Genomic DNA, 115,343 nt, shown 5'->3' with positions numbered 1-115,343 from the left:
GCAGCAATGGAAATTACCAGAGTAGGAAAGAAAGTGCTTCTACTAGATCAGGAAACAGAAAAAAATATTGGGGGACAGGCATTTTGGTCTTTTGGCGGGCTATTTCTTATCAATTCACCACAACAGCGGCGCATGGGAATAAAAGATTCCCTAGAGCTCGCACGGCAAGACTGGCTGGGTACAGCGGGATTTGACCGGACTGAAGACTACTGGCCTCGTCAATGGGCAGAAGCCTACCTAAAATTTGCTGCTGGGCCGAAATATAAGTATATAACTCAGCTAGGTATTAAATTCATGTTTATGGTTGGTTGGGCCGAGCGTGGAGATGGCAGTGCTTCGGGCCACGGAAATTCAGTTCCTAGATTTCACGTAAGTTGGGGAACAGGAACAGGAGTCGTCAAGCCATTTATCGAAAAAGCTTATACTGCCCAAAAAAACGGATTATTGCAATTTAAATTTAGGCATCGGGTTACGAAGCTGATTACTGAAAGCGGTGCTGTGAAAGGGGTATTCGGTGAAATTTTAGAGGATGATAATAAAGAAAGAGGTGCCGCTACGAATAGAAACGTAATCGATATGTTTGAATACCATGCTCCTCATGTTATCATTGCGTCGGGAGGAATTGGCGCTAATCACGAATTGGTACGAAAAAATTGGCCAGAACGATTGGGTAAAGCACCATCTACTATGATCTCAGGAGTTCCGGCATATGTCGATGGAAAAATGATCGGTATAGCCGAAGAAGTGGGAGCGCATATGATCAATAAGGATCGAATGTGGCATTATACAGAAGGTATCCATAATTGGAATCCAATTTGGCCCAATCACGGTATACGAATTCTGGCGGGGCCGTCTTCACTTTGGTTTGATGCAAGAGGTAACAGGCTTCCTGCCCCATTCTTACCTGGATTTGATACCTTAGGGACGCTAAAGCATATACAAGACAGCGGATATTCTTATTCCTGGCTAATTTTGACGCAGAAAATCATCAAAAAAGAATTTGCTCTTTCCGGCTCTGAACAAAATCCAGATATCACCAATAAGGATTATAAGCTGTTTGTCAAACGAATTTTAGGTAAAAAAGCCCCCGGACCAGTTGAAGCATTTAAAGAGAAAGGAATAGATCTTATCGTTTCGGATACATTATCAGACTTAGTGCACCAAATGAACCTGTTGTCTGGAGAGCCTCTGCTAACGTATGAATTTATTGAATCACAGATTGTAGCAAGAGATCGCGAGCTGGATAATGAATTTTCAAAGGATACGCAGATCAATTATATCCGTAGTACACGGAAATATATTGGAGATAGGCTTGGGCGGGTTTCATCTCCACATAAAATTTTGGATTCAAAGAATGGACCACTGATTGCTGTACGTTTACATGTACTAACACGTAAGACATTGGGAGGTCTTAAGACGAATCTTGACGCACAAGTCCTGACAATAAACGGTGATCCTATCGAAGGACTGTATGCTGTTGGGGAGGTGGCAGGTTTTGGTGGTGGTGGCATGCATGGATATCGAGCATTGGAAGGGACATTTTTGGGCGGTTGCATTTTTTCGGGTATGAAAGCAGGAGTGCACATTGCTGGAAAACCTACGTCTACTTGATAATAAATTGCAAATCATTCCGGTGGAAGGAGTGATTCCTCTATTTTTTTCCTGATACTCAAGATAAAATGTTATATTAGTTATTTTTAGAGAAGCTGTGAATTAATCGGCTTACTAAAAATATTTTAGAAATAATCAAAATAAACCAAACTAAGCAATGAAAAGAAAAGATTTTATCCGTAATACGGGAATACTGACGGCCGCAACGCTATTTGCCAATTCAAACGCTTTCGGTTTTCAAACACAAACTGTACGTGTTGGATTGATCGGAGTAAATGGAATGGGGTGGTCCAACCTAAATGCAATATTGAAGGTGCCTGGTGTCCAATGCACAGCACTTTGTGATGTAGATGAAAACGTACTTAACAAGCGGGCTGAGGAACTAAAAAAACGAAATATTACGGTCAAAACTTACATAGAATATAGAGAACTGCTCAAAGCAAATGACGTAGATGTTGTGATTGTGGCCACACCCGACCATTGGCATTGTTTACATATGGTAGACGCTGTTGCAGCAGGGAAGGATGTATATGTTGAAAAGCCTATTGGAAATTCCATTCGGGAATGCGAACTGATGGTTGCAGCAGCAAAAAAATATAAGCGTGTTGTCCAGGTCGGACAATGGCAGCGCAGCCAACAGCATTTTAGAGATGCAATGGCGTTCGTTCATGGTGGAAAACTAGGCAAAATCCGTTTGGTTAAAGCTTGGGCTTATCAAGGCTGGATGAAAAGTATTCCTGTGCTGGCCGATGCTCCGGTGCCGGCAGGTGTACACTATGATAAGTGGCTGGGGCCTGCTCCAAAGCGAGCTTTCAACGCTAATCGTTTTCATTTCAATTTTAGGTGGTACTGGGATTACGCTGGTGGCTTAATGACAGATTGGGGAGTACATATGCTGGATTACGCTTTGATCGGAATGAAGGTTGCAGACCCGGTATCAATTATGGCCGCCGGAGGAAAGTTTGCTTATCCGGATGATGCAGCTGAAACACCGGATAGCTTAACGACAGTGTACGAGTTTGATGGATTCAATGTTCAATGGGAGCAAGCAACGGGAATAGATCTTGGCCCCTATCAAAAAACGCATGGTGTCGCTTTTATTGGTAATAACGGGACGCTGGTCGTCAATCGTGAAGGCTGGGAGGTTATTCCTGAAAAGGGCCGTATGGAAGCTGTTGCTTTTCAACCTTCAAAAGATAATGGGCTAGATAAACATATGGTCAACTTTATAGAAGCTGTTCGGAATAAATCCAGTGAAGTACTTCATGCACCAATAGAAGCAGGAGCACATATTGCCATTTTCGCTCAGATGGGAAATATAGCTTATCGAAGCAAGAAGAAATTATTTTGGGATAAAAATAAACGCACTTTTAATGATAAAGATGCAGACCGTTATTTGGCTAAAAGTTATCAGAATGGATATAGTATGCCTATGATATAATGGCGTATTTCGATAGACCAAAAGTTTCTATCGATGAGCATTATAACGATTGTATTAGGTTTAGCAATCGATACGCTAGCACGCACCATACCTTTGCGCAGAGAATGGAAAAGTTGTGGGATGGTGCCGCTGGCAAAAACTGTGTTTCGCGAAATAAAGGGCAATTATTCGTGAAGGAAAATATGTGCCATTTTATTCAAAAGGTATTATTCTCAGTTGGCAAATAAATGGAAGTATATGCTTCGCAACTATCGCCATGGGAGCATGTCTTATCTTGGAGAGATGCAACAATAAAAAAAGATGGTATCCACTGTAAGTGCTAGAAATACGATGATCCGATCAGGAGCAAGACTGCAAGAAAATCATCATCGTTTCGGAAAGAGTCAATTAGATAGAAATGACCGGATAGGTGTCGAAATGCTAATGTATATAACAATTCTTGCAACATATTTGCTTAGTAATCTTTTGGTTTTATTATTTTAATAATTACTTTGGTGTAACCCAATCACTTTTTTATCATAATATAAGAAAGGTTGTTATTTTGTTCTGTTTAATTCTGAGGTAGATCTTTACAGCGTTTTTCTGTCATCAAATTTGCTCGTAAATAGGTGTATTAGTGTCGATTGATAAGAAAATTTCCTGCCGCAGGTTTGTCTTATTGCATGATCAGATTAATCTTCTCAATAGCATCTTCGTTTTCAAGGAAATCAATATAGGGGATCAAGGGTTCGATATCTTGCTTATCCATTGTTTCTAAATCGTCAAATAATGCCTCTACGAAATCATTACAGAAAGCTTTACCAAAGCTGTAGGTTCTGATCCGTGTTAAATCATCATAATTTATCTCTGTTGCATTTAGGTTAAGTACCTCTTCTGGTATCTCATAGTCGCCGTCGGCCGGATAACCAATGAATCTGAACATTCTTTCTTTCCATACCTGAAAAAGAATCTGATGAGAAACATGGTTGCCAAAATATTTAAAAATCTGAGAAAGAAGTTCAGATGCGGTTTCTTTTTCGAAAATACCTGAAATGCTTTTGTCAATTAATTCAGCATACGCCAAGAAAATAGCACTATTGAAACGGGCGTCAAAATGGGAAGTCAACATGGCGAGCGCGTTGTCTTTACCTTGAGTTCGTAGTAATTGTCTTGCTGCTAAGGAGGTGAGATTGTGCTTCTGCTCATGGCCGTGGTTATCGGGGATAAGTACGATATGATCCTTTTCAAAGAGAGCGATAACGAATTTCCAGTCTTCTGGCCTTTTGAGGATTTTACAATTGTGGGCTAAGAAACCATTCCGCTTGGGATCGGGTTTCTTGTCTCCGACTATTACCTCAGCAGGCTGGATAATATGCTCTGGAGGAATTTTAAACCTGCGTATGTGCACAAAAAGTTCTTCTCCGGAAGGTAACGCAAGGGTACCAAATCCTTTGTTATTGTCGAACCATTTGACAGCGCCGATAAACATGGCTGGTGTTGAGTTTTGTTTCAATGCCATAAAGGTAATGAATTAAAATATTTATTATGCATTGAAAATTAAATATTTGCGATTGATCTTTGAATAAAGTGTTTTTTTGAATGATTTTAAGATGCAAACTGAATATTTGGGTGCTGAGAGTAAACTTTTCACTTCGGCTTTGAACAGCCAGTCAAATGCTGTAAGTAATGAATTTCTAAGTTGTAGCTACTATGTATTTTAGCTCTCATTCTTTTTTTTGTGTGTTTTATTGTAATTATTTGGTAATTAATAATTTGTGTTTGCAAAAGTCATTTAATTTATTTTTTTAACTTTGTACCGTCAAAAGACAGAATGACGTGAGTTTATTCCGCTATGATTGGACGCCTTTTTGAGCGCAGTCTATGTTGTTCGTTGTACTTGTTGAAGTATATTTTGGAGTTGTGTATGACATAACTCATCTTTAAAAGATTTTTTCTTTTTCATCGTTGCTCTTATCGAACCGAGAGTAAAGCGTGTTAGTTAATAAGTAGATTGAATTGGACAAAACCAGCCTCGGCCAAATAGCTCGCTGGCCGTAATTGTATTCTTATGTGATTCATTTTACCCGCAGCATGCAAGGGATTTGTGTCTGTAATAACAAAACAGTATTTTTATGGTTTGGAGGATGAGCGATAATAGGACAGATACATTATGATGAATATTGAGGAGCAAAAAATTATTCTCGTTGAAGATGAGCAGGATGTTGCAGATTTAATCATACAAGGATTAGGTGAGGAAGGTTATAGGGTCATTCATCTGAGCCGTTCAGAAGGACTTGAGCAATTACTGGCCAAACAGGATGTTTCTCTCGTGCTTTTGGATATACTTTTGCCTGGTACCAATGGACTAGATATCTGCAAACAGATTCGTCAATGGGGCTATACCGATCTGCCGGTTATGATGCTAACGGCGCTCGGAACACCTGAAAACGTTGTTCTTGGGCTCGATAATGGTGCTGATGACTATCTTTCTAAACCATTTAAATTAATCGAACTCAAAGCGAGAATTCGTTCGTTGATTCGTAGACAGCAATCTATTCTTCAAGCGACACAACGCGAAGCACAAGCTCCAAAAGATACATTCAATTATGGGTTTCTAACGATTGATGATTACAAAAAAGTTGCCTATTGTGACGGTCAGGAACTTAGCCTGACGAGTACGGAGTATCGCTTACTTTTACTATTTATACAGAGTCCCAAGAAAGTCTTCGAGCGCAGCGAGCTGTTGGATAAAATATGGGGAATTAATTTTGATATAGGATCCAATGTCGTTGACGTATATGTTAATTACCTGCGAAAGAAGATTGAGCGGGTAACAAGCAAAAAAGCTATCCATACTGTTATTGGAATGGGCTATGTGTTAAAAATTGAAGACTAAGTAGGAAAACTGAATAGGTTAAAATGAATAATTATAATAGGAAACTCATTTATCTAATAGCGATATTAGTCATATATGTTAGCTGTTTCGTAGGCTTTATTTTTTATTCCATTACTAATTTTGCTTTTACAGATTTCTATAAACGCCTAGATCTGCGGAGAAATATTGCGGCAGAAAAATTCCTCAATGGTAAATCTGTATCACAAACGGATCAGTGGAGTTTGGATTTTATAGAAAATCTCAATAATCAACATGAATTTTTTGTTGAATTCGATAAGAATGGGAAGATTTTGAGAAGTCAGGGCTTTCATTCGGAGTTGTGGGAGAAAATTAATAAGGCCGGAACATCAAATTTCAAAGCCGGACATCAATTCTATTCGACAAAGTACTTTTCAAAAAACAATAAAAATTATATTATCGGTGCATCGGCTGAAAATTACTTTTATACACATCACTTGGCCTACCTGCGTAATTTGCTCATTATTAGTTTGATTTTGGGTATCCTCTTTATCTCGCTGGTTTCAGTGTTCATGAAACGTTCATTTTTGAAGCCTATCCTTACAATGATGAAAGAAGTCCAGCAGATTGGCTCTGAGAATCTCGATAAACGGCTTGATGAAGAGAAATATAAGGGTGAGCTTCATGATCTTGCATTTACATTCAACAACATGTTGACGCGTTTGGAAACTTCATTTGAAACCCAGAAAAACTTTATCAGTAATGCTTCACACGAGTTAAATACGCCGCTGACCTCAATTATCGGACAAGCTGATTTGGCGCTCTCAAAAGAAAGAACCATTGAGGAATATCAACGTACGTTATGTAAAATTATTGAATCAGCTGAACATTTAGAAAAAAAGACCAAAGCACTTTTGTTGTTAGCCCGTACAGGTTTTGTAAGTAACTCAACAACGTTCAATCCTGTTCGTATAGACCAGATTGTTATGGATGCCGAGTTGACGGTTAAAGCCATCAACGACAAATTTAAAATTACGACCGATTTTAGTCTGTTACCTGATGATAGTATGCGGCTTAAAGTCAATGGAAATGCGGTTTTGCTCCAACTGGCATTATCCAACATCATTAGCAATGCCTGTAAGTATTCTTCTAATAGAACAGCTTATATTGCTTTGGGGGCGTTGGATAATAAGGTGTTTATTCTGATAAAAGATAAGGGAATCGGGATTCCTTCAAAAGAATTAGAATATATTTATGATCCCTATTTTAGGGCTTCCAATACGAGTGGAATCGATGGATATGGTATCGGTCTTCCATTGGCAAGAAATATAATCAAGCTACACGGTGGAACATTAAAGGTCAATTCTGTGGTTGGAGAAGGTACAACCGTAGAGATTGAATTGCCAACATACATTCGGTTTTAATCTCATTTTAATTTGTGCTGTATTTTTAATCTCATTTTAATAAGTCTGTTAAAATTCTAATGAAAAGCTAATTCTAGCTTCATGCCATTGCCATGCACGCCAATTAACTTTGTTAAAAAAATAATTGGGTATGGCAAAAACAACGCGTGTATTGATTCCAAGTGATTTTACAATTGATTCACTTTTTTTTGTAATCCATAGCATCGAGCAGTCTCAGGCCGAACAGCTGGATATTATTTTGGTTTACGGAAATAAGAGCAGCACTTCAATAAGTGAGTTATTAGGAATCACACTAGAGGATCGGCTCAATGATCTTCAATCTGAAGACTTTTTAAAGGCCTGTCAGATGATTTGCCATCGATATGAAAACCGCAAACTGAATATCTACGCAGATATTATCGGCACAGACAATCCCAATTATTTACATCATTATCTGACTGGAGCGCGAATTGACGAGGTCAAGATTCCTACAGATTATCAATTTGAAAAAAGAACAAGACATTTCTTTGATGTTGGACAGGCATTGCTGAATTTGAACAAGACTAAGCATAAGCATGTGAACATTGTCGAAAAACCGGCAACGAACAAAACGGGAAGAAGTGTCTTGGCGGATTTATTTTTTAATAAAAAATGGGATGTTAATTACTAAAAGGAAAATACTGGCAAGATTCAACTTTGTCTTTTTGGCATTGCTGCTTTTCGGGGCGTCGTCAATGGTTATGCTTTATGAAAATCCCGAGAGGCTTTTGGAAGGAGAGTGGGAAGAGCAGGGTTGGTACTTTGAAAAGGTAGAAAAATCTCCAACATTCAAAAAACAAGCGATTATCCATGAAGAGATTAAAGATGCTGCCATCGCACATCTGCCACCACTACAGGACGGCTTATGGCATTTTGAAAGGATGGGTGAGAAGAATTTTGTTGCCCATCACAAGGATAAACAATATAACTGGTTTCTAAAAGGAAGGGGACATATCCTTGAGCTGCGTAAAAATAATGAGCTTGTGGAAAGCTTTATTATTCAGAAACTGAATAAAAACCAGCTCGTCTTACATCTCAACCTGGATATGCAAACCAAAGGAATAGCACGTATCGTGCTGAAAAAAGGAGGAAAGGAAAAATATGCTAAGGAAATATAGCAATCACCGGACAATTCAAGACAATATTAAGCTGGGTGGACTAACGGCATTTTCGGCTGGGATGGTCAACGTCGCCTCTGTTATTGTATTTTTTTCCTTTACATCCAATGTGACGGGATATTATGCCGTTTTTGCACAGGAAATAGCGAAAGGAAACTGGTATCAAGGTGCTGTCGTGTTGTTTTGGATATTATTATTTTTAATTGGAAGCATGCTTTCCAATTTGATTATCATCCATGGTAAAGGTAAATTCAGCGCTTACCTGACGCATTCGATACCGTTGGTACTCGAGATATTAAGTATATTGTTCGTAGGAATATATCTTGAAATCTTCTATGAAGACTCTTTAAAGGAAACCGAGATATTAGTAGGTGCCTTACTATTTGCAATGGGTTTGCAAAATGGGCTAACGGCGAGCATATCGAATTCCGTCGTGAAAACAACCCATTTAACCGGACTGACGACTGATTTGGCGATATTAATATCCATGTTCACAAAAGAATCGAATAGAAGCAACAAAGATTTGGTGAATAAATTTCACTTGTTACTGACCATTGTTTCAGCCTATGTAGTGGGAGGCCTGCTCAGTGGAATTTCTTTTAATTACTTGTCCTATAAAACATTTTATGTCGTTTGTTTCGTTTTGTTGATCATAGGTTTGTATGATCATTATAAACTATATCTGCTCAAAAAGCAATTTGTAAAACGTCATCAGGAGGTATTAGTCTCTTAATTTTTTGATACTAAAAAATGTTAATAAAGCTAGTCATGCAATAGGTATGACTGGCTTTATTTATATGATTTTATCAAGGTGATAGGGGAAGTCTTCATTCATCGACTGTCTATAGGCAAGACAAAATTGCTGAAATTTAATATGCGCTTCATGCTTTTGGTTTAAAGCATACATTGCTTTTATTTCAGAAAACAATGCCTGTTCGTTTAGGGGATCCAATAAGAAAATTGTATGAGCTAGCGCAATGCTTTTTTTATGCTGGTACCCCAGGTCCGCCTGCTGAAGCTCTGCTAGTAAAATGGGTAGTAAATTTTGTTCAACTCCCGCTTTTAATGTGTCAAATACGGGCTGATCCAATCCATGTAAAAATTTTCCTCTTTGAATAATCTGGATTAATCTACCTTCGTAAATATTGGGGAATTTTGCCATTAATCGAATATATTCGACATAATCGCAATAAAACTCGTCTGTTTGTTCGATAATGAAGCGGCCATGTTTATATACAAGTTCTATTCCGGTAAATTCATTCAGAACTTTTCTTAAATGGTTAATCGTAACGCCCCTTGAGTTTTTTACCTTATCTTCTGATTTGTCAGGCCACATAATTTGACTGAAATATTGTGAACTAATACCAGCGCTATGAGATAAGATGATACAAAATGCCTGTTTTAACTTTGTACTGAATAAATAGGATATATCTCGTTTATTGCGGTCAAATGCACGGAACTCGCCAAATAAAAAAATTGCGTTTGGTCTGGGAGTCTCATCTTTTTGTATCGGTTGAAAGGCTACTGCTGCTGATACTGGAGTACTTGTAACGGCTATTTCTTTAGTCAAACTTAAATTTGTTATTTTTCCTCTCCTTTGGCTTTGTCTCCAAATAAAATAAGTGCCAACGCCACATGTACCAAATAATAAGAACAACAAAAATATTTTGCGGCTTGAGCCAGATGATGGAAAGCTATTTAATTCTGTAAAGGTTATTGGTGTCATATTTAAAGAATATACCTTCAATGTAGATTGTATATCATCTTTTGATTCTTGAACCAACGTTAAGAGTCTACCTAATTGCTGATCATAGTAAAGCTGGGCATGCGTACTTATTTTGTCTGAATAGATTGGAACAGAGTCTCCCAAAACTTCAAAATTTCCATTTTGGACAGAAAAACGGTACAATTGAATATTCGATTTAGTTAGATATTCTGGATAACATAGGGCATAAAAATGGTTACTGTCAGGAAAGACCACACCGCGGGCTGGTACAATATGCTTGTCTTTCCAAACTAAGTCCCATTTTTTTGTGATTTTTTTGCTGTCCAAATCTACCTGATAGAAATCGTAAAGATATTTTCTTCCAACAATGTGTTCCCCTGATTCGTTTCCCATACCTCCGAATATATAAGCAGCCCGATTATTAGCTGCTTGTCCAGCCGAAAGGAAATAACGTGGAAAAATTTTGTCACCAGTCCATCCATCAACGGTTTGCCATTTACTGGAATCTAAATCATATCTGTTAAATTGACCATTATAGGCCATGTTTCCATATCCTCCAAAAATATAAAACTGCCGTTGTCGTTCATCGTAGAAAGATCCATGATGGTTTAGTTCCTTTTTCATCAGATCATAACTCTCAACCTTCCATTCAAAATTTTCTAGATTGAGGCTAGCTACCGTAGGGCCCTGGTAAGGCCTGGTATAGAAAAGCTCATAGACATACAATGTATTTGTCGTAGTATCAATGAAATTGTTTCCTAAAACCAGTTTGACAGGGCAGGGCTTCCGAAAAGCCAGTTTCTTTGTCTGATTGTTTTTTAAATTGTATATGGCTATAGAATCCTGATTAAAATAATAAATCTCTTTGGTTCGTTGATTGTAACCAGAACCAGCCTGTGATGGCGAACTGCTTGCAAAAATATTTTTCCATCTGTAAGAATCCACAATCAACCATGTTGGGTTGGTCACACGTCCATAAGCGTTTCCGTCTTCATCGTGGACAATATGACCTGTATTCTCTTTTAGTGGAAAGAAATATTTATTGGTTGTATTTCCAATATGTACATTTTTGATGGACATCATTGGCACATCGATCAGATAGTCACTTTTTCCAAAAATAACCTGGGGGCTATATCGCCTTGGCAGTTTCACCTTTGGAGACTCAAAAGCCTGATCCTGTATTTTGAGCTTAAATAGTTGTTCTTCAAGATCAAAGGTCAATTGGATATTGATCCATTCCTCTTTAAACAGTCGCTGTTGGCTTATTTTCGCTATGATCAGACTACTTTTCCCTTCTTCGTTCAGACGGAAGATGCAACTGCCTGCCTCTTCGTCGTAGAACAGGTTGTAAATTGTGTTATTATCTTTATTCTTGACACGGAAAATATTACCCAATGAGTTTGACGAATAAATAGATAGTTGGAATGCTAGTGTAAACTGTTTTTCAAAAGAAAGATCCTTTTTGTCAAATAGTTCATAGGAAGTTCGTTTATCGATAGGTTCATGTCCGGCTCTAAACTTGAGCCCCTGAGATCGGGAAAGTAGCGGAATTAAAAGTAAAAAAACAATATATAATATACAGCGTCGCATAGCGCAATCAAAAAACTTAAACCAATAGTCGTCGACAATGAGCTGTTCAAATATTTCATTTTGTCCTCAGTCGACGCGTTATGACATAGTAAGGGTTAGGATACCCCTTATCAATATCTAACAGGATTAAAAGTATGCAAAAAAATGCGCTCAATAAAATAAAAGCTATGTTACAATCACTATAAGCATTCGGATCCCAATATTGTTATAAAAAGAAATAGCTGCTAGGGTTATCGTTTTATTTTTAGGTTTTAACCCAATTTTAACCCAAAAATTAATCATCGGACTTTACCTTGCGTTAGAATTCCTACAGATATTTCCAGTAGGAACTCGAACTAATTATAAATCGAAATCTTACTTATGAAAGTCTTTAAAAAGCTGCAATTTATTTTTGTTGCTTCCGTATCAATGGTGATGGTCACGCACGTTCATGCTGAACACTCAGTTTCTTTTTCTATGCATACGAAAGGCCGTCAGGCGCTTCAAGAGCAAAACTTAACACGTGCGATAGAACTTGTTGATCGCTCAATGGAAGTTTATTTCTCCACAGATAGGCAAGCCATGCACCGATTCTATAATCCAGATACAAAGGTGCGCCCAGAAGAAAAAGCAAGTATATGGATGTATTCAGCTTCAATAGAAGCAGTCAACGCGATCTTAAGTGGCCTCAGATTGCAGAAAGAAAAGGGGAATCACAGCCTATTTGAAAAAAATTATAAGCGTTATGTTGATCTATTGGCTCAGCTCCATGACAATGCAGCTTATTATTTAGGATCCTTTAACCTTATTTCCTTTACACAGACGCAGGACTGGACCGTGTACGCAGTGGATCGTGCCCGGGAAAAAGGCGCAGCCAACGCGACAGGGGTGTTAAATGTTTATGACGATCAAATGTGGATGATACGCGAGCTGATAGAAGCCTACCATCTGACTGGAAAGGAAACGTATTTGAAGGAAGCAGAATATCTAACTGCTTACGTTCTGGATGGGTGGGACTGCACGTTCAATGATCAAGGGAATGAAAATGGTGGAATTCCCTGGGGGCCAGGTTATGTGACCAAACACGCTTGTAGTAATGCGCCAATGGTTAGTCCTTTGGTTTGGCTACATGAAATCTATAAGAAAAAGAAAGATCAGATAATATACAAGTATATAGATGCAAAAGACAAACAATCACGTCGTTCAAAAAGCTTGCTGAAAAGTGACTTTTATTTGGATTTTGCTAAAAGGATTTATGCTTGGCAAAAGGGGCATTTATTAAATAATAAAGGTGTCTATGATGATATGATGGGCGACTGTTATCCAGCTTGTAGCATTGCCTATGAAATCGTTGATGGTGTAAAATACCGCAAAAATACCCAATTAAGGAAAGCTGTTGGAACCTCGTTTTCCTATAACAGTGGTACAATGATTTCTGGAGCTGCCGATCTGTACCGGGCGACCAGAGCTAAGATCTATTTGGAAGATGGAGAAAAATTAACCAATGCCAGTTTTCAGTACTTTGCCAAGCTAGGATCGCAGGTTCCAGCGCATTACACCTATGCTTCGGACGGTTTTAACAACTGGTTTAACGGCGTATTACTTCGGGGATTCCTTCAAATTTCTCCGGTTTTTGAAAAAGCAGGGATTTACATGGACTCCTTTCAGCAGAATTTGGACTATGGGTATGCCCATTTTTTGCGCTCCGGTCTATTACCACCGGATCTTCTTGGAGGATGGCATGCGGACAAAGATAAAAATAACCTGGAAGGGATGTTCATGTTTGCTTATGCGGCACAATATGCGATGCTGTCTCAATATGAGGCCGGCAAATAGTGAAATATACAAAAAGATCAGCATAACAATTATGATTGTAAAAATGAATACCAATAAAACCGGGCTCGCGAGCTCATGAAATAGATCAGATAGCATAATCAATATTTAAAACCAATTTATTAAGATGAAAAAGGATATAGGGAAATCAAAGCGGCGACTCAGCACACTGCTCGTACTGCTGGCGCTGGGTATTCCGTCTATTGGATGGGCGCAACAGAAAAATGTCACAGGGAAAGTTCTTGATCGTGACAATAAACCCATTGCAGGGGTAACGATCTCGGTTCAGAATGCCGGTACGCGCATCGAAACAACGACTAATGCTGACGGTAGTTATACAATCGTTGTTCCGGAAGGGAAGAAGCTTTTATTTAAATCGCTTGGCTTTACTGCGAAGGAGGAACTCACAGACGGAAAATCCACGATTAATGTTGTATTGGAAAATGATGATACACAGTTGGAAACGGTTGTTGTTGTCGGTTATGGTACACAGCGGAAGCAATCGCTTACTGGCGCTATCGCGTCGGTAAAGGGGACGGAAATGAGGCAGACCAAAAATGAAAATCCGCAGAATATGCTGACTGGTCGTGTGGCCGGTGTACGTGTGTGGCAGAGAAGTGCAGAGCCGGGTGCCTACAGTGCCAATTTCGATATTCGTGGGCTTGGTGCTCCACTGGTCGTCATCGATGGGGTTCCTCGTACGAGCGAAGACTTTCAACGCCTGAATCCAAGTGATATTGAAGATGTTTCGGTATTAAAGGATGCATCGGCAGCAATTTATGGTGTGCGTTCGGCAAATGGTGTCGTATTGGTTACAACCAAAAAAGGGAAGGAAGGGAAGACCACAGTGAATTATAATGGATCTTATACCTTCCAAAGACCTTCGGGTCTGCCTGTATTGGCCGATGCGATCAGCGCGATGACGATCTATAATGAGAAATCCATGAACAACATCAATGGAGGTAGTCCTATTTATACCGAAAAAGATTTCGAAGATTTTAGAAATGGGACACGACGTTCATCAGACTGGACCTCGTTGATTTTCTCTAAATATGCACCGCAGACGCAGCACGATATTAATTTTTCAGGGGGAAGCAATAAAATTCAATACTATATTGGTGGCGGCTATTCCTATCAGCAAGGTTTCTTTAAATCAGGTGATCTCAATTATAATAAATACAATTTACGTTCGAATATTTCGGCAGAATTGGCAAAGGGTTTGAAGTTGGATTTGAATATCAGCGGAATGGCCGATCAGCAAAATAATCCCTATACAAGTTCCGTCGATATTATCCGTAATTATTGGAAACAAGGAATGTTATTTGCCGCGTATGCTGATCCCGAAAACACTTTGTTAAATTATGAGGGGCTGGATTTAGAGCAAAATACAGTAGCAATGATGGACGCGGATATTTCCGGGTATCGTAAATTTAAAAAGAAGACCTTTCAATCCTCGGCCGCACTGAATTACGATCTGAGTAATTTATCACCTCTACTGCAAGGGTTTTCCGCAAAAGCATTGATTAGTTATGATTACCGCACGGATAACAATTCCCTATTCAGAAAGGAATATTATCAATATGCATTGAATAAAACAACGGGTAAATATGATCAGAAACTTTATAATCTGAGCAGTCCGAATCAAATGAAACGGGAGTTTTTCGATAAACAACAGCTATTGGGGCAATTTATCTTGAATTATGATCGAACGTTTGGAGAGCAACATAAGCTATCCGGACTTGTGGGATGGGAATCACAAAAAAATGATGGCGATAACTTTTATGGACTGAAAAATCTTGCTTTTGGTTCTGATCAATTGCTCGCTGGCGTAGAAGATGGCCAGATGACTTCAATGTATGGCGGGATCAGTGATTACTACAACGAAGCGAAATCGGCTTTATTTGGACGGGTGAACTACGACTTTGCAGGCCGATATATTGCTGAATTCCAGTTTCGGTATGATGGATCGTCGCGTTTTGCAAAAGGACATCAATGGGGATTTTTCCCATCAGCTTCAGTAGGCTGGCGTATCTCTGAAGAACCGTTTTTCAAGTCTAATAATGCACTTTCTTTTGTCAATCAGTTGAAATTGAGAGCAAGTTATGGCGCATTGGGGGATGATCAGTTCAAAGACTGGGATTTTGGTTGGCTTCCGGGTTATATCTATCCCGCAACCAGTGGTAATGCCGAAAATGGCTATAACAATCAGTATGCACCAGGTTATATTTTTGGTGGGAAATACGTTACTGGAGTTACTCGTAAACCTATTGCAAACGAGCTGATAACATGGTATACCGCAAAGACATTTAATGCCGGTATAGACTTTGAAGGCTGGAATGGTTTGTTTGGTTTTACTTTAGATTATTTCGAACGGACACGGACGGGGATATTTAAGCGTCCTGAAAGCGAATTTCCTACAGTAATCGGCGCTGTTCCGCCTTTGCAAAATGCAGATAGTGACCGTCATATGGGATTGGAACTGGAGTTGAAACACCGCAATAAAATCAATGATTTCTCCTATAACGTTCGAGCGATCGCCACAGTGACAAGGAATAAGTACCTGACTTCTGTTGAAAATGGACCTTATAGCAATTCCTATGATCGCTGGCGCAATGATAACTTGAACAATCGTTATCAGGGGCTTCAGTTTGGATATGAATCGGCCGGTAGATACGAAAATTGGGCAGATATCTGGAGCTATCCGATTTATAAGGAACGCGATTTATTGCCCGGAGATTATAAATACCTGGATTGGAATGGTGATGGTGAAATTAATGGTCAAGATGAGCATCCCTTTGCCTTCGATCAGACACCTTGGCTTAACTATAGTATGAACCTTGAGACTTCCTACAAAAATTTTGATATGAACTTATTACTGCAAGGGTCTGCGCTCGGTTCCATGCAGTATAAAGAACCTCTCTATGCAATCTGGGGATCAAATGGTGGTGGAACGCTGGAACAATATCTTGATCGCTGGCATCCCGTGGATCCTTCCGCTGATCCCTACGATCCAGCAACAGCATGGGTGAAAGGATATTATGCCTTTACGGGAAGATATCCAAAGGAAAACTCTGAATTCAATCGCGTCAGTACAGCTTACTTGAGATTGAAGAGTGTGGAACTAGGATATACTTTCTCAAATCTAAAGCCTTCGTCGACGATGCGTTTACGCGTGTACGCGAATGCCTATAATTTATTTACAATAACAGGCGTACGATTTGTGGATCCAGAACATCCGGATGATGACTTAGGTCGGATGTATCCATTGAATAAGACCTACTCATTAGGCTTATCGCTTACTTTTTAGCACGCAAAAAAATATTCCAATGAAACCATCATGATTTATTCAATCATATTGGAGAATGAATAAATCTGATAGCTTCATCACAATTGAAAAGCAAATTTATACAGATGAAAAAACTACTCATTATATTATCATTAGCTGGCTCAATCGGATTTACAGGTTGTGCCGATCTCGATATTACGCCCAAAAATGTGGTTACAGATCAAGATCTGTTGAACAGTCCCGCTGGCATGGATATTTACATGGCAAGAATGTACAGCCTAATGCCTTTTGAAGATTTCAAATATATGGCACAATGGGGAATAGAATTCAATGGCTGGCTGGCTGCCATCGGCATTGAAGGAACTGGGGAAGCTGTGACCAGGGATGGCATTAGTACTTCCTTTACCGGTGAAAGGACAGCCTATTGGGAAAGAGCATTCGAATTACTTCGGGATGCAAACCATTTGATCGAGAATTTACCCAATTACAAGGACAAGTTTTCTGAAGATCTTTACAACCATTATTTAGGTGAAGGATATTATGTTCGGGCAACGGTATTTTACGCGATGGCCCGACGGTTTGGAGGGATTCCTTTAGTGACGAAGGTTTTGCAGTATCCGAACACTTCGGAAAACTTAGAAGTCCCCCGTGCATCGGAAGAAGATACCTGGAACCAGATCCTGAAGGATTATGATGAAGCAATCAAATTAATGCTTCCAAAAGGCCCTAAAACTGGTTATTCCAATAAATTTGTCGCCCTTTCTTTTAAATCCGAAGCCATGCTCTATGCGGGAAGTGTGGCCAAATACAATGAAACTGTTTCCGGCCGCTTGACAGGCCTCGGAAGGAAAACTGGTGTGCGGGTTATCGGTTTTGATCCCACTACAGCAAAAACCGCTTCACAAAAGTATTTTGCAGAAGCCTATGCTGCTGCTCGACAAGTAATAACGGCAGGAGGCTATTCTCTGTATAAAAAGAAATGGGCAGCGAACGATAAAGATGCGCAATATCAAAATATGGTGGATATGTTCAGTGACCTCAGTAGCCCGGAAAATATCTACGTCAAAGAATATGTTTATCCGACGTTGACACATAGTTTTGATGCATTTAGTTCGCCTTTCACTTTTCGGTCACCACTTTCTGCAGGAACCTGTCCTACGGTGGATTTTATGGAATTGTTTGATGGATTTGACAAGTATCCTGACGGAACAGTCAAGGTGACTACCGGACAAAGTAACCAGGAGGGCGAGTATAAGCTGTACGACAAACCGATGGACTTCTTTAAAAATGCGGAACCTCGCCTGCGCGCGTATGTTATTTTTCCTGATGATATCTTCAAGGAAAGAAAAATGGATATACGGGCAGGAGTTTATACCGGTCAAACTCCTATAAAACCTTTGTTTACAGATTATTCCTACGCTACAGCGGATACCCGTTATCAACAGCTGGGGGCATATACAGGTTCACCAAAGACCTTGTATCTGAGTCCGAGAGATGGTAATGGACAGCAAACAGTGGATTATAACGGGCAAAAAATGAATGCTGCAGGAAATGAAGGGCCATTCTTTGATAATGGAGAAGCTACACTAACTGGGTTCTACGTGCGTAAATGGCTCAATACAAATCCAGCAAAAGAAGTTGGAGAAGGAAAATCTGATCAGCCCTTTATTTTGATGCGTTATGCTGAAGTTTTGTTAAATGCCGCTGAAGCAGCTGTTGAATTAAAAATACTGGGTGCAAATTCTGCTGATGGAAGCGACCTGTTACAGACAGCTACTAGCGCTGTCAATGAGATTCGCTCGCGAGCGGGAGCAGATCTATTGACAGGTACGATCACCGGTGATAATACAGGAAGGGACATTGTTCGAAGAGAACGTCGTAAAGAACTTGCATTTGAACATAAGGCGAAATGGGACTTACGTCGCTGGCGGGTACTCCATTTTGAAGGTCGGGATGGTTTCTGGGGAACACAAAAGGATAAAAATCTATACAGCAATAACGAGAATTTTAGGTTCAGAGGATTGTATCCATTTTTTTCCACCGCAACAGGTAAATACTTCTTTGATGCACGATTCCAATGGGTAAGTACCAAAACGTTTCGGTACACACCCGTAGACTATTATTTTGAAATTCCCGGTGGAGAAGTGGCGAAAAGTCCAGTGATCGACCAGCAACCCAACCGATAGATAAGTGTACTGTGCTGCGAACGTAATTGAGCTGGGCAGTTTTAATTGGAGGAGTGAATTTCTACTATTAAAGTATAATGAATTACTGGTGGAATGGAGGACCCGAGCATAGCGAAGGGAATAATTCCAAACCATCACTAAACGTATAACAGATGAAAAATAGCATTTTTGGCGCGATAGGTATATTATGTATGCTGAGTTCGTGTAGCCTCTTTGAGGCAGATAATTATGAAGCCCCTTCTGTGGCATTAAAAGGAGTTGTCGTTGATACACAGACAGGTGAGCCGGTATTGACCGATCAGGGGAGTGAAGGTATCCGTGTCCGATTGACAGAGCTTAGTTGGGGAGATAATGTGGAGCACAACCCTGACTTTTATTGCATGCCAGATGGAACTTTTCAGAATACCAAATTATTCAAAGGTAATTATCATATTACGGTAGACGGGCCTTTTATCCCATTGGTGCGTACAGATGTCGATGGTAAAGTATTGTCAGACGATAGTAAAACGATGGAGTTGAATGGTTCGCATGAAATAAAAATGGAGGTGCACCCTTTTCTTAAAGTGGAATGGGTTGGCGACCCCATTGTCGAAAACGGCAAGATAAAAGCTAAGGTAAAGGTCACCCGTGCGGTAAGCGAACAGTTTTTTCGCGAAAAAATAGAACCGATGGGAAATTATAACGGAGACTTTTTGAATGTTACCGATATACAGTTTTTTGTTAGCTATTCCTCTACCGTAGGATATAGGGCACGGGATGAACGTTGGTCCAGCAAAATCGAGTACGGTGGTGACAGCTTTAACACAAAATTGGGACAGGTTATTGAGCTTGAATCTATCGGTGAAATCCCAAAAGGCCGTACGGTCTTCGTACGTGCAGCATCGCGAATTAATTACGATACCCCCCGCGGAACGGGTACTCGTAGGTGGAATTACAATGAAGCCAAAAGAATAGATATCCCATAAGGGAATCCGCCACCGGCTGAAACTAGTCTTTTTAAAATATCAATGTTGTAGTTGGATTTTGAATAAGACTGGTTTCAGCTGGTTGACCAAATAAACTGGTTAATCATGTTGGATAGTATGAAAAATGTAGGAGTAAACCAGGAGTAATAGCAACGGAAATAGACAACAGATTATGATAAAAACGAATATACTCGCTTTATTGATGCTGACGACGCTTACTGCGGTCGCTCAAAAAAAAGATCCCGTAAAGACGACATTTCAGAGTTCCAGAGAATGGCGCCCAACAATAGACAACCGAGCGGATGCGGTGATGATCTATGGAACAGGAGGCAATCCATCCGACAAGTCTCGAAAGATTCCATTTGAAGAGCGCGTGAAATCCTGGCGTGATAAGGGATATATTACCCATTTTATGACCGGTATTGCCTGGGGCGAGTACCAGGATTACTTTACAGGGAAATGGGATGGAAAGATGCATTTGGATGAAGGTCAGGTTGACGTAAAAGGCGATACCATCTGGCATGGTCATATGGTTCCCTATATTGTTCCTACTGAAAATTATTTAAAATACATCAAAGAGATGCATGTCAAGCGAGTTATTGATGCCGGGATTGACGCCATATTTATGGAGGAACCCGAATTCTGGGCGCGTGCGGGTTATAGTGAATCATTTAAGAAAGAATGGAAAAAGTACTATGGTTTTGATTGGCGACCACAGCATGAATCGCCCGAGAACACCTACTTATCCAATAAATTAAAGTACGCCCTTTACCTCAATGCGCTGAATGAAGTCTTTACGTACGCGAAGTCTTATGGAAAAAGCAAAGGGATGGACGTAAAATGCTATGTGCCCACGCATTCCTTGATCAACTATTCACAATGGATGATCGTGAGTCCTGAAGCGAGTTTGGCTTCGCTTCCCTGTGTGGATGGTTATATCGCGCAGGTATGGACAGGAACTTCGCGTGAACCTAATTATTTTAATGGTGTAGCGAAAGAACGTGTTTTCGAAACTGCGTTCTTGGAGTATGGTGCAATGGAATCTATGACAGCTCCCACTGGACGAAAGATGTTTTTTCTGACGGATCCGATCGAAGATTGGCCCCGGGACTGGGCGGACTATAAGAAAAATTATCAGGCCACTTTCACCGCACAACTTTTGTATCCCAATATTGCTGACTATGAGGTGATGCCCTGGCCTGAACGTATTTATGAGGGACTGTATAAGACAAGCCCCAATAGTGATCAAAAGGAAAAAATACCACGGCATTATTCAACGCAGATGCAGGTGATGATCAATAGCCTGAATAGTATGCCAAAAACGGCCAGTAAAGTTTCTGGATCGACAGGAATCAGTGTCCTACTGGCAAATTCGTTGATGTTTCAACGTTTTCCGACGCATGCCGGATATGACGATCCACAACTGGCGAACTTTTACGGTCTCGCTCTTCCTTTCCTAAAACGTGGGGTTCCTGTTAAAACAGTTCATTTGGAGAATCTAGCGGTTAAGAATGCCCTAGCGGAGACAAAAATACTCCTAATGTCTTATTCCAATATGAAGCCCCTGTCAGCTGAGGGACATCAGTACCTTGCAGATTGGGTAAAGGATGGCGGCATCCTAATTTATTGTGGTACAGATCTCGATCCCTTTCAATCGGTACAGGAATGGTGGAACACGAACGGTAAAAATTACCAACGGCCATCGGATCATCTATTTGAGAAAATGGGGCTGAAGGACGGTATGATAAAGGAGGGGAAATATACGTATGGTAGAGGTACTTTTTATGTATTAAGATCGGATCCCAAAGAATTTGTGGTCAAACCGGATAACAGTCAGAAACTGCTGGACGTGACGAAAAATCTTTATGAAAACAACGGCAAATCTGAAAAGCTACAATTTAAAAACTATTTTACGTTGACGCGCGGTAATTACGATCTGATCGCCGTATTGGATGAGAGTGTGAGTAATCAGCCATATCATGTTAAAGGAAATCTAATTGATCTTTATGATCCGGCCTTGCCCATTGTTACTTCCAAAAACATCCAACCAAATGAGCAATGTTTGTTTGTGAATTTAGATCATATAAAAAACAAACAACAACCGCAAGTGTTAGCTTCCGCAAGCCGTATCTACAACGAAACATCGGCTAATCATCACTATTCATTTACGGCAAAAAGCCCGATTAATACAACAAATATTTCGCGGATATTATTGCCTAATAAACCAAAGAGCGTGCTGGTGGATAAAAAAGAGGCCTTTTCGGAGGGAAATTGGGATACCAGAACAAAAACCTATTTGTTGGGATTTGAAAATAGTCCCGATGGTGTGAACGTAGATGTTAAATGGTAGTAGGGTAGAACACTTGATCTTCAAATGAAGGATCGGATAGCAATCCTGTTTTTGTAAACTTGATCGGAATATGTGCCAGTTGCCATATCCGAATCATAAAAAGAACTAAATTCTTAGTGAATTTAGTTCTTTTTATTGATAATCGAATTAGATAAATAACCAATCTAATTCGGACCAAATTTTTTGATTTTACCTAATAAGACGTTGACAATGATTTACTTTAAATTTTCGAGGCCAAACTTAATCTATCTCAAATGGAGCTCGCTGCTAGAACAACGTCTTATTCGATTGTGAGTCCTGGAATTCCGTAGGGCTGAGTCCAAATTGTTTTTGAAAATTTCTGGAAAAATGTGTTGCTGAACTGTAGCCTAATAAATTTGAAATTTCATAGACCTTGTACTGTCGTAAACTAAGCAATTCAGCTGCTTTTCGAAGTCGGGTCAGGTTGATGAGCTCATTCGGTGAGAGGCTTGACACCAGATTTATTTTTCGATACAGTGTGGGCCTACTCATACAGAGTATGTCTGCCATCCGGTCCACATTAAATTGAGGGTCATCCAAATGTTCCATAATGATTTCTTCAATTTTGAGCAGAAAATCCTGATCGCTTTGATTCTGACCGATTTGCTGTATTTGGGACATCGGATTTTTGATAAAAAATTCCTTGACTTTAGTCCTGTTTTTTAACAGACTAACAATTTGGGCTTTTAAAAATGCGGGCGAAAAAGGTTTTTCAATATACGCATCAGCACCATATTCCAAACCTTGAATCTTCGACTCTATGCTATTTTTTGCAGTCAATAAGATGACGGGAATATGTGCATAAGCGATATCTTCTTTAATTTTTTGACAAAGTTCATAGCCATCCATTTCGGGCATCATCACGTCGCTGATGATGAGGTCAAAATACTCCGATGCGAGTAAATTCAGAGCCTCATTTCCATTGGTGCTGGTGGTGATATGGTAATCTTCATTAAGGTCATCCGCAATAAATTCAAGTAATTCAGCATGATCATCTACTACTAATAAATTGGCTTTTGCATTCATAATCATTGGTTTGAACTGTTGTTTAGTGGTAAAGTCAGACGGAATATATTCCACCGTAAATTTTCAATATCATATACTAGGCTGCCCTGATGTTTTAGTGCCAAGGATCTAGTCAATGCTAAACCTAAACCACTTCCAGGAACGTTCTTATTTTGTTTTAATCGATTGAATGGTTCAAAAATTCTTTCCCTTTCTTCTGAAGGAATTAAAGCACCGTCGTTTTTCACGGTCAATATAGCAATATTTTTCTGTTTATCCTCCGCTAAATTCACCTCAATATCCTGTGATGAGTATTTTAAGGCATTATTGAACAAGTTATAACAGATTTTATCAAAAGCATCTATATCGATGTACCCCATGATATCAGGAGCGATGGTCACTGTCATGTTCCTCCTCATCGCTTGAACGGTGACACTGAAATCATTGCTTATTTTTTGTGCCGCCTGACTAATGTTTTCCATCTCAAAGTGTAATTTAAAACCTTCCGTTTCGACCTGTCGAAAATCCAGCAACTGATTACTGAGTGCAATCAATTTTTCGGTATTGTTCTGCATGGTCGTCAATAGTTTATCCGTTATTGGATTATGTTCGACTTTGTCCATGAGCTTTTCCAGCGGCGCTTTAATTAATGTCAATGGTGTGCGTATTTCATGGACTACATCTGTGTAAAAATTGATTTTTGAGCGGTAGAGCTCTTGTTCACGAAGATTTTGCACGGTCAGTAAATGTTGGCGATTACGTTGTTTTATCTTTTCATTAAAGTGATAAATAATAAATGTAATGAGTGCAATAAGAATTATTGCATAAACGATATAAGCAGGTATGCTTGCCCAAATAGGAGGAAGAATAACAATTTTAAGACTTGCGGCGGTAGGGATGGTATTTCCATTGGGGTCTTCAGCTTTCACTGTAAAAACATAAGTTCCCGGTGCAAGCTTCGTAAAATAAGCCCGTTGATTACTGGTAATATCTATCCAATTATTATCAAGACCTTCCATTTTGTAACTGTAATGGATAGAATGGGGGGCTTGATAATGAAGTGCAGCAAAATCAAGGCTAAATGATGATTCATCGTGTTTCAATTGAATCTTATCCGTAAAGAGGATGGATCTGGAAAGTATACTGCTGTCTGTGTACTGATTAATCGCTTTGTTATTGATATAGAGGTTTGTGATATAGATCGGAATTCGCGTATTATAATTGACCTGATTGAGTCTTTTTGGATCAAAACGGATTAAACCATTGATCGTGCCAAAGTAAAAATTCCCCTGACCATCTTCAAATGAGGAATTGTAGTTGAACTGAACGGAAGGTAGTCCAGATTCTAGGTTAAAAACCCGTTTTTTCCCATTCAATAGATGATAACGCACCAATCCTTTAGATGTACTCACCCAAAGATTATTTTGCTCATCCTCAAGAAAGGCCAGGATCACATTGCTGGGCATACCTTCATGTATGCCAATTTTTTCAAAACCATTACCTGTAGCCTGTTTTTTTGCCATACCGCCTTCCGTTGCAACCCAAATCTGTTTCTGCGAATCTTCAAATAAACTATTAATTCGATTGTTTGGTAGCGAAGTTGGATCATCCTTTTTATGCGTATAATGTTTAAAGGCTCTAGTGGTAGGATTATAGCAAAATAAGCCGTCTCTCCAGGTGCCTAACCAGATATTCCCCTGTTTGTCTTCAAGCACAGTCGTATAAAACATATATTCAGGAACGTTTCGAACTATGTGAAAAGATTTATTGGCGAAATCAAAGCGATATAAACCACGAGTGGACGCGGCTAAAATGTCCCCTTTCTTCGTTTTATAGAGATAAAAGAGGAAGTTACTTTGTAGATCGGAGTTGGAATAACTATCTCGGTCGATATGGTAAATAACCTTTTCCTGTTTAGGGTCAAAGATATCCAGCCCGTTAACAAAAGTGCCAACCAATAATTTATTGTCAAAGGGAAGAATTCCATGAATATTGTTGTTTGCCAGATTTCCCTGTTTTTCAGAGAAATTTTTGATTTTTCCGGAAGTGGGATTTAGCTTGGACAAACCACCATTTTCGGTTCCAATCCAGATATTGCCCGTCTCATCCTTGGTAATGATACGTACGGCTGATCCTTTTAAGTTACCGGGTTTATCTTGTGGTAAAAATTTTTCGATAATGCTGTTGTTCTTATGATAGTAGTTGACGCCACCAAAATAAGTACCTATCCAAATTCCCTGATCCTTGTCTTGTAGAATGTTATAAGCGGCATTGTCAGAAATACCCCATGGATTTTCCTGTTCTTTTTGAATATTGATAAAGCTTTGATCGGCAATTTGATAAATAAAGAGCCCTGATTCGGTCGCAAACCAATATTCGGTATCATTTGGTTGCAGGATATCCCGGACATAGAGAAATTGCTTTAACCGATCTGGGCCTAACATGGATTTTAAAGTCGCTGCCTGTAAATCGTAAACATACACACCAGATTTGGAGGTGCCAATCAATAATTCCCCTTTGCGGTTCTCCGTTATTTTTTCGATACTGAACCAATCTTTCGCACCATATTTTAGTTGAAAGTCCAGTAAGAGGACAGGTTTGTCGGCATTATTAAGTTGGAAAATTTTTCCTTCTGGGGTACCAAAAAAAATAGTTCCATTTTTTGTACAGCTCACTGCCGTGATATAAAGATCTGGTCTGGTGATTTGCTTGATTTCGTTGTTGACCAGATGATAGTAATAGAGCAGGCCATTTGATATAAACCAGATTCTTTTTTTCTGATCTGTAATGATAACAGGTACATCCGAATTTTCGAACTGTTTACTTAATAATCTAAACTGTTCATCGATGGGGTTGTAACAGTAAATTCCTTGATCAGTGCCAATCCAGATTCTTTTTTTGTAATCTTCTTTCAGGGAGATAATATTATTGCCTCCCAAGCTATTTTTCTCGGAAGCTGAGGCGTCAAAATGTTTGAAACTATTTCCGTCGAATCGGTTGAGACCATCTTTAGTGCCGAACCAGAGAAATCCGTAGCTATCCTGCATACTACAGATTACCGCATTGTTTGAAAGCCCCTCATTTATTTGATAATGGTTAAAATAATAAGGTTGTGCATGGATAAGCAAAGGAGACAGTAGCAAGAAAAATAAAAAATGTAGCGGCTTCAGGTTGATCATGATCATTTGGTTATTGATACAAAATAGCTTAAAATTGAAACAATTTAACCCCAAAAAAATAAAAAAAAATAGGATTTTAGTATTTGTATTGTAACCGATAAAATTATAAAAAATATAGCTAACAAAGTAAGTTATCATCCAATAAAGATTATAAACCATTTAAATCATAACAAATGAAAGGAAAATTGATGTTGCTGAGTATTTCTGGAATATTTACCTATTGTTGTCTGTCCTGTCAGCAAACAAATCATTCAAAAAATACTCAGAACGACACGGTCGCAGCCTTAATGGACACTTCATCATTTAGTACTACAATTGATGCTAAAAAAATCTATTTATATAAATTGACGAATAAAAATGGTGTACAGGCCTATTTTACCAATTTTGGAGCACGTCTTGTTGGTTTATGGGTGCCGGATAATTCTGGTAAATTACGTGATGTCGTATTGGGATTTTCGAAGGCTAGTGATTATAATAACCCCAAAGAACCTTTTTTTGGAACGATCGTGGGACCTTTCGGCAATCGTATTGCAAAAGGGAAATTCAAACTGGATGACAAGAACTATATACTGGCGGTCAATAATGGACCTAATACATTGCATGGTGGATTTAAAGGCGTACATTTTGCACATTGGACGCTAAAGGAGTCTGACCCGTCATCGGTTACTTTTGCATACATATTGCCTGATGGACAGGAAGGATTTCCGGGCAACATTCAGATGGAAGTTACTTATACGCTCAATGACAATAATGAATTGATGATCGCTTACCGTGCTGAAACCGATAAGAAAACAGTGATCAATCTAACAAACCATGCTTATTTTAATTTGAACGGCGAAGGGAGTGGTACAATTCTAGACCACAGACTTCAATTGTTTGCCAATCAATATACGCCTGTAGACAGTACCTTGATACCTACAGGACAATTGGCTGAAGTAAAAGGAACACCATTCGATTTTACCTCAGCCAAGACTATTGGAAAAGATATCAATATCAGTGACAGTCAGCTCACTTACGGAAAAGGATATGACCATAATTTTGTGTTGACCAAGGAAAAAGAAGGAGAATGGTATAAAGCGGCGAGTGTTGTGGGGGATAAATCAGGTATTGTAATGGATATTTTGACCACCGAGCCGGGGATTCAATTCTATAGCGGCAACTTTATGAATGAGCAAGTGCAGTTAAAGAACGGCAAAAAAGATTCGTTCCGAACAGCTTTCTGCCTGGAGCCACAACATTTTCCCGACGCGCCGAATCAACCTAGCTTCCCAACGACAGTTGTAAATCCTGGGGAGATTTATCAAACGAAATCCCTGTATCGTTTTTCGGTAAAATAATACATATTAATAATGATTGGTTTTGGAAGTGCATCTTTTTGAAGGTGTGCTTCCTTTTTTTGATACAAATAGGCAGTGTTTTGAGAAAAATCAATCGTCTAACTTATTGATTAAATTTTAATTTTGGATAATCAGTTATACAACTAATCAAGCCAATAATGATAAAAAAGATAGGTCTATTGCCTTATTTCATTGGAATTTGTTTTCTGTGTTCAGCGCAAAGCAATGCCGTAACTACTGTTGATCGACTGCCGATTGAAGGTAAAAATCTAAACTATATTAACAATCGTTTGCCATTAAAACAGAATGTCTTGCTGAAATTGCCTGTAGGTAGTATTGTCCCGCAAGGTTGGTTGGGGAAATATTTAGATTTACAGAAAAATGGTCTTACGGGGCATCTGGGCGAAATTAGTGCATGGTTATCAAAGAAAAATAATGCATGGTTGAGCGCCAATGGGAAAGGTGATTACGGTTGGGAGGAAGTCCCTTATTGGCTGAAAGGTTATGCAAATCTGGGGTATATTCTGAAAGACCCTAAAATAATAGCCGAATCAAAAATATGGTTGGAAGCGGCAATTAAGAGTCAACGGCCTGATGGCTACTTTGGTCCCCTGATCTTGCGCAACAATAAACCTGACCTATGGGGTAATATGATTATGTTATGGTGCTTACAATCCTATTATGAATTTAGCGCTGATCAACGTGTTTTAGCCCTTATGACCAGCTACTTTAAATGGCAGTCAAATTTGCCAGATAGCTTTTTTCTAAAAGACTATTGGGAGAATAGCCGCGGTGGGGACAATTTACTATCTGTCTATTGGCTCTATAATAGAACCGAAGGTAATGAATGGTTGATGGATCTGGCAGATAAAATTCATCGAAATACCGCCAATTGGCGTCAGAAAGGTGATTTGCCGAATTGGCACAATGTCAATGTTGCACAGTGTTTTAGGGAGCCGGCAACCTATTATCTCAAGAGTCAGTCGACTGAAGATCTGAAGGCAACCTATGACAATTTTAATTTCGTCAGACAGGTATTTGGTCAGGTTCCGGGCGGAATGTTTGGCGCCGACGAAAATGCCCGTCCAGGATATACTGACCCTAGACAAGGTGTCGAAACTTGTGGCATGGTCGAACAGATGGCCTCAAATGAAATCCTTCTTGGAATCACAGGGGATCCGTTTTGGGCAGATCACGCTGAAGAGGTTGCTTTTAATACCTATCCCGCAGCAGTAACAGCTGATTTCAAGGCACTCCGTTATATCACTAGTCCAAATATGAGCATTAGCGATAGTCATAATCATGCTCCAGGTATTGATAATAACGGTCCGTTTTTGATGATGAATCCCTTTAGTTCACGTTGTTGTCAACACAACCATAGCCAAGGATGGCCGTATTATGCAGAGCATCTGTATATGGCGACAAATGACAATGGTGTTGCAGCAGTATTGTATGCCGCGTCCAATGCGGATATCAAGGTTGGCGACAATCAAAATATTCAGATTAAACAAGCCTCTAATTATCCATTCGAAGAATCTATTCGCTTTACAATAGGAACGAATGGAAAGGTAGCTGATTTCCCGTTCTATTTGCGGGTTCCTGCCTGGGCAAAACAGGCACAGGTGAAAATTAATGGAAAGATACAAAATGTTAAATCGGGGGCGAAATATATCCGGATCGAAAGAAAATGGAACGATGGAGATCGGGTCGAACTTCTGCTGCCAATGTCTATCGAATTGAATACATGGACGGCAAATAAAAATGCGGTTAGCATTCAACGGGGGCCATTGACTTATGCCTTGAAGATTAAAGAGAATTATGTGAAAAAGGATAGTAAAGCCTCGGCTATTGGTGATTCAAAATGGCAAGAAACCGCTGACCCAACCAAATGGCCTTCGTATGAGATCCTTCCGGCGAGTGATTGGAATTATGGCCTGGTCCAAAATGAATTGCATGCTCCAGATCAATTGAAAGTTGTCAAACGGGCGTGGCCCAAAGATGCCTTTCCATTTGAAGCGGATGCGGTACCTATTTCTATTTTGGTAAAAGCGAAACGAATTGATGGCTGGAAAATAGATGAAAATGGATTGACCGGTGTATTGCCATTGAGCCCAGTGGAAAGTCAGGCAGCAGTCCAAGAAGTCGAATTGATTCCAATGGGGGCCGCCCGTTTGCGTATTGCAGCATTTCCGACAGTAAAGTAATTAAAGATATAAATGATATAACGATTTTTTTATGATGAAGAAAACCTTATTTTTTGCCAGTCTGATGATGGCTGCACAACTGAATTTTGCGCAGGAATGGAAGCCCGCAGGTGATCACATATTAACCTCGTGGGGTGAAAAAGTGACTGCACAGAAACCACATCCAGAATATCCAAGACCACAACTGGTGCGGAAAAATAACTGGCAAAATTTAAACGGCTTATGGAAATATGCCATTACTCCAGTAAACGCAAATGAAATCCCCCAACAGTGGAGCGGAAATATCCTGGTGCCTTTTGCGGTAGAATCTGCACTTTCAGGGGTCGGTAAGGAAGTTGGTAAAGATAAAGCACTGTGGTATAGCAACACGATTACCTTGGATAAGTCGGTCAACAAAAATAATGTATTGCTCCATTTTGGTGCTGTAGACTGGCAATGTGATGTATACGTAAATAATCAGTTGGTGGGTAGGCATGAAGGTGGTTTTGATCCTTTTTCGATGGATGTGACCCGTTTTCTCAAAAAGGGAGCCAAACAGGAAATCGCCATACGTGTATGGGATCCTACGGACGATGGTCCACAGCCTAGGGGTAAACAGGTCAATCGTCCGAATGGTATTTGGTATACACCGGTTACCGGTATATGGCAAACAGTATGGCTGGAAAGTGTACCACAATCCTATATCGTGACAACAAAGCAGACGCCGCGGTTGGATGAAGGAGTACTAGCCTTCCAAGCGACAGTAGCAGGTAGCCAGGCCGGTGATGAAATTAAAGTGCGGGCACTAAACGGAACTCAGGTTATTAAAGAACAGGTAGGGCAACCTAATACTGCTTTCGAGCTTGCTGTGCCGAATTTGGAAGCCTGGTCACCCAATAATCCGAAGCTTTATGATTTAGAAATTCAGTTGGTCCGCAAAGGGAAGGTCATTGACCAAGCAAGAAGCTATTTCGCGATGCGTAAAATTTCAATGGGAAAAGACGAAAATGGAATACAGCGGCTCCTATTGAACAACAAGTTTACCTTTCAATACGGACCACTTGATCAAGGTTGGTGGCCTGATGGTTTGCATACAGCGCCTACAGATGAAGCCTTAAAGTTTGATGTGATTAAGACAAAAGAAATGGGGTTTAATATGATCCGTAAGCACATTAAAGTTGAGCCAGCACGTTGGTATCGTTACTGTGACAGTATCGGTATGCTTGTCTGGCAAGATATGCCAAGCGGTGATCTGGGCGGAAATCATTGGGATATGCAACCCGGAAAAATATCCGGTGGAAATCGGGATAAAGTACGTTCACAGGAGTCTGAGGGCTACTATAGAAAAGAGTGGAAGGCCATCATGGAAGTTTTGCATAATTATCCGAGCATTGTGATTTGGGTACCTTTTAATGAAGCTTGGGGGCAATTTAAAACGAAAGAAATTACAGAATGGACGATGGCCAATGACCCATCCCGTTTGGTAAATAGTGCCAGTGGTGGTAATTTTATGGAGACCGGCCATATATTGGATATACATAATTATCCTGATGCGGCAATGCCCGATCCAAAATTATTTGGTGCAAAACAGGTATTGGCATTGGGTGAATTTGGTGGCTTAGGACTTCCAATAGATGGTCATTCTTGGCAACAAAAGGACAACTGGGGGTACCAAAGCTTTAAAAATAAAGCAGAACTTCTTGAACGCTACAAACAATTGATCCGTGATTTGACAAGACTAATTCCTATGGGATTGTCGGCAGGGGTTTATACGCAGACCACCGACGTGGAGGTGGAAACAAATGGTTTGATGACGTATGATCGTAAAGTCGTTAAAATGCCTGAAGCAGAATTAAACGCTGCCCATCAGGCGTTGTATCATGCGCCAACTAAATAATTTTATCTTAAATCGGCAAACATGCTGCAATCAATGTTGTTGAGGTATTTCACAGTAGTAGTTTTGATACTGAACCTGTTGAACTCGTGTGGGAGTTCAACAGGCTCAGTTCAACAAGCTGCCCGGATTGGTCAGTCATCGGTACAAAACAAGACCTATATAAATCCTGTCTTTGAACCGATACTTGCGGATCCTACCGTGGTCCGGAATCCCCAGAATAAATTATTTTATGCGTATGGAACAGCTGACAACTGGGGGGATGGTAAGGGGCAGCGTTTAGTTTCCATTTTGCAGTCAAAAGACCTGGTGCATTGGACCTGGATCGGGACGGCATTTTCCACCAAACCGGACTGGAAGCCGCAAGGTGGGATCTGGGCACCGGATGTGGTTTTATTGAATGGAAGATACCTGATGTACTATGCTTATTCAACTTGGGGCGACCCCAATCCTGGTATTGGGGTGGCGATCGCGGACAAGCCGGAAGGTCCATTTGTGGATAGGGGCAAGCTGTTCGATAGCAAGGCGATCAATGTGCCTAACTCGATAGATCCCTATTTTTTTAGGGAGAAGGAGCATAATTACCTCTTTTGGGGAAGTTTTAGTGATGCCGTTACGCAAGGTACCTATGGAGTACCTTTGAATGCCGATGGAACCCAAATACCAGATTTGGATAAAAAATTTAAAGTTGCCGCAGGTGACTTTGAAGCTGTTGTGATTCATAAAAGGAAAGACTACTATTATTTTATTGGCTCAAAGGGCTCCTGTTGTGAAGGTGAAAAAAGTAGCTACCACGTACTCGTTGGCCGATCAAAAAATTTGAAGGGTCCTTATTTGGATCAGGAAGGACGCGATTTAACCCAAAGAGGAAGCGGAACTTTATTGCTGAGAGGAAACGAGAGATTTGTTGGGACAGGACATACCTCCCGGGTTATAAGCGATGAACAGGGCAATGACTGGTTGCTTTATCATGCTATGGACCCCAAACAACCGCGCGTTTCTACTGGCGGTAATCGCCGCATGCTGTTATTGGATAGAGTAATCTGGAAGGAGGATTGGCCTACGATTGAAGGAGCAACGAGTAGTGCTACTGAAAAAGTGGCTCCAATATTTAAGTAATAGCTGAATAGCTGCCAATTATAATCTGTCCTGTGCTATGTAGGCAGTTATACAGATGGGATTGTTGGCGATTAACTTAAATGCTGATCAAGCCACAGATCGATAAATTGGAAGGCATCTTCCCTGCAATCTTCATGAATTATTTCGTGACGCATTCCTGCGTAGACTTTTACGGTGATATCTGTCTTTCCCTGCAGGCGTAATTGCGTAACTGTCTGCTTCAGTCCGTTCCCGAAATCCCCAATAGGATCATCCTGTCCGCTAATAAATAATAAGGGTAAGTTATTCGGGATGCATTTGTTGCGCTCATTATCTGTCGCCCGTAGCGATAAACTCAATACCGTATAAAAGCCATTGTTTGTAAATAAACCACCACATAATGGATCTTCGATAAAAGCAATACGATTCGCTTTGTTGACACTTAGCCAATTGCTGTTATTCTGGTTGAGTTCATCCTTAAACCATACATTATTGCGTTTATTGAACAGTCTATTGATCAATCGGCTACGTTTTTTTGGTGCAAAAGAATTGAGCACCGTCAATAGCATACGAAAAGCTGTGGATCCCTTTTGTCGCGCGCCAGTTCCCATGATTATGGCTCCTTTAAAGCGATCGCCAGCTTGTTGTAAGACACAACGGGTGACAAAAGATCCCATGGAATGCCCCAATATAAAATGGGGGTAATCTGGATAGGACTGTAGTATCATTTCACTCATCCTTATTGCGTCCGAGACGAGCTGCTCCGCCGGATCAGATTGTTGAAAATAACCTAATCCATCAGTATTTGCTGCCGTTTTTCCATGGCCCAATTGATCATAGGTAAGTACAGCGAAACCTCTGTCGGACAAATGTTCTGCAAGTAGCTGATACCGACCGCTGTGTTCCTGCATACCATGGACAATCAATATTGTCGCTATTACCGGTTTGTCTACTGGTTTATATATGCTGTAGAAGAGATTGTGGGTTTCTTTACCCGCAAAAGAATTTATCGAAAAACGACTGGATGATACCGTATTCATTGCTTTGTTCTTTTGTTGTCAAAGTAAACTAGGATTATTTTGTTGGATTTGCAAGTTGATCTTGCTCAGCCTGAAAAAAACTTTAGTGGATCATATTGGATAAATTTAGCCCGTATTAATTTTTTAGTATCGGAATATTTTTTAGATTTGCAGTAATTTAGAATTAATTTAAATAAGCAATTAATTCTTTTGTTTAAATACATTTTATTCAACGGAAGGTAGCAGGAGTTAAGGCGATATTCATACATCGTGATAGGAATAGCGATTGCTCAAGATAGCTTCATTACCAATAAAAATACGTTCTAATGAAAAAGACACTTTTAGCAGCTTTACTTTTTGCGGCATCTTATGCCCAGGCACAGACAAATTCATTAATGAATGGGGAGTTTTGGAAAAGTAAACCTACTCTGGCTACGGTTAAGGGAGAAATTACAAAAGGGAATAGTCCTTCACAACCTAATGCGGCATCTTTTGATCCCGTAACGATGGCTATCCTCAATGGAGCACCGACGGATGTTGTCAAGTTCATGATCGAACAGGAAGGAAACAGTGTCTCAAAGAAAACACATCATAGTCGGAGTTATTTGCATTGGGCTGCTTCAAGTGGCAATGCCGAATTGGTGGATTATTTAATTGAAAAAGGTTCCGATGTCAACTATCAGGATAGTCATGGCTATCCGATTATAGCGTATGCTGCGTCGACGGGAAATACCAATACCGCTGTTTACGATGCTTTATTTAAAGCAGGAATAAACCCAAAAGAGAAGTACGAGTGTGGCGCCACGTTAATGATGCTTGCAGCTTCCGCTGACAGAGATCTTACGCTGACCGATTATTTTATCAAGAAGGGGCTTTCCATCCAAGATAAAGATGAATATGGACGTACTGTAACTGATTACGCGGCTAAGTTGGGCAATATGGAATTAGTGGATAAGTTGATTGCCCGTGGTATAAAACCAACAAACAATGCCTTGTTTTTTGCTACACAAGGATCCAGGCAGGTATCGAATGGATTGGAGACGTATACCTATTTGGTTGAAAAGTTGAAGTTGGATCCCAAAGCCGTAAATAAAGATGGTGCGACCTTGTTACATGCACTGGTACGCCGCCCGGATATGGCAGTGATCAATTACGTTCTGGATAAGGGAGTTGATGTCGCGAAGGCGGATAACGAAGGTAATACCGCCCTTATGATTGCCGCCAATGGCAAAGATGCGAAATTAGTAATGCTACTGCTTTCAAAAGCAAAGAATGTGAACGCCGTGAATGAGAAGGGGGAATCTGCATTGACTAAAGCTATCGGTAGTGGCTCTGCTGAGATTGCAACGCTCTTGATAAAAAACGGTGCCGATGCCAAATTATTGGACAAAGATGGTAACAACTTGGCTGTTTACTGGTTCAATTCTTTTAAAGAAGCACAGCAGGGAGGTCGCCCGCCGCAAAGCGCTCAGTCCAATAACTCACGGATAGATGATTTTAAAGAAAAATTAGCTGTACTTAAAGCTGGAGGGCTGGATGTTGTCGCACCACAGAAAAACGGTAGCACACTCTATCATCTTGCTGTCGCTAAAGAAAGCACAAACCTCATTCAGAAAGCAAGTGAATTGGGGGTAGATATCAATGCACAGGATAAAGAGGGCACCACTGCGTTGCATAAAGCCGCTTTGATCGCCAAAGACGATTCTTTATTGAAAACACTGGTTGCTCTGGGAGCAAAAAAAGAATTGAAAACTGAATTTGATGAGACAGCATATGATTTGGCAAAAGAAAATGACTTTTTATCAAAAGGAAATGTGCAGTTGGACTTTTTAAAATAATAATAAGATGAATACTATAGTTAAAATCGCGCTAATCACACTTTTGTTTTCAGTACTTTCTGTAAGTACATTTGCCCAGACGGGTAAGTATAAATGTATGATCCAAATGAACGCTTACACGGGAGAGGGGGCTTATGTTGTTATTTCTCTGATGAATCCGAAAGGAGCATACGAAAAAACACTTGCCGTACTTGGACCGGACAAGCAATGGTATAACACCCTAAAAGAATGGTATAAATTTCAGACCAAAACCAAAGAAAAACTCAGTGCTGTAACTGGGGCTTCTGTTAGTGGCGGCGACCGCGCCATGCGTACACTGGAAATTGATGAGTCCAAATTCAATAAAGGGTATAAACTTCGCTTTGAATCTGCGGTAGAAGAACAGAAATATCATACTGCAGATGTGGAAATTCCATTGACAAAAGAGGCTATTACTGAAAAAGTGAGTGGCAAAGGATACATTAAGTTGGTCAAATTAAACAAAGTACAATAAGAAAAATGCTGGTATCTGTCTGGAGGTATGCACATTTAGCCTTAGCGCTTGTTTCTTCTGTCTTTTTACTTTTATTATCGGTCACTGGGGTAATTTTGGCAATTGATGCTGTCAGTGAAAAAATACCTTCTTATCGCATAGAAAATATAGATTCTTTAGACCTTTCGCAGACCATAGCTGGTCTGCGAAAGGTTTATCCGGAGATTATTGAAATTTCGGTCGATCACAATCAATTTGTGAGCATTGACGCTATAGATGCTGATGGAAATACCGTAAAGGGGTATATTGATCCTCAAACTGGTAAATATCTCGGGGCACAAAAGAACAAAACGCAGTTTGTTCAATGGATTACCGTCCTACATCGTTCCTTATTCTTAAAGGTGACGGGACGTATTATTATCGGCGTAGCTTCTTTCCTGTTATTTTTGATCACAATTTCAGGATTGGTATTGATTATCAAACGCCAACAGGGTGTTCGACATTTCTTCGCCAAGATCAACCGCGACTTTTTTGCACAATATTTCCATGTGGTGTCGGGAAGGTTATTTCTGATACCTATTTTAATTTTGGCTTTGACCGGAACCTATTTATTTATGGTTCGTATCGAACTGTTAAAGAAGACGAATCAGACGGTTGAATACCCGGTCAAGGAAAATGACATAACTGAACTCGCGATAGCTGATTTTCAGATCTTCAAAACAACGAAGCTCAACGATGTTTTGAAGTTGGAATTTCCTTTTATGGAAGGTGATCCTGATGAATATTATGTTCTCAAGCTGAAAGATCGGGAGTTGACAGTAAATCAGCTGAACGGTGCTGTACATAAAGAAGTTAAGTATCCTTTTACTGCACTGACCGAACAACTTTCTCTTGATCTCCACACGGGTAAAACCAACATGATATGGGCCATCATTTTAGGTCTTGCGTCCTTAAATATTGTCTTTTTCATTTATACAGGTTTTGTTATAACGTTCAAACGTACACGGACAAAGATTAAGAATAAGTATAAGGCTGACAATGCCGAAATTATTATTCTTGTTGGTACAGAAAATGGTAGTACCTTGTTTTTTGCCAATCAGATTCACAAACAGCTATTGGCGGACGGTAAAAAATCAATTTTACTCGGGTTGAATCAATATCAGCGCTTTCCAAATGCAAAACATCTTTTGCTGTTTACTTCTACCTATGGATTGGGAACAGCACCTTCCAATGCGGCCCAGTTTGAAAAAAAATTATTGGCCCATCCGCAGCAGCAGTCGATTAATTTCTCTGTTCTTGGTTTTGGATCAAAAGCATACCCTGATTTTTGTGCTTATGCATATACAATAGACAAACTACTTAGTCAGCAAACATGGGCCTCCCGACTGATAGACTTACATACAGTCAATGACAAAAATGTTGATGAACTGATTTCATGGGTACATCATTGGAGTGGACAAACCAATATCGCCTTAGCTTCTGCCCCGGCAATATATAGTTCAAAAGCGGTTGGATTAAAGAAATTTAAAGTGATTGCCCGATCGATTGTTTCGGAGCGCAACAGCACCTTCACGCTTGTATTAAAACCTCTTGGAAAAATGAAAGTGCAGTCCGGTGATTTGTTGGCCATCTATCCGGCACAGGATCAACGGGAACGCTTCTATTCCATCGGATGTAAGGACGGAATGATTCAATTGGTCGTCAAGCTATTTCCTGAAGGCTTTGGTTCGGGTTTTCTATATCAGCTAAAACCTGATCAGGTTCTGGAAGCACGTGTCATGGCCAATCCAAGTTTTCATTTTCCGAAGGTGGCACCTGCTGTGGCCTTGATTGCAAACGGAACCGGTATTGCACCGTTTTTGGGTATGATTGCAGAAAATCAGCATAAAATACCTGTCAAACTCTATGCAGGATTCCGCACAAACAATGAGATGACAGCGCAATATCTTCGATTTACCGACGAACAAAAAAAGCAGGGACATCTGAACGATGTACAGCTGGCTTTTTCGCGGGAACAGCACGGACAGTACGTGATGGATCTGATCCGTCAGGATGGTGCCTACTTTGTGGAATTGCTCGAACAGAAGGGCTGTATCCTATTGTGCGGTTCACTCCGCATGCAACAGGATGTCGAAGCAACATTAAATGAGATGCTGCTGGCAAGTACAGGCAAACCGATCAGCAGCTATAAAGAAAATAGTCAGATTCTGACAGATTGTTATTAAACATTACAATCTTATGCTATCATTTATTTTGACAAAGTGTGATGAATTATTATAAGCAATATCTACTGATTTCGGTATTTTGGTTGATAGCCGTCGTTAACGGTTTTTCACAGGTATTGCTCAAAAAACAGGTGACCCTTATGGGGTCTGTTTTTGAGATCACATTAGTTGATCAGGATAGCTCAGCTGCCCAACAGCATATTATCGAAGTCATTGCAGAGATTGAACGTATAGAAAATCTGATTTCGGAGTGGCGTCCCTATACGCAAATTTCCGAGGTAAACCGTAATGCCGGGATCAAAGCTGTCAAAGTTGACCGGGAAGTATTTGATCTGACCAAAAGAGCAATTCAATATGCCCGGAATTCACAGGGAGCCTTTGATATTAGCATTGTCGCTTTAGACAAAATATGGAAGTTTGATGGTAGTATGGATACAATGCCTTCCGAGGATGTGATCAAAAACTCGGTTGCTAAAGTTGGCTATAAACACATTGTTTTGGATAGTACTGCCTCAACCATTTTCTTGGAACTTCCGGGTATGAAGATTGGCTTTGGCTCGATCGGGAAGGGCTATGCCGCCGATCGGGGAAGGGAGATCATGAAAAACCGCGGTATACAGGCGGGAATTGTCAATGCTTCCGGTGACCTATCAACCTGGGGTAGCCAACCAAATGGTGAGCCCTGGAAAATAGGGGTGAACAACCCCTTCAGGGCACATGAAATGATAGAGGTCCTTCGTTTGAATGAAATGGCTGTCGCTACCTCGGGGAGCTATGAAAAATATGTCGAAATCGAAGGGAAACGTTATTCCCATATTATTAATCCTATCACCGGATACCCAGCTACGGGACTGACTTCGGTAACAATCTATGGCCCGTCTGCAGAAATAGCCAATGCACTGAGTACGTCCATCATGGTACTCGGTGAAAAAGAGGGGAAGAAATTAATCCATAATTTTCCAAATTATCGTTTTATATTTATTACAGACAAAGGGAAGGTCGTTCGGGATAAGCGCAAGCAATTCCCTTAAACAACAAATAGTATGTCAACGAAAATAATTTAGAGTAAAAGCGTTCTTGGTTCGTCTATGTAGCTATGGACATTGCATACCAAAATCATATGGCAGAAAAAAACTCCAGATCATTTACAGACATTGTTAAGACTTATGGGAGTCAGTTGCTACGTTTTGTAAAAGGAAAGGTAAAAAAAACGGAAGATGCCGAAGATATCTTGCAGGAGGTCTGGTATCAATTCAGCCGTTTGACCAATATGGACGAACTGGAAAATGCTGGGGCATGGTTGTATGCTGTCACCCGAAACAAGATTACCGATAGCTACCGAAAAAAGAAAGATGAGTCGCTGGACGATTTAATGGCGGATGGAGAGGACGTGGACACCGCTTTCCCGATACGTCAGTTTTTGCTGGCTGATGATTCGAACAACCCGGAGCTCAAATTATTCAAGGATATTTTTTGGGATGAATTGATGAAAGCGCTGGATGAATTGCCTGAAAAACAACGTCGGGTTTTTATGCTCAATGAAATTGAAGATAAAACGTTGCAGGAGATCGCTGATATGGAAAATGAAAATCTAAAAACGATCATAAGCAGAAAGGGGTATGCGGTGAAACATCTGCGTTTACGTTTGCGGAACTTATATGAAGAATTAAAATTTTAAAAATATAGCTATGAATAGAAGAATGAGAAGACAGGGAAAAGGCAAATTTGCTTTTGTGTTTGTTGCCATTATCATTGGAGTTTTCTTGCTGGTAGCCTTATTACAATATTTGTGGAATACATTGATGTGTGATATTTTCAATTTGAAGGCTATTACCTATTGGCAGGCGTTTGGACTTTTTGTACTATCACGGATTCTATTTGGGCGTGGATTTGGTAAACCGGGGCGAGGCGGATTCCGTAAAAATCTCCCCCCTGATATGGGCCGTCATGAAGATCTTTCAGAAGAGGAAAGGGAGCGTCTAAAAGAGGAATGGAAGCGTCGTTTCAGAGGACGATGTGGATTCTGAAAAAAAATAAAATTTTTTAAAGTAAAAACCTAGTACAGGCGTCTTCTTCTATAAAGGCGCCTTTTTTTATGCCAAAAGCTGAAGAAACACTTTCAGGGTAATGACAGCACTTGATGATCTGTTACTTGGGATATAAGACAATTATACTGGGTTGAAAAATTGACGACAGGAGAAGTATAAAGGATAACGAATAGAATTACCAAGAAGTGGGTCGACGGATTTTGGGTTTAATGAACAAATAAATTAAAGAAAAAATGAAAAATAAAGTTCGATTTATATTGCCCCGTTTAATCGCATTGACGGTAGTAGCGGGTTTAGCAACCTTAATAATAGGAGCGATCTTTAAGTTGCTGTTGGTTGCATGCATCTTATTTGGAATAGGAAGCTTGGCAATGGCCAAAATACGCCGGAGAGAAATGCGTTCACTTAAAATGGACAAAGCACCGATCTACCCCGGCATGTCCAGTGCGTCGAAAAAGGATGGTGCAATTGTTCCTTTGCACAAACAACAACGAGGCAAGAATGCGACAATTGTCCCGGTGTATTAATATCAGAAAACCAAACAACATAAATAGAGGCGGTAGTGAAGTCCTTTGGGCTGCTCATTACTCCCTACACAATATTCATTACTAAAAAAATAAAGACATGTTTAAAAGAGATTATTATTCCAGCGGATATTCAAATCAAAATAAATTTTGTGGTCAGCATTTCAAAGACCGTTTTGAAAAATTTCAGCAACATTTTTTTGAGGGCGAAGCAGGACCACGCGGAGAGGGACAGCAAGTTGTTCCTGTAAATATTTCTGAAAATTCTGAGTTCTACGAAGTGCAGGTGTTTGCTGCCGGACGAAAGAAAGAGCAGTTTCAGGTCAGTATAAACGAAGGAATTTTAACGATTTCCTGTACAGAAAATACCAACGATACGGCAGCTTATATCTATAAGGAGCATTTGGGCACAGCCTTTGAGCGCGAATTCCAATTAAGTGAACAAGTGCTTACAGATAATGTACATGCCAGTTTTGAAGATGGCGTGCTAACGGTCATTCTTCCCAAGGATCTTGACAAGGTGAAAAGACCGCAAGAAGTCATTATTGACTAAATAATCGGCAAGTAATACCTAACAGCAATTCCGAAAGAGGTCGATGCAGGCGCATTGACCTCTTTCACGTTTTTTTGAGTTTTTTTTGCAGTTGTTTTTTTCCAAATTTTCCGAAGAAATAAAATAATGCTAGTACGACCAAAACAGCCATAAACGGAACGAATATGGCTAGAATAGTCAAAATGGTTGAACCAATGGTTTCCATGGTCGAAATAATGAAATTTCCAAGACCTGCCGTACCGATTGAGGAAGCTGCTCTCGTACCCGCTAGGACCGTACTTATCGTTGCAGCAGTCCCCCCACCGGCGATAATAGCTGCAGACCAGCGGAAAAACGGAGAAATATCTGTAAACTGTATTGCAAAAAGTAAAGTCCCCGCGACAGCGGCCAAAGGAACGGAAATTGTATCCAAAATATTGTCAATAACAGGTATGTAGTAAGCAGCGATTTCAATAATCATTGCCATGCTTGTCGTTATAAGCACCAAATTAGACCCTGCCCAAGCCCATTCGTTACCTACTTGGAACAGTTCCAGGCGACAGCCCAAGCTCAACAAAAATAGCGGCATAAAAATCCGGAAGCCAGTTGCAGCAGCCAAACTAATACCGATAAATGCGCTGACCAGGTATGTGGATAATTCTCCCATGACAAATGGATGTTTAGTTCTATCTATTAGTAGAATAAAAGAAGGGCGTTTTTTGTTTTAAAATTGTCGTGGACTTAAAAAAAGAATTTAAATGCTGTATATGTAATATATTATAGTGCTGGTATTTCATTATAGATTATGACTATATCGTATCGAATCATTCAATGAGCAGGGGCGTCTGTATTTGTTTATTTTTATGAAAGTAAAAGTCAAACAATTTTAACATTTAAAATATTATATAAAATAAACTTTCTTTTTATATGGACAACAACGAAAAAGACATTAGCAAATGCCCATTTCACAATGGAACTATGCGTAACTCCGTTGCGGGGGGAGGAACACAAAATCAAGATTGGTGGCCGGATAGGCTTCGTGTGGATCTTTTGAGGCAGCATGCGGCAAAATCGAATCCTATGGATGAAGGTTTTGACTATGCTGAAGCTTTCAAACAATTGGATCTGCAAGCTGTTAAAAAGGATTTACATGTTTTGATGACCGATTCACAGGATTGGTGGCCAGCAGATTTTGGACATTATGGTCCTTTGTTTATCCGGATGGCTTGGCATAGTGCCGGTACCTATCGCGTGAGTGACGGTCGTGGTGGTGCAGGCTCGGGGCAGCAGCGTTTTGCTCCATTAAATAGTTGGCCGGACAATGTTAGCTTGGATAAAGCCCGTCGACTGTTGTGGCCGATCAAACAAAAATACGGCAAGAATATTTCATGGGCCGATTTATTGATCCTGACGGGTAATGTGGCCTTGGAATCTATGGGGTTTAAAACTTTTGGCTTTTCGGGGGGACGTGTGGATGCTTTTGAACCGGAACTGGATGTATATTGGGGATCGGAAAAAACTTGGTTAGGTGGTGATGTACGTTATACGCATGGTTCTGAAGGCGTGGTTGAATCTCATGGTGTCCTATCTGCGGATGATGATGCCGACGGTAAGCAACATTCGCGTGACCTTGAAAAACCTCTGGCAGCTGTGCAGATGGGCTTAATCTATGTGAATCCGGAAGGACCAGATGGAAATCCAGATCCTATTGCAGCAGCAAAGGATATCAGGGATACTTTTGGGCGCATGGCGATGGATGATGAGGAAACTGTTGCGCTAATTGCTGGAGGGCACACTTTTGGAAAGACACACGGTGCCGGGCCAGCAGATAACGTCGGTAAGGAACCCGAAGCTGCTGGAATTGAGCAACAAGGACTTGGATGGAAAAGTAGTTATGGTACCGGAGTAGGTACAGATGCGATTACCAGCGGTCTCGAAGTTATATGGACGCAGAAACCGACAGAATGGACCAATCTCTTTTTTAAAAATCTTTTTGAAAATGAATGGGAACTTACGAAAAGTCCTGCAGGTGCCCATCAATGGGTAGCAAAAGGAGTGGAAGCAACTGTTCCCGATCCCTTTGATCCGAATAAAAAGCGTAGACCAACTATGTTGACAACGGATCTGTCTTTGCGTTTTGATCCTGTTTACGAAAAGATTTCCCGTAAATTCTACGAAGACCAGGATGCGTTCGCCGATGCTTTTTCGCGTGCATGGTTTAAACTAACACACCGCGATCTAGGGCCACGTGAACGTTATCTTGGAGCTGAAGTACCTAGCGAAGAATTGCTATGGCAAGACCCTATTCCAGCCGTAGATCATGTATTGGTCGACGAACATGATATTGAAGGCTTAAAATCTACTATTTTGGCTTCAGGTCTTAGTATCGCGGAATTGGTGACTACGGCATGGGCTTCGGCCTCCACATTCCGCGGGTCGGATATGCGTGGTGGAGCAAATGGAGCCCGTCTTCGCTTGGCGCCACAACGATATTGGCAGGTTAATAACCCAACGCAATTGCAAAAAGTGCTAACTGTGCTGGAGCAGATCCAACAGGATTTTAATGGCAAACAACAAGGCGGTAAAAAGGTGTCGTTGGCCGATTTAATTGTCCTTGGCGGTGCAGCAGCGATCGAACAAGGAGCAAGAGCAGGTGGACATGCGCTAAAGGTTCCGTTTAATCCGGGACGGATGGATGCTTCTCAAGAACAGACTGATGTAGATTCAATGGGGTACCTTGAACCTATTGCAGATGGATTTAGAAATTATCGAAAAGGGTCTTACACCGTCTCGACTGAATCATTATTGATTGATAAGGCGCAACTTTTGACTTTATCTGTTCCGGAATTGACTGTTTTAATTGGTGGTATGCGTGTATTACAAGCTAATTTTGATGGTTCTCAGACAGGTGTTATGACGGAACGACCGGGACAATTGACTAATGACTTTTTTGTGAACCTATTGGATATGCGGACCGCATGGACTGCGATCTCTCCGGACCGTGAACTTTTTGAAGGAACAGACCGTAAATCGGGCGCAAAGAAATGGGTTGCGGGACGTGCGGATCTGGTTTTTGGTTCAAACGCTGAATTAAGAGCAGTTGCAGAAATCTATGGTAGTGCTGATGCACAAGAGAAATTTGTGAAGGATTTTATTAGAGCTTGGAACAAAGTGATGGAATTAGATCGTTTTGATTTACATCGATAATTTACTTGAACTGCAAATCATTCAACTATCGCCCGACACATACAACTGTCTTAAAATTGACGTGTATGTTTCTTAGAGGCTAGGGCGTAGCAGGGTAAAATTCCGCCAGAAAGCTGAAAAATCTTTTTGGCGGAATTTTACCCTTTGTTTTTGTTGATTTGAATAAATATTTTTTCGAAAGTTGTCTAATGGTTCTACGGGCTGATTTTGGAACACCTTATTTGTTCTCCTAAATTTAAAGGAAAAACAAATTTTCTTGAGAAGTTTTTGCGATTGCTTAAGGAAACGGGATACCCCCATGAGGGGGAAACAAATCCCCTTGAGGAGATTTTGCGATCCCCTAAAGAAACGTCTGTCCTCTAAGGGGATCGCAAATGGAAAAAATGGCTATTATGTTCAATGTTTAATCAAAATGTCGGACGTATCACTTTGGCTCCCCAGGCCAAGACAGGTACTCCGGGTGAATAATGTATACAGTCAATATTTTCGCTATGCAGATGAATATCACCTGTTTTATAGTTCATTTGGCATTCTTGTAGCTGCACAGAAAATAAGGGCCATTCAGGATGGTGAATTTCAAACCGGTATAGCCCATTTGATTTGTCCAGGTAAAGGCAATAGCGTTCAGTAAGCCAGTTATCGAGGCTGGATTTTACCTGAACTTCCTCGGTAACTTTAAACACTGTTTTCAAGCTAAAGTTCTTTTTGTCATTCAGGTTTCGATATCCCGCCATATCACGCAAAATACTTGATTTTTCGTAAGGCAGACCAGACAGTTTTTTTGCGACCAATGCCGATAAACCTTTACTTGCTTCGATATTGATAAAATAAACCCCTTTTTTTCCTTCCTGATCGACATAGGTACGAACATTGATTTCATGAAATTCCGATATAGGCGGAAAGGGGGGCAACATTCTGGGGCGGATATTTTTCATTTTGAAAGCGACCAAAGAAACATAACATTTATCCTCATGCCGATCGATATTCAACTGAGCGGGAACTAATGGTTTGAGTACTTCGTAGTCGACTTGAAAATGTAAAAAGAAGACATCTAGCCATTCCTGATAATACTGCCAGGGGCCTACTGGAAGAGGCCATGGGCGATGATTATAATTTTGTAAAATGGTTTTAATGCTTTGTGCCAAAATCGTCAATTTATACCTCTAAGGTTATTTTAATCTCGCTTTAACCAAATTTTAATTTAATATATGAAGAATTATGGAATTTTCTTTGGGATTTTCCGATTTTGTGTAATAAAATTCAAGATTTGTGCTACTTTTTGTTATTTGATCGATAGTAACTTTGTATTGTTTTCAAAAAGAAACTTGTTACTTTGTTAGTTTGCAGCTATGTGGAAGCATTTAATTTTTCTAATTACAGTTCTGTTTGTTTCATTTAAAAATTTAAATGCAAACAGTATTGTACTGAAAAGTGATAGTTTTCAATCCGCGTGCTTTTCCTCAAAAACTGATCCGAATATTGCAAACATTCTACCTTCAACCCTCCATCAGATAAACAATTCAGATTTAGATCCTTTATATCCAGTTCTGCAATCTATTGCAGAACTGGATGTGGAGAACAATCAGGATTGGTTAACGGATCGTTGGGTAATTATGGTTAATTTGCTTTGGCATGAACTACAGCCATCTGCATTGCAGAATGACTATTGTTATCAACACATTTTGGATATAGAACCAATTCCCATCGCGAGGTTCTTGCTTTTCGAGCAAATAAAAATTCCATTTTAGAGACTTTTGAGCTTGCTATTCGGATAGAGGAGCCCAAAAAACGTAATTTCTTTTCCAAATTTATTTTATTGATTTCTTAAAATATACCCATGCACGAGCTAAGTATAGTAAAGGATATCTTCGATACCCTGACCTCGCATTATGAGACTAGAGTGGATGATATCCAGAAAATCCAGGTGACAGCAGGACTATTGTCCAATGTGCAGCCTGTATTGATCCAAAATGCCTTTGACGCATTTATCACAGAAAACACCCATTATCGGGATATGGAAATGGAGGTTGTGGTCAATGATATCATCGCCTATTGTGAACACTGTCAGCAAAATTTTTCAGTTCATTTTCACCGCTTTGTCTGCGACTGTGGACAGCCTTCTAGTACAATTGTGCAAGGAAATGAACTCTATATATCAAAAGTAATTTTTAAACAAGATTAAAAATCATTTATCATGTCAGACAATACTCAAAATCCTAAAAGTTTAGGTAACCGTGTCGGTTCAGTACAATGTGAAAATACAACTCTACATTTATTAAAGGCAAATGATTACGTCGCAAAGAGCATCCGTGACAGACTGAAAGATGTCTGCGTGATTAATGTATGTTCTTCTCCGGGTTCAGGTAAGACAACCTTGATGCAGGAGACTGGAAAGCGCCTTTCTGAGGATCTAAACATCGCAGTTTTAGTAGGAGACCCTGAAACGGAGCGTGATGCTATACGTATGCGTGAGGTTGGGATCAACGCTTTGCAAATTGTTACCGGTGGTATGTGCCATATTGAAGCTCAAATGATTTTACAGGCTTTGGATCATATTGATATTGAAGGTATTGATTTGTTGTTTATCGAAAATGTCGGAAACTTATTGTGTCCTTCTGCTTTTGATTTAGGTGAAGACTATCGGGTCACTTTATTGGCGACAACTGAAGGTGATGATAAACCAAAAAAATACCCACGCATGTTTTTGACAAGCGAATTGATGCTCGTGTCGAAAGCTGACTTATTACCTTATGTACCTTTCTCCGTAGATGCCGTAACAAAAGATGCACGTGAAGTCAATCCAAACCTGGAAGTGATCACGATCAGTACCTTGAATGGGGACGGCCTAGATAGCTGGTGTGACTGGTTAAAAGAGAAAGTCCAGCTGAAAAAGGAGCAACAGAAAGTAGTGGAAGCGAAATAAGAAATGCATAATATGAGGTCAACGATCGGGTTATACGGCTGTTGACCTCATCGCGGAAGCATAAACGAAATATCTAATATAAAAATGAATAGATTGCCTGTAACGATAGATACAATTGTGTCCCATCCCGAAACTCTACCTCACGCTGATCAGGTAGATCGGGTATACATCGAATGGTTTGAAATTAATAAACGACGTTTGACCAGAAATACCTTGGCTGGTAATACCATCCTGATGGAACTGGAGCAGGGGCAGGAGTGGCATCATGGAGACGAGCTGTATCACAATGACGAACTGCAGGCAATCGTCACCGTTAAGCCGACTTTGGCGATCAGGTTTAACCCTTCGGATTTGGTTCAACTGGCGGATTTCGGTTATTTCGTCGGTAACCGGCATCTACCGATATTCCAGGTGGATCAGCTCCAGTCTCTCCATTTGCCCTACGATGGTCGACTCTATGAGCAAATTGCGGCGAAATATGGCGCGTCTGTCCAATTGGAGGAAGCGGTATTGCTGTCTGAAAATCGGATTCGCCAGCAGCTAAAGAATAGCAGAAAGCATGAAAATTAAAATATATATAGTGCTGTTGTCCCTAGTCTTGCTTGTATGCTTACAAGCTTGCCAAAACCAACAGTCCAATGCAAGTAAAAATGGGGTGAAGGCCATAGATAGCCGCGGCAAGGATATCACATTGGAGCGACCAGCCCAACGTGTTGTTGTCCTGTATCCCTCTCTGGTGGATGAGGTTTATATGCTACAGGCCAGTGATCGATTGGTTGGAATTCCTGAGCAAGTCTATCAAATGGAAGATACCTATACTTTTCTATCGAAACTAGACCCACGCATCGTTCGAAAAAGTATCGCTACACCAACTTTTGGTGGCCAGGCCAACAATGTAGAAAGCATCGTAAGCCTCAACCCGGATCTTGTCCTGACATTTAATACTGATCAGGATAATATCACACAGCTGGAAAACTTGGGTATTCCCGTCTTCACTTGTTCATCGAAAGATGAAATCAGTATTTTTAACGAATTGATCGGAATGGGAACGCTTTTAGATAAGAAAGCACGGGCTGAGGAAATTGTAAAATTTGTCGGCGATGAGGTCAAAAAGATGTCAGCTCCTGTAGGTCAACTGCAAAAGAAGGTCTATTATGCCTGGTCAAAAGGGCGTGTACTTTCGACCTCGGGAAGAGGTAGCCTCATCGATATGGCCATCCGCCTATCGGGGGCGACAAATGCCTGTCCCTTGGAAATGGAGGCGCCAAATGTAGGGGCTGAGACGATCTATAAGTGGAATCCCGATCTCATGATTCTATGGAATTCCAAAAGTTCTGATGTTTATAATCTGAAAGAACTGGCCGCACTGCCTGCTGTAAAAAATAAACAGGTATTTGTGATGTCACCTTCCTTTCCTTTTGATCCACATACTGTGAAATTTATGCTCTTCGCCAAACAGGTACGGCATTGGTGTTTCCCGAGTTATACCAAGGAGCAACTCGATCAGGATATGACAGTGGCTTTTGAAAAATTATACGGTAAAGCGGGGCTTCTGCAATGATACTTCAATTGAAAAAACTGTTACTGCTAGTGATATTGCCATTATTGCTACTCCTGCTTTCATTATTGATCGGTTCAAGTCAGCATATTGGTCTTATTGAACTCTGTCAACGTATCGGATTGGAACTAGGGCTTTATAAAGGAAATGATGCGACGGTATTGATGGGTAGTATGGATACCATTTTATGGCAAGTACGTTTACCACGGATTTTATTGACTTTTATGGTCGGTGCTGCTCTTGCCTCATCTGGAGGAACCTTACAAGCTATTTTTCGGAATCCTATTGTAGATCCATTTACGTTGGGAATATCTTCAGGTGCTGCTTTCGGTGCCGCCTTAGCCATGCTGTTTCCACTCTTGTCCGTCAATGTCTCGGCATTCCTTTTTGGTGTCTGTGCTGTGGCCTTGACGTACTTTGTATCCAATGCCGGTTTAAAAACTTCCATCATTGGGATGGTTCTGGCAGGAATGGTTATTTCAGGGGTATTTACGGCAATGCTTACCCTTTTACAATATATCAGTGATCCTTATAAATTGCAGGCTATTGTGCAGTGGACAATGGGAAATCTCCATACCGCCTCCTGGTCAAAAGTGCAGAACGCTTTTTTACCGATAGTGATCGGATTGATCATACTGATCTTATTACGTTGGAAATTGAATTTGTTGGCATTGGGAGATCAGGAAGCAATTGCGGTGGGAGTGAATCCAAAACTCCTGAAATTGGTGATGATCGGGGTTGCGACCATGATCACCGCATCAGCTGTTGCTGCGGTAGGCGTGATCAGCTTATTTGGACTCATTGTCCCGCATATCAGCCGCATGATTTTTGGCCCCAACAATAATATTGTCGTATGGGCGAATATCAGTATCGGTGGGACATTCCTGTTATTGATCGACGATTTTTCCCGTGCAGTCATGCCTTTCGAAATTCCGATAGGGGTATTTACTATGATTATTGGCGCTCCACTCTTTATCTACCTGATGCGCCGGAACGAAATTAACTGGAACTCATGAGCAAATCCATCCATATCAAAAACCTATCTTTTGCCTATGGTAAGGATACTATTTTGCGGGACGTCAATGTGTGCTTTCCGGAAGGAAAGCTTTCGGTTATTCTGGGCCGGAACGGTAGCGGTAAGTCGACCTTGTTCAATGTTATTGCCGGATTGGAGAAACACTATCAGGGATCGGTATTGATCGGTGAAACGGAACGTAGAAACTGGAAGGTTGGTAAATCAAATGCGCTTAAACTGGGTTTCTTAAACCAGTTTCATCAGACGACTTTCCCTTTTCAGGTGGCGGATGTTATTTTAACAGGACGTGCATCATTCTCCCGCTTTTCCCCGCGCCCTGAAGATTTTGAGGCTGTGGATGCAATTCTGGAGAAATTTAATCTCACACATTTAAAGCATAAGTCTTATACTTCCTTATCAGGTGGAGAGCGGCAGCTGGTCTTGCTTTGTCGGGTATTGGTGCAACAGCCTGATCTGTTGCTTTTGGATGAACCGACAAACCATCTTGACCTGAACTATCAGATTGCAGTTTTGCAGGCCGCTAAAGAACTGGTCAGGGAGGGAGCAACGGTGCTCTGTGTGATGCACGACCCCAATATGGCCTATCTTTTTGGCGATCACTTTTATTTGATGCAAGACAATACACTGGTGAATCTACAAGGAATGGACAGCGAGCAGGTTCGGAAAGTATTGGAACAGACCTATGAGTTGCCATTGATCAGTTTGGAAAACCAAGGGAAATGGATGTTTGCACCCATGCTTCATACGCATGACCGGGCATCGCTAAAATCTCTTGAATTGGATGGAATACATAATAAGCGCTAAGTTGTTGTAAGCAATCGGCCAAGAAGGTTACAGATCCATTTGACGGTATAGACGCTAAAAAACGAAAATAGTATGAATAAAACAGGCATGCAAAGAACTGATCTAATCAGCAATATCGTGATAAGTACAGTCACTGTCCAAGATCTGGAAACGGTGTTACCCTACGTTATTGAATTTCGGAAACAGCTGTTTCCCATGCTTGACCCGCAAAAGATTCCCCGCGATCTGCGGAGCTTTAAACAGCTGTATCTGGATGAACAAGCAGGAACATTTCTTCAGGCAAGGGACAGTAATGGAAAACTGGTCGGTGTGATCGGTATGCTCGCTTATGACTATCGTTTCCTGCATCTGGATTTAGACGCGCGGAAGACTGTCGAGGTCGCGCGTCTTTTTGTGGACTCCGATTATCGTCGTTCGGGACTTGGAACAGCACTTTTTCGCCAGTTGACAACGGTGGCCAAGGAGAAAGCGGTCGAAAGACTTTACTTACACACCCATCCTTTTCTGGAGGGAGCCCATGAATTCTGGTTAAAACAAGGATTCCTCTGCAAAGACTTTTGTGATGAAAGCGGTTTTCCAACTCTTCACATGGAACTTTTAATAGGAAAAACCTACAACCCAGAATATGCATTGGAAATGGAAATATCAAAATAGTTTAGCAGATGGGCTAGCTGTTTAAATTTAACACCATTGATTTATCGACTTTATGCTGCGCAATAACAGGACCTAAGGTTGGTTGGCTGCCTTTAAAAATGGCAATGAAATAAATCATAAAGTCAGCATGAGCTAGTGAATGCGATGGCTACATGTGAGTTTTAAATAGGACAAGCTCGAGCTGATCGATTAAAAATTTTATAGATGAAAAACACAATGAAAGCACTCGCTTTCGCATTATTGGCAAGTGCTGTCACACCAGTGGCTGTTTACGCCCAACAGAGCTTTATGATTTTTGGGAAGATCCAGGATGAAAACGGAAATCCAATTCCAGGAGTGACTTTGACACTTGAAAACCAGGGACAAAAGATCAGTACTGCCACGAATGGCGAATTTGCTTTTACGACAGCGACAACCTTTCCGGTACAATTGCGTGCCGAAGCGATCGGCTATAAATCACAGCTTATCCGTATTGATGAGAAGACCTGGAATCCGAAAAAAGGAATCCGGTTCATAATGGAAGAGGGTAAGAGGACCCTGGATGAAGTATTGGTAACCGGCCGTCGTAATAATTCCTATTTGACAAATAATATGGAATTGGGGGGCAAGTTCGCTGGCAAACTGAAAGACTTACCTCAATCCATTGCCGTATTGAGCAAGGAATTTATTGAAGATAAGCAAGCCTTTACAACGGGAGCACTGGTGCAGGACCTGGCAGGTGTGACCGAGGCGTCATCTTATGATGATGTGGTGATCCGTGGTTTTAAAAGCGGTTATGAAACTGGAGTCCGTTTGGTGAATGGTCTACGTTCGGGCTATGGTTACGGCAATAGTTATTATAATTCCCCGCTAACCATCAATCTTGAAAATCTTGAGGTGCTGAAAGGCCCCGGAGCTTCCCTATTTGGCGACATTGTACCCGGTGGTACCATCAATATGACGACGAAAAAGCCTTTGGAAGATTTTAAAGGTTATGTCAGTTTTGCTGCCGGAAGCTTTGAAACGATGCGCACCACAATAGATCTGGGCGGTCCGTTGGATCGTGCAAAACGAATTCTATATCGTTTTAATGCAGGTTATGAGGATACCAAAACCTTTCGTGATGTGAACCGTCAAAAACGGATGATGCTGGCACCTTCATTTACATTTAAGCCCGCTGCAGGGACAACCGTAGACATCGATGTGGTATACAATCAATTCAACGGTTATCTGGATCGGGGAATGGGAATAAAGGAAAATAACTTTTATGCCCTGCCACGTTCGTTTACTTTAAGTCAGCCTTCTGATTTCTATAACTCCAAGACTTTTTCATTGAGTGGACGATTGACGCAAAGACTGGCGGAAAATGTGAGCCTGAACCTGAGCTATATGAAATCCATCTATCAGGAAGATGTCAACGAGCATCGTACGCTAAATACTTTTGCGGATGCCCCACATAACACCATCATGAATATGCGTTTCTTTGACCGTCATGGTCGCGATTATACCGATAATGTCGTCGGATATATCAAATGGGATCTGCTAGGGGATAAAATTGACCAGCATATTGTTGCTGGGGTCGACTTCGCACAGTATCGTGGTGATAAAGAAAATCAGTTACGGGAAGCTAGACAGCAAACTGTGGATGGCAAAGTGGTGCCATTGACTTTTGACCTGAACAACCCGACCTATTCCACACATGATCTGACCAACTACGTCTGGCGTACACAGGTCGCTTATCCTTTTTTGAGTCCCTATAAAACGACCGGTAAATACATACAGGATCAGATTAGCATCGCGGATCGTCTGAAATTAATTGTGGGGTTGAGGCATGAACATTATTCTTCGGAAACTATTGATGGACAGAATCGCTTCCATGCTACACAAAATGCCTTGTTGCCCCGTTTCGGTCTGACTTATGGAATCAACAAGCAGATTAATTACTTCGCAAGCTACTCGCAGGGCTTTGTACCGGTAGGCGCTAATTTTATCCAGAACTATAAAGACTATGGTGCGGACAAAGCTTTTGAAGCGGAACGCAGTTTTCAAATTGAAACAGGGCTAAAAACGGGCTTTTTTAAGGATCAGCTGCAAATGGATCTTTCCTTGTTTCAGATCGAGCGTAGAAATATGCTGATTGCGACAGGGACAATCAATGATTCGGGATTGCCGGAGTATCGACAATCTGGAAAAGCGTTGTCGCGGGGAGTTGAGTTGGATGTCCGCGGGCAGCTGACCAAAGAATTCCAGGTGATGGCAAATTATACGTTTAACCATACCGAAGTGAAGGCCTCTTCTGTTGCTTCTGAAGTCGGGCAGGCGCTACCGGGAGCACCTAAAAATATGGCCAGCGCCTGGTTAAAATATGTATTCTCCAATACTTCCTTAAAAGGACTTGGCTTTGGTGCCGGTGTTTATTATGTTGATAGCAAACGCATGGACAATAGTATTGGGAAGGATAGCGAAGGAAATGCCCTTTGGGGACAATGGCCTTCTTATACGACAGTTAATGCGGCGGCTTATTATCATATCGGTGCCATGAAAATGGCGCTTAACCTAAACAATGTATTTAATAAGTATTATTTTTTAGGGGGATTTGACTATACACGTGCCTTTGTAGGCGCGCCAAGAAATATTATGGTTTCAATTGGATATTCCTTTTAACTAAAAAAAGCAATCAAAGCAGGCTTTTCGACAAATTTAGACTATTTAATTCAAGATTTGTACTAGTGATTGGCCTGCTTTGGTTGTAAATTTGAACAACAAATAATAGGATTGTGAATACAATGATTAGGCATAGTTTAGTTTTTTTAGTTTTTCTTTTGAGCGTCCTGCTCCTGAAAGGAATGCCTATTTCTGAACAGCTTAAAATTCATAATTCCTCGGGTACCTATCTCGGTTTGTCCAGCACCCATAAACAAATTGACAAAAGTGCCGATCAACCCGAACGGGAAAATGTAGTTGCCGCTGTACACGATCATGACCTTTATGATATCAGTGAACAGGTCGACTTAAAAGATGAATGGAGTAAGCTCCTCGGTTTGACCGTATTGTATATTTGTCTTTTTATATTTTGCTATCCTGTATGTCTCAACATGCGGAATAACAGAACACCTTACATGGATCGATTGGTCCTACCACCAAAATACATTCTTTTCCAAAGTTTAAAGATCCCATTTCAGGGATAATCCTTTCCTTTTCTTACAACGCTGAGAACTGAAACGCTATGCCGTAAGCTTTTGCTATGGGCTTCGTTTATCAGGTTTTTTGAACGATTTTTTAAAGTCGTCGGGGCTTGTACTGACTTGTTTTCGACTGAAATAACAACAATTTAAATAATATTTTATATGCATTTATTACCTAGAGAGACAGAGAAGCTATTGCTTCATCTTGCCGGTGAACTAGCGAAAAAACGTAGAGCTAGAGGACTTAAACTTAATTATCCGGAGTCTATTGCATTGATCAGCAGTGAGCTTCTGGAAGCTGCACGTGATGGCCGTACGGTGGCTGATTTAATGCAGTATGGTGCGACATTATTGACACGTGAAGATGTCATGGAAGGTGTGCCTGAAATGATTCACGATGTGCAGATTGAGGCGACTTTTCCGGATGGTACCAAATTGGTGACTGTTCATAATCCGATTCGATAATTGTTAAAAACAGAATTTTTATGATTCCAGGAGAATTTTTTATAGCGGATGGCCATGTCATCTGTAATGAAGGTAGAGAGGTTACGACGATTACCGTAACAAACACAGGAGACAGACCAATTCAGGTAGGTTCACATTTTCACTTCTTTGAAGTGAACAAGATGATGGAATTTGACCGTGCAAAAGCTTTTGGCAAGCGATTGAATATTATCGCAAGTACAGCGGTGCGTTTTGAACCGGGAGAATCCAAAGATGTAGAATTGGTTCCTTATGCAGGTGCCAGAAGAATCTACGGGCACAACGACTTGGTAAACGGTGATACCGAAACCGAAGTCGCGAAAGAAAATGCAATGAAAAAAGTGAAAGAACAAGGCTTTAAAAACAAAGTATCATGAGTTTAAAAGTTAGCAAAGTAAATTATAGTGCCATCTTTGGTCCGACAAGTGGCGATAAAATCCGTTTAGGCGATACCGATATCATTATCGAAGTTGAAAAGGACTACGCTTATTATGGCGACGAAGCAAAATTTGGTGGTGGTAAGACCGTACGTGACGGTATGTGTCAATCTTCGGTTCACACGCGTGATGAAGGTACCTTGGATATGGTGATCACAGATGCTATTGTGATTGACCACTGGGGAATTGTGAAAGGTGATATCGGTATCAAGGATGGTAAGATTGTGGGTGTCGGCCGTGCTGGAAATCCGGACACCATGGATAATATTACGCCAAATATGATTATTGGTGCTTCTACTGAAGTGCATGGTGGATCTGGCTATATCCTAACACCGGGGGGTATTGATACTCATATTCACTATATCAGCCCTACACAGGTCGAAACAGCCTTATATAGTGGTATTACCACCATGATCGGGGGTGGTACCGGTCCAGCGGACGGAACAAACGCAACCACCGTAACACCAGGAAAATGGAATATCCGTCGTATGATGCAAGCGGTGGAAGATCTACCGATGAACTTTGGCTTCTTTGGAAAAGGAAATGTGGGAACTGAACAACCTATTGTTGAGCAGATTGAAGCCGGAGCCTTGGGGGTTAAAATTCACGAAGACTGGGGAGCAACACCCGCAACAATTGATAGAGCATTAACGGTAGCTGATAAATACGATGTACAGGTTGCCATTCACACCGATACATTAAATGAAGCGGGTTTCTTAGAAGATACGATTCAGGCAATCAACGGTCGTGTAATCCATACCTTCCATACAGAAGGTGCCGGTGGTGGTCACGCTCCGGATATTATCAAGTCGGCAATGTATCCAAATGTATTGCCAGCTTCCACAAATCCGACACGTCCATTTACAAAAAATACGATTGATGAGCACTTGGATATGTTGATGGTTTGTCACCACTTGAGTAAGGAAATTCCTGAAGATGTAGCTTTTGCCGATTCACGTATCCGTCCAGAGACAATCGCTGCTGAAGATGTATTGCAAGATCGTGGTGTATTCAGCATCATGAGTTCTGATTCACAGGCAATGGGTCGTGTAGGCGAGGTTATCACACGTACCTGGCAGACAGCAGACAAAATGAGAAAACAAGTCGGTCCGCTACCTGAAGACGAGGGAAAAAACAACGATAACTTCCGTGCACGTCGTTATGTCGCAAAATATACAATCAACCCGGCGATTGCACATGGTATCTCAAAATACGTAGGTTCTATTGAACCGGGTAAAATCGCCGATATGGTCATCTGGCGACCAGCCTTGTTTGGTGCTAAACCGGAAATGATTATCAAAGGTGGTATGATCATCGCGTCCAAAATGGGAGATGCCAACGCATCCATTCCTACACCACAACCGATTATCTTACGTACAATGTTCGGCGGATTGGGAAAAGCTGTGCATCATACCTGTTTCAACTTTGTTTCCAAGATTTCATTCGAAAACGGCATTAAAGAGGAATATGGCTTAGCAAAAGGCTTGCTTCCTGTAGAAAACTGTCGAAATATCTCCAAAAAAGATATGATCCACAACGATGCTACGCCCGAAATTATCGTTAATCCGGAGAACTATGAAGTAAGTCTGGATGGAGAAATTTTGCGCTCACAGCCGATTGATACCGTTTCGTTAGGACAGTTGTATTTCTTGTTTTAATCTGAATGGTGACTACCATGGCTTGATCTTGCATTAGGTCATAACACATGAAAAACACATGAATAAAACGGTCATGGGCATAAAGTATGCTAGTGATAACTGGACGAAATAAGGCTCATGATCGTTTTATTGCCCTTAAAAACAACGATATAGCAATGAAAAATTTAAAAACATTTTTGGGATGTTGTCTGGCAATAGTATGCTTTTCGATACAATCGGCTTCTGCTCAAAAAGGCGGAATCATGCTGTATGGTTCGCTTAATTACCATGAAACGACCGCTGGACACCAATTTAGTGCAGCACCAGTGGGCGTAGGCTATTTTTTTAATGACAACATGAATGTGGGGATAAATTATGGGTTCAACAATGCCTATACGAAGGCGCTTGACTTTACAGATCACGCCCATGAAGTTGGTCCATTCTACAGCAACACCTGGCCGTTAGGAGAACATTTTATGTTGATCGGTCAAGTAGACGCTCATTACATCTGGGGCGACCAGCATGTTGTTAATGCATCCGGAGGAATGGTGGATGGAAGCTACAACGGTTTCCTGTTCAGAGTGTATCCGTTGGTGGGTATTGACCTTGGAAAAGGTTGGGCTTTGAAAGCAAAAGTTGCGGAGCTCTCTTACAAGAAGAAACATGGCAAGGATGCTGTTATTCCAAATGATCACGAAGTGATTACAGGAATCAATGGCTCAACGGTGGGATTGGGATTGTCAAAAAATCTATTTTTTTAAAGCGCGAAAATGATTATCACAGAAATCACAAGGAATATCAATCGCGAGCAGACCAATAAGCGTCATGATCTGCTTTCGATTGAATGGTATGAATCCACCAAACGTATTCAACGTCTTCGTACAGCGGAGGGAATGGATATCGCTGTAAAATTATTGGGCAATACTTCCTGCTTGCAGGACGGCGATATCCTGTATGAAGATGAAGAAAAAGTAGTTGTGGTTACCATCAGACCTTGTGAAGTTATCAAAGTGATGGCAATTGATTTTCTTCAAATTGCTTTTGTCAGCAGTGAAATCGGAAACAAACATTTGCCTCTATTCGTAGAGGCAAATGAATTGCTGATGCCCTACGAACGCTCCATGTACGAGTGGTTGGCAAAAAATGGATTTGACCCTGTGTGCTGTATGGACCAGCTGCTGAACCCACTCCACGCAAACGTAGACCCGAAGCATCATCAAAAGTTGAAATTTTCGACAAAAAATATTCCGCTGTTCATTCAGGAGCAAGAGGATACTGGTATTGCGTCGACGGTCACATCAATAAATAATGAATAAATAATTTATGTCAATGAAAAATACTTTTCTGGGCAAGTTGCTCCATCTCGCAGATCCGACGCTACCGATCGGTGGATTTACCCATTCAAATGGGCTGGAAACCTATGTGCAGCAAGGCTTGGTCTGTGATAAAGCAACTACTGACAACTATGTCCGCCATAATTTATGGTATAATCTAAAGTATAACGATGCTGCCTTGATGAAATTGGCTTACGAGGCCACCACCTCCGAGGATTTAAATGCATTGATCGCTTTGGATCAGGAGTGTACAGCATTGAAGAGTCCAAAAGAGATCCGGGAAGCCAGTAAAAAACTGGGCGTACGCATTTACAAAATATTTAGCCGTTATCAACAACAGGATTTTGTTGTTGCCTGGGGCAAATTGATTCAGAAAAAGGAAGTAGATAGCCACTATTGTTTGATGTATGGTATGCTGGCTTCGCTATTGGAAATTCCTTTGGAAGAAGCATTACATGGCTTTTATTACAATGCCGCCATCACCATGGTAACGAATGCCGTGAAACTCGTGCCACTCGGACAGCTCGATGGTCAGGATGTCCTTTTTGGCCTACATGATGATATAATCGAGCTCTGTCACGAGACTTTAGCCGTTGAACGAAATTTAGTGGGGCTGTGCAATATCGGATTTGATATCCGCTGCATGCAACACGAACGATTATATTCTCGAGTTTATATCTCTTAAAATCAAATATAATGGAAAATAGAAAATATGTTAAGATCGGTGTCGGCGGTCCTGTGGGCTCCGGCAAAACAGCGTTATTGGAAAGATTGAGCAGACGTCTGATGAATGAATTGGATCTGGCGGTTATTACAAATGATATCTACACCAAAGAAGATGCGGAATATATGGCAAAAAATAGCTTACTACCTCGCGAACGTATTATCGGTGTTGAAACAGGAGGTTGTCCACATACCGCCATACGTGAAGACGCGAGTATGAATCTGGAAGCTGTAGACGAACTGGCTAGCCGTTTTCCCGATCTGGAACTTATTTTGATCGAAAGCGGGGGCGATAACCTGACTTCGACCTATAGCCCGGATCTGGCAGATATCACCATTTTCGTCATTGATGTCGCTGAAGGTGAAAAAATGCCACGTAAAGGTGGTCCTGCGATTACACGTTCGGATCTGTTATTGATCAACAAGAAAGATTTGGCGCCTTATGTGGGGGCGAGCTTGGAGGTCATGGAACATGATGCCCGTATGATGCGCAAAGGTGCGCCATTTTTGTTCTCCAATTTGAAAACTGGCGACGGTCTGGAAGAGATTGTGGGCTGGATCAAGAAATATGCATTGCTTCAAGATATTGAAGAACCTAATTTACTTCGTTAATTATGATTTGTTCTTTAGCCGTCAAAATAGCACATCGTGAAGGGAAATCCTTTATGAAGGATGCTTATGTCACTCAGCCTTTTCGCATTGTCCCTGTCGGTCAATATCAAAAAGATAACGCGGCTTATTTGATGATCATGAGTTCCTCACCGGGATTATTGGATGGTGATGATCATCAGATCAAAATTGATATTGCGCCGGGAGCAAAATTGCAGTTGCAGACGCAGGCTTATCAGCGTCTGTTTCATATGAAGGGGCATTCTTCGCAGACAATGCAGGTGACTCTGGGCGAAGATTCCGTGTTTTCCTATGTCCCGCATCCAGTGGTGCCACAGCATTCCTCTCATTTTTTGAGTCACAACATTATCCACCTTGCTTCCAATTGTCATCTACTACTGAGTGAAATCGTGACCTGTGGGAGGAAAATGTCGGGGGAGGAATTTCAGTACAATCATTTTCAGAACCTGACCGAATGTTATGTAAATGGTCGACTGGTAGTAAAAGATAATGTGCTGTTACAACCGGACCGTATGCCCATTCAGGGACTGGGTATTCTGGAAGGATATACCCATCAAGGGACGCTGATCTATCTGAATAGTGCCGGGTTAAGTCCAGATGAATGGATCGAAGCATTTTATGAGAAATATGGGGAAACCAAGGATGTTGCCTTTGGTATCAGTGCTTTGCAACATGATGGTTTTATCGTGCGTGTGCTGGGTTATGGTGCTGAGCAACTTTACCTTCTTTTTAAAGAGATGCAAAGTGCTTTGTGGGAAAAATTATTCCTGAATTAAATAACGGGGACTGAATACGATTTTTAAATAACAAATTATTCTATGAAAAATAACATCCTGGCTTTTATTAAAGCTGTTTTTAAGGGATTTGGACAGATTATGTTACAGGGTAACGTCTGGACTGGTATCCTGTTTATTGGGGCTATTATTTATGATTCCGCACTCATGGGATTTGCTGGGATCCTGGCTAATCTTGTCGGGGTAATCACAGCGAAATTGATGAAGTTTGACGAGGACCATATCAATGATGGGCTCTTTGGATTTAATGCCACATTATATGGGATTGCACTGGTCTTTTATTTTCAGGCTAATATCTGGGTATGGACCTCCTTGATTGTCGGTTCTGCATTGACCACGATTTTAATGGGCTTTGCACTGAAGAAAAATATTCCTGTATTTACCTTTCCTTTTATCATGATCACCTGGATTGCGCTATATGTATTGAGTATTCCAGAATTGGCTTTACGGACAGTTCCAGAGCACTTTGTGGATATTGAGGAAATGGACGATTTCCTTATCGAGGGGCATGCCTTCGGTCAGGTTATTTTTCAGGGTAGCTTAATTGCGGGATTGATCTTTTTCATAGGCGTTTTTATCAGTAAGCCAATCGCGGCGTTATATGCCTCTGCCGCTGTAATTATTAGCGTTTATATCTCGCATCATGGGCATGAATCAACCGATATGACCAACAACGGGATCTTTAGTTTCAATGCAGTTTTATGTGGGATTGCTTTGAGCGGGCAACGCGTTAGAGATGGCATTTATGTACTCATTGCGGTTATTATAGCAACCTATTTTGACCATTGCATGATCCACAATGGTTGGACGACCCTAACGTTTCCTTTTGTGGTCGCGATGTGGGCAATGGAGCCTGTCAAACGACTGGACAATTGGTTGGTGGCTAAATTTTCTGCGACAGCGGAGACTTCCTAGTCTTTTTTTTACTAAAATTTTATCTGATGTTGAAATTTCGTTTCATAAATCTATTCCCAATAATACTCTTATTGGGAATTCATATAAACACCGTATATGGGCAGGTAAGTCCGCCAGGGCTCGGTAAAGCCAAAACGGCCTCCTGGTCGGTGTTGGGCCTGCGACGCAAGTTGGACAGTGCCGGAACAAAGGAAGCACTGACCTATATCGGACTAGGAACCAAAAGTACACCCGACGACTCCAATCCTTTTCATAAGCAGGCCATCTGGGTGTTGAATCATGAGGTCTATCACAAATTTGCGCCGAATCAGCAATATAGCTATGCGCTGAGCTACAGACGTCAAAATGTGTCTGATGAAAAAGCACCCTACCACAATGTGGGAGTTGAACAGGAATTCCGATTGTATGGACGTTATGCATATACCTTTAAGCTCGCTGAGCGCTGGAAATGGAAAAATACACTACGACAGGAGTTCCGGAAATTTTTTACGGCAGACTTTCACAAAGCGGAAGAGAATTTTCAGTTTAGGACCCGGCTGAAATCGCAGGTGAATTTTAAAATATCCGATAAAAATAAGCAGGAACTGGCACTGAGTGCTGAAGGTCTTTTTGCGATCAGTAAACTGAATGAACCGGATGCCTTGTCGAGCTTTGGTTACAAGGAAACACGTTTGGGTTTTTACTATATGACAGATATTCCAAAGACAGCATTACGATTAGATGTTGGCTATATGAATGATCTGATCAAGGGCTACGATCAGGTGGATTTTGGGGTACATTATCTGGCGGTTGACCTTATTTGGAACCTGCCTTACCATAAACATTAGTCTGCCATAAACTTATGTTTGCGATAATCACTGGGTGAATACCCGGTGATTTTTTTAAATAGCCTGGTGAAATAGGAGGGCGATTGGAATTTCAATTCAAAAGCAATCCCCGCAATATCTCTCGTGGCGTCCTGCAGGAGGATCTGGCTATGTAGAATACTGATTTCTGTAATCCATTGCTTGGGGGGCTTATTGGTTGCCTCCTTCACACATTTGTTCAGGTAGTTTTCGGAGATATGCAATAGATTGGCGTAAAACAAGACATTTTTATGGTCAATATGGAACTTTTGGACATATTCCCGAAAGCGAAATGCAATATCCAGTTGCCTGCTCATCGGTGCCTTGGTTTCAATATCCGATTTGATGACCTTCAATAAGATGCACTGCATCATCGAAATACATACCTCCATCACGCGACCTTCGGTAAAAAGCTCTTCCTCCAAAAGAATCAGCATTTGCTGAATCCAATGGGCAACATGTGGTTTTAACGTAGTGAAGGGATGGGAATTGAAAAATTTGATGTCATTGATCCCAAGTTCGATATCAGTGACAATTTCGTTTTCATAAACCACAAAAAAACCTTCAACATCATCTGATATCGCCAATGTTGCGGTGATATTACCCTGCTTGATATTGATGACTTGGTGTTCAGTCAGTGTATAAGAGGCAGATTCCAGGTGTTGAGTCAGGGAACCTTTCGTTACGAAAATTAGAAAATTAAAGGTAGTACGATAGGGAATGACCGGCATTAAAATGCTCCGCAGATAATTTTCAATTCGATAAACCTGGATTTTACTTTCGTTAAATAGGTTATGCTCAGAAACATCAGGTAAGAATAACTTTTTATACTCGTAATTATTGATGATCTTAATCGAATTTTTCATCGGTATAAATTTTGTTTATTCATTAATCAATTTTCTCTTTAAGGCATTCATGCCGCCTTCGGCGGTTTCAATTGTGATGAAGCTATCAGATTTATTCATCGAGTGTATGTTTAAATGGTATTCATGAGCTCGTTTTGCTCGGTTATTCAACCCCCAGTGTGATTAAATAAATCATGATGGTTTCATCTGTAAAATTATTATTTATCCCTATTTATGCTCAAGTGGATCAATGAGCTTCCGACACATGAATTTATTTAATCGTCCTAAACAAGCTAATTTCCAGAACATCGGATCGTTTCGGAACTAGCGCTGGTAGATCGTACAAATATAATCAAATGTTTGCTAAAGAAAGTCTAAAACAGTACCATCCATGTAACGTTTTAAACAGATTTATAGTCTGTCATCGCGATTGAAAAAGAGCAGAAAGAAATGCCGCCCAATTGTTTGTTGGGCAGCGGAAACTGATAGCTATATATTATCCATTTTTGCTTTGGCCAAATTTTTCTTGGTTAAAATCTGCAGATTTTCCTTTTGGAATGGATAGTGAAGTCCATTGCTCATCCTGGCACATTTTTCCGATGTAAACGATCTGCCCTACGTGATAAGGGTAGTGGGCAAGTTGGCGGTGGATGGCTGCCAATACGGTATGTCCTTCTCCGCGGATAAAAACTGTTTTCGTCAGGTCTTGCTCATTTAAAGATTCAAGTGCTTGAAATAAACAATCCCAACCTTCGTTCCATAGTGTAATCATTTGTGCTCTGCTCATCTCGGTAGGCTCGAATTCCATATCCCGGTTTCTTCCCTCTTTTTCTCCGTCCGAATGTAGAAAGTCCGTCCAACGCGAAAGCATATTCCCATGGAGGTGTTTCACAATGAGGGCAATACTGTTGCTGGAAGGGTTGAATTGCCAGAACAATTGCTCATCACGCAATTGAGCGAAAGTCTTGTCTCCCAAAGATTTGAATTCATGAAATTGCTTGAGGCTACTTGCTAAAAAATTATCCATTGGATTGTGTGTTATTTGTGCTTGTGTTTCTTAGCACAAGATACGAAAATATCAAATGATATCCGGTGAATTGGCTCCTGTTAACAGGCTGTTTGGGAATAAACTAATCCAGTTTCTGATCGATGAGGATAGGGCGGACAAGCAAAAAAAGGTGGCACTGGGGAGGGCGCCACCTTTAGCTAACTAAACATTAAACATAAATAAACAGTCTTTTTTAAAGACCTAAACTAAAATTAGATAACAATTCGGCCACTTGTCGATTTGTCAACCTGGACATTTCGTGGCTTATTTTTTAAGGAGATCTTTGCCGAAGTAGAGACTTTACCGCGCAGATTATCCTTAACACTTAGGGTTACACCTGAGGATGTGCTGGCATTGACCTCTGCATTGCTTGTTGTAAAAGAAGCCATGTCCACCGATGTAGAGGAGTTGGCACTTAAACTCAGATTCGTCGCGCTTCCTGCAATCTCCTGTTTGGACGAACTTGTTGAATTCACCGTTAGATTCTTTGCACTTACGTCGGCCGTTAATTTGCTTGAGGAACTTGTGGACAGCGTGATATCATCGGCAATTAATTTTTTAAGCGAAATGCGGGCGGACGAAGAAACACTTACAGCTATTTTGCTGGCTTTTATCGTTTCGTTGCTGTAGATTGATCCGCTCGAAGAAGCAGAAAAACTTGTCGGAATCTTACTTGAATATACCGTGACACGGTTGTTCCTTGCATTTCTGATCTGTGAATTTCGTTTATATTGCACATGTAATATACCATTTTTGACATTTGTCTCTATTAATGACAGATGTTCTGCATTGTCAGCTTCAAGAACAACTTCATTACGGTTGGAGTGAATGTAGTCAACACGTAGCGATGTAGCTGCCGAAATGCCATCCGGAGCAGAAATCTTACGGGTCTCACGTTCTTGTGCCTGAGCCACATATAAAAATGAAATAAAGGCGATGGTTAAAATTCTTTTCATGGTTTTGTCTATTAGTAATTTTTAATTTTATGCGATTATAATTTTTATTTTGATGTCGAAAAGCAGCCTCATTTCCTTCCTTACGTATTATAATAGTGGTGCCAAACTTTAAAAACCATGTAAATCGCTGATAAATAGCTTGTTTTACTTTTAGACGTTTTTTCCTATTGCCCATTTATGAACAATTAGTGTTCGCTATCGAACAATTTAACTGTTGTTTTTGTGGCTACCACATTCTCTTTTCGTAAGCTGCTTGCCAGAAATGATATTCCAATCGGGAAGCTGTTACAAATACTTGTCGCATTTTCTCCCGATTTGTTGCAGTAGTTTCTTCAGAAATTTGATCGACGTAGTTTTTGGCTTTGTTCACGCCTTCGGCGAAGTCCTCACCACTATAGGTATCGATCCATTTGGAATAGGGGTTTTGGTTGCCACTGGCGATCGAAACGATGTGGTCGCCAACTTCTTTATAAATCCAAAAGCAGGGTAAAGTCGCGGCCATAGCGACTTCAATAGGTTCAAATGCGGCTACACTTTTTAAAAAGTGCACGTAATGGTGGCAAACGGGTTCTATCTTGTTGTCGTCTTCCGGATCCAGACCAAATTCTTTAAAATAGTTTTCATGGAGGGCTTTTTCGACGATAAGTGCATTGCGTCCGAATTCAAAATAATCCAGGGCTTGTTGATTATCTGCACTCTTTGCACCAATAAAAGCTAAGACTCGTCCAAATTCCTCTAGATAGAAAGCATCCTGACGCATATAGAATTGAAATTTATCCAGGGGTAAGCTACCATCGCTCAGTTCTGAAATAAAAGGCATCGTTATGATATCTGCGTAAATAGGTTTGATCGTATCCCATGTTTTATCGCTCCATTTCATGAAAAATAAGTTTAGAAGGGTTGTGAAAATGATTAAGTGGCCCATTTCCTTTGCCAATAACGAGATCTTTACTTCCTTTGATTGCCTCGTGGACATAATCTAGTGCGATCGCAACAGCCTGATCAAGTGGTTTTTTTTGCGCCAACTGACTGGCTATTGCCGAAGAAAGTGAGCAACCCGATCCATGTGTATTTTTGCTGTCAATTTTTTGTGATTTAAATTCCAATGGTGATGCGTTTTGCTGAAAGAGGAGGGAAGTGAGTTCGCTACTTTGAAGGTGCCCGCCTTTAAGAAGAACTGACTGACACCCTTTTTCAAGAAGTTCAAGGCCCGCTTTTTCCATTTCTTCGACCTTAGTTATGGTTCTTCCGACAAGTACACTGACCTCATCCAGATTGGGGGTGATCACTGTTGTTTGTGGGAAAAGTCGGTCTACGCAAGCCTGTATCGTATCGTCATGAATTAATTTATGGCCACTTGTAGCTACCATTACAGGGTCAAATACAATTGTTCCACGGTAGTCTTTCAGGTAGTTGCTGATGAGTTCGACGAGTTCAATGTTGTGAACCATCCCGATTTTGATCGCATCCGGATAAATATCGTCGAAGATTGCATCCAGCTGCTCTCGGACTGCTTGAGTAGGGATTTCGTAAATATTGCGTACTCCCTGTGTATTTTGTACTGGTAAAGCTGTCAAGACGTTCATTGCATAGCATCCTAGGGCCGATATGGTTTTCGTATCCGCCTGGATGCCAGCTCCGCCGCTACCATCAAATCCCGCTATGCTCAGGACAGTGGGTACAGTGTATTTTTTTGTTATGTTCATGTTAATAATTCCTTTAATTGGGCACTACGTTCCCTTGGATCGTTACTTTTGCAAATCGCTGATACGACAGCAATTGAATTTGCTCCTGCTTGCCATGTACTTTCGATCGTATCCAGGTCCATGCGTCCAATGGCGATCAGGGGTTTTTCGGTTAAATTCCGTACCTGGCACAATCCGCTGATTCCCCATTCTGTAATGGTATCCGTTTTTGTTTTTGTTGCAAAAATGGGGCTCACACCAAGCTGATCTACCGCTCGCATCTGTTCGCTGTCCAGTTGTGCAAGATTCTCAAGTGACCAGCCAATTTGAATCTGCTGTCCATATTTCTCCCGTATTTCCAAAGGTTGACAATCATTCTGTCCAACATGTACACCCCAAGCTTCAATTTCGAGCGCTATACCAACGGCATCATTGATGATCAATGGGATCCCATAGCGGTCGGTGATCCGCTTCAGCTTTTTCGCTTTTTCTAGAAATCGCGCCGGAGTTTCGTTTTTTTCACGCAACTGAACAATATCCACACCGCCGTGGATGGCTTCCTCAGCAACATGAAGCCAGGATTGTGGGTAGCAATCCTGTTCAGAAATAACTAGATACAGTGGATAAGGAAACAAGGGATTAATTGCCATATTGTTTAATGTTGAGATCAGCTTTGATGCGATCAGCATTCAGCTGATAGAGCTCATCATAGATGTTCACCTGTAGGGAACCAGGCCCCGGGGACTTGGCCGCCGCCAGTTGACCCGCGAGACTCAAAAGGGCGACTCCGGCTGTTGCTGCTTCAAATGGTTGGTCTGCAATACCTAAAAATGCGCCGATCAGTGCAGTTGAACTACAGCCCAGTCCTGTCACCTGCGTCATCATCGGATGCCCATTGTGTACTTCCACTGTATATTGTTCAGATAGGATGTAATCTATCTTTCCGGAGATGCAGATGATTGATCCCACTTGTTCCTGCAGTGCTTGGCCATATCCAACAGCAGCTTTACTGTCTGCGGTGCTGTCCACTCCTTTGGTATTGACCTGGTTGAAATTGTAAAGGCTCATGATTTCCGAAGCATTTCCCCGTATAACCGTTGGCTTTAATTCCAGCAGATTTGCTAACAGATCATTGCGAAAAGCCGATATACCAGCTCCTACAGGATCTAATACCCAGGGGCGGCCAATGTTATTGGCGTGTTCTGCGGCGACAAGCATGGACTCGGCAGTAAGTTCACTCAATGTGCCGATGTTAAGGACCAATGACTGGGCAAGATCAACAACCTCGCGCACTTCGGATGGACTGTGAACCATGACTGGGGAAGCTCCAAGTGCAAGGAGTGCATTGGCAGTGCTATTCATGACCACCAAATTCGTAATATTATGTACAAGTGGTTTTTGTCGTTTGACCTGTGCTAACAGATCGATAATTAAATCTTCCATTCCTTTTTGTTCGCTATGTTTGTTGGTGGCTTTGTCAGGAAGAAATGAGACAGATAGGCTGTCAGGTATATCGCAATATACATAAGCGGTTGCTTTTCCCTACGCCGGTATAAACCGAATCAGGTTCGAAGGGACTATCTCAATTCCATACAGAATACCCCCAAAGCCACATCAAATTTAGACAAAAAAAAGGACTTTTTAAAGCTTCTTTATTACGTAATCTCGGAATAGTAAAACAAGCTATTAACCAATAGGCCCGTGTAAGAACATATTTTCGATCTAATCAACTGAGGAGAAAATAGACCATGTGCATGTACAGCGAAACCATGTGCCAGAAAGATCAAAGGCAGGCAGGTCTTTTGCTAAAAAGTTGTATTGCTCTCAACGCTGCATTCGGTGTACTTAGCATAGCATCCTATTTTTCAAGTCGCAATTCCATATAGTCAGACGGAGTATAGGTGACACGGGCAAAATTTTTTGTCAGGAGTTCTGTGTCAAGAACCTTTCCGCCCTGAAATTTTAGGAACTTTTCTCGCCAGATTTCATTTTTCCGGTAAAATTGATCTCCTATTTTAAGGAATTGATGTTCTTTTTCAAAAACATGGTAAGCGAAATCGAGTTCCTTATTGACGCGTAATTCACCTTCAAGACATTTTTCGGTAAACCAGAGGTTGATCTGAAATGTATAGTCCGTGTTGTTGGTAAATTGATAGTCACGATAGTTATAAAATACCGTCGCGCCGCTACCGAAGGGCAACACACGGCCATCGTCAGGAAAAGGGTCAAACGAATGATGATAGCGCTCTGTGACTGTCAGGGGGCTATGGATAACAAGCCAATGGATCAGATTGGAGATCTGGCAGATTCCACCGCCAATACCTGCCCGGGCTTCCCCGAAAGACAATTCCATCCCCGGAAGATAACCTTTTTTTTGCGTAGGCTGCCCAACGAGTTTACAGAATGAAAATATTTCGCCAGGGTGAATAAGTATACCGTTGATCTGCTTTGCTGCAATCTTTAGGTTGGTCACTTTATTGATCTGCAGCTGCATATTGTTTTCTCCCAGCTTCTTTAATAAAACAGACTGGTGCTTTTTGATGCGGTACTGCAATGCTGTTGTAGACTTGGTTTTTGTATAGTTTTTATTGTCCAGCAACCAAATGGCCTTTCTTTGTATTCTTCTTGCCCAGACAGCAAGAAAATACAGCAAAGGGTGACGTTGACTTATTAATTTCCGTTTTTTCACTAATGATGAATAACTGTTTATTGCGTTGAAGAAAAGTTGGTCATAGGACAATGATTTACTTTTATTTCAGGTCGCGAGTTTTAATTATTAAGAATTGGATTAACTTTCCTTTGTATTGTTTTAGAAGTGATTTTATTCTGTTTGTCGAATACACTGCTCTCATATTGGTAGTCGCCCAGTTCTTTTGAGACTATTTTCATGTCCAATGTACCATCACGATAAAATAGGTAGGTAGTTTCGTTGTCTTGTACAGCTATTTTGGTTTCAGCAGTGAGCTTCCCCGCTGCGTCAAATTCCTGCCGCGAAGAGAAATCGCTTGCTTTTGGATCATCATATTAATACAGTCTTCGGTTTTCGATGGCGTTATTTAACCCCGAAACTTCTTCAATAAGCTGACCATTTTAATTGTAACGGTGGTCGATCCAATTCATCCGTTGGTAAGCGAAATGAATGGATTCCTCTCGGACCAGTTGATATTGATTATTTAAATGATAGATGGATACGCTTTGTCGCTCGGCATCGCTAATGAGAATAGTATGCGGTAGGTATTGGTAAATTGTACTGTATGTCCATTTGCTGTTGTAAAGCTGCTGTATCGAATCGATTAATCCCCATTTGTTGTAAAAATATTTGGTGTAATAGTTGACTCCATTAGATAAATTGTTCGTTGATAGCTCTTTGCCTTTCTGATAAACAATCGTCATAATGCCGTTGGGTTTTTCGGGGTTCTCCCCTGTAAAAGTCTGCGAAATGTAGGTTCCGTCATATCTACCTTTTTTCTGATTGGAGTAGATCGGAAGGTTGGATCGGGAGATGATTGCCTTAGCATATTGCTTGGATGGTTTAAACGGAATAGCTGCGATGGAATCGAAGAATAGTTTCCCATCGTATTTAAGTGTTTTTTGAGGCGTACTTATCAGCTTATTATTTGTCAATATTGGCTTTGCGGCCTGGAGATAGCTTTGGCTACCATAGATAACTTTTGGTCGGCTCTGACCATCAAACAGGATCATGGCATTTCGTTGTTTGAGGGTCGGTACATCCACTGTCCACTTACGCTTGTTGACAAAAAAAGTAAATTTTTGGGCATCTGTCTTTGTAACTAGGAGCTTAGTCGTGCTATAGGGAACTTGTCGAATAATTTCATTTGCCTTTTGATCATGGAGACGCATCGCGAAATCCGTTGATTTATCGGATTCATTGGTAACGAACAGGATCGCTTGGCTAGGCGCTCCGATTTCCATTGATTTTATCGTTTGAGATCGTGCTACAGCCGTACAGAACAGGAGTGCCAATAACTGGAAAATGATCGATTGGGGCTTTATTGATCTGGAATGACAGTTCATTTAAATAGGGGGGGACTTTGGCTTTATATGTTTTAGTTTAGTACTTCTTTGAGGAATAGTAAAGTATGCTCCCAAGCACGTTTGGCCATAACAGGGTTATATTCTGGTGATTCCGGATTGGTAAAGGTATGGCCAGAATTGGCATAGGTAATGATCTGCCAGTCTGCTTTTCCTTCATTAAGTTCCTTAACCAATCCATCATAATCTTCTTTTGATACACTTTTGTCAGCGGCAGGATGTTCAACCAATACTTTCACATTGATTGCTGCATTAGGTCTGTCGACTGATTTGGAGAGCCCACCATGAATACTGACTACAGCAGCGACAGGAAAACCAGCGCGTGCTGTTTCCAGCGCTCCGGTTCCCCCAAAGCAGTAACCAATTACTGCAATTTTTTCGGGATCAGCTCCAGCTTCCTTCAATTGTTTCAGTGCAGCCGCAATGCGCTGCTGATAGGCCTTGTAGTCTGCTTTATAATGGCTGGCGATTTTCGAAGCCGCCGTGTTGTCTGTAGGGATATTTCCTTCACCATAGATATCGGCAATGAGAGCAATATAACCTTCTTTTTCAAGTTGTAAAGCGGCTTGTTTTGCTTCATTGTCTATGCCTTTCCAAGCGGGTAAAATAAGAACCGCAGGTCCTTTTTTATCAGCATTGGACGTGATAAGCCCATTTAGTTGCTGTGTTCCATCTTTATAGGATACCTGTTTTAACTCCTGTGCTTTCATGCTCATGGTAACAATAGTCAATAGAAAAAATGTTAAAGCTGTTTTCATCTGTTCCTGTTTTTATTCGATAGATGTTGTTCGCGATTAAATGAAGTTTTAACTTCCGCCAGTTCATCTGTTATTCGATTTGATTAAACCATTTGTTTATGATTGTCCTTTAAGGTAACTGCCTTGTGTAAAGTAGGGGCCTTAATATGTGTATTAACCCTTATAAACTCAGGATTGTTTTATAGATTCAATAATTCCGATCACATCCAATTGTCCCAGACCTTTTTCATGTGCTGCCTGGTAGGTGTCAAGAAGGGTTCCGAGCAACGGATAGGCTGCGCCCGCCTTTTGGGCCAATCGGATATCTTTTAACATCAGCTCCAGTGCAAATGCTGCGGTATAATTTCCTTCGACGAGCAATGGTGTTTTTACTTTTGTTGCTCCGCTACCACTGGCGCTATCGTTGATAATCTCTAGCATTTCACTGCGTTCAATCCCCAATTGATCGGAGAATAAGATGGTTTCGGCTAAACCCTGATAGATGATTGATAGAAAGTAATTGATGGCAAGTTTTGCGGCAATACCTTTGCCATTTTCACCAAGATGTTTAATGGATTTACCCATCTTTTCTAGGTAAGGTCTGGCACGCTCAAGATCTGTTTGTTCTCCACCCACCATAATGATCAGTGTACCTTCTGCGGCAGGCTTGGTACTTCCGGCCACGGGTGCATCCAGAAAAGTGGCCCCTTTTTCTGCTAGCTTTCGGGCAAGATCAATACTTGCGTCCTGTGAAATGGTACTCATATCCACAAATAATTTTCCGCTGATAGGCTGTTCAAGAATTTTACCATAAACCTCCTGAACTGCAGTATCGTTGGTCAACATCGTAAACACAATAGCATTGGCATTGACCAGATCAGAGACTTTTTCGTAAACAGCTGATTGCGCTTCGAAATCTATTGTTTTTGTTATATTTCTGTTATAAACGGAAAGAGGGAAACCTGCTTTTTCTAGGTTTTTTGCCATAGGGTGGCCCATATTTCCCAATCCTATAAATCCTACGTTTTCTGTTCTCATATTAAATTAAATGGTGTGAATCGAGTATTCTCTTACCAATAAAGGTACAAATGTTTTTGGATTCATATGGCTCAAAGCAATAATAGGACTATGCAGCTTTGAGATCCGCCCGATCGGCCACGATATTCGCTGGTTATAATGCGATTTTGGATCTAAATCAATACTCTGATTTCATTCCTGAGCAGTACAATTTTATCTTCATTCTCCAATTTTTTTAAGATCCGCGAGACCACTACACGTGAGGTGGTCAGATCGGATGCAATATCTTGATGAGTAAGGGTAAGAATCCGGTTGTTGGTAAGGTTTACTTTGGCTTTCAGGTAATTTAGGATACGTTCTTCCGTATTGGAGAATGCCAGATTATCTACCGCCTGGAGCATCTCATTCATCCGGCTGGCATAACTTGATATAATGAAATTCCGCCAGGAAGGATATTTTCCCATCCAGTTATTGACCTGTTCATTGGGAATCATCGCCACGGTAGTATCTTTTTCCGCCCACGCACGAATTTCACTTTTTTTATTACCCATACAACAGGCAATGGACATGGTGCAAGTTTGTCCTTGCTCAAGATAGTATAGCAGGAGTTCACCTTTCGTTTCATCCTCCCGAACCACTTTGATCGCACCTGCTAGCAGTAGGGGCATGGCTCTGATATATTGATCAGTATCAATAATCAGATCACCTTCATGGAATGTTCTGATTCGTGCAGTCTGTGTGATTTCTTCAATTAATGCAGGTTCAAGAACGCCCGCGTAAGCTTGTTCAATGGACAACATAGTTTTTTATTAATACTTAAATATAGCCATTTTGACCTTAAGGGGCGCTTTGTTTGACTAAAAAATGCTAAGACCTTATTCTTGCTATAATATTTGCTATTGTAAAGGCAACCTCAGGTAGCTATCCGGATAAAAAACAGAAATAAAAGAATATGTTGAGTTATTCAAAGAAGACAAAATTTTATTTTGTCTTCTTTTCGTATATTTCCATTGAAACCATATTTTTATTGTATTTCTATTAACGCGCTGATTTTTGATTTGCTGTTTTGATCTTAAAATCACGCTTAATCTATGGAAGTGTAAAATTCGAAGTGAATATAAATGGACTGATTATAGTTATGCTTATGTTAAAATTAGTTAAAAAGACAATCAATTCCTAATTTTGCGGCACAAAAAACAAAACAATCACATCTAACATGAAAAAGTCTTTACTTTTTTTTGCACTTGTTTTTGCTAGCTATGGATCAATTCATGCACAAACGGCAAATACAAGTTCGATTTCAGGAGTTGTTAAGGAGGCTGCTGGACAAACAGTTAAAGGAGCAACCATTAAAATCACCCACATCCCAAGTGGACAGGTAGTAAGCGGTTCTGCCGATGCTCAAGGAAAATTTCAAATTTCAAATCTTCAAGAGGGTGGTCCCTACAAAGTGGAAGTGACCTACATTGGTGAAAAACCAGTTGTCATTGAAAACATCATGTTGAAATCGGGCGAATCGTTAAATATAAATCCGACTTTTTCGGAAGAATCTTCAACGAATTTAGATGAGGTTGTTATCGTTGGGCATGGTGTTATTGATATCGCTGTGGGTAGAAAAACACCGATTGCGGTATCAACAATCCACAAAAAGGATTTAGAAGAAAAAGTAGGGGCACAGGATATTACTTCAGCTTTGGCCAACACACCGTCTGTTTATATTACTGGCCAGGCAAAAGGTTTTGGTGAGTCGTCTATGACTACACGTGGTTTTGACCAATCTAATACCGCATTTTTATTGAATGGTCAACCGATCAATGGCATGGATAATGGAAGTGTTTATTGGTCAAACTGGTCTGGGCTTACTGATATTGCCTCATTGGTGCAAATTCAACGTGGTTTGGGCGCTTCCAAATTAGCGATCTCGTCTGTTGGGGGGACTGTAAACTATGTAACGCAATCTACTTCAATGAAAGAAGGTGGCTTTGTAAGGACAACTGTCGGTAATGACATGTTTATGAAAGCCACTGTCGGTTATAATACTGGCCTCATGAAAAATGGATTTGCTGTTTCGGCAATGTTCACCCAGTGGTCTGGTAATGGTTATATGGATCATACCGAAGGTGCGGGACAGAGCTATTTCCTATCTGTAGGTTACAAAGCTAGCGAGAAGCACAACTTTAACTTTATGGTAACTGGGGCTCCGCAATGGCATAATCAAGGGTATACCTCAAAACTGTCAAACTATCTAGAATTTGGTAAACGATATAATGATAATTACAAAGATGCCAATGGTGTCATGATGAATGCACAAAAGAATTTTTATCATAAACCAGTGGCTAATTTAAACTGGGATTGGACTATCGATGATAAATCTTCATTATCTACTGTTGCGTATGCTTCTTTAGCTGCAGGTGGTGGCCAAGGACTAAAAAGTGATAAATATAACAAAGAAAAATACCTGGCTGCCGATGTGAACAATCATCAATGGTTTGGTGTTGTTTCAAACTATAACCGCAAGCTTTCAGAGTCTTTGAATTTTAATATCGGTTTTGATGTGAGGGATTATAAGGGAACGCATTACCGTAAATTGACTGATCCACTTGGCAATACAAATGGTGTACTGCTAGGTGGAAATATCAATATTACTGATCCGGTATATCTGACTAATACGTATTCAACGAACCCTTGGAAGGCATTCTCAAGCAAACCGGATTCGCGCGATGAGCGACTCGCTTGGGACTATAACCAATACATCCGTTATGGAGGTTTGTTTGGCCAATTGGAATATGCTAAAAATGGATTTACAGCATTTTTCCAGGGATCCGTCTCTGAACAACAGAACAAACGCTATGATTATTTCCAATACACACCTGGAAATGAAAAGTCCAAAACAGTAAACAACTTTGGATATAACGCGAAAGGTGGTGTAAGTTATACTTTGGGTCAACATAGTATTTTTGCTAATGCCGGATATTATTCCCGTCAGCCTTATCAAAATAATATTTTCATGAATTATGCAAATGATATTAATGAAAATGCTGAAAATGAAAAAATTCTTGGTTTAGAAGCCGGTTATAAATTTGCTTCCCGATTCTTGGATGTCAATTTGAACGTTTATCGCACGACTTGGGAAAACCGTGTTACGGGTAGTTCAAGATTGGCAACGGATAAAGATGTTGCTAAATATAATCCAACAAACGATCCGAATATTCTGCTTGCCGGACAATTTATTTATACGTCAAATTATGGTGTTAAACAGGATCATAAAGGAGCAGAATTAGATGTTGCGGCACGTCCATTCCATGGTTTGACTTTAACAGGATTCGCATCAATCGGTGATTGGAAATACGATGGAAAAGTTACGGCTATTGAACGTAATGATAACCGTGTTGAATTGGGTAGGGAAGAGGTCGATTTGACTGGAGAACATGTTGGGAATGCAGCACAAACAACATATGGCTTTGGTGCAAAATATGTTGTATTCAAAGGTTTTTCTGTGGATGGTAACTACAGACAATATGACCGTCTGTACTCGTCAAGACACAGGACAGTTGAAGAGGACGGTAAAAAAGTTGGACGTGTAATGGAACTTCCTTCGTTCAATCTGTTGGACGCCGGATTATCCTATGAGGTTAAAGTAAGCGATAAAAATACGATGAGCTTCCGCGTTAACATGAACAATGTGTTAAACAAATTCTATATCTCTGAAGCGACCTCAAGTACAGTGACAACAGACGTCAACAATACCTGGAATGGCATCGATACCTCCAATTTCGTATTAATTGGTCAAGGTAGAACTTGGAATGCTTCTGTTAAGTTTACATTCTAATAGAATCTTATTATTGGCAAAAAGACTCACATTATTGTGGGTCTTTTTTTTGTTTTTTAATAAAAACTTAATACTTTTAGGTGATCTAACTGTCGACCTGATGTTGCATAAATTAATTTGTCTGGAAAATTTACAGATAGGTACCGTTTATTTTTCTGCTTTTGTGGTAAACCTGGATGGTGGAAATACAGGTTTTGCTTTATTTATTAACCAAGAAAATGATCCGATTTTTATTTTTCGAAAAGAGAAGAAAAATGAAGTGTCTTTTCATGTAAACGAAGAACAATTCTTCTGGATTGTAAAAAACAGTCAGTTTACGGCTGATGAACGCCAAAGTTTTTTTGCAGAATTTGTGGAATTTCTCCGTTTAATGGAAGATAAAGTCTCTAATTATGTTTTTAAGCGTGAAAAACTTGTCAGATTTACTAATTCAAGGGATATCGTTCGGTATAAATATCTTTATTTGACCGGTGAACTGAATTAAAACTGCTTTTTTAAACTGGTCTTGCAGGTTGTTAAATTTCTTTTCTATTGAAATTTAGCTTAGTTTTGGGTATGAAGCAACTGATATCAAATCTATCTGTTACCCTCCGGGGTAATGCTTTTACAGAAGCGGATTTTAAACTTCCGCCTCCTGTATTACTTGCTAAGTTTTCTTTTTTGCCAATTTCGTCTTTTTTTCCAACGGATATCATTTCCTTCTCCCAAGATGAGTTTGATCACATTCACCAAAAGGATATTAAGCTCTTATTAAGAGGATTTTTTATCGGAATCATTGGTGGTGGTGATCCTGTACAGCTTTTGGAAGAGGCGATTGATTTGGCTAACAGTGTGTTGGCTTATAGTTACCTTGGGCTCTATTATTTTAAAATACAGGCTTATGATCAAGCTATCGCCGTCTATACTAGAGCAATTGAGTTATTTAAGGAAGAACCCTATTTTTATGCAAGCCGCTGTCTGGTCTATCGCATTATTGGCGAGGATGAAGGTGCATTTTATGATTACCAAATCGCTAAACGATTGGATTTTAATTATCACAGTGTATTGGAATGGCAGGAAAACCAGGCTGAGGTAAGCTATTTTGAAGCAGAGAATCTGGTCATTCAAGAATTGGAATCTACACAGAAAAATCTCAGTACGGATGAATTGAACTCGTTGGGACTTGAATATGTACATTGTTATGATTATCTGAAGGCGATCGAATTGTATACCATGGCCATCAGTAAAAATGCGACAGATGATAGTAATCTCTTCGTTTTTAGAGGAAGTCTCTACTTGAAATTAACCTGTTTTGAACTGGCTTTGAATGATTTTAACCGGGCGATCGAATTGGATGGAAATCAAACTGCGGCCTATGTATTCCGGGCCAAGGTATTTGAATCATATCGTTATTCCGAAAAAGCACTACAGGATTACGCAAAAGCCGAAGAAAATGACCATAACTCATCGATCGTCTATGAAGAACGGGCCTCTCTATTCGAGCGTCTGGGCTGTCTGCCCGAAGCATTGTCTGATTTTGACCGGTTGGTCGAACTGAATCCTGAGGACTTTTATGTGTATTCTCTACGCGCAGATCTTAAGGAAAAACTAGAGGACATGCACGGTGCGTTGGTTGATTATTCGATGGCTATCGAGTTAAATCCTTATTATTCAGATTTATATTCTTATCGCGCTGCGATTAAAGAAAAGTTGGGTGATTTTGCGGGGGCAAAACTGGATTTGGATAAGTTTAACGAATTGGAAGATGAATAAATAGCAAAGGTTCCGGCAATGACGAAGGAACCTTTGCTATTTTATGTTTTATTCAAAAAGGATCAACAGCTTTTTTTTTGAGTCATAATAGAATGATCGGGCAACCGAAGTTCCGGTCTCTCATTTCGATCGCTATTTAATGATTCGTTTAATCTTATTTGAACGCTTGATCAGTTTGTGTAACTTGTCATAATCTTCACTGGCGATTGAATCATGTAAGGACTGCAGCTGTTTGATATGTTCCTCCAGTACTTCCAGTACATTTTCCCGATTCTGTTTGAAGATAGGGGTCCACATGTCGGGTGAACTTTTTGCTAGGCGTACGGTAGATTCAAAACCTGAACCTGCCAGCTCAAAGATACGTCCCTGCGATTTCTCCTTCTCTAGGACCGTTAGGGCTAATGCGAATGAAGTGAGGTGAGAGATATGTGAAACATAGGCTGTATGTACATCGTGCTCGTCCGCGTTCATGAAGCAGGTGCGCATCTCCAGTTGATCGGTGATTGCATCGGTGATTTCGAAAGCATCTTCGTCTGTCCTGAAGGCCTCGACATAAACCATCATCTTCCCTTTAAAAAGACCTGCAACAGCAGCCTCCGGACCCGAATATTCTGTACCCGCCATTGGGTGGGCAGCAAGATAGCGACCTCTATTTGGATGATCTTTGATTTTGTTGAGTATGTTAGTTTTAGTTGACCCCATATCGATAACAACTTGATCGGTGACCTGATCAAGAATCTGTGGAACAACCTGCAAAATAGCATCAACAGGAATAGTCAATATAAGTACCTTACATGCTTTTATTGCATCTTCTAAGGTCATTGCTTCGTCGATAAAGCCTATCTGCTTGGCTTTGTCAAGATTTTTCTCACTTTTATCTACGCCGATAATCTTACTGCAGAATTTTGTTTCCTTTAGGCGAATGGCAACTGATCCGCCAATTAAACCTACGCCTACGATGGCAATATTCATATGTGAATAATTATTAATTCGTGTTTATTGTATGTATAAATGCTTCACATTTATTTTACGGGCTCTCGAAGCCTGGTCTTTTTTGGTATCAAATGAAATAGCTGTTTTGTTTTTCGTCACCACGGGCTATTTCATCTGATTCAAATGTTTACATTGAAAATTACCGTCAAAAGCTTTCTTTGATACGTTGGATGGATTCTTCAAGAACTTCTACTGTGGCACAGAGACTGATCCGGATGTATTGATCTCCACCATTCCCAAAAATGCCTCCGGGTGTGATAAATACCCGAGCTCGGTCCAAGACAGCATCGCTAAGTGCATAACCATTTATGTAGGAATTTGGAATCTGAGCCCATACAAATAAGCCTACCTGATCTTGTTGGTATGAACAGCCCAATAGTTCCATGATTTCATATACCTTCTGACGCCTATCAGCATAAATTTTGTTTAAATCCTGGTACCAGGATGAGTCCAGCTGCAAGGCTTTTGCCGCCGCTAGCTGGACGGGGAGGAACATCCCCGAATCCATGTTGCTTTTGAATCGCAGCACCTGATTGATCCGTTCTTCCGCACCAACCAATACCCCGACTCTCCAGCCGGCCATATTGGATGATTTGCTTAAAGAATTTAATTCGATCGCAACCTCTTTGGCTCCGTCCACGCTCATGATACTACGTGGTTTATCCGTCAGGATAAAACTATAGGGATTGTCATGACAGATAAGTATATTATATTCTTTTGCAAACGCAATCAGTTCATTATAGAACGCATCCGAGGCCGAGGCACCCGTAGGCATGTGCGGATAATTGATCCACATCAACTTGACCTTCGATAGATCTTGTTTGCGAAGTTCGCTAAAGTCAATCAGCCAATTTTTTTCCTGTGTAAGCTTGTAAGTTATTGCTTCTGCTCCACTTAATCTTACTGCTGCAGCGTAGGCTGGATAGCCGGGATTAGGGATTAAAGCTTTGTCTCCTTCTTGGAGGTAAGTCATGCAAATATGGACGATTCCTTCTTTCGATCCAATGAGCGGTAAGATCTCCGTATTCGGATTAAAAGTAGCGCGATAATAACGTTGATACCAATCTGCGACTGCTTGCCTTAAGGCCGGAGCTCCTTTATAATTTTGATAGCCATGTACATTTGGAAGTTGAGCATTATCGTTCAATGTCGCGATTACCTCCGGATGAGGGGGTAAGTCAGGACTTCCGATCCCTAGATTGATTACACGTGCACCCTGCTTGTTTAATTCATCTATTTCTCTTAATTTTTTTGAGAAATAGTATTCTTCAGTGTGCTGCAATCTTTTGGCAACGTCTATTTGCATTTTATTTTTAATAATTTGGTATTTGAATGAAGCTAAATTAGGGAATTATCTATAAAATGTAACTATTTTTGTCTTTTTTTCAAACGAGTATCCCATTTGTCATTTATCATTGAGGTGCAACAATTTTATTGAAAAGTAGTGCATGCGTACTTTTCTTGATTAATTTGTTATTTTTGTTCAATTTCCTCGCTAAAAGAAATCTTAATGGAAGAGGAGAGATCGACAAATTACTTTTTTGTATAAAATAAATTTGTCTTAGTTCAAAATTAATGAAAACATATTTTAGGCTCTTATCATTCGCTAAACCCATTGAGAAATTTGCAATTCCGTATGTAATCTGCACGTTGATTACGGTTGTTTTTAGCACATTAAATTTAGCATTACTCGCTCCATTACTCCATACACTTTTTAATACAGGCGAAGCTACTGTCGAAGCAATAAAACCCGAAACTTACACCGATATTTTAGCGTGGTTTAATTATTATGCTAGTATGGCAAATGAACAGTTGGGTGCTTATGGCGCATTAAAGTACGTTTGTATTGTTATTGTAATTTCTGTATTTATAAGCAATCTTTTCCGCTATTTCTGTCAGCGGATCATGGAGAATTTTCGGATTCATACCTTGTTAAAGCTCCGTAGAGCTGTATTTGATAATGTAATGGACCTACACGTTGGCTATTTTACAGGGCAACGCAAAGGGGATATCGTCTCAAAGGTGGCATCCGATGTACAAGTGGTGCAGTATTCGGTCACAGGTACATTGCAAGTGGTATTCAAAGAACCTTTGCAATTGATCGCTTATATCGTGATGCTGTTTAATATTTCAGCGAGACTGACCTTCTTTTCGTTGCTGGTAATTCCTATTTCGGCATTTTTTATAGCCCGGATTGTAAAGAATCTGAAAAGTCAGGCGCGCTCGGCACAGGAGTCCTATGGAAACATGATTTCCTATCTGGATGAAGCATTATCAGGTGTCAAAATCATCAAAGCCTTTAATGCGGTTTCTTTTATCAAAAATAGATTTCACAACGAGAATGAACGCTACGCTAATATCGGGCGTGCCATGGCTAAGCGACAACAAATGAGTTCACCTGTCTCGGAGTTATTGGGGGTCATCATGGTGGCAATCATTTTGTTATATGGTGGACATCTGGTGCTTTCAGGAGATCAAAGTTTGACCGCCCCTGCATTTATTGCTTACATTGCTATTTTTTCACAGGTCATGCGTCCTGCAAAAGCATTGACTGATGCCTTTAGTGGTATTCATAATGGTCTTGCGGCTGGAGAAAGGGTATTGGAACTGGTCGATGAGCGGAGTGAAGTGACCGACAGGCCTAATGCAAAAAAAGTTGAAAGTTTTGCACGAAATATTGTTTTTAAGGACGTGAATTTTGCTTACACGAAGGATAAGAAAATCCTTCAGGGAATAGACCTGACGATTGAAAAGGGGAAAGTAGTTGCTTTAGTTGGTCCTTCTGGAGGAGGAAAATCAACATTGGTTGACCTCATCCCTCGGTTTATGGATGTTACCGATGGTCAGATCCTTTTCGACGGCATTGATTTAAGAGAGCTGGATCAGGATTCTTTGCGTAATATGATCGGTGTGGTCAATCAGGAATCAATTTTATTTAACGATACCATTTTTAATAATATCGCATTTGCTAACCTGTCTGCCAGTCAGGAGGAGATCGAAGCTGCAGCGAAGATCGCCAATGCACATGAATTTATTCTAAAAACAGATCATGGGTACCAAACGAATATTGGCGACAGAGGGGGTAAATTGTCCGGTGGACAACGACAGCGGATCTGTATCGCACGTGCAGTGCTGAAAAATCCACCGATCATGCTACTGGATGAGGCAACTTCGGCTTTGGATACCGAATCTGAAAAATTGGTACAGGATTCACTCTATAAATTGATGGACAATCGGACAACAGTCGTTATCGCCCACCGTTTAAGTACCATTCAGAATGCGGATAAGATCGTTGTGATCGAAGCCGGAAAGATTGTCGAAGCGGGGAGCCATAGTGAATTATTGCAACATGATGGCTTATATAAGAAGTTGATTGAGATGCAGCAATTTACAGATTAAGGATATTGTTTTGATAAAGTTTTAATGGTCTTTATAACAGGGAAAGAATACACAGCTTAATAAGTGTTATCACATTTTTATTATAACTTTTGTTGCCTTTTCGGTACATTTGTTTAAGATAGGAGATACATTAATGAACGCATTAGATAAATTAAATTTCTTGATCAACGATAAAAATTTAGACGTTGAGTTAAGAAATATAGCGGAGAAAGTTTTGCGAGAGGAGCGTATCACTTTTGATGAAGGAGTTCTTTTATATGAAAAAGGTGAATTGGGTTATCTTGGTGTCTTAGCCAATTACATTCGTGAGAAACGTCATGGAGACCATACTTTTTTTAATCGTAATTTTCACATTGAGCCGACCAATGTCTGTGTATATGACTGTAAATTCTGTTCCTATTCCAGACTGATCAAAGAACGCGCCGAAGGTTGGGAGATGGAGGTTGATGGTATGATGGACATTGTGAGAAAATATGACAATGAAGCTGTTACAGAAGTGCATATTACAGGTGGTGTGGTTCCGAAACAAAATCTCGAATTTTATGCAGATTTTTTCAAAAGATGCAAAGCGCACCGACCGGAACTGCATATCAAGGGACTGACCCCGGTCGAATATTATTACATTTTCAAGAAAGCGAAGTTGAGTCATTATGACGGCCTGAAATATTTGCAGTCTTGTGGTCTGGACTCAATGCCCGGAGGAGGAGCAGAAATTTTTCATCCGGAAATCAGGGAGCAGATTGCGCACGACAAATGTACTGCAGAACAATGGCTGGACATTCATGAGCAGGCGCATCGCCTGGGGATGCATACCAACGCAACGATGTTATATGGTCACATTGAGCAGTTTTGGCATCGGGTGGATCACATGGAACGTTTGAGACAGCTTCAGGACAAAACGGGTGGATTTCAAACATTTATTCCGTTGAAATTTCGGAATAAGGAAAACCAGATGTCACACATCTCCGAGGTTTCGGTGATCGAAGATTTAAGAAACTATGCGGTTGCACGGATCTATATGGATAATTTTGACCATATCAAAGCTTATTGGGCGATGATATCGAGAGACACGGCGCAATTATCGTTGGCTTTCGGTGTAGATGATATCGACGGCACCTTGGACGATACGACCAAAATTTATAGTATGGCCGGTGCGGAGGAACAGAAACCCGGAATGACTACACAGGAGGTGGTGGAATTGATAAAGAAGGTAGGACGCCATCCCATCGAACGGGACACATTGTATCATGTTGTAACTGATTATAATGATGTGGTCTTCGACGAAGACTCCAAAAAGAAAAGTTATTACGCCCTACCTGTTGTGAACTCATAAATTAGATTATACCCATTTTGAAAAAGACATTTTATTTTATACGACACGGACAGACTGATCTAAATTTAAAAGGCATTGTGCAGGGAAGAGGAGTTAATTCCCCATTAAATGAAACAGGCATGGCCCAGGCTCAGGCTTTCTTTGAACGGTACAATACAGTGCCTTTTGACAAAGTATATACGTCTACATTATTGCGAACCCATCAGACCGTAAAAGGGTTCATCGACCAGAATTTACCCTGGGAGCAACTTGTTGGACTCGACGAGATTAGCTGGGGAATCTATGAAGGAAAGGAGCAAACGCCCGAATTACTGTCTGGCTTTGAACAATTGGTTGCTGCATGGCGCAACGGAGAATTGGATGTCAGTATTGAAAATGGAGAGTCTCCTCAAGCGTTGATGCAACGTCAGCAAGTTGCACTGGATCATATGTTAGCTCAGACAAATGAAAAAAATATCCTTGTTTGCATGCATGGTCGTGCGCTGCGTATTATGCTTTGCCTGATGACAGGTATTGATGCCCGATATATGGATGATTTTCCACACACAAATACTGCTTTATATAAATTGCTGTACGATAATGGTCAATTTGAAATTATAGATCATTACAATACAGATCACTTAGAAGCATTAATGAATGAATAAAATTAGAGTTTCAGCCGTATCTTACACAAACACTTATCCGTTTTTGAACGGAATACGTAAATCAAAGGTTATGGATCAGATTGATCTCAGTGTCGATTATCCGAGTGCCTGCGCACAAAAAGTAATAGATGACGATGCAGATATGGGAATTATTCCTACTGCCGCACTATTAAGTCTCCCTGAATATTACATCAATACGGATTTTTGTATCGGAACCGAGGGAGCTGTTGATTCGGTGTTTATTTTTTCCAATAAGCCTATTAAGGAGGTGGAGACACTCAAATTGGATAAGCAATCGCGTACTTCTAATGGACTTGCCCGTGTGCTGCTAAAGAATTACTGGAAGAGAGAGGTTCAGTTGATTACAGAGGACGGAATAGAGCCGGATGCCTATGTCCTGATCGGTGACCGCACCTTCGGTAAAAAGAATAGCGTACCCTATGTTTATGACTTGGGCAAAGAATGGTTTGATTTTACTGGATTGCCTTTTGCCTTTGCACTCTGGGTAAGCAATAAAAAGTTGCCCGAATCTTTTGTGAAAGATTTCAATGATGCGCTCGCTTATGGTGTAGCTCATGCGACTGATGTCATTGAAGGATTACCCGAATTTGAAGGGTTTGACTATACAAAATATTTAACGGCACATCTTGATTTTCACCTAACGGATAGAAAACGGGAAGCTGTACAACGTTATCTAGGCTATTTAAAAGAGCTCGATTGATCAATTAAAGTTTAGCGCGTTAGAAATAAAAAAAGAGGTTTGCCGGTAAACCTCTTTTTTTATACCTAGATACACGTCGTTATGCTTTCTAAGTTCTCCCAACTTTCACTTTTCGACCTTTGACCTTTTGTCCGTTTGCGGCATTAATGATCGTTAAAGCAAGTTTGCGTTTAACCGCAATATAGGCGACTTTGTCTTTGACTTCGATAATGCCAATATCGTCTTTTTCGATTCCGTCCAGATTCAGCAGAAAGCCAACGATGTCAATTTTGTTGATTTTGTCCTTCCTTCCCGCGCTGACATAAAGTGTCGCAAAAGGAGAGTTTTCGGGAAGATCATAAAAATCAGGGAATTCTTCTTCAGCTGTATCAGCGGAAATATAGGGATAATTTTCTTCGGGTTTTAATATCACATACACATCACCTTTGGCCTGCATACGTGCAGTCCGTCCGTTGCGATGGGTAAAGTCATCTTCCTTGTGCGGAAGTTGATAATGAATGATCGCGTCTACCTCGGGAATATCCAGTCCCCGGGCAGCAAGGTCTGTTGTAATCAGGACATTGTTGGAGTGGTTTCTGAATTTTAGCAGCGCCAGTTCTCTGTCCTGCTGCTCCAGGCCGCCATGAAAAATGTCATGAATAATATTGCGATTGTCCAATAATTCACTGATATGCTCTACAGCATCGCGGTGGTTGCAAAAAATAATCATTTTTTTTGTGCCGATCTTGCAGATAAGTTTTAATAGTGCTTCGAGTTTCTTTTGGCTGGTCGCGACTACTTTCTTTATTGTGATCCGTGGGATATTGTTTGCATTTTTCAGGAAATCGACAGTAATGGGATCCTGAATCTGTGTAAAGGCCGGAATCGTTTCCATTGTTGTCGCAGATGTCAATACGCGCGACTTTATTTTGGGCATATGCCGAATAATAAAATCCATTTGCTGATGAAATCCAAGTTCCAGTGACTTGTCAAATTCATCCAGTATTAAGGTATGGATCTGTGTCGGATCAAAATTTCCTTCTTCAAGATGCTGTTTTATTCGACCGGGGGTACCGATGAGAATAGATGGTGCATCTTTGAAAGCATTTTTCTCGATCCGGGTACTATGTCCGCCATAGGCGCAGGTCACTTTGTATCCGGATGATAGTTTTCGGATCACCTGTTCAATCTGTAAGGCAAGCTCACGGGTAGGCACTAAAACCAAAACCTGTACTTCACGGGCAATATCTTTTAGCTGTTGTAGTATTAATAGTGAAAAGGCCAATGTTTTTCCTGACCCCGTAGGGGAGAGTAGGATGAGATCTTTATCTTGTTGATAGGCGTCCAATACCTTTTGTTGCATTTCATTCAGGGATGAAATACTTAATTTGTTTAATATAGCTTCTAGCTGCATGGCACAAAAGTACGAATTAAAACGAAAAGGTAATCTCCTTAGCTGGATTACCTTTTTCGTCTATTTCGCAGGCTCTCATGTAAACAAATATTGTTAACAGTCTACAAATAACGATACTTAAGATGTATTAATTTAGAGTATATCAATACCTTGTTTGCGTAAGGCCTGTTTTTTATCTTCTTCCCAGATACTGACCTGTACTTCACCGATATGTTGTTTTTTTAGCATAAACATACATACGCGTGATTGACCGATACCGCCGCCCATCGATTCAGGCAATTCATCGTTTAGCAACATACTATGGAAAGTTAGTTTGGACTTTTCGCTGCAGTTTCTGATTTCCATCTGATGGGCTAATGCTTTTTTGTCGACACGGATTCCCATCGAAGAAAGCTCGAATGCGGAATTTAGAATAGGATTCCACACGAGGATATCGCCATTTAAACCCAGATAACCAGCATCATTCGCTGTACTCCAATCATCATAATCTGCTGCTCGGCCATCATGTGCCACACCATTACTCAGTGCGCCGCCGATGCCATATAAGAATACCGCGCCATATTCTTTTGTGATAGCATTTTCCCGTTCTTTGGCACTTAAATTAGGATATCTTTGTAGTAATTCTTCTGAGGAGATAAATGTAATGGTGTCCGGAAGAATCGCTTTTATCTGTGGGTATTTGCGCTCCACCTGTAATTCTGTAAATCGAAGTGATTCGTAGATGCTGAGTACGGTAGCTTTCAGCAAATCCAAATTACGCTGATCTTTGGCGATCACTTTTTCCCAGTCCCATTGATCCACATAAATGGAATGTATAGGCGTGTAATCTTCATCTGGACGAAGGGCTTTCATGTCGGTGACAATACCTTCACCAGGTAACATTTCAAGCTCTTTTAAGCGGACTCTCTTCCATTTTGCCAATGAATGAACAACGACAGCTCTTTTTTCATTTAAAGATTTGATCGGAAAAGAAACTGGACGCTCGATGCCATTCAGATCATCGTTTAAACCGGTACCATCCAGAACCACTAGCGGCGACGAAATTGGAATCAGATTTAATTTGTTCTTTAATTCTTGGACAAATGTATCTTTAACGAAGCTGATAGCAACCTCGGTATTTAAAAGTTTTCTTCCCTCCATATGAGTCATTGAAAAGCCATGTACGGATCATTGTACATCGCATCATTTTTCTTTTTCAGTTATTTGATACAAAAATATGAAAATATCATTTGTTTATATGTTTTGTTATTACTTTTGATATTTATCCATTAAAATGTTCAAATAATATAAATTTTATAAGAAAGTAGGGATTGGTCAATATTTAATTATAAAACTATTAATTTGACAACAGAACTAATCCTGGTCGGTCCAATAAAAAAGCCCTGAAATTATTTTCAAGGCTAATTTTGTTCTATTTAAATGGGGCTCCCTATACAGAGAAACTTTCACCACAAGCGCATGTCCGGCTTGCATTGGGATTATGAAATTCAAACCCTTTGCCGTTCAACCCATCGGAGTAATCAAGTTCTGTTCCTGCCAGATAAAGGAATGATTTAATATCCAAACAGATTTTCACGCCTTTATCTTCGAAAAACTGATCCCCCTTCTTTTCCTCATTATCGAAATTCAGTTTATAGCTTAAGCCTGAACAACCGCCACTTTCTACAGCAACACGCACAAAGTAATTGCCGTCATATTGCTCATCCTTCATGATTTCCTCGATACGAGTTTTTGCTTTATCTGTAACTGTAATCATAGTTGTATCTTTGTCTACTACAAAGATACATACAATCCTGCTAAATTTTGCCTGCGCTTAAGTTTTTAGAATGTCATAAATTAACTGAGCAAACCCGCCTTGTAAAGTTGCCATACGGGAGATTGATCCCTTATTTTTTGCACCGTTGCTGTAATCAATTGCGCGCATTGCAGCACTTCCTCACGCGTGGTTAGAACACTTAAACTAAATCTAATGGCCGAAAGCGCGTCTTCTTTGGATACACCCATGGCAAGCAAAACATGGGACGGTTCCCTTGATCCCGTGACACAGGCAGAACCGGATGATAAGGCCAATGTAGGACAGGCAGTCATAATTTCGCTGGCAAGTATATGTTTGAAACTAATGTAACTTGTTGTGGGCAGTCGCAGGGTCTTTTGTCCATGTATTATAATTTCAGGAATCTTTGAAAGTTCGGCCTCCAGCAGGTCTCGATATGCCTCAACAGGCTCATAGGCTTTTGGGCTTAGTTTGGAAATCGCTTTTCCCAGCCCGACGATAGCGGGAACATTGTAGGTGCCGCCACGGAAGCCATTTTCTTGCCCCCCCCCAAGAACTAAAGGCGTAAGCTGAATGGGTTTTGATTTACGCCGGATATATAACGCACCTGCTCCTTTAGGACCGTGCATTTTATGTGCACTTAAACATAAGAGATCGACGGGGAGCTGCTGCAGATCAATTGTAATTTTTCCGATTGCCTGTGTGGCATCGCAAAAAAATAGAATGTCCTCTTTAGCGCAGATAGCAGCTATCTCTTCAAGCTCAGATAGTACACCTGTCTCGTTGTTGGCAGCCATCAGGCAGATCAGTATGGTCTTGGAAGTAATCGCATTTTTAAGATCAGCTAAGGAGATATGGCCCTGCCTGTCGACAGGGAGATAAGTGATTTTCCCACCTTGTTTTTTCAACTGCTCACAACAGCTCAGCACCGCTTTATGTTCTGTAGCTGCTGTTATGATGTGATTCCCCTGCGACTGATATTTGTCAAATACCCCCCGTAGTACCGTATTGATACTTTCTGTCGCTCCGGAATTAAAGAAAATTTCCTTTGGACTACAGTGTAAAGCCTCGGCAACTTGCGATCTGGCCTGCTGGACAGCAGCATTTGCTGCCCTTCCCATCTGATGGTAGACGCTGGATGCATTGGCATAATTTTGGATGAAATAGGGGGTCATTTCCTGCCATACCTCATCCAAAATCCGGGTGGTTGCATTGTTGTCCAAATATATGGTATCCTTCATCCGTATAAAGGTAGGTATAATGACGTTTATGTAGAAGCTTTTACACCAACTTCTTTCTTTTTGACATTCGGATCATAACGTAATCCCGGCGTCAGCCAATACATCAAAATGACACGCGAATAACGGTAATTGAATGGTGACATCAAGACCACACTTAATATGGCAACTGTTGCATAAAGTACAAACGATGAATCATTTCCCGTAAGAATGTAAGTTGCCATACAAGCCGTTACCATCTCGGCAATTGCGAATGCATAGGTTACGTACATTGCTCCATAAAAATAGCCTGGCTCACGCTCGTAACGAAGACCACAGTATTCGCAGTGGCTATTCATTTTTTGCACCTTTAAACCGTAGGCCGGACCTTTGTATACATGACCGACTCTACATCTTGGACATTTTGCCTGCCATGCCGCTTTGAATTCGGATAATTCGTATTTAACTTCTTCCATAGTTATAATTGTTTTCTGAACTCTTCAGGTGTGAGATCAGTTGATTTTTTGAAAAATTTGGTAAAATAAGAGTTGTCTTTAAACTGCAGTTCATTTGCAATTTCAGTAATATTTAAATTTTTATTAATCAACAGACGTTTTGCTTCAAGGACAATCCGGTTGCGGATGATCTCGCCCGCGGACTGACCGATATAGGATTTACAGATCGCATTCAGGTGATTGGCTGTGATAAAAAGTTGATCGGCATATATACTCGGTAATTTGGTAGATTTAAACTGTTGCTCGACCAATTGTTGAAAGCTATTGAATATTTTATGATTATAAGGATTGCTACCTTCTTTTTGCTCTTTTTCCGAACATATAGAAACATACAATAAAAATTGGAGCAACAGCGTACGAATATAGTCTTCAGATAGACCTGTGGACTTGGCTGCCAGAATTTCATCAAGGATATTCGTTGCCTGAGCACGGCAAGACTCCTCTAATTCAAAAATTAAATGTTCAATTTTACCCTGTAAGAAACTGAAACGCTCTAGATAGTCCGTACGTAACAAAAAGGATTGGAAATAGTCTGTCGAAAAATTGACCACATAACCTTCTTCATCACCTGCAAAATTCCAGGTATGTACCTGACCGGGGACCATAAAATAAATCTGAAAAGGTTGGACTCTATAGTGATTGAAATCAATAATATGACTACCTGAACCTTTCGTAAATAATACAAAATGAAAAAAATTATGCTTGTGAGGAAACACCATATTATCGTGTTTAATGACATATTTACTTAAATCATCAATATGGATAGTTGTTTTATTGTTGAGGTCAAGACTACAGCTATCTATAATAGGAATGGTGTTTTTTCTATTCATAATACAAAGTTAGCTTAAATATCCTTTTTATCGTGGTGTTAATTTGTTGTTTTGTGGTATTTTTCAACGATTTGAAATTTTGCGTATCCAATGTAGATGTTGGAATGATCCTTGTTTCAAAAAATGTGAAAATATAAAAAACATATGGAAAGTAATTTAAATAGCCTAGGGACTAGGTTCGAGCGATTGACTGATATTGTTATTGATTCAATACCAGGTATTATTGGTGGTGTTATTTTATTAATTATTGGCAAATACGTTATTGACTTAGTCAATCGGTTATTGCATAAGCGTTTTGAAAAGAGGAATGTAGATCCATCAATCCGCGCATTTATCTCCAGCATTGTAAAGATCGTTATGTGGGTGATGTTAATGTTGACCGTGGCCAGTCAAATTGGTATACAGACAACTTCATTTATTGCGGCCTTGTCTGCCTTCGGATTGGCCGTTGGTATGGCACTTCAAGGGAGTCTAAGTAATTTTGCGGGCGGGGTATTGATTTTAATGTTTAGACCATTTGAAGTCGGAGATTATATATCAAGCGCCAATGGTACTTCAGGGACAGTAGAGCGAATTGATATTTTATACTCGACATTGATCGGTGATGATGGTGTAAGAATCTTCAGCCCGAATGGCCCATTAGCCAATTCAGTGATCAAGAACTACACAAAAATCGTTCAACGGATGTTTGAATACACCGTGAGCATATCATACGATAAGAATGTGAAGGACGCAAAGGACATTATACTCAGCGTGCTGCGTTCTAATGAAACTGTGCTGAATGCACCTGAACCTACGGTATTTGTTAAAGAATTGGGAACGAATTCCATTGTGTTGACGGTAAGAGCATGGACAAAGCGTGAGCATTATTGGCCAGCACGCAATTCCATGCAAGAAAAAATTATGCTTGAACTGGAACGCAATAACATTAGTGTAGCACCCAATCCGGCACAGATTAGCATCGTCTCGAATACAAATGATCCAAAGGGTCCGGTCAAAACAGATGCTTAATCATCTTTCAAAGCCCGGATAAGAATAAAGTACCGGTAGGCTAATATGGCCTGCTGGTACTTTTTTAGTTTCAAGGGGTCTTTTGTCCCATACTTGGGGAGTATCGCTTTATTTAGCTTATTTAGGAACTGAAAAAATTGACGTGTCATAAGTATACTTCGGGATTGATTGTTTGAGGCATCTTTTCACCTTTGATCGCTGCTAATAAATTGCTTGCCGCCATTAAAGCCATGTTGTCCCTGGTTTCCACTGTTGCAGATCCAATATGCGGAAGAATACAGACATTTTCAAGATTCAATAGCGGGTCGTCAGGTGTCATTGGTTCGGGGTTTGTCACATCAAGCCCAGCTCCCCATAATTCTCCTTCACGCAGCGCTTTCGCTAAATCTTCTTGTTTCACTAATCCTCCGCGTGCAGTGTTGATCAGGATCGACGTATTTTTCATGCGTTTAAATGTATCCTGATTGAATCTATTGGCTGTCTCCGCAGTAAGTGCGGCATGAATGGAAAGGACGTCACTTTGAGTTAACAGATTATCAAAATTGACATATCTAGCGCCTAGGGTTTGTTCGGCTTCCAAATTGCGCCCACGGTTATAATAGATGATTTCCATGTTATAGGCGGCTCTTGCTTTTCGTGCAAATTCAAAACCGATCCGTCCCAAGCCATAGATTCCTAATGTTTTGTTGTTGAGTTCAATGCCTAAATGAGCAGTTGGGTCAAAACCTTTCCATTGTCCCTGAAGAATCTGTTTGTGATTAAAAAAGGCTTTTCTAGAAACAGCTAGCATCAATAGGAAGGCAACATCAGCTGTTGCTCCAGAAAGCACACCTGGAGTGTTGCTGACTGGTATGCCGTATTGGGTTGCTGCGGAAATATCAACGTTATCATACCCAACACTCATTAGGGATAGTGCTTTAAGGTTAGGACAGTTTTTGAAAAAATCCGCATCGAACTTTTGCATTCCACCATTCAATATGTAGTCCGCCTGTTGTCCGGCTTGTATTAGTTCTGCAGGGGAGAGTGGATTGATTGATTCGTGTACAGTGACTTCATGTCCTGAAGCTCTTAATAAATCTATACCTTTTTGTGGAATTTTTTTTGTAATAAATATCTTCATGTAAAAGCTGTTGCAAATAAAAATAAAACGACCGGATGTGTCCCGGCGTTAGTCAAAGTTAATCGTTTTTATTACAACAAAAAAAGCTATATCGTTGTTTCGATATAGCTCAGATATATACTGCCTTGCTTTTAATTCGAATGTAACAAGTAGTTCAAAATACTTTTTCCTTGGTTGTCGACAGCGATTGCTGCATTTGCCAGTATGACTACGGCACTTTTTTTATCTGGGGATAAGGCTAGATAAGAACTGCTTCCTGCGGTCCCGCCATTGTGCCAATAAAAAGTAAGATCACCGAGGAGGTTCATATGCCAGGCCAATCCCAAATCCGTATCTGGCGGAAGAAAGAAGGTAAATAATTTGGTATTCGCCATCGCATTCTCCAACGGGCTCTGTGGCATTTTAAACTGTGCATTAGCAAATTTAAGTAGATCTTCCACGGTCGATTTTAGTCCGCCAGCCGCGGCGAAGGAGTCGAAAGACCAAGAATTTACTTCTCGTCCTTCTTTGTTGTATACTTTAAAAGTATCCTTTCTCCTAGGATCTAATACCTGGAAGGTATTATTCATTTCGAGCGGTTTGCAGATGATATCACGGACAATTTGGTCGTATGGCTTTTGATAGATATCACAGATGATATCACCCAGTATTGCATACCCCAAATTGCTGTACTCGTACTCCTGTCCTGGTTCTTTCTGATTTTTGAAGCTGGATAAATAGCTATAGAGTGCTTTTTTATCGTATCCTTTGTATGGGTCAGTTTCACTGTAGCCCTTTACTTTTTCAAAGTTGTCCGGAAGTCGGGGGAATCCGGACGTATGGTTGGCCAGCATTTGAAAGGTTATTTTAGCCAAGTCTTGATTTTTTTTGAGTGTATCCGGAAGAAATAAGGATATGGGCTGATCCAATGTTATTGTTCCCTCCTCCACGAGATTTGACAATAAGATCGCGGTGAAGACTTTACTGAGCGAGCCGATTTCGTAAAGTGAAGCCTTTGTTGGTAATGTCTGGTTACCCTGTGCTGTCTCGCCGTAAAAATAGCTCTTGGCCTGTCCATTTTTGATAATACCTATTGCGAGGGACTGTGTGTTTTGTTGCTTGAGGTAAGAATTTGCAACGGAATCAATGAAAAAGTCATCTTTGTCAACGGCTTTTGAAATGATGGCTTTCTCGATCGGTTGTTCGTGAATACTTGTGTCGGTAGCAGGTTTGTTCAGTTGGCTGAAATGTAAGGTGTTAAATTTTAGCGTTGAGTCTGTAGCAAATAATACTTGATAAGTCTGGCTATCAAAATCTAAACGATAGGTTGCTGCACCTTTTTCAAAACGGATGATTTCAGAACTTTTTACCCTTCCCAAGGGGTAGATCTGCGTTAACATCTGTGTGAATTTTGGAAGGCTATATTGTTGTTTATAGAAATCACTCGCAAGATTATAGGCAGAGTCAGTCATCTGGGAATTGATGAAAAATTCCAATTTATTATACACCCCTTTGTTGACTTGTTCTGCTTGATTTGTCTGGGCAAAGGAGTAAGATGTGATGCCCAACAATATTGTAGTATAAAAATGTTTCATAATCATTGTTAGGCACAAATCTACGCAATGTTTAAATTCCAATCAATTGTTTTAGTCGGGCATAGCCTGATTTACTGATATTGAGCTTTTCTCCAGATACCAATGCCGCGATATAAGAGTCTTTTTCATAGGGTTCCAATTTAGCTAGTTGATCTACTTTGATGATAAACGACCGATGAATACGTACAAATTGATTAGGATCCAAGGATTTTTCAAAAAATGCCATGGTTTTGTTTTTGAGGTACATCCCATCTTTGGTATGAATTTTTACATAGTCGTCATAAGACTCCAGGTATTTAACGGTGTCGATAGGGATAATCTTGATCTGTGTACCGGTTTTTACAACGATACGGTCGATCTTTGTTTCGTCTTGAGCCGACAGCACCTCATAGTTGGGTTGTATCTTTTTCTCAGGGGCGGAATAGCTGGACCTAAACTTTTCCAGTGCTTTTTTGAAACGCATTGGGGATACCGGTTTTAGTAGATAATCCAAGGCATTCTTCTCAAAAGCTTTTAAGGCATACTCATCAAATGCTGTTGTAAAAATAATGGCAGGAGGATTGTCTACCAGTTCGAGCATTTCAAAACCGGTCAGTTTAGGCATTTGGACATCCAGAAAAACCAGATCGGGTTCATGTATCTGGATTGCCTTTACGCCTTCGAAGCCATCACCACACTCGGCCATGACGCTAATATCGGTTTCGGTTTTTAGATAGCCCGCTATAATAGAGCGTGCCAGTGGTTCATCATCAATGATAACGACTTTAATCATATTGAGGTATTTTTAGGGTGCTAGTAAATATATTGTCCTGAATCTGAGTCTCAAGAAGGTCATTTCTACCATAAAGCAGGTATAGTCTACGTTGAATACTGGAGAGTCCGAATCCGGTTCCTTTTTTGGGTTTAGATTGTTCTTCTACATCAAATGGATTCGTGATCTGGATAAGAAGTTGACCTTCGTTTGAGATACATTTAATTTGTATTTCGACTTGATCCGTTATATTGTACAATCCATGCTTTATGGCATTTTCCACCAAAGGCTGGATGATCATTGCTGGCAATTTAGTGGTAAATATTTCCTCGGAGGAGGAAATGGAGGTATTTAAGCGATGACCGAAGCGTACTTTTTCAATGTCAAGATAAAGTTGCAGATGGTCTAACTCTTCCTCCAGTGTGATAATCTGATTGTTTTCCTTTCGCAATGTGCCTCTTAAAAAATCAGATAGTTGAAATGTCATGTTACGCGCTTCATCCGGATTAGCTCCAATGAGGGCGATGATCGAATTCAAGCTGTTAAATAGAAAGTGTGGCTGCAGCTGTTGCCGCAAATTATAGAGTTCTGCTTCGCGAAGCAGATTTTCGGACTCTTGTTTCCGTTTGATATTATTGATGTTATCTTCCTGAATATTCCATACTATATTGATAATAGCAACAGAAGTAAGGATAAGGAAATTAACGATACCCCGAAACGGTAGTGTCAAATCCAGCAGTGTAATAAAGTTGGGCTGGATAAAATAGTTCATTACAAAGCGGCTTAATCCTGTGCTAATGGCAGCCATAATTAGCCCTATAATCAACACTTTCCATATTTCCCGCGGTTGCGGTGTATAGAAATTCAAAGCTGAGGACATGCCGTAACAGCAAAACATCATCACGCCACTATTGATCAGCGAATCTTTAAATGCTAATTGAGAGTCAAAACCAGAACGCAGCATTAATAAGTATTGTAACGCAAGATAGCCGATAAATACGGATATACAAATAATGCCTATTAATCGACTTTTAATGCTTAGAGATAACTTATTTTTCATCTATTAAGCATTTTTTATCGTTAAATTGCCCAGAATACATGTGCCAGTGATATAAATCTTTTTATCTGTGTCAGGGTTGTAGATCGTCTGGAATCTTCTGTCGTCAACAGACCCTAAGATAGAGGCTACATTGCTGAATACCGTCCAATGTGGAGGGATAATAATGCGTGCACTACCAAATAATTGAAAAGTGTCGATAACGATTGCTTGTTGAATGTCTGCTTTCGTTAGATCTAATTCGATACTTCCAAAGACATTGGTCAAATTACCGCCTCTAAAATGTTTGGAATAGATTACCTTCTTTTGGCCCGCAAAAATTGTGTTCAGATTAAGGCTATCCTCAAAAGACTGGTGAAAAGAGTTGTCCTCTTTGCTGCCAAAAGCCTGCGCGTTAGGCGAGGCTTGTTGGCTTGGTCCATATTGTTCGTTAAAAGGTTTCGCGTCCGCATTGGGTGCTGTGGCGTCCGACGGAGTATCTGTTGGGCTATTGACGCGTTTATCCCAATCATAGGGGGTTTGCGGCGGATTAGGGTGAGCCGGCGGAACCATTGGTGGCTTCCGTTTACTCATGATAAAATAAATCCCAAGCGAAATGATGATAATAGGGACGGTAACTGAACCAAAATCCGTACGCATCATTCGGGAAATCAGACTGGCGCCGCCAATAATCAAAAGGATAATCGCTGATTTTTTCTGAAATTGGGAGTTTACGCCAATCACTAAGCCTATAATGATTAATATTGTAGGCCAACTAAATAACCAGTCCGGAAACCAGTCTCCTAAATTCAGGTTATTCAATAATAAGAATATACCTACGATGATGACAATGGCCCCCACGATATTGCGGCTGTTATTGCTGTTTGGTATGATAGGTTCTTTTTCCATAATGTTTTTACTATTTATGACTCAAAGATAGAGGCACAAATAAACTATACATATTCGCTTTAGGTAATACAACTTATATTTTCGGTAAATGTACTGATTTCGTCGGTAAAAAATCTTGTTGTTTGATTTTTATCCAATGTCGGTTGAATGAATATATCATTTTTGCTGTTTATTGTCTTTTTTTTTAATATTATTTGGTGTATTAAAATGAATTATTATATATTTATCAAAGATTAAGATTACTTTAAACTTAAATAACAACCAATGGGAGATTTTGAAAACAAAGAGCGTGAAGAGGTTTTTTCAAAAAAGGTGAGAGCAGGTAAGCGAACTTATTTTTTTGATGTAAAAGCAACTCGATCGAACGATTACTACATTACTATCACAGAAAGCAAGAAGCGCTTTGAGGATGGACAGTTTATTAAGCATAAGATTTTCTTATACAAAGAAGATTTTGAGAAGTTTGCGGAAGGTTTGACAGATGTTGTAAATTACATTAAGTCTAACCAGGAGGTAATCGAAAAACGTTATGAGCCTAACTTTGACGATGCGTATGCTGAAGAAGCTGATAGTCGTTCAAAAGATGATTTTTCGTTCTAATGTATTATAGGATGAAATCTCAATGAAAAAAAGAAATAAGCCACTAACGTGGCTTTTTTTTTAATAAATATTCCCTTGATCGTTGAAATTTCAGTATTATACAGTGGCTAAAAATTCATTCAATACCCTATTGAATTTTTCAGGTTCTTCGAGATTTGGTAAATGCCCTGATTCTTCAAACTCCAGGAACCTAACATCAGGAATGTTTTCAATAAGGATATTTGTCTGTTCTTCACTCATTAACTTGTCATACTTGCCTTTGACCACTAATGTTGGGATAATAATCGTTTTCAGGGAATGTGTTGTATCGGTACGGGAAGCAAGGGCAAGTTGTGTTGCACATATACTTGAAACTTCATTTCTACGAATAGAGCTCTTGATGAGTTCGACAGCCTCTGGGTTTTCCCGAATGGTTTTTTCGTAAAATACATTTTCAGTAAAACCAATGGCAAATGGCCGCCTACCGTATTTAAGCAATGCCTGTATAGAATCAAAACGTTTTTGTTTGGCTTTATTGTCGTCAGCAAGGGAGTTGGTATCACATAAAATCAGTCCGGCTAACTGTTGACCGATCAGCTCAAAGGTGCGTAGCGCAATATACCCCCCCATGGAAATGCCGCAGAGTACAACATGGTTGAGGTCCAACTTGCGGATAAATTCAACAAGATCTTTGGCAAACACATCAACAGAAAAAAAGCCATGGCCATTTGTACTGAGACCATGCCCCCTGATGTCGATGGCAATCCCTGTATATTCTTCGTCAAGATCCAGCAATTGTTGTTTCCAGGTATTCTTGTTAAAAGGGAATCCGTGGATGAATAAAACGGTTTTAGGGACAGGGTATGATTTGCTGGGACGAATATAATAAGAGATGCTGATATCTCCAATGCGGATTTTGCTGAGTTTTAATTCTCTTTTGCTCATGAATAATAACATTTGTCAGTGTCTGAAAAAAAAAGTTGATATTTTAAATATAATATTATCAACGAGATAAATGAAATGTTGTTTCATAAAGTTAAAAAAAGAGAGAAAATGTTTGCTAAATCCATAAATATACCGATATTTGCAACACCAAAACGGAAAAAGGATATGGATCTGTTTTGGTTGCCCAGCGCACCTAGCTCAATTGGATAGAGCATCTGACTACGGATCAGAAGGTTAGGGGTTCGACTCCCTTGGCGCGCACAATATACAGTTTTGTATTATTAAAAGAGGCATTCCTAGCTCAATTGGATAGAGCGTCTGACTACGGATCAGAAGGTTAGGGGTTCGACTCCCTTGGAGTGCACAAAAAGCCAATCTTTAGGATTGGCTTTTTTAATGAAAGGAAGTGGTGCGAGCGGTGATTATTGGGGATATGGAAACTTCTTTTTGAAAAAAAGTTTGTAAAAAAATGAATTCTGACTATATTTGCGTCACCAAAACAAATGGGACAGAGTTCTAAACGTAATGGTTTACTGCGCTCCTAGCTCAATTGGATAGAGCATCTGACTACGGATCAGAAGGTTAGGGGTTCGACTCCCTTGGAGCGCACGACTGAAAAGCCTAGTCATCATCTGTGATTAGGCTTTTATTTTTTAACTCGTTTTAATTTCTTAAATAAAACTATGCTAAACCTTGTAATATTTGGCCCTCCGGGTGCAGGTAAGGGAACTCAATCTGCTAAGCTTATTGAAAAATATCAATTGATACATATTTCAACTGGTGATATTTTTAGAGCACATATTAAAGGTCAAACGCCACTTGGTCAACAAGTAAGCCAGATTATTGCTGAGGGAAATTTAGTGCCAGATTCGATTACGATAGCAATGCTGGAGGAAGAAGTGAAAAAGAATCCTGATGCAAAAGGATTTATTTTTGATGGATTTCCACGTACTGTCGCTCAAGCAGAGGCTTTGGATGCTTTTTTGGAAGGTATCAATACCTCAATCTCAGTTGTAATCGCACTGGATGTAAATGAAGACGAATTAAAAGCGCGCATCGCTAAACGTAAAGAGATTTCTGGTCGTTCGGACGACGATGCTGATAAATTAGTGAAACGCATTGATGAGTATTTTACAAAGACTATTCATGTATTGCCTTATTACGAAGCACAAGGTAAATTATCCAAGGTGGATGGTATTGGTGAGATCGATACAATCTTCAAAAGCCTAACGGATATTATCGATAATTATTAATTGAAATAAATACATTTTAGACTGTAATAGATTGTAATGGCGCAAGGATCGAATTTTGTTGATTATGTGAAAGTGTGTTGTCGTTCAGGACATGGTGGGGCAGGTTCGGCTCATTTGCATCGTGACAAGCACACAGCGACGGGTGGTCCGGATGGTGGTGATGGTGGCCGCGGAGGGCATATCATCCTAAAAGGAACGACGAATATCTGGACACTGCTCCATCTGAAGTATCGTAAACATATCATCGCTTCTAATGGTGAATCTGGAGGTAGTTCTTTACGGACTGGTGCTACAGGTCGTGATGAAGTATTGGAGGTGCCATTGGGTACCATTGCCAAGGATGCGGAGACCGGCGAGGTTTTATTTGATATTACCGAAGATGGTGAGACGAAGATCTTGGTTCCGGGAGGAAAGGGCGGATTAGGTAATTGGCATTTTAAGTCGCCTACACAACAAACACCTCGATTTTCACAACCTGGAATGCCAGGGAAAGAGCAATGGATGATTCTCGAATTAAAAGTACTCGCGGATGTTGGTTTGGTAGGTTTTCCGAATGCTGGTAAATCAACCTTATTGTCTGTCGTTTCGGCTGCAAAACCTGAAATTGCGAATTACCCATTTACCACGTTGGTTCCTAATCTTGGGATGGTGAGTTACCGCGATAACCGTTCATTTGTAATGGCGGATATTCCTGGAATCATTGAGGGAGCTTCGGAAGGTAGAGGCCTCGGTTATCGTTTCTTACGGCATATTGAACGAAATTCAGTGTTATTGTTTATGGTGCCAGCTGATACCGATCGGACAATAGCCGAAGAGTACACTATTTTGCTGAATGAGTTGATCGCTTATAATCCCGAATTGGCAGATAAACCCAAGTTACTTGCAGTCACAAAATCCGATATGCTTGATGATGAACTTGAGAAGGAAATGGAACAAGAACTTCCTGAAGGGCTTCCCCATATTTTCATTTCGTCTGTTGCCGGTAAAAATATTTTGCCATTGAAAGATATGATCTGGAAAGCTATTAACTCGTAATAGTTGAAATATAAACAGGAAAGGCGCTTCATGTCATGAAGCGCCTTTCCTGTTTATATTAATTGCTGTTAATAATGGGATCAAGCAGATGAAATTTTATGTTTAAAAATTAGTGCCCCCAAACTTTTGGTATAATTCCACTTTTGATGATTGCTTTAATGGGCTGATTATAACGAATTAAGATAAACATTAAAACGGATACATCCAACTACCAACTTATCTGTTATCACATTTTTCAATCAGTTTTTACTCAGTGATCATTCACTGTTTATTCAGTCTGCACTGAGTAATCACTGAACAAGCACTGAACAATCACTGAATAAGTAATGTCGAAAATCAAAATTTGGTCATGCGTTGTTTCTGACTTGCTGCAAAAAAAATTAAAGGAAAAAAAGGAAGAAGCTGCACTTGTGTAACAAACGATCGCAGTTGTGCGGTCATAGATCATTCTCCATTAGCCACAGGTAACAATACGTTGGATATTTTGAGGCTGAGGTGAACTAGCGCGCATCCTCGTAATTCAAAAAATTATATGTTTTTTAAGTTTTTTTATTAATTTAAACCTATTATTTAATCCCTGATGGATACTGGTTTTTAGTTCCATCGCCAAACTAAATCTAAATGAAAACAGAAGATGAAAAATATTGTGTAGAATGTGGTCAGGCAATTAATGTCAAGGCAGAGGTTTGTCCTTTTTGTGGGGTGAGACAACCTATATTCTATGCGAATCAACCCTTTCAGCAACAGAATCGTAGCCTGCAGGACGATCGTTGGTTGCCCGCTTTGTTGTTTTGTTTCTTTCTAGGCCCGTTCGGGGCGCATCGTTTCTATTTGGGGCAGATCGGAACTGCGGTAATCCAGTTGGTTACATTAGGAGGATGTGGGATTTGGTCGCTCATTGATCTGATTATGATCATTGTTGGTAAATACAAGGATAAGGATGGTCAATACATCAAAAGTCCGATAAACAATAATTAATGGTTTATCTCTTGCTGAAATACCTTCGGTTGCATTGGATCTACACCATTCTAATTGGGTACTTTAGTGTCGCTATAGCGCTTTATATGGTGTCGGACATTCATATCCTTATTCCTTGTCTCTGGAAGGCAATCTCAGGATATGAATGTCCGGGTTGTGGCTTAACAACTGCCTTTATTGCCCTGTTGAAAATGCAATGGGAAGATGCTTGGTCTGCTAATCCGATGATCTTTGTACTTATACCGGTGTTTATCTGTTTGATTTTAAGAGATTTTAATCGATTTAAGTGCAGGTTATCGCATACAAACTAAAATAATTGAAAAATGTTTTTCACTTTTAATTGATATGTCGTAACTTTGTCTCCCGTGAAAATTAAAGTAGAGTCTTTATTGGTGGGTGCCTTAGGAAACGGTTTGTCAATCGTGGTAATGCATTGTTAATTAAAATTTTAGCCCATTTGAGGGCTTTTTTTATATCCAATAGGGAAGGCTTTAGGATTCAGAACAGAAGAGATACACATTTTATAATATTACATCGATAATGACCAACTACAGCAAATTGCCTGCAATTTTAGTTTTAGAAGATGGTACAGTTTATCACGGTAAAGCCGCTGGTAAAATTGGTACGACTACTGGTGAGATCTGTTTTAATACAGGAACAACCGGTTATCAAGAGATTTTTACAGATCCATCTTATTTTGGACAAATCATGGTAACAACCAATGCACATATTGGTAACTATGGTATTGATGAGGATGATACCGAATCAAATCAAATTCAGATTGCAGGATTAGTTTGTAAAAACTACAACATCAACTATAGCCGTAAAATGGCCGATGAATCTATTCAAAGCTATTTTGAAGAAGGAAATTTGGTGGGTATTTCCGATGTGGATACACGTTCATTGGTAAGACATATCCGTGATAAGGGAGCAATGAACGCAATTATTTCATCCGAAACACTTGATGTAGAAGAATTAAAGAGCCAATTGGCAAAAGTTCCTTCCATGGACGGACTTGAGCTATCTTCTAAGGTAACTACGGCTGAACCGTATTTCTTTGGAAACGAGAATGCCGCTTTACGCGTAGCCGTATTGGATTTGGGAATTAAGAAAAACATCTTGCGCAATTTTGAAGCACGTGACGTTTATACAAAAGTTTTCCCGGCTAAGACAACATTTGAAGAGATGGAAAAATGGAACCCCGATGGTTACTTTATTTCAAACGGTCCTGGAGATCCTGCACCAATGGATTACGCCATCGAAACGGTAAAATCTATTTTGAATGCGCAAAAACCGATGTTTGGTATCTGCCTGGGACACCAGATCCTAGCTTTGGCTAATGGTATTCGCACCAGTAAATTACATAACGGGCACCGTGGTATCAATCATCCGGTCAAAAATATTATTGCCAACCGTTGTGAAATTACTTCTCAAAACCACGGTTTCGGTGTTGTCGCTGAAGATATCGAAAATTCGGAAAATGTCGAAATTACCCACGTCAATCTGAACGATCAATCAATCGAAGGTATCCGTATTAAGGGACAAAAAGCGTTCTCAGTACAGTACCACCCTGAATCATCTCCAGGTCCACATGACTCACGTTACCTGTTTGATGATTTCATAGCAATGATCAAAAACTAGGCAAAGATAATAGTACGTAAAACCCTCCCCATTGTGGAGGGTTTTTTATGACGTTTATCGAGCCAATTATTCAGATCTGTCATATTTTATTCACAATAAATGACAGATTTAAATACATTTTTTGTTATATTTGGTTGTTAAAAATGTCTGTAGGTAAGAGTGTGTCTTATTTACACTAAGTAATGAAAGTAAATTATAGTCTAATAAAGAAATGAGTTTAATTATCGATGTTCATGCGCGTCAAATTTTGGATTCGCGCGGTAACCCTACAATCGAAGTAGATGTTACTACACAAAATGGTTTTGTTGGTCGTGCAGCTGTTCCTTCAGGTGCTTCAACAGGTGTTCACGAAGCAGTGGAATTACGTGATGGCGACAAGTCAAAATACTTAGGTAAAGGTGTTTTGAAAGCTGTTGAAAATGTAAATACCAAAATAGCGAAAGCTTTGGAAGGCGTGGATGTTTTCGAGCAAAACGCCATCGATAAAATCATGATTGATTTAGACGGTAGTGAAAATAAAGGTAATTTGGGTGCAAACGCTATCCTTGGCGTTTCTTTGGCAGTAGCAAAAGCCGCTGCCCAAGAGTCGCGTCAACCTTTATACCGTTATATTGGCGGTGTTAACGCAAATACATTGCCTATTCCGATGATGAACATCATCAATGGTGGATCTCACTCCGATGCGCCGATCGCATTCCAGGAATTTATGATCATGCCAGTGGGTGCACCTTCTTTCTCTGAAGCATTGCGTTGGGGAACAGAAGTATTCCATACCTTGAAAAAAATCTTACACGACAGAGGTCTTTCTACTGCGGTAGGCGACGAAGGTGGATTTGCTCCAACGTTTGAAGGAACAGAAGATGCAATCGAAACCGTATTGAAAGCGATTGAAATCGCAGGTTACAAACCAGGTCAAGACATCTGTTTGGCATTGGATTGTGCTTCTTCTGAATTCTACAAAGATGGTAAATATGACTATGCTAAATTTGAAGGCGATAAAGGGGCGGTACGTTCTAGCGAAGAACAAGCAAGCTATTTGGCAGAATTGACAGCGAAGTACCCAATTATTTCTATCGAAGATGGTATGGCTGAAGATGACTGGGCTGGCTGGAAAACATTGACCGAAAAAATTGGTGATCACGTTCAATTAGTAGGTGATGATCTTTTCGTAACGAATACAAAACGTCTTCAACAAGGTATCGACACGCATACAGCAAACTCTATTTTAGTAAAAGTAAACCAAATCGGTTCATTGACTGAAACGATCAACGCGGTGACTTTAGCACAGAATTCTGGTTACACTTCAGTAATGTCTCACCGTTCAGGTGAAACTGAAGATGCGACGATTGCTGACTTGGCGGTTGCGTTGAACTGTGGCCAAATTAAAACAGGTTCGGCTTCCCGTTCTGACCGTATGGCTAAATACAATCAGTTGTTGCGTATCGAAGAGGAATTGGGTGGTAACGCCCGTTTCATCGGTAAAAACTTTAAATACGCGAAAAAATAGGTTGAACCTATTACGCTAAATAGAAAGGTCGGATCCATGGATCCGACCTTTCTATTTGCATATAACCGGCCGTATATTATAGATGTTTGAACCGGGTTTAAACATAATATTTTAAAAAGGCAATACGCAGATTAATAGGGCTGATAATAGTGCGGCTATTATTTTGCTTTAATATATTGAGGTTAAAATAAGGTATTTCCTGTCGCTTTATTCGGGTATTTGAGATTGAGATCAAATGTTTCATTGATTTTTTTGATAAAATGAGTCGCAAGCAACGGCGATTCAATTTCAATATTCTGATGTATAAAAAAGTACAGTTTCTGTAATCCATTATCCCGCCAGAGTTTTAGCACTTCGATCCAATTGTCCAAGCGTTCGTAATCCGAGGAGTGATTAGCGCCAACGTAACGAATAAATGCGACCGGTGTCGTCAGACGCATATGCAACATGTCTCTTCTTCCGGCCGTATCTACCAATACATTGGTCACTCCGGTCTCCTCCAATAACGTATAGAGTTCTTTCGTTACTTCAGCTTTCGAAAACCAATCTTTATTTCGGACTTCCAATGCTAAAGGAACATCCTTCGGCCAGTCGTGTAAGAATAGTTTTAAACGGGCCATGTCTTTTGGATTATAGTTGTCATGCATCTGCAGAAATACCATGCCTAATTTTTCATCAAATCGAACAACGGCATCCGTAAATAGTTTTACCTTATCCGCCGTATTGAGCAATCGGCTGAAATGACTGATGGACTGCGTGACTTTTGGGAAGAACTTAAAGTCTGCCGGTGTTTTCTGTTTCCAGGTTTCTACTTGCTCTCGGCTGGGTGAGTTGTAGAATGTGGCATTCAGTTCGATACTGTTAAACTGATTTGCATAGTAGACAAGTTCGTCTTTCGTTCCCTTTGGATAAAAGCCTTTTAAATCTTGTTTGTTCCATTTTGCGCAGCCAACATACACTTCAAAGGGTTCGTCTTTTTTGAAATGCTGTAAAAGGACTAAGGTCTCTTTTGGAGTAGGAGGTAGGGTAAAATCTACCTCTTCGGGATGTTCTACTTGGCCAAATTTCATATCGGTTTTTTTCTTAATTTATGATCAAATAATACATGTGCGAGCAATGCCAATAGCGTATACAGAGTTCCGATTGCTATTACACCAGGCCACTGGAAGTGCTGCCATGCCTGTGCTGCAAAAAAGGTGCCTGTTGAACCGCCAATAAAATAGCTGACCATATATACAGTGTTCAGGCGGTTGTTGGCGCCGAGGTCTAGTGCGTAAAAATCACTCTGGTTTAAGATATGCATGGACTGTAGTCCAAGATCGATGAGAATGACGCCGATAATCAGTCCCCAGTAGTAATTCCCGAATAACGCAAAGAGTATCCAGCTAAACACCATCAATAAGATGGCATACAGGATAATTTTAGCGGCACCGATGTATACGATCATTCGATTGACAAAAGCTGCTGCAAGAGCGCCGCAGGCACCGACAAGGCCAAATGCTCCGGCAGTAGCTGGTCCGTCAAAAAATGGTGGTCCTTCGATGTGGAAAACCAAAGTTGTAAAAAATGCGGAGAAAGCACCAAATCCCATGGCACCGCGAAATGCCGCCAGCTGCAGGACAGGTTGTTTGCTGGCGAAATTCCATACCGAAAGCATCAATTCTTTATAAGTACCCTTAAAATTGGGGCTTACCTCAGGAAGCTTAATGGCAATGGCCAGTGCTGTGATCACCATGATCGCCGTAGCGATCCAATACATTTCGCGCCAGCCGAAGTAAGAACCGACAAAACCACTGACGACCCGTGATAATAAGATACCGATCAGTAGTCCTGACATGACCATGCCTATTGCAGCCGCTTGTCTCTCCTTTGAAGCAAGCTCTGCCGCCATTGGTACAAAAACTTGTGGTATCACTGATGTGAAACCGATCAGAAAACTAAAGATCAAGATAGATAGAATCGATTGGGAAAGTGCCATCCCAACCAAAGAAAGGATAATGAATATAAAATCAGTCAAGATCATCCTCTTTCTTTTGAACATATCGCCTAGGGGGACTATTAACAACAGCCCGCAGGCATAACCAATCTGTGTTAGCATAGCCGAATTGCTAACTGTGGCTTCATCAACATGCAGATCCTTAGCAATCAGCCCCAACAGTGGCTGATTATAATAGTTATTGGCGACAACCAGACCTGTGGCAAAGGTCATCAGCCATAAAGTCGCTTGGGACAATTGTGTTTTGGAATCAGTACTAGAAATCATTGGTTAATGTAATTCGTCCCACAATTCTTGAAATTTCTGCTTTAATTCAGCGACTTCCTGTTCGAGTTGTTCGATACGCTCTAGAAGTGCCGGATTCGCAACAACTGAATGTGGGCTGCCTGTACTTTCAAAAACTTCCATATTTACCTCGCCAAGCAGATGAATATAACGCACCTCTTTATGCCCTGCTTGTTTAGGGAGCGATTTCAGGTAGCCTTCTTGCGACAGCTTTTCCAGTTGTTCAGTAATTTCACTTAATGATTCGAATTCGTAGAGCCTTCCGGCGCTTGAATTAATTTCACCTGCCGTTAGCGGCCCGCGGAGCAGCAATAGGCAAATAATAGCCAGTTCGGACGGCACAAGCGGAAATTGTATGGCAAAATTATGTTTATACTTGGTTACCCTAGATCCACCACCGATAACGGTTGAAATCAATCCTCTCTTTTTCAGGATGTCCAGTGTAGTGACGATGTCTTCTTCGGTATATTGAACTACAGGCTTGCGTGAAGTTTTTTGATTGCATGCTGCCTGTAAGCTATTGATCGTCATGGGATAATATTCAGGGGTCACCTTTGATTTTTCAATCAGGGAGCCTAGGACACGCTGTTCCATTGCAGACAATTGAGGCAAATTAGTCGTTTCCATGTTATTTTAATGTATCTATTTATGATCGAATATAAGTTTAATGTCAAACGGCACCCAACATCAACTTGAGGATTTGTTCTTATTCAAAGATGCCCTTTTTCCCATACAACTCCAAAATATCGATTGGATATTGTTGGATAAAATGGGATTGCTTTAGTTTTTCTTATCTTCGCATGAATAAAATAAGATTTAAAGTGCTCAAGATAGCTTTTCATCCCGAATTTATCCATCCGGTCAAAGAAGGACATCGTTTTCCGATGTTAAAGTACGAGTTGATTCCACTACAGTTGAAGCATGAGGGATTGGCCAATGAAGCTAATTTTTTCAGGCCTGAGTTAGCAAGTTTTGAGACCTGTTGTCTGGTACATGATCCAGCTTATGTGACGAAACTGTTTGATTTGACCCTGGATGCAAAAATGGTGCGCAGGATCGGATTTCCCTTGAGCAAGAGCTTGGTAGATCGCGAGCGCTATATTTTGGATGGGACCATTCAGGCTGCAAAATATGCGCTCAAATATGGGGTAGCTTTTACAGTTGCCGGCGGTACCCATCATGCGGGTTATGATTTTGGTGAAGGTTTTTGTCTGATGAACGACCAAGCTACTGCTGCAGGTTATTTATTGCAACATGATCGGGCAAATCGAATCCTTATTATTGATCTGGATGTACATCAGGGAAACGGCACGGCACATATCTTTGAAGGGCATCAACAGGTGTTTACCTTCTCGATACACGGCGAGAAAAATTATCCCTTTATCAAACAACGTTCCCATCTGGATATCGGTCTTGCGGAACATGTTACGGATCAGGAGTATCTGAAAATATTGGAAGAGAATCTGTGGGATTTATTTCGGCGTGTCCAGCCTGATTTTGTTTTTTATCAGGCAGGTGTGGATATCTTAGCAACAGATAAACTGGGCAAATTGAATTTAAGTCCAGCGACCTGTGCACGAAGGGATGAATTCGTACTGGGCTTATGTCATCAGTTGCATATCCCTGTTCAGGTAAGTATGGGCGGCGGATATTCGCCCCAGATCAAAGATATTGTCAATGCACATTGCCAAACATTTAGAATAGCAATAGATTTATATCATTTATAAAATAAGAATATGTTTTTTCATCAAGACGCAACTTTTGAAGCATTATCCATACACCGTGTGGGAAACAAAGCACAAGACGAATTTTATATCCTGTCAGACGAGCCGGTATCCCTTGAGGGCGACGAAGTATTGCCTGGACTTTTGATGCAGTATTTTATGAGCCCCTTTGCTAAAGTGAATGAAGTATATCGTCTTTATCATCCCAATGAAGAACTGGATCTGAATGAGGTGTTTTATTTCGTACGTCAGTATTTTAAAGAACAGCTTCCCTTTCACGATTTCTCCCAGCAGATTTCAAAGCATCTTTACGAAGTGTCCAGCCATCCGAAGATTAAAGCAGGAGAAGTGTATGTGGTGGCACTAAAAAATGTGCAGATAGAAGGCGAGGAACACGACGCGATCGGCATATTTAAATCGGAAAACAAAGAGACTTACCTAAAGGTATATCCTGAACAAGGTGCGTTCACCTTAGAATATGAACAGGAAGCAATTAATATCAATAAGTTGGACAAAGGCTGCATCATTATCAATGTTGAGGAAGAGGAAGGTTATAAGGTTCTTGTACTCGACCAGACCAATAGACAGCAGGAAGCCGTTTACTGGAAAGATGAGTTTCTGAAACTGCGCGTACGCAACGACAATTTTAATCAGACCGGAAATTACCTGAAAGTCTATAAAAATTTTGTTCAGGAGAAACTGGATGAAACATTTGAACTCGAGAAAGCCGATAAGATCGATCTGATGAACAAATCAATGAATTACTTTAAGGAAAAGGAAACTTTTGTGCAGGAAGAATTTGAGGAGGAAGTATTGGGAAATCCCCAGGCTATTGCCTTATTCCAAGACTATAAGGCGGGTTTTGAAGATGAGTTCGATTCACCCTTCCAGTCGAGCTTTGAAATAGCAGACAAGGCGGTAAAAAAGATGGAATCTTCTTACAAATCTGTGCTAAAACTGGATAAGAACTTTCATATCTACGTGCATGGAAAACGGGAATATCTTGAAAAAGGGTTTGATGAAGATAAAGGGATGAACTATTATAAGGTCTATTTCGAAAACGAAAGTTGATGATTTATGACAAAGCGTGATAAAATAGCTGTTTTTATTTTTGTGTCATTCATTGGTCTGCTATTCTTTTTAGCGCTGATCGAAAACAATAGTGCATGGATCGAAGCGTTTTACGCGCAGAGATTTTACCGGGTTTACGGTTATATTCCGAAGTATATTTTTGGCTATATTCCTTTTAGTGTAGGGGATATTTTTTATGCGTTCGCGCTTATTTTATTGTTTTATTGGCTGGTCAATCTCATCCGAAAGGTATGGCGTAGAAAATGGGCCGATGCAGGCCGTGCTTTTTTATTTGTGCTAAACCTGTTGTTCGGACTCTATATTTTCTTTTATATCTCCTGGGGCTTAAATTATTACCGGAAACCAATCAGTATGAATACCCAGCTAAAGGTCGATAGCTTGCGGCTTGCGGATTACCTCATGGTGCTTGACGAATATCTGGATAGTACAAATGCCTTAAGGGAACAGGTGGATCCCGCACAATGGGGCCAAAAGAAGGATCATATGCGGGAAGATCTGGCGACCTGGGTGAAAAAAGATACCACATTTTCTTCTTTTTTGTCAGGTAGTCAGATCAACGCCAAATCTCCATTAAATAGCATGATCGTTTCTTATTTTGGTGTTTCGGGCTATTTTAATCCGTTTACGCATGAAGCGCAGGTCAACTATGCCATGCCAGCCCTATCTTTTCCTTTTACGTATGTGCATGAGCTCGCCCATCAACAGGGAGTAGGTTTTGAAGATGAAGCTAATTTTATCGCTTTTGTTCGCTTGCAGCATCATCCACAGGCCTTTTATCGTTATTCAGCGTATTTGCAGACAAGCCTTTATATGCTGGGAGAATTGCGGGGAATGTACCCAGAGCTTGCCAAAGTGTATCAAAATAAGTTGAGTAGACCAGTGCTGGCGGATGTGGCTGCAGAGCGCCTATTTTGGAGCAATTATACAGGTTGGATTAACGACCTAATGGGCCTGTTTTACAACCAATATTTAACACATAACAATCAAAAAGAGGGAATTGCAAGATATGATCGCATGACGAGATTGGTGCTCGCCTATGAACTCAAGAAGAGAGGTTGCAATTAAATTTTATAGCAAGATGAATAGCTATAAAAGACAGCATCGATCTCTTAAGATTGCTGCTGTTTTTTATAGGCCGTTTCGCTTGCCTTATTGAGTCGAAATCAGTTCAAACGACCCCTCCGTACCTGCACTACCAGAGTAGATTTGCCCCTGCGGTAATCCCCTGAGACCCGTAGGCGCAGTTTTGATCCGGTCATAAATGTTTCTTAAGTCTGTGTTTGCATTGACAGCCCTGCCTCCCGCTACGACATCTGCGTAGATGTAATTTGGTGATTTCTTATCTGTTGTCTGTGGCTTTATACTTCCCGTAGCCAGGGTAACCTTGACTTTTCCACCATTTCCATTGGGAAATGTTTTTGTGCCATTAAAAGCATCATCACCTTTCGCAATGATATACAATGAGCCTAATTTTTGAAAATTGGCATTGATATCAAAATTGGCCCCATTATTTTTCCCGTCTGTACTATAGAAAGTAGCCTTATTGCCGATTTCCGCATAATCTACGGTGATTTTAACATTTTTCTTTCCATAAAAGGAAAGGGTAGCGTTATCCTTCATGATTAATGTGTCAATATGAATAATGGCCGTAGAATCTTTGCTATCAATATTTTTCTTGGCTTTTTTTCCAATTTCGAGTTTGGAAAAATGCTGTGTCTCCTGCGCTTTACCGAAAAAGGTAAATGCGAAACAAAAAAGAAAGCCTAAAATAAGTTTCGATTTCATAAAGCTTTAATTATATGTAACTAATTAATAGTTTGACAATTGAAATCCAATAGAGTTTAATTTTTACCCAGATATTTTACAATTAATTTAGCTGTTTTCTCCGACGCACCGGCTGAACCAAGTTTCTCGGCCAAGATATCGTAATTTTCCAGCACACTCGCCCGATGTGCTTTGTTGTTTATTAATTCACCCACTTCGTAGGAAATGTCATAAGCTGTGCAATCATCCTGTATCAGTTCACGTACGGAAAGAAAATTATTGATTAGATTGACCAAGGAGATAAACTTTACTTTTACCACGAGTTTAGCGATCCAAACAGATATCGGATTTGCCTTGTAGACAACAACCTGGGGTACTTTCAATATACCTGTTTCCAGGGTTGCTGTGCCGCTAGTGACTACCGCAGCCTCCGCATTGTTGAGGATATCATAAGTTTGATTGAAAACGACCGGAATATCAATACCCTTCAAAAATTGTTTGTAATAAGATTCGTCAAAATTTGGAGCACCGGCAATGACAAACTGATGCACAGGAAAAAAATAGGGGAGTTCGGCCATAATAGGCAGAAGTTTATTGATCTCCATCTCTCTGCTGCCCGGCAACAAGGCAATAAGTGGTTTGTCTGTAAAACCGTTTTCTTCCCTGAACTTTGGATTAAAAGGATAAGTTGAGATGGCGTCCAATAAGGGGTTGCCTACATAATCGACCGGCATACGCCATTTTTTATAGAAATCCACTTCAAAAGGCAGAATGCAGAACATATGATCAACAATTTTTTTGATTTTTTTGACGCGGCCCTGATTCCATGCCCATACTTTTGGTGAAATATAATAACATGTTTTGATCCCATGTTTTTTTGCAAATTCGGCAATTTTTAGGTTGAAGCCTGGGAAATCGATAAGTATAACAGTATCGGGCTTTTCTTTTAGGAGGTCATTTTTAACGGTTTTCAAGTTTTTTGATATCTTACCCAGATTTTTCAAAACTTCCACAAAACCCATAAAAGCCATTGCCGAGGTATGTATCAATGCTTTTTCTCCAGCCGCTTCCTGCATTAAATCTCCACCTACAATGTGGAAAGTCGCATTGGGATCTTCATTTTTAAGCGCTTTGATCAGATTGGCACCATGTAGGTCGCCTGATGTTTCACCAGCAATAAGATAGTATTTCATAGAAAAATGATTATGTATTGGTGCTGTTTTTCATTGGTAAAAATGAACCCATTGCACTCGGTTTGTTATTTAATGCCATATGGAAGATACAGTCCATTTTTTTCGTGTATTTGTGCCTTCCCTTCGGACTATTTAATAGCATGTTGTTTTGACTTGCTAAAGATAATATTATTCTAAAGATATGATGAATTTGAGTGCATTATTCCATATCTTTAATTAAAGATGTTTAACTTTGGAAGAAAATATCGGGAGTCTAAAAGCTAAATAGTATTTTTGTCCTATGCAACGATTATGGTCTTTAATAAGAAACAAGTATTTATTAGCCACTTTGGCGTTTTTGGTGTGGATGTTGTTTTTTGATAGAAATGATTTTGCTACGCAATACAGCTACCAAAAACAAAAGGCCAATTTGGAAACGGAACGGTCTTTTTATTTAAAAGAGAATGCGGCAATTATAAAGACGATCAATGATATTCGGTCCAATCCACAGGAGGTACAACGTATCGCTCGGGAGAAATATAAAATGAAGAAAGAAAATGAAGATATTTACGTAATCTCTAAAGTTGCACCCAAAGAAAATCCTTAAAATTTAATATTAAAATATATCGAACTCTGCTTTATATTTTTACAAAATAAAGAAAGACCATCATACTTGTATGATGGTCTTTTCGGTATATAGAAATGGGGTATTTTTAATTTGCAGCTTGAGCTACTAAACCAAGATATAATGGTTTCTTATCATCATTTGCCTTACCGATCAATATCAATGAATAGTAATAGTTTTCAGCCAATTTGACATCCTTCCGGGTTGCAATCGTTTTTCCGGCTTTATCTTTGGCAATGACTGTAAAAGTACCACTTTTTTGTGCGATGAATCTTTGATGAGCCGTCGCTGAATTTTGTGTTTCTTTTGCACGGTTGGTCCATTCTGTTGGTGAAGTCTCACTGCCAACTTGCAGGGTTACCTGATCTGTTCCCTCCGCAAGATTAAAGAAACGTAAACCGGATTCCGTGTTTTTGATTTCTTTGTTGATTTTATCGGTTGTAATCACCTGGACTGGCTTCTCTTTGTTACCATAAACAAATGAGGTGTATATGGTGCTGTCTTTGATCGTAACTGTTGTATCAACAAGCGCGTTGTTATATTCTGCAGAAACAGCTATTTTTCTAGCTCCAGTGAATAGGCCAACTTGGCTATAGCTTTTAAACTCCAAAGGATAATATGGACTTTGTAATGAGCCCCCGTCGGCATAATATACAACCGCATTAGCATCAGTGTACCCGTTGACCATGGTAAAGAGCGCACCAGGAATTCGTTGGTCGTCGTTAT

General features: G+C 40.4%; 103 protein-coding genes, 3 tRNA genes and 1 riboswitch (2 of these 107 only partly in view). Of the genes, 67 read left to right on the top strand and 39 right to left on the bottom strand.

What is annotated here, in order from left to right; genetic code table 11:
• From HPC41_RS14715 to HPC41_RS14705, 3 genes are all read left to right on the top strand, one after another.
• Positions 1–1,611 carry the 3' portion of an FAD-binding dehydrogenase gene (locus HPC41_RS14715; RefSeq protein WP_172394717.1) on the top strand. The gene continues 66 nt to the left of window position 1, outside the view, so the window shows 1,611 of its 1,677 coding nt (coding positions 67–1,677); its start codon lies off the left edge, out of view; the stop codon is at positions 1,609–1,611.
• A 157-nt stretch (positions 1,612–1,768) separates the two neighbouring features.
• Positions 1,769–3,052 (top strand): Gfo/Idh/MocA family protein, encoded by a 1,284-nt coding sequence (locus tag HPC41_RS14710; protein ID WP_172394716.1) that lies wholly within the window; start codon positions 1,769–1,771, stop codon positions 3,050–3,052.
• Between the two features lie 33 nt (positions 3,053–3,085).
• Positions 3,086–3,226 (top strand): hypothetical protein, encoded by a 141-nt coding sequence (locus HPC41_RS14705; RefSeq protein ID WP_172394715.1) that lies wholly within the window; start codon positions 3,086–3,088, stop codon positions 3,224–3,226.
• Positions 3,227–3,707: 481 nt separating this feature from the next.
• On the opposite strand, the gene HPC41_RS14700 is transcribed toward HPC41_RS14705, so the two are convergent.
• Positions 3,708–4,550 (bottom strand): cold-shock protein, encoded by an 843-nt coding sequence (locus tag HPC41_RS14700; RefSeq protein ID WP_172394714.1) that lies wholly within the window; start codon positions 4,548–4,550, stop codon positions 3,708–3,710.
• 651 nt (positions 4,551–5,201) lie between these two features.
• Between HPC41_RS14700 and HPC41_RS14695 the strand changes: the two genes are divergently transcribed.
• The 5 genes from HPC41_RS14695 to HPC41_RS14675 all read left to right on the top strand — a co-directional run bounded on the left by HPC41_RS14695 (position 5,202) and on the right by HPC41_RS14675 (position 9,178).
• Complete coding sequence (locus HPC41_RS14695) at positions 5,202–5,927, top strand: response regulator transcription factor (RefSeq protein WP_246250668.1); 726 nt, start codon at positions 5,202–5,204, stop codon at positions 5,925–5,927.
• A 23-nt stretch (positions 5,928–5,950) separates the two neighbouring features.
• The gene (locus tag HPC41_RS14690) at positions 5,951–7,309 is read left to right on the top strand and encodes a HAMP domain-containing sensor histidine kinase (protein ID WP_172394713.1); all 1,359 of its coding nucleotides are present in this window, start codon (positions 5,951–5,953) and stop codon (positions 7,307–7,309) included.
• Positions 7,310–7,439: 130 nt separating this feature from the next.
• Positions 7,440–7,958 carry a hypothetical protein gene (locus HPC41_RS14685; RefSeq protein ID WP_172394712.1) on the top strand — a complete coding sequence of 173 codons (519 nt, stop codon included), beginning with the start codon at positions 7,440–7,442 and terminating at the stop codon, positions 7,956–7,958.
• A complete protein-coding gene (locus HPC41_RS14680; RefSeq protein ID WP_165306228.1) occupies positions 7,945–8,445 on the top strand; it encodes a hypothetical protein in 501 nt (166 codons plus the stop codon). The genes HPC41_RS14685 and HPC41_RS14680 overlap by 14 nt, the downstream gene beginning before the upstream one ends.
• Positions 8,429–9,178: a YoaK family protein gene (locus HPC41_RS14675; protein WP_172394711.1), complete on the top strand. Its 750-nt coding sequence runs from the start codon at positions 8,429–8,431 to the stop codon at positions 9,176–9,178. The genes HPC41_RS14680 and HPC41_RS14675 overlap by 17 nt, the downstream gene beginning before the upstream one ends.
• Before the next feature lie 60 nt (positions 9,179–9,238).
• Here the strand turns inward: HPC41_RS14675 and HPC41_RS14670 are convergent, their stop codons facing one another.
• The gene (locus tag HPC41_RS14670; RefSeq protein WP_172394710.1) at positions 9,239–11,761 is read right to left on the bottom strand and encodes a Kelch repeat-containing protein; all 2,523 of its coding nucleotides are present in this window, start codon (positions 11,759–11,761) and stop codon (positions 9,239–9,241) included.
• A 360-nt stretch (positions 11,762–12,121) separates the two neighbouring features.
• Between HPC41_RS14670 and HPC41_RS14665 the strand changes: the two genes are divergently transcribed.
• The 5 genes from HPC41_RS14665 to HPC41_RS14645 all read left to right on the top strand — a co-directional run bounded on the left by HPC41_RS14665 (position 12,122) and on the right by HPC41_RS14645 (position 22,360).
• Entirely contained in the window at positions 12,122–13,576 is a 1,455-nt protein-coding gene (locus HPC41_RS14665) for a glycoside hydrolase family 76 protein (protein ID WP_216660758.1), read from the top strand.
• Positions 13,577–13,700: 124 nt separating this feature from the next.
• The gene (locus HPC41_RS14660; protein ID WP_172394709.1) at positions 13,701–16,880 is read left to right on the top strand and encodes a SusC/RagA family TonB-linked outer membrane protein; all 3,180 of its coding nucleotides are present in this window, start codon (positions 13,701–13,703) and stop codon (positions 16,878–16,880) included.
• 104 nt (positions 16,881–16,984) lie between these two features.
• Positions 16,985–19,045 carry a RagB/SusD family nutrient uptake outer membrane protein gene (locus HPC41_RS14655; protein ID WP_172394708.1) on the top strand — a complete coding sequence of 687 codons (2,061 nt, stop codon included), beginning with the start codon at positions 16,985–16,987 and terminating at the stop codon, positions 19,043–19,045.
• A 152-nt stretch (positions 19,046–19,197) separates the two neighbouring features.
• Complete coding sequence (locus HPC41_RS14650) at positions 19,198–20,010, top strand: DUF3823 domain-containing protein (protein WP_172394707.1); 813 nt, start codon at positions 19,198–19,200, stop codon at positions 20,008–20,010.
• A gap of 172 nt (positions 20,011–20,182) precedes the next feature.
• Positions 20,183–22,360, top strand: coding sequence for a hypothetical protein (locus HPC41_RS14645; protein ID WP_172394706.1), 2,178 nt, complete (start codon positions 20,183–20,185; stop codon positions 22,358–22,360).
• Between the two features lie 267 nt (positions 22,361–22,627).
• Here HPC41_RS14645 and HPC41_RS14640 read toward each other — a convergent pair whose 3' ends face one another.
• Both HPC41_RS14640 and HPC41_RS14635 read right to left on the bottom strand, forming a co-directional pair.
• Positions 22,628–23,407: a response regulator transcription factor gene (locus HPC41_RS14640; RefSeq protein WP_246250665.1), complete on the bottom strand. Its 780-nt coding sequence runs from the start codon at positions 23,405–23,407 to the stop codon at positions 22,628–22,630.
• 2 nt (positions 23,408–23,409) lie between these two features.
• The gene (locus HPC41_RS14635; protein WP_172394704.1) at positions 23,410–26,565 is read right to left on the bottom strand and encodes a ligand-binding sensor domain-containing protein; all 3,156 of its coding nucleotides are present in this window, start codon (positions 26,563–26,565) and stop codon (positions 23,410–23,412) included.
• A gap of 173 nt (positions 26,566–26,738) precedes the next feature.
• Between HPC41_RS14635 and HPC41_RS14630 the strand changes: the two genes are divergently transcribed.
• The 4 genes from HPC41_RS14630 (at position 26,739) to HPC41_RS14615 (ending at position 33,098) form a co-directional block, all read left to right on the top strand.
• Positions 26,739–27,902, top strand: a complete 1,164-nt coding sequence (locus HPC41_RS14630; protein ID WP_172394703.1) for an aldose epimerase family protein — start codon at positions 26,739–26,741, stop codon at positions 27,900–27,902.
• 158 nt (positions 27,903–28,060) lie between these two features.
• Entirely contained in the window at positions 28,061–30,106 is a 2,046-nt protein-coding gene (locus tag HPC41_RS14625) for a beta-L-arabinofuranosidase domain-containing protein (protein ID WP_172394702.1), read from the top strand.
• Positions 30,107–30,137: 31 nt separating this feature from the next.
• A complete protein-coding gene (locus tag HPC41_RS14620; RefSeq protein ID WP_246250663.1) occupies positions 30,138–31,982 on the top strand; it encodes a glycoside hydrolase family 2 protein in 1,845 nt (614 codons plus the stop codon).
• Positions 31,983–32,003: 21 nt separating this feature from the next.
• Entirely contained in the window at positions 32,004–33,098 is a 1,095-nt protein-coding gene (locus HPC41_RS14615) for a family 43 glycosylhydrolase (RefSeq protein WP_246250660.1), read from the top strand.
• Positions 33,099–33,169: 71 nt separating this feature from the next.
• Here HPC41_RS14615 and HPC41_RS14610 read toward each other — a convergent pair whose 3' ends face one another.
• A complete protein-coding gene (locus HPC41_RS14610; protein WP_172394701.1) occupies positions 33,170–34,117 on the bottom strand; it encodes an alpha/beta fold hydrolase in 948 nt (315 codons plus the stop codon).
• 305 nt (positions 34,118–34,422) lie between these two features.
• Here HPC41_RS14610 and HPC41_RS14605 point away from each other — a divergent pair, with 305 nt between their 5' ends.
• From HPC41_RS14605 to HPC41_RS14570, 8 genes are all read left to right on the top strand, one after another.
• Entirely contained in the window at positions 34,423–35,934 is a 1,512-nt protein-coding gene (locus HPC41_RS14605; protein ID WP_172394700.1) for an ankyrin repeat domain-containing protein, read from the top strand.
• A 7-nt stretch (positions 35,935–35,941) separates the two neighbouring features.
• Positions 35,942–36,427 carry a DUF2271 domain-containing protein gene (locus HPC41_RS14600; protein ID WP_172394699.1) on the top strand — a complete coding sequence of 162 codons (486 nt, stop codon included), beginning with the start codon at positions 35,942–35,944 and terminating at the stop codon, positions 36,425–36,427.
• A 5-nt stretch (positions 36,428–36,432) separates the two neighbouring features.
• Positions 36,433–38,631: a PepSY domain-containing protein gene (locus HPC41_RS14595; RefSeq protein ID WP_172394698.1), complete on the top strand. Its 2,199-nt coding sequence runs from the start codon at positions 36,433–36,435 to the stop codon at positions 38,629–38,631.
• Positions 38,632–38,672: 41 nt separating this feature from the next.
• The gene (locus tag HPC41_RS14590) at positions 38,673–39,662 is read left to right on the top strand and encodes an FAD:protein FMN transferase (protein WP_172394697.1); all 990 of its coding nucleotides are present in this window, start codon (positions 38,673–38,675) and stop codon (positions 39,660–39,662) included.
• A gap of 89 nt (positions 39,663–39,751) precedes the next feature.
• Complete coding sequence (locus tag HPC41_RS14585; RefSeq protein ID WP_216660757.1) at positions 39,752–40,309, top strand: RNA polymerase sigma factor; 558 nt, start codon at positions 39,752–39,754, stop codon at positions 40,307–40,309.
• Positions 40,310–40,319: 10 nt separating this feature from the next.
• Positions 40,320–40,658 carry a hypothetical protein gene (locus HPC41_RS14580; RefSeq protein ID WP_172394695.1) on the top strand — a complete coding sequence of 113 codons (339 nt, stop codon included), beginning with the start codon at positions 40,320–40,322 and terminating at the stop codon, positions 40,656–40,658.
• A 254-nt stretch (positions 40,659–40,912) separates the two neighbouring features.
• Positions 40,913–41,206, top strand: coding sequence for a hypothetical protein (locus HPC41_RS14575; RefSeq protein ID WP_172394694.1), 294 nt, complete (start codon positions 40,913–40,915; stop codon positions 41,204–41,206).
• Between the two features lie 97 nt (positions 41,207–41,303).
• Positions 41,304–41,756 carry an Hsp20/alpha crystallin family protein gene (locus HPC41_RS14570; RefSeq protein ID WP_172394693.1) on the top strand — a complete coding sequence of 151 codons (453 nt, stop codon included), beginning with the start codon at positions 41,304–41,306 and terminating at the stop codon, positions 41,754–41,756.
• A 64-nt stretch (positions 41,757–41,820) separates the two neighbouring features.
• On the opposite strand, the gene HPC41_RS14565 is transcribed toward HPC41_RS14570, so the two are convergent.
• On the bottom strand, positions 41,821–42,402 hold the full coding sequence (locus tag HPC41_RS14565; RefSeq protein ID WP_172394692.1) for a DUF4126 domain-containing protein: 582 nt from the start codon (positions 42,400–42,402) through the stop codon (positions 41,821–41,823).
• 260 nt (positions 42,403–42,662) lie between these two features.
• Here HPC41_RS14565 and katG point away from each other — a divergent pair, with 260 nt between their 5' ends.
• Positions 42,663–44,942, top strand: coding sequence for a catalase/peroxidase HPI (katG, locus tag HPC41_RS14560; protein ID WP_172394691.1), 2,280 nt, complete (start codon positions 42,663–42,665; stop codon positions 44,940–44,942).
• 407 nt (positions 44,943–45,349) lie between these two features.
• Here the strand turns inward: katG and HPC41_RS14555 are convergent, their stop codons facing one another.
• A complete protein-coding gene (locus HPC41_RS14555) occupies positions 45,350–46,087 on the bottom strand; it encodes a YqjF family protein (protein WP_216660756.1) in 738 nt (245 codons plus the stop codon).
• 692 nt (positions 46,088–46,779) lie between these two features.
• Between HPC41_RS14555 and HPC41_RS14550 the strand changes: the two genes are divergently transcribed.
• From HPC41_RS14550 to HPC41_RS14460, 19 genes are all read left to right on the top strand, one after another.
• Entirely contained in the window at positions 46,780–47,124 is a 345-nt protein-coding gene (locus tag HPC41_RS14550; protein WP_172394690.1) for a hydrogenase maturation nickel metallochaperone HypA/HybF, read from the top strand.
• Between the two features lie 12 nt (positions 47,125–47,136).
• Positions 47,137–47,865, top strand: coding sequence for a hydrogenase nickel incorporation protein HypB (gene hypB, locus HPC41_RS14545; RefSeq protein WP_172394689.1), 729 nt, complete (start codon positions 47,137–47,139; stop codon positions 47,863–47,865).
• 84 nt (positions 47,866–47,949) lie between these two features.
• Positions 47,950–48,435 carry an urease accessory protein UreE gene (locus HPC41_RS14540; protein WP_172394688.1) on the top strand — a complete coding sequence of 162 codons (486 nt, stop codon included), beginning with the start codon at positions 47,950–47,952 and terminating at the stop codon, positions 48,433–48,435.
• The gene (locus tag HPC41_RS14535) at positions 48,425–49,426 is read left to right on the top strand and encodes an ABC transporter substrate-binding protein (RefSeq protein ID WP_172394687.1); all 1,002 of its coding nucleotides are present in this window, start codon (positions 48,425–48,427) and stop codon (positions 49,424–49,426) included. Before HPC41_RS14540 ends, HPC41_RS14535 begins: the two co-directional genes overlap by 11 nt.
• A gap of 29 nt (positions 49,427–49,455) precedes the next feature.
• Positions 49,456–50,439, top strand: coding sequence for a FecCD family ABC transporter permease (locus HPC41_RS14530; protein ID WP_288808558.1), 984 nt, complete (start codon positions 49,456–49,458; stop codon positions 50,437–50,439).
• Positions 50,436–51,263: an ABC transporter ATP-binding protein gene (locus HPC41_RS14525; RefSeq protein ID WP_172394685.1), complete on the top strand. Its 828-nt coding sequence runs from the start codon at positions 50,436–50,438 to the stop codon at positions 51,261–51,263. The genes HPC41_RS14530 and HPC41_RS14525 overlap by 4 nt, the downstream gene beginning before the upstream one ends.
• A gap of 72 nt (positions 51,264–51,335) precedes the next feature.
• Complete coding sequence (locus HPC41_RS14520) at positions 51,336–51,917, top strand: GNAT family N-acetyltransferase (RefSeq protein WP_216660755.1); 582 nt, start codon at positions 51,336–51,338, stop codon at positions 51,915–51,917.
• Positions 51,918–52,121: 204 nt separating this feature from the next.
• Complete coding sequence (locus HPC41_RS14515) at positions 52,122–54,560, top strand: TonB-dependent receptor (RefSeq protein WP_216660754.1); 2,439 nt, start codon at positions 52,122–52,124, stop codon at positions 54,558–54,560.
• 113 nt (positions 54,561–54,673) lie between these two features.
• Positions 54,674–55,084 (top strand): hypothetical protein, encoded by a 411-nt coding sequence (locus HPC41_RS14510; RefSeq protein WP_172394684.1) that lies wholly within the window; start codon positions 54,674–54,676, stop codon positions 55,082–55,084.
• 159 nt (positions 55,085–55,243) lie between these two features.
• A complete protein-coding gene (ureA, locus tag HPC41_RS14505; RefSeq protein ID WP_077435612.1) occupies positions 55,244–55,546 on the top strand; it encodes an urease subunit gamma in 303 nt (100 codons plus the stop codon).
• 20 nt (positions 55,547–55,566) lie between these two features.
• Complete coding sequence (ureB, locus tag HPC41_RS14500) at positions 55,567–55,941, top strand: urease subunit beta (RefSeq protein WP_077435610.1); 375 nt, start codon at positions 55,567–55,569, stop codon at positions 55,939–55,941.
• Positions 55,938–57,659, top strand: a complete 1,722-nt coding sequence (ureC, locus tag HPC41_RS14495; RefSeq protein ID WP_172394683.1) for an urease subunit alpha — start codon at positions 55,938–55,940, stop codon at positions 57,657–57,659. Before ureB ends, ureC begins: the two co-directional genes overlap by 4 nt.
• 155 nt (positions 57,660–57,814) lie before the next feature.
• Positions 57,815–58,399, top strand: coding sequence for a hypothetical protein (locus HPC41_RS14490; protein ID WP_172394682.1), 585 nt, complete (start codon positions 57,815–57,817; stop codon positions 58,397–58,399).
• Positions 58,400–58,408: 9 nt separating this feature from the next.
• A complete protein-coding gene (locus HPC41_RS14485; protein WP_172394681.1) occupies positions 58,409–58,954 on the top strand; it encodes an urease accessory protein UreE in 546 nt (181 codons plus the stop codon).
• 13 nt (positions 58,955–58,967) lie between these two features.
• On the top strand, positions 58,968–59,657 hold the full coding sequence (locus HPC41_RS14480; protein ID WP_172394680.1) for an urease accessory protein UreF: 690 nt from the start codon (positions 58,968–58,970) through the stop codon (positions 59,655–59,657).
• A gap of 11 nt (positions 59,658–59,668) precedes the next feature.
• Positions 59,669–60,307: an urease accessory protein UreG gene (ureG, locus tag HPC41_RS14475; RefSeq protein WP_172394679.1), complete on the top strand. Its 639-nt coding sequence runs from the start codon at positions 59,669–59,671 to the stop codon at positions 60,305–60,307.
• 2 nt (positions 60,308–60,309) lie between these two features.
• On the top strand, positions 60,310–61,101 hold the full coding sequence (locus HPC41_RS14470) for an urease accessory protein UreD (RefSeq protein ID WP_172394678.1): 792 nt from the start codon (positions 60,310–60,312) through the stop codon (positions 61,099–61,101).
• A 42-nt stretch (positions 61,102–61,143) separates the two neighbouring features.
• Positions 61,144–62,034: an urea transporter gene (locus HPC41_RS14465; RefSeq protein WP_172394677.1), complete on the top strand. Its 891-nt coding sequence runs from the start codon at positions 61,144–61,146 to the stop codon at positions 62,032–62,034.
• 26 nt (positions 62,035–62,060) lie between these two features.
• Complete coding sequence (locus HPC41_RS14460; protein ID WP_172394676.1) at positions 62,061–62,861, top strand: DUF2490 domain-containing protein; 801 nt, start codon at positions 62,061–62,063, stop codon at positions 62,859–62,861.
• Here the strand turns inward: HPC41_RS14460 and HPC41_RS14455 are convergent.
• The 12 genes from HPC41_RS14455 to HPC41_RS14400 form a co-directional block, all read right to left on the bottom strand.
• Positions 62,858–63,745, bottom strand: coding sequence for a helix-turn-helix domain-containing protein (locus HPC41_RS14455; RefSeq protein ID WP_120258486.1), 888 nt, complete (start codon positions 63,743–63,745; stop codon positions 62,858–62,860). The two genes, HPC41_RS14460 and HPC41_RS14455, sit on opposite strands and share 4 nt — an antisense overlap.
• Before the next feature lie 475 nt (positions 63,746–64,220).
• Complete coding sequence (locus tag HPC41_RS14450) at positions 64,221–64,751, bottom strand: DUF1572 family protein (protein ID WP_172394675.1); 531 nt, start codon at positions 64,749–64,751, stop codon at positions 64,221–64,223.
• A gap of 233 nt (positions 64,752–64,984) precedes the next feature.
• Positions 64,985–65,728 carry a GIN domain-containing protein gene (locus tag HPC41_RS14445; RefSeq protein ID WP_172394674.1) on the bottom strand — a complete coding sequence of 248 codons (744 nt, stop codon included), beginning with the start codon at positions 65,726–65,728 and terminating at the stop codon, positions 64,985–64,987.
• Positions 65,729–65,954: 226 nt separating this feature from the next.
• Complete coding sequence (tenA, locus tag HPC41_RS14440; RefSeq protein ID WP_172394673.1) at positions 65,955–66,608, bottom strand: thiaminase II; 654 nt, start codon at positions 66,606–66,608, stop codon at positions 65,955–65,957.
• Positions 66,592–67,434, bottom strand: coding sequence for a bifunctional hydroxymethylpyrimidine kinase/phosphomethylpyrimidine kinase (gene thiD / locus HPC41_RS14435; protein WP_172394672.1), 843 nt, complete (start codon positions 67,432–67,434; stop codon positions 66,592–66,594). The genes tenA and thiD overlap by 17 nt, the downstream gene beginning before the upstream one ends.
• On the bottom strand, positions 67,431–68,063 hold the full coding sequence (thiE, locus tag HPC41_RS14430) for a thiamine phosphate synthase (RefSeq protein ID WP_172394671.1): 633 nt from the start codon (positions 68,061–68,063) through the stop codon (positions 67,431–67,433). Before thiE ends, thiD begins: the two co-directional genes overlap by 4 nt.
• Positions 68,053–68,856, bottom strand: coding sequence for a hydroxyethylthiazole kinase (gene thiM / locus HPC41_RS14425; RefSeq protein ID WP_172394670.1), 804 nt, complete (start codon positions 68,854–68,856; stop codon positions 68,053–68,055). The genes thiE and thiM overlap by 11 nt, the downstream gene beginning before the upstream one ends.
• 79 nt (positions 68,857–68,935) lie before the next feature.
• Positions 68,936–69,028: riboswitch (TPP riboswitch) on the bottom strand.
• A gap of 243 nt (positions 69,029–69,271) precedes the next feature.
• Positions 69,272–70,102, bottom strand: a complete 831-nt coding sequence (locus HPC41_RS14420; protein WP_172394669.1) for a VanW family protein — start codon at positions 70,100–70,102, stop codon at positions 69,272–69,274.
• A gap of 401 nt (positions 70,103–70,503) precedes the next feature.
• Positions 70,504–71,346 carry a hypothetical protein gene (locus HPC41_RS14415; protein ID WP_172394668.1) on the bottom strand — a complete coding sequence of 281 codons (843 nt, stop codon included), beginning with the start codon at positions 71,344–71,346 and terminating at the stop codon, positions 70,504–70,506.
• A 134-nt stretch (positions 71,347–71,480) separates the two neighbouring features.
• A complete protein-coding gene (locus HPC41_RS14410; protein WP_172394667.1) occupies positions 71,481–72,224 on the bottom strand; it encodes a dienelactone hydrolase family protein in 744 nt (247 codons plus the stop codon).
• 168 nt (positions 72,225–72,392) lie between these two features.
• Positions 72,393–73,241: an NAD(P)-dependent oxidoreductase gene (locus HPC41_RS14405; protein WP_172394666.1), complete on the bottom strand. Its 849-nt coding sequence runs from the start codon at positions 73,239–73,241 to the stop codon at positions 72,393–72,395.
• Between the two features lie 152 nt (positions 73,242–73,393).
• A complete protein-coding gene (locus HPC41_RS14400) occupies positions 73,394–74,020 on the bottom strand; it encodes a Crp/Fnr family transcriptional regulator (RefSeq protein WP_172394665.1) in 627 nt (208 codons plus the stop codon).
• A 416-nt stretch (positions 74,021–74,436) separates the two neighbouring features.
• On the opposite strand from HPC41_RS14400, the gene HPC41_RS14395 reads away from it, so the two are divergent.
• The 3 genes from HPC41_RS14395 (at position 74,437) to HPC41_RS14385 (ending at position 78,801) form a co-directional block, all read left to right on the top strand.
• Entirely contained in the window at positions 74,437–77,049 is a 2,613-nt protein-coding gene (locus HPC41_RS14395) for a TonB-dependent receptor (RefSeq protein ID WP_172394664.1), read from the top strand.
• Positions 77,050–77,149: 100 nt separating this feature from the next.
• Positions 77,150–77,533 carry a hypothetical protein gene (locus tag HPC41_RS14390; RefSeq protein ID WP_172394663.1) on the top strand — a complete coding sequence of 128 codons (384 nt, stop codon included), beginning with the start codon at positions 77,150–77,152 and terminating at the stop codon, positions 77,531–77,533.
• A 71-nt stretch (positions 77,534–77,604) separates the two neighbouring features.
• Positions 77,605–78,801: a tetratricopeptide repeat protein gene (locus HPC41_RS14385; RefSeq protein WP_172394662.1), complete on the top strand. Its 1,197-nt coding sequence runs from the start codon at positions 77,605–77,607 to the stop codon at positions 78,799–78,801.
• A gap of 132 nt (positions 78,802–78,933) precedes the next feature.
• Here the strand turns inward: HPC41_RS14385 and HPC41_RS14380 are convergent, their stop codons facing one another.
• Together HPC41_RS14380 and HPC41_RS14375 are read right to left on the bottom strand one after the other, a co-directional pair.
• Positions 78,934–79,791, bottom strand: a complete 858-nt coding sequence (locus HPC41_RS14380; protein WP_288813450.1) for a prephenate dehydrogenase — start codon at positions 79,789–79,791, stop codon at positions 78,934–78,936.
• A gap of 148 nt (positions 79,792–79,939) precedes the next feature.
• A complete protein-coding gene (locus tag HPC41_RS14375; protein ID WP_172394660.1) occupies positions 79,940–81,100 on the bottom strand; it encodes a pyridoxal phosphate-dependent aminotransferase in 1,161 nt (386 codons plus the stop codon).
• A 269-nt stretch (positions 81,101–81,369) separates the two neighbouring features.
• On the opposite strand from HPC41_RS14375, the gene HPC41_RS14370 reads away from it, so the two are divergent.
• The 4 genes from HPC41_RS14370 (at position 81,370) to HPC41_RS14355 (ending at position 85,891) form a co-directional block, all read left to right on the top strand.
• On the top strand, positions 81,370–83,193 hold the full coding sequence (locus HPC41_RS14370; RefSeq protein ID WP_172394659.1) for an ABC transporter ATP-binding protein: 1,824 nt from the start codon (positions 81,370–81,372) through the stop codon (positions 83,191–83,193).
• A gap of 133 nt (positions 83,194–83,326) precedes the next feature.
• Positions 83,327–84,526: a radical SAM protein gene (locus tag HPC41_RS14365; RefSeq protein WP_172394658.1), complete on the top strand. Its 1,200-nt coding sequence runs from the start codon at positions 83,327–83,329 to the stop codon at positions 84,524–84,526.
• A gap of 17 nt (positions 84,527–84,543) precedes the next feature.
• Positions 84,544–85,170: a histidine phosphatase family protein gene (locus HPC41_RS14360; RefSeq protein WP_172394657.1), complete on the top strand. Its 627-nt coding sequence runs from the start codon at positions 84,544–84,546 to the stop codon at positions 85,168–85,170.
• On the top strand, positions 85,163–85,891 hold the full coding sequence (locus tag HPC41_RS14355) for a menaquinone biosynthetic enzyme MqnA/MqnD family protein (RefSeq protein ID WP_172394656.1): 729 nt from the start codon (positions 85,163–85,165) through the stop codon (positions 85,889–85,891). The genes HPC41_RS14360 and HPC41_RS14355 overlap by 8 nt, the downstream gene beginning before the upstream one ends.
• An 88-nt stretch (positions 85,892–85,979) precedes the next feature.
• Here the strand turns inward: HPC41_RS14355 and HPC41_RS14350 are convergent, their stop codons facing one another.
• From HPC41_RS14350 to HPC41_RS14325, 6 genes are all read right to left on the bottom strand, one after another.
• The gene (locus HPC41_RS14350; protein WP_172394655.1) at positions 85,980–87,284 is read right to left on the bottom strand and encodes a DEAD/DEAH box helicase; all 1,305 of its coding nucleotides are present in this window, start codon (positions 87,282–87,284) and stop codon (positions 85,980–85,982) included.
• 132 nt (positions 87,285–87,416) lie between these two features.
• On the bottom strand, positions 87,417–88,424 hold the full coding sequence (gene asnA / locus HPC41_RS14345) for an aspartate--ammonia ligase (protein WP_172394654.1): 1,008 nt from the start codon (positions 88,422–88,424) through the stop codon (positions 87,417–87,419).
• A 289-nt stretch (positions 88,425–88,713) separates the two neighbouring features.
• Entirely contained in the window at positions 88,714–89,040 is a 327-nt protein-coding gene (locus HPC41_RS14340) for a HesB/IscA family protein (protein WP_172394653.1), read from the bottom strand.
• Positions 89,041–89,120: 80 nt separating this feature from the next.
• Entirely contained in the window at positions 89,121–90,299 is a 1,179-nt protein-coding gene (locus tag HPC41_RS14335) for a cysteine desulfurase family protein (RefSeq protein ID WP_172394652.1), read from the bottom strand.
• Positions 90,300–90,325: 26 nt separating this feature from the next.
• A complete protein-coding gene (locus HPC41_RS14330) occupies positions 90,326–90,751 on the bottom strand; it encodes a DUF983 domain-containing protein (RefSeq protein ID WP_172394651.1) in 426 nt (141 codons plus the stop codon).
• Between the two features lie 2 nt (positions 90,752–90,753).
• Positions 90,754–91,620, bottom strand: coding sequence for a helix-turn-helix domain-containing protein (locus HPC41_RS14325; RefSeq protein WP_172394650.1), 867 nt, complete (start codon positions 91,618–91,620; stop codon positions 90,754–90,756).
• Positions 91,621–91,764: 144 nt separating this feature from the next.
• On the opposite strand from HPC41_RS14325, the gene HPC41_RS14320 reads away from it, so the two are divergent.
• A complete protein-coding gene (locus HPC41_RS14320; protein WP_172394649.1) occupies positions 91,765–92,631 on the top strand; it encodes a mechanosensitive ion channel family protein in 867 nt (288 codons plus the stop codon).
• A 145-nt stretch (positions 92,632–92,776) separates the two neighbouring features.
• On the opposite strand, the gene HPC41_RS14315 is transcribed toward HPC41_RS14320, so the two are convergent.
• The 5 genes from HPC41_RS14315 to HPC41_RS14295 all read right to left on the bottom strand — a co-directional run bounded on the left by HPC41_RS14315 (position 92,777) and on the right by HPC41_RS14295 (position 98,021).
• Positions 92,777–93,751, bottom strand: a complete 975-nt coding sequence (locus tag HPC41_RS14315) for a 2-hydroxyacid dehydrogenase (RefSeq protein ID WP_172394648.1) — start codon at positions 93,749–93,751, stop codon at positions 92,777–92,779.
• A gap of 131 nt (positions 93,752–93,882) precedes the next feature.
• Complete coding sequence (locus tag HPC41_RS14310; RefSeq protein WP_172394647.1) at positions 93,883–95,325, bottom strand: serine hydrolase domain-containing protein; 1,443 nt, start codon at positions 95,323–95,325, stop codon at positions 93,883–93,885.
• 31 nt (positions 95,326–95,356) lie between these two features.
• Entirely contained in the window at positions 95,357–96,097 is a 741-nt protein-coding gene (locus tag HPC41_RS14305; RefSeq protein WP_172394646.1) for a LytR/AlgR family response regulator transcription factor, read from the bottom strand.
• Positions 96,090–97,136, bottom strand: a complete 1,047-nt coding sequence (locus HPC41_RS14300; protein WP_172394645.1) for a sensor histidine kinase — start codon at positions 97,134–97,136, stop codon at positions 96,090–96,092. The genes HPC41_RS14305 and HPC41_RS14300 overlap by 8 nt, the downstream gene beginning before the upstream one ends.
• 3 nt (positions 97,137–97,139) lie before the next feature.
• The gene (locus HPC41_RS14295; RefSeq protein ID WP_216660753.1) at positions 97,140–98,021 is read right to left on the bottom strand and encodes a LiaF transmembrane domain-containing protein; all 882 of its coding nucleotides are present in this window, start codon (positions 98,019–98,021) and stop codon (positions 97,140–97,142) included.
• Positions 98,022–98,285: 264 nt separating this feature from the next.
• Between HPC41_RS14295 and HPC41_RS14290 the strand changes: the two genes are divergently transcribed.
• Positions 98,286–98,621: a DUF3276 family protein gene (locus tag HPC41_RS14290; RefSeq protein WP_104382695.1), complete on the top strand. Its 336-nt coding sequence runs from the start codon at positions 98,286–98,288 to the stop codon at positions 98,619–98,621.
• Between the two features lie 96 nt (positions 98,622–98,717).
• Here the strand turns inward: HPC41_RS14290 and HPC41_RS14285 are convergent, their stop codons facing one another.
• Positions 98,718–99,545 (bottom strand): alpha/beta fold hydrolase, encoded by an 828-nt coding sequence (locus HPC41_RS14285; RefSeq protein ID WP_172394644.1) that lies wholly within the window; start codon positions 99,543–99,545, stop codon positions 98,718–98,720.
• 187 nt (positions 99,546–99,732) lie between these two features.
• On the opposite strand from HPC41_RS14285, the gene HPC41_RS14280 reads away from it, so the two are divergent.
• The 9 genes from HPC41_RS14280 (at position 99,733) to eno (ending at position 105,959) form a co-directional block, all read left to right on the top strand.
• A tRNA-Arg gene (locus HPC41_RS14280) sits at positions 99,733–99,806 on the top strand.
• Between the two features lie 29 nt (positions 99,807–99,835).
• Positions 99,836–99,909: transfer RNA gene (locus tag HPC41_RS14275), tRNA-Arg, on the top strand.
• Between the two features lie 171 nt (positions 99,910–100,080).
• Positions 100,081–100,154, top strand: a tRNA-Arg gene (locus HPC41_RS14270).
• A gap of 74 nt (positions 100,155–100,228) precedes the next feature.
• A complete protein-coding gene (locus HPC41_RS14265; protein WP_104382693.1) occupies positions 100,229–100,798 on the top strand; it encodes an adenylate kinase in 570 nt (189 codons plus the stop codon).
• Positions 100,799–100,834: 36 nt separating this feature from the next.
• A complete protein-coding gene (gene obgE / locus HPC41_RS14260) occupies positions 100,835–101,833 on the top strand; it encodes a GTPase ObgE (protein WP_172394643.1) in 999 nt (332 codons plus the stop codon).
• 621 nt (positions 101,834–102,454) lie between these two features.
• Entirely contained in the window at positions 102,455–102,811 is a 357-nt protein-coding gene (locus HPC41_RS14255; protein WP_172394642.1) for a TM2 domain-containing protein, read from the top strand.
• Positions 102,811–103,122: a DUF2752 domain-containing protein gene (locus HPC41_RS14250; RefSeq protein WP_172394641.1), complete on the top strand. Its 312-nt coding sequence runs from the start codon at positions 102,811–102,813 to the stop codon at positions 103,120–103,122. Before HPC41_RS14255 ends, HPC41_RS14250 begins: the two co-directional genes overlap by 1 nt.
• A gap of 229 nt (positions 103,123–103,351) precedes the next feature.
• Complete coding sequence (gene carA / locus HPC41_RS14245) at positions 103,352–104,452, top strand: glutamine-hydrolyzing carbamoyl-phosphate synthase small subunit (RefSeq protein WP_172394640.1); 1,101 nt, start codon at positions 103,352–103,354, stop codon at positions 104,450–104,452.
• A gap of 211 nt (positions 104,453–104,663) precedes the next feature.
• Positions 104,664–105,959, top strand: a complete 1,296-nt coding sequence (gene eno, locus HPC41_RS14240) for a phosphopyruvate hydratase (protein WP_172394639.1) — start codon at positions 104,664–104,666, stop codon at positions 105,957–105,959.
• 182 nt (positions 105,960–106,141) lie between these two features.
• On the opposite strand, the gene HPC41_RS14235 is transcribed toward eno, so the two are convergent.
• The 3 genes from HPC41_RS14235 to HPC41_RS14225 are packed head-to-tail and all read right to left on the bottom strand — an operon-like array spanning position 106,142 to position 108,867.
• Positions 106,142–107,029 carry a DUF72 domain-containing protein gene (locus HPC41_RS14235; RefSeq protein ID WP_172394638.1) on the bottom strand — a complete coding sequence of 296 codons (888 nt, stop codon included), beginning with the start codon at positions 107,027–107,029 and terminating at the stop codon, positions 106,142–106,144.
• On the bottom strand, positions 107,026–108,222 hold the full coding sequence (locus HPC41_RS14230) for an MFS transporter (protein WP_172394637.1): 1,197 nt from the start codon (positions 108,220–108,222) through the stop codon (positions 107,026–107,028). Before HPC41_RS14230 ends, HPC41_RS14235 begins: the two co-directional genes overlap by 4 nt.
• 3 nt (positions 108,223–108,225) lie before the next feature.
• A complete protein-coding gene (locus tag HPC41_RS14225) occupies positions 108,226–108,867 on the bottom strand; it encodes a YceH family protein (RefSeq protein ID WP_172394636.1) in 642 nt (213 codons plus the stop codon).
• Between the two features lie 173 nt (positions 108,868–109,040).
• Between HPC41_RS14225 and HPC41_RS14220 the strand changes: the two genes are divergently transcribed.
• The 3 genes from HPC41_RS14220 to HPC41_RS14210 are packed head-to-tail and all read left to right on the top strand — an operon-like array spanning position 109,041 to position 112,121.
• Positions 109,041–109,967 carry a histone deacetylase family protein gene (locus HPC41_RS14220; RefSeq protein ID WP_246250656.1) on the top strand — a complete coding sequence of 309 codons (927 nt, stop codon included), beginning with the start codon at positions 109,041–109,043 and terminating at the stop codon, positions 109,965–109,967.
• A gap of 9 nt (positions 109,968–109,976) precedes the next feature.
• Positions 109,977–111,035, top strand: a complete 1,059-nt coding sequence (locus HPC41_RS14215; RefSeq protein ID WP_172394635.1) for a nucleoid-associated protein — start codon at positions 109,977–109,979, stop codon at positions 111,033–111,035.
• Between the two features lie 6 nt (positions 111,036–111,041).
• Positions 111,042–112,121: a DUF3810 domain-containing protein gene (locus tag HPC41_RS14210; protein ID WP_172394634.1), complete on the top strand. Its 1,080-nt coding sequence runs from the start codon at positions 111,042–111,044 to the stop codon at positions 112,119–112,121.
• An 84-nt stretch (positions 112,122–112,205) separates the two neighbouring features.
• Here HPC41_RS14210 and HPC41_RS14205 read toward each other — a convergent pair whose 3' ends face one another.
• Both HPC41_RS14205 and lpxB read right to left on the bottom strand, forming a co-directional pair.
• A complete protein-coding gene (locus tag HPC41_RS14205; protein ID WP_172394633.1) occupies positions 112,206–112,841 on the bottom strand; it encodes a hypothetical protein in 636 nt (211 codons plus the stop codon).
• A 56-nt stretch (positions 112,842–112,897) separates the two neighbouring features.
• Positions 112,898–114,013, bottom strand: coding sequence for a lipid-A-disaccharide synthase (gene lpxB, locus HPC41_RS14200; RefSeq protein ID WP_172394632.1), 1,116 nt, complete (start codon positions 114,011–114,013; stop codon positions 112,898–112,900).
• Between the two features lie 280 nt (positions 114,014–114,293).
• On the opposite strand from lpxB, the gene HPC41_RS14195 reads away from it, so the two are divergent.
• Positions 114,294–114,599, top strand: a complete 306-nt coding sequence (locus HPC41_RS14195) for an FtsB family cell division protein (protein WP_172394631.1) — start codon at positions 114,294–114,296, stop codon at positions 114,597–114,599.
• Between the two features lie 106 nt (positions 114,600–114,705).
• Here HPC41_RS14195 and HPC41_RS14190 read toward each other — a convergent pair whose 3' ends face one another.
• On the bottom strand, positions 114,706–115,343 hold the 3' portion of the coding sequence (locus tag HPC41_RS14190; protein WP_172394630.1) for a DUF4397 domain-containing protein. It continues 73 nt past the right edge of the window; only the last 638 of its 711 coding nucleotides appear in the window; the start codon falls outside the window, past its right edge; the stop codon is at positions 114,706–114,708.

The organism is Sphingobacterium prati (assembly GCF_013167215.1).
GTDB classification, from domain to species: Bacteria; Bacteroidota; Bacteroidia; order Sphingobacteriales; family Sphingobacteriaceae; genus Sphingobacterium; species Sphingobacterium prati.
The sequence above is the reverse complement of the archived record's forward strand: the minus strand, read 5'-3'. Positions and strand labels throughout refer to the sequence as shown.

Excerpts from the sequence above, each read along its gene's own strand:
- obgE (WP_172394643.1), top strand. The coding sequence starts at position 100,835 with ATGGCGCAAGGATCGAATTTTGTTGATTATGTGAAAGTGTGTTGTCGT.
- HPC41_RS14415 (WP_172394668.1), bottom strand. The coding sequence starts at position 71,346 with ATGGAAATCGGAGCGCCTAGCCAAGCGATCCTGTTCGTTACCAATGAA.
- HPC41_RS14325 (WP_172394650.1), bottom strand. The coding sequence starts at position 91,620 with ATGAATAGAAAAAACACCATTCCTATTATAGATAGCTGTAGTCTTGAC.
- HPC41_RS14225 (WP_172394636.1), bottom strand. The coding sequence starts at position 108,867 with ATGGAAACGACTAATTTGCCTCAATTGTCTGCAATGGAACAGCGTGTC.
- ureA (WP_077435612.1), top strand. The coding sequence starts at position 55,244 with ATGCATTTATTACCTAGAGAGACAGAGAAGCTATTGCTTCATCTTGCC.
- HPC41_RS14665 (WP_216660758.1), top strand. The coding sequence starts at position 12,122 with ATGAAAGTCTTTAAAAAGCTGCAATTTATTTTTGTTGCTTCCGTATCA.
- HPC41_RS14235 (WP_172394638.1), bottom strand. The coding sequence starts at position 107,029 with ATGAAATTTGGCCAAGTAGAACATCCCGAAGAGGTAGATTTTACCCTA.
- HPC41_RS14695 (WP_246250668.1), top strand. The coding sequence starts at position 5,202 with ATGATGAATATTGAGGAGCAAAAAATTATTCTCGTTGAAGATGAGCAG.
- HPC41_RS14620 (WP_246250663.1), top strand. The coding sequence starts at position 30,138 with ATGATGAAGAAAACCTTATTTTTTGCCAGTCTGATGATGGCTGCACAA.
- HPC41_RS14480 (WP_172394680.1), top strand. The coding sequence starts at position 58,968 with ATGAAAAATACTTTTCTGGGCAAGTTGCTCCATCTCGCAGATCCGACG.
- HPC41_RS14515 (WP_216660754.1), top strand. The coding sequence starts at position 52,122 with ATGAAAAACACAATGAAAGCACTCGCTTTCGCATTATTGGCAAGTGCT.
- HPC41_RS14335 (WP_172394652.1), bottom strand. The coding sequence starts at position 90,299 with ATGAAGGATACCATATATTTGGACAACAATGCAACCACCCGGATTTTG.
- ureB (WP_077435610.1), top strand. The coding sequence starts at position 55,567 with ATGATTCCAGGAGAATTTTTTATAGCGGATGGCCATGTCATCTGTAAT.
- HPC41_RS14315 (WP_172394648.1), bottom strand. The coding sequence starts at position 93,751 with ATGAAGATATTTATTACAAAAAAAATTCCACAAAAAGGTATAGATTTA.
- HPC41_RS14465 (WP_172394677.1), top strand. The coding sequence starts at position 61,144 with ATGAAAAATAACATCCTGGCTTTTATTAAAGCTGTTTTTAAGGGATTT.
- HPC41_RS14690 (WP_172394713.1), top strand. The coding sequence starts at position 5,951 with ATGAATAATTATAATAGGAAACTCATTTATCTAATAGCGATATTAGTC.
- HPC41_RS14600 (WP_172394699.1), top strand. The coding sequence starts at position 35,942 with ATGAATACTATAGTTAAAATCGCGCTAATCACACTTTTGTTTTCAGTA.
- HPC41_RS14220 (WP_246250656.1), top strand. The coding sequence starts at position 109,041 with ATGAATAAAATAAGATTTAAAGTGCTCAAGATAGCTTTTCATCCCGAA.
- HPC41_RS14565 (WP_172394692.1), bottom strand. The coding sequence starts at position 42,402 with ATGGGAGAATTATCCACATACCTGGTCAGCGCATTTATCGGTATTAGT.
- HPC41_RS14680 (WP_165306228.1), top strand. The coding sequence starts at position 7,945 with ATGTTAATTACTAAAAGGAAAATACTGGCAAGATTCAACTTTGTCTTT.
- HPC41_RS14655 (WP_172394708.1), top strand. The coding sequence starts at position 16,985 with ATGAAAAAACTACTCATTATATTATCATTAGCTGGCTCAATCGGATTT.
- HPC41_RS14410 (WP_172394667.1), bottom strand. The coding sequence starts at position 72,224 with ATGAAAACAGCTTTAACATTTTTTCTATTGACTATTGTTACCATGAGC.
- HPC41_RS14590 (WP_172394697.1), top strand. The coding sequence starts at position 38,673 with ATGAATTATTATAAGCAATATCTACTGATTTCGGTATTTTGGTTGATA.
- HPC41_RS14215 (WP_172394635.1), top strand. The coding sequence starts at position 109,977 with ATGTTTTTTCATCAAGACGCAACTTTTGAAGCATTATCCATACACCGT.
- HPC41_RS14195 (WP_172394631.1), top strand. The coding sequence starts at position 114,294 with ATGCAACGATTATGGTCTTTAATAAGAAACAAGTATTTATTAGCCACT.
- HPC41_RS14395 (WP_172394664.1), top strand. The coding sequence starts at position 74,437 with ATGAAAAAGTCTTTACTTTTTTTTGCACTTGTTTTTGCTAGCTATGGA.
- HPC41_RS14400 (WP_172394665.1), bottom strand. The coding sequence starts at position 74,020 with ATGTTGTCCATTGAACAAGCTTACGCGGGCGTTCTTGAACCTGCATTA.
- HPC41_RS14525 (WP_172394685.1), top strand. The coding sequence starts at position 50,436 with ATGAGCAAATCCATCCATATCAAAAACCTATCTTTTGCCTATGGTAAG.
- HPC41_RS14615 (WP_246250660.1), top strand. The coding sequence starts at position 32,004 with ATGCTGCAATCAATGTTGTTGAGGTATTTCACAGTAGTAGTTTTGATA.
- HPC41_RS14575 (WP_172394694.1), top strand. The coding sequence starts at position 40,913 with ATGAAAAATAAAGTTCGATTTATATTGCCCCGTTTAATCGCATTGACG.
- thiM (WP_172394670.1), bottom strand. The coding sequence starts at position 68,856 with ATGGAAGATTTAATTATCGATCTGTTAGCACAGGTCAAACGACAAAAA.
- HPC41_RS14710 (WP_172394716.1), top strand. The coding sequence starts at position 1,769 with ATGAAAAGAAAAGATTTTATCCGTAATACGGGAATACTGACGGCCGCA.
- carA (WP_172394640.1), top strand. The coding sequence starts at position 103,352 with ATGACCAACTACAGCAAATTGCCTGCAATTTTAGTTTTAGAAGATGGT.
- HPC41_RS14550 (WP_172394690.1), top strand. The coding sequence starts at position 46,780 with ATGCACGAGCTAAGTATAGTAAAGGATATCTTCGATACCCTGACCTCG.
- thiD (WP_172394672.1), bottom strand. The coding sequence starts at position 67,434 with ATGAACATAACAAAAAAATACACTGTACCCACTGTCCTGAGCATAGCG.
- HPC41_RS14340 (WP_172394653.1), bottom strand. The coding sequence starts at position 89,040 with ATGATTACAGTTACAGATAAAGCAAAAACTCGTATCGAGGAAATCATG.
- HPC41_RS14305 (WP_172394646.1), bottom strand. The coding sequence starts at position 96,097 with ATGATTAAAGTCGTTATCATTGATGATGAACCACTGGCACGCTCTATT.
- HPC41_RS14585 (WP_216660757.1), top strand. The coding sequence starts at position 39,752 with ATGGCAGAAAAAAACTCCAGATCATTTACAGACATTGTTAAGACTTAT.
- HPC41_RS14675 (WP_172394711.1), top strand. The coding sequence starts at position 8,429 with ATGCTAAGGAAATATAGCAATCACCGGACAATTCAAGACAATATTAAG.
- HPC41_RS14445 (WP_172394674.1), bottom strand. The coding sequence starts at position 65,728 with ATGAAAAGAATTTTAACCATCGCCTTTATTTCATTTTTATATGTGGCT.
- HPC41_RS14520 (WP_216660755.1), top strand. The coding sequence starts at position 51,336 with ATGAATAAAACAGGCATGCAAAGAACTGATCTAATCAGCAATATCGTG.
- HPC41_RS14350 (WP_172394655.1), bottom strand. The coding sequence starts at position 87,284 with ATGCAGCTAGAAGCTATATTAAACAAATTAAGTATTTCATCCCTGAAT.
- HPC41_RS14230 (WP_172394637.1), bottom strand. The coding sequence starts at position 108,222 with ATGATTTCTAGTACTGATTCCAAAACACAATTGTCCCAAGCGACTTTA.
- HPC41_RS14490 (WP_172394682.1), top strand. The coding sequence starts at position 57,815 with ATGAAAAATTTAAAAACATTTTTGGGATGTTGTCTGGCAATAGTATGC.
- HPC41_RS14605 (WP_172394700.1), top strand. The coding sequence starts at position 34,423 with ATGAAAAAGACACTTTTAGCAGCTTTACTTTTTGCGGCATCTTATGCC.
- HPC41_RS14205 (WP_172394633.1), bottom strand. The coding sequence starts at position 112,841 with ATGAAATCGAAACTTATTTTAGGCTTTCTTTTTTGTTTCGCATTTACC.
- HPC41_RS14405 (WP_172394666.1), bottom strand. The coding sequence starts at position 73,241 with ATGAGAACAGAAAACGTAGGATTTATAGGATTGGGAAATATGGGCCAC.
- HPC41_RS14640 (WP_246250665.1), bottom strand. The coding sequence starts at position 23,407 with ATGAATGCAAAAGCCAATTTATTAGTAGTAGATGATCATGCTGAATTA.
- HPC41_RS14450 (WP_172394675.1), bottom strand. The coding sequence starts at position 64,751 with ATGGATAATTTTTTAGCAAGTAGCCTCAAGCAATTTCATGAATTCAAA.
- HPC41_RS14460 (WP_172394676.1), top strand. The coding sequence starts at position 62,061 with ATGTTGAAATTTCGTTTCATAAATCTATTCCCAATAATACTCTTATTG.
- HPC41_RS14310 (WP_172394647.1), bottom strand. The coding sequence starts at position 95,325 with ATGAAACATTTTTATACTACAATATTGTTGGGCATCACATCTTACTCC.
- HPC41_RS14470 (WP_172394678.1), top strand. The coding sequence starts at position 60,310 with ATGATTTGTTCTTTAGCCGTCAAAATAGCACATCGTGAAGGGAAATCC.
- HPC41_RS14645 (WP_172394706.1), top strand. The coding sequence starts at position 20,183 with ATGATAAAAACGAATATACTCGCTTTATTGATGCTGACGACGCTTACT.
- HPC41_RS14670 (WP_172394710.1), bottom strand. The coding sequence starts at position 11,761 with ATGCGACGCTGTATATTATATATTGTTTTTTTACTTTTAATTCCGCTA.
- HPC41_RS14650 (WP_172394707.1), top strand. The coding sequence starts at position 19,198 with ATGAAAAATAGCATTTTTGGCGCGATAGGTATATTATGTATGCTGAGT.
- HPC41_RS14635 (WP_172394704.1), bottom strand. The coding sequence starts at position 26,565 with ATGATCAACCTGAAGCCGCTACATTTTTTATTTTTCTTGCTACTGTCT.
- HPC41_RS14595 (WP_172394698.1), top strand. The coding sequence starts at position 36,433 with ATGCTGGTATCTGTCTGGAGGTATGCACATTTAGCCTTAGCGCTTGTT.
- HPC41_RS14290 (WP_104382695.1), top strand. The coding sequence starts at position 98,286 with ATGGGAGATTTTGAAAACAAAGAGCGTGAAGAGGTTTTTTCAAAAAAG.
- HPC41_RS14700 (WP_172394714.1), bottom strand. The coding sequence starts at position 4,550 with ATGGCATTGAAACAAAACTCAACACCAGCCATGTTTATCGGCGCTGTC.
- HPC41_RS14455 (WP_120258486.1), bottom strand. The coding sequence starts at position 63,745 with ATGAAAAATTCGATTAAGATCATCAATAATTACGAGTATAAAAAGTTA.
- HPC41_RS14210 (WP_172394634.1), top strand. The coding sequence starts at position 111,042 with ATGACAAAGCGTGATAAAATAGCTGTTTTTATTTTTGTGTCATTCATT.
- HPC41_RS14685 (WP_172394712.1), top strand. The coding sequence starts at position 7,440 with ATGGCAAAAACAACGCGTGTATTGATTCCAAGTGATTTTACAATTGAT.
- asnA (WP_172394654.1), bottom strand. The coding sequence starts at position 88,424 with ATGGAGGGAAGAAAACTTTTAAATACCGAGGTTGCTATCAGCTTCGTT.
- HPC41_RS14485 (WP_172394681.1), top strand. The coding sequence starts at position 58,409 with ATGATTATCACAGAAATCACAAGGAATATCAATCGCGAGCAGACCAAT.
- tenA (WP_172394673.1), bottom strand. The coding sequence starts at position 66,608 with ATGAAATGGAGCGATAAAACATGGGATACGATCAAACCTATTTACGCA.
- HPC41_RS14320 (WP_172394649.1), top strand. The coding sequence starts at position 91,765 with ATGGAAAGTAATTTAAATAGCCTAGGGACTAGGTTCGAGCGATTGACT.
- ureC (WP_172394683.1), top strand. The coding sequence starts at position 55,938 with ATGAGTTTAAAAGTTAGCAAAGTAAATTATAGTGCCATCTTTGGTCCG.
- eno (WP_172394639.1), top strand. The coding sequence starts at position 104,664 with ATGAGTTTAATTATCGATGTTCATGCGCGTCAAATTTTGGATTCGCGC.
- HPC41_RS14580 (WP_172394695.1), top strand. The coding sequence starts at position 40,320 with ATGAATAGAAGAATGAGAAGACAGGGAAAAGGCAAATTTGCTTTTGTG.
- HPC41_RS14330 (WP_172394651.1), bottom strand. The coding sequence starts at position 90,751 with ATGGAAGAAGTTAAATACGAATTATCCGAATTCAAAGCGGCATGGCAG.
- HPC41_RS14255 (WP_172394642.1), top strand. The coding sequence starts at position 102,455 with ATGAAAACAGAAGATGAAAAATATTGTGTAGAATGTGGTCAGGCAATT.
- thiE (WP_172394671.1), bottom strand. The coding sequence starts at position 68,063 with ATGGCAATTAATCCCTTGTTTCCTTATCCACTGTATCTAGTTATTTCT.
- HPC41_RS14385 (WP_172394662.1), top strand. The coding sequence starts at position 77,605 with ATGAAGCAACTGATATCAAATCTATCTGTTACCCTCCGGGGTAATGCT.
- HPC41_RS14355 (WP_172394656.1), top strand. The coding sequence starts at position 85,163 with ATGAATAAAATTAGAGTTTCAGCCGTATCTTACACAAACACTTATCCG.
- HPC41_RS14630 (WP_172394703.1), top strand. The coding sequence starts at position 26,739 with ATGAAAGGAAAATTGATGTTGCTGAGTATTTCTGGAATATTTACCTAT.
- HPC41_RS14265 (WP_104382693.1), top strand. The coding sequence starts at position 100,229 with ATGCTAAACCTTGTAATATTTGGCCCTCCGGGTGCAGGTAAGGGAACT.
- hypB (WP_172394689.1), top strand. The coding sequence starts at position 47,137 with ATGTCAGACAATACTCAAAATCCTAAAAGTTTAGGTAACCGTGTCGGT.
- lpxB (WP_172394632.1), bottom strand. The coding sequence starts at position 114,013 with ATGAAATACTATCTTATTGCTGGTGAAACATCAGGCGACCTACATGGT.
- HPC41_RS14375 (WP_172394660.1), bottom strand. The coding sequence starts at position 81,100 with ATGCAAATAGACGTTGCCAAAAGATTGCAGCACACTGAAGAATACTAT.
- HPC41_RS14250 (WP_172394641.1), top strand. The coding sequence starts at position 102,811 with ATGGTTTATCTCTTGCTGAAATACCTTCGGTTGCATTGGATCTACACC.
- HPC41_RS14300 (WP_172394645.1), bottom strand. The coding sequence starts at position 97,136 with ATGAAAAATAAGTTATCTCTAAGCATTAAAAGTCGATTAATAGGCATT.
- HPC41_RS14365 (WP_172394658.1), top strand. The coding sequence starts at position 83,327 with ATGAACGCATTAGATAAATTAAATTTCTTGATCAACGATAAAAATTTA.
- HPC41_RS14285 (WP_172394644.1), bottom strand. The coding sequence starts at position 99,545 with ATGAGCAAAAGAGAATTAAAACTCAGCAAAATCCGCATTGGAGATATC.
- HPC41_RS14570 (WP_172394693.1), top strand. The coding sequence starts at position 41,304 with ATGTTTAAAAGAGATTATTATTCCAGCGGATATTCAAATCAAAATAAA.
- HPC41_RS14540 (WP_172394688.1), top strand. The coding sequence starts at position 47,950 with ATGAATAGATTGCCTGTAACGATAGATACAATTGTGTCCCATCCCGAA.
- HPC41_RS14705 (WP_172394715.1), top strand. The coding sequence starts at position 3,086 with ATGAGCATTATAACGATTGTATTAGGTTTAGCAATCGATACGCTAGCA.
- HPC41_RS14295 (WP_216660753.1), bottom strand. The coding sequence starts at position 98,021 with ATGGAAAAAGAACCTATCATACCAAACAGCAATAACAGCCGCAATATC.
- HPC41_RS14610 (WP_172394701.1), bottom strand. The coding sequence starts at position 34,117 with ATGAATACGGTATCATCCAGTCGTTTTTCGATAAATTCTTTTGCGGGT.
- HPC41_RS14625 (WP_172394702.1), top strand. The coding sequence starts at position 28,061 with ATGATAAAAAAGATAGGTCTATTGCCTTATTTCATTGGAATTTGTTTT.
- ureG (WP_172394679.1), top strand. The coding sequence starts at position 59,669 with ATGGAAAATAGAAAATATGTTAAGATCGGTGTCGGCGGTCCTGTGGGC.
- HPC41_RS14370 (WP_172394659.1), top strand. The coding sequence starts at position 81,370 with ATGAAAACATATTTTAGGCTCTTATCATTCGCTAAACCCATTGAGAAA.
- HPC41_RS14535 (WP_172394687.1), top strand. The coding sequence starts at position 48,425 with ATGAAAATTAAAATATATATAGTGCTGTTGTCCCTAGTCTTGCTTGTA.
- HPC41_RS14390 (WP_172394663.1), top strand. The coding sequence starts at position 77,150 with ATGTTGCATAAATTAATTTGTCTGGAAAATTTACAGATAGGTACCGTT.
- HPC41_RS14660 (WP_172394709.1), top strand. The coding sequence starts at position 13,701 with ATGAAAAAGGATATAGGGAAATCAAAGCGGCGACTCAGCACACTGCTC.
- katG (WP_172394691.1), top strand. The coding sequence starts at position 42,663 with ATGGACAACAACGAAAAAGACATTAGCAAATGCCCATTTCACAATGGA.